This window comes from Rhodococcus sp. NKCM2511, from assembly GCF_014905595.1.
Lineage (GTDB): Bacteria > Actinomycetota > Actinomycetes > Mycobacteriales > Mycobacteriaceae > Rhodococcoides > Rhodococcoides fascians.
Genome location: NZ_BNHJ02000001.1, coordinates 2,527,971 through 2,641,022, shown reverse-complemented (window position 1 = coordinate 2,641,022; position 113,052 = coordinate 2,527,971). Strand labels below are relative to the sequence as shown.

The window sequence follows — 113,052 nt, the reverse complement described above, 5'->3', positions numbered from 1 at the left end:
TACCGATCTTCGTCGAGAACACTGCCGGCGGTGACTCGGCGATGGCGAGGCGCTTCGACGACATCGCGCGGTTGTGGGACGCCATCGGGGAGTTCGGTGCCGGTTTCTGTCTCGACACCTGTCATGCGTGGGCCGGCGGCGAAGACCTGATCGACGTGGTCGATCGCATCAAGGCCATCACCGGACGAATCGACCTGGTGCATCTGAACAATTCACGCGACGAGTTCGACTCTGCCCGCGACCGGCACGCGAACCTGGGCACCGGAACCATCGACGCGGACATTCTGACGGCCGTCGCGCTCGCCGCCGATGCACCGGTGATCCTCGAAACCCCGGCCGAGGGAATCGACGACGACGTGAGGCTGCTGAAAAGCCTGTAGCGAATCCGGCGGTTACGAGGGCGCTGCCGTCAGCTCGGTGGTCGCTGCGGCCCACAGCCGGACCAGTTCGTCCATTCCCTCGATGCCGACGGACCAGGTGACTCGGGCCGACACCAGCCCTGATTCCGTCTCGCCGATCGCGATGTCGATGGCGTACTCGTCATGACTGGGATCGGATTCGGATACATCGTGGCGGAACAGAATCTGCGCTCCCGGGCGGCAGGCCAGCGCCGGGTAGTTCCGGGTCAGCGGGTAGTCGCGGCCACCGTGAGGTGCCGAGTCCAGCCGTCTGCAGACGTCGTCGACGAGGTACGAGGCGCGGGCGGATTCGGTGAGGGCGTCGACCGGAACGGCGGGGAGCCGGACGGGATGGACGAATCCGGTGTCGTCGACGTCGGTATCGACCAGGACGCCCGACGACGAGCCGCGGCGGTTGTCTCGTTGCCACGTGGACACCGCGGATCCAAGGGCGGCGAGCAGCCGAGCGTCGAGCCGGTGCGTGTTCGCGGGAACGGGCAGCGTGACCGTGGTGCGCTCACGGAGCGGAGACGGCGTGACCTGCAGCGGACGTTCGGCCGGGGTCAGGACAGCGACCCAATAGGGAACCTGTTCGGCGACCTCGGTGCAGAAGGTACGTCCGAGCTGAGCTGGGCTGATCGTCTCGCGATGGGCGAGTTTCAGCGGTGCGAACACGGTCACGCCGAGGAACCCCACTTCCGGTGAAGATTGTCCTAGCCTTACCTAATTCTCTCAGGCTAGCTCGAGTCCGGCCGGTGCGCCAGGACGCCCCCGTCGGATCCCGATTCCACCGCCCGGCGCAGTGCGGGAACGCCTGGTGAGCTCGGTAGCGTTCCCGTCTCCAGGTCCTCGAGCAGGTCCTCGGACCAGCCGAGCAGACCCGTCACGTCGATCCGGTGCGGGGGCTCGACCTCGTAACCGATCAGGCGATCGTGTCCTTGGCGGAGCAACGAAGCGGCACCTACGCGGTTTCCTCGCATCAGGTGCGTCAATCCGACGGCCAGTTGCGCGAGGCCCTGCCACAGCTCGCGTTCGTCCGGGACGCAGTTCTTCCACGTGCCCTCGAGTACCTCGTGGGCGTGAAACGGCATACGTGCGTCCAGGAATCGCTGCGCTTCGGTGAGGGCGGCGTCCGGTGGAAGACGGAGATCGTCGGGAACCCGGGGTGTTCCGGTACCGCCGCGGGCCAGCGGGCGGCCGAGGCCGTCGCGCGGCCGGGCGTTGAGGGGCTTGCCCTGCGGGTCGCGCTCGCGTTCGGCCATGGCGGTCACCCTAGTGGGGTGACCGCCATGGCCCACACGATGACGCGAGTGAGGTCATCGACGTGCGGACAGGACGGTCACCGACCCGAGTGCGATCAGCGTCGCCGCCGAGGTGGCGACCATCGTCGTCGAGACGGCGATCGCGTCGTTGCCCAGTGCACCGACGATCGGTGCGACGATTGCCCCGAGCCCGAACTGCGCGGCACCGAGTAGTGCAGCTGCGCCGCCTGCCGCTTCCCCGTGGCGGGACAGCGCCAGCGCGGGCGCGTTGGGCATGACGAACCCGACGGCCCCGAGTACGAACCACAGCGGGACGACGAACCCAGCCATTCCGCCGACCCCGGTGACCGCCAGGACGACCATGACCGCGCCGGCGACGACGCCGAAGGACAGCGCCGACAGGACGATCTGCACCGGTGCGAAGCGTCCCAACAGCAGGACGTTGAGCTGGGATGCGCCGATCAGAGAGATCGCACCGGCCGCGAAGACGATGGCGAATTGTTGCTCGTCGAGGCCGAACTCTTCCTGCAGGACGAACGACGAACCGGCGACGTACGCGAAGAGTGCCGACATGGCCAGGGCGGCGACCATGACGAGGACGACGAACTGCGTGTCCCGCAGCAGCGATCGGTAGGTCCGTAGAACGGGCATGACGCCACTGGCTCGACGACGCTCGGGCGGCAGGGACTCGCGCAGCGACACGATTGCCAGCGTCATCAACGCCACGCCCATGATCGCCAACGCGGCGAACACGAGCCGCCAGGAACCGACGAGAAGTACCGCACCGCCGAGTGACGGTGCCAGAACCGGAGCGACACCCATGACGAGCATCAGGCGAGACAGGACGGTCGCGGCGGCGCGCCCGCTGAACAGATCTCGGACGATGGCCATGGCGACCACGGCAGCAGCTGCGGCACCGAGGCCCTGAATCACACGCAGGCCGCCGAGTACGGCGATGTTGGGAGCAACGATGCAGGCGAGCGACGCCAGGATGTGCACTCCGGTGCCCACGATGAGGGGCAGACGTCGGCCGACGATGTCCGACAGCGGCCCGATGACCAGCTGGCCGAGCGCGAGGCCGACCAAAGTTCCCGCGAGCGTGAGCTGCACTGCCGACGACGGGGTGTTCAGATCCTCGGCGATGGCAGGAAGTGCAGGCAGGTACATGTCGATGGTCAGTGGACCGAGGGCGATGAGCGCGCCGAGTACGAGGATCACCCGGAGGCGCTCGCGTGACGTCGGCTCGGTTGTGGGAGCCGACGTGCTGCTCTCGCGCGTGTCGGTCACCTGCGCGCTGGTTACGGATGTGTTCGATGCTGGGGCCACCCGAAGGTCAGCAGCGCAGGAGCGGATTCTGTTCCCGTTGCTGACTACAACTTTCGTGTCCTACGCCACCGCGTCGGACAGTCCGGTGAGTGTGTCCACCTCGTGGCTGGTCAGACGCAGTGTCGGCGCGTCGAGCAGAGCCGGTACCTGAGCGAGCGAGCTCGCGCTCGCGATCGGTGCGGTGATGCCCGGTCGAGCGAGCAACCAGGCGAGAGCCACACTCGACAACTCGGCCGAGCGGGAGTCGGCGATCTCCTGCAGGCCCTGCACCACAGCCAGGCCTGCGTCGGAGAAATAGCCCGTCGTCAGTCGCTCGCGCTGGGTACCGGCCAGATCCTCCCGGGTGCGGTACTTACCCGTCAGGAAGCCGGCGGCGAGGGAGAAGTACGGAAACACCCCGAGGCCGTTGTCGACGGCGAGGGCTTGCAGTTCACCCTCGTAGTCGCGACGGGCAACGAGGTTGTAGTGCGGTTGCAGTGCGATCGGTGCCGCAAAACCGTTGTCTTTCGCCAGGCCCAGCCACTCGCGGACCCGCGCGGGGGAGTAGTTCGAGATGGCGACGTGGCGAACTTTTCCTGCCCGGACCAGGTTGTCGAACGCGGCCAGGGACTCGACCAACGGCGTCTTGTCGTCGTCGTAGTGCGCGTAGTAGACGTCGATGTGATCGGTCTGCAGCCTGGCCAGGGATGCGTCGGCTGCGGCCCGAATGTTGTCGGGTGCCAGACCGCGGAACTCGGGATGCTGGCTCACCTTGGTCGCGAGAACGACGTCGTCGCGGTTGCCGCGGGCCGTCATCCACTTGCCGATGATCATTTCGGATTCACCGCCGGAGTTGCCGTCGGCGAACGCCGAGTACGAATCGGCCGTGTCGACGAAATTGCCACCTCCTGCGGTGAACGCGTCCAGGATGTCGAAGGACGTGTCCTCGTCGCTGGTCCAGCCGAAGGTGTTCCCGCCCAGGGCAAGCGGAAAGATGTCCAGATCGGACGTGCCGATAGCAACCACGAACTACTCCTTAGGTCGGCGAACAACTCGACTGTACGAGCAGGCCGGGATCAGTGCCAGGTGTGGTCCACCAGCGCGGTCCGTGGCCCGAATTTCGGCTTGGTCGCCTTGCCGCTGAGATACAGGAGCCGAATCGCGCGATGTCGATGTGGTGCCAAGGGCTGCAGATACTCGACCATCTCCGCGTCGTCGATCGGTCTACCCAACAGCGACCAGCCCACCACCGCGGCCAGGTGGTAATCGCCCACCGACAACGCGTCGGGATCCCCCAGGGCGCGCTGAGCGGTCTCGGCCGCGGTCCAGATGCCGACACCGGGGATCGCGCGCAGCCTGCGTTGCGCATCCTCGGGCGTCATCGTCGACGCCTCCTCCAAGCGTGCGGCTGCGCGCGCGGCACGGACGATGGTCTTCGACCGGGCCGGGTCGACGTTGGCGCGGTGGTAGTCCCACGACGGGATGCGTCGCCACACGTCGGCGGTGGGAAACACGAACATCGTCTTCGGGGTCGGGCCCGGTGCGGGGTCGCCGAACTTGCTCACCAGGTATCGCCACGAGCCGAACGCCGAAATGCCGTGTACGCGTTGCTCGATGATCGCCGGTATCAGTGCCTCGAGCACCAGACCGGTCCGGCCGAGGCGTAGGTGCGGAAGTTGTCTGTGTGCCTCGCGCAGAATCGGATGCTCGGGAGCGAAGCTCGAGGGGTCGTCGTCCCGGCCGAGGAGAGCCGGCACAGCGTCGAGCAGTTCGTCGGCACCGGGCCCCCAGGCGCGCACCATGACGCTGCTCGGTGAGGCCTGCACCAATCGGTACGTGACCGGGCCGGAAATCATGCGCGACGTCCGCCACACGGCGCCGTCCGGCGTGGACTCGTAGGTGGGGTCGCCGCGGCCCCGACGCAGCGGTGACAGGGACATTCGAATATCGACGCGCTGATCGAAGTCGACGAGGCGGGTGACGCCGTGATCGGTAGGGCCGGAGGAGGCGTTCTCGGTCAACGCTCGGTCACCTCCGTCGCAGTCGTGGTCGGCCGGTTCAGTGTGTCCCTGCCAGGGCCATATTCAACACCCTTGCGCAGACACGGGTGAAAATATATTGGACGAATGCCCACATCACCGGATCGCGACGCAGTGCTGCGTGAGGGCCGCTCGTGTTTGTCCGCTTCGCCGGAGAACCGGCGGATCCTGGTGATCTCGGGTGCGCGAGGCATCGGCAAGTCCACGGTTGCCAACACCATCGCGGGCGAGGCGACAGCGCTGGGTTTCCGGGTGGTGGATCTGCCGTGCCTCGCGGGGCTGCTCGATGAGGGGCTGCTGGGTGATCTGGTGGCGGACGACGCGACGCCGACGCTGCTGGTGATCGACGACCTGCATCTGTTGCCCGCGGGCTCGCGTGACCGACTCGCTCGTGCGGTGAAGACGGCGGTACGTAGCCCGCATGTCCGGTGTATCGCCACGACCGTCGACACCGTCCCGCCGCCGTTGTGGCGGGAGTTCGCCTTCCATCGTGTGCGACCCCTGCCCGACGACGCGGTGCGCGATCTGTTGACCGGCACCGAAACCACTGTGTCGCAACAGCAATTGATCATCGAGCTGTCGCAGGGAAACCCTCTCGTCGCGACCGAACTCGCTCGCGCTGCGCCGATCTGGGGCCGGGATCCATCCGTCGGCGGCGCGATGCTCGACCGCGCCCATCTCACCGATACGCTCGCCGACATCGGCGCGTTCGAGGTCGCCGGGCTCGACGAGGAGTCCAGGCGTCACATTCTCGGCGATGCGTTGCGACACATCGTCTCTCGCGAGCACGGTGGCGACTCCGTGGCCGCCCACCCACATGGCGACACTGTCGCACAACTGTGGATTCTTGCCTCCTCGACCGCCGAGGAGCGCATCTCCGTTCACCTCGAATCGGCTGTCGACACACGGCTGACGCCCGACGAGCGTCTGGTGCATCGAGCACTCGCAGCCCGAGCGCCCGACGCGCGCCTCGTCGCTGCGCTCGACGAGCGGGCGCACGACCTGGCGTCGCAGCATCGCTACCGCCGGGCGGTGGCGTTGCTCTGCCGTGCAGTAGCGCTCGAATCCGATCGTGGACGCGCCCAGGCCCTCGAGGCGCGGGCGGCGTCCATGGCGGCATTCGCCGGCTTCGTCGATCTCGCGGTAGCGATCTTGGACCGTATGCGGTCGGGACATCCCGATGCGGCCCTGTCCGAGACCGTTCCGGCCCGGGCCTTTGCCGCCGTGGCCCGGGGAGGCGACCCCCGTGCTGCGTTCGGCGTCGTCGTGCAGGCTCTCGATCGATTGCCGAATGCGGTCGCCCCGGACGTCGTCGACCAGTTGATCGGTTCGGCTCTGGCGTACAGCGCACTGAGCGGTGACAGCGAACTCGTTGCCCAGGGCCTGCAATGGGCGGTCAAATACGAACAGCATCTCGATCCGGTCAACGTGCTCGTCGCGCGGTCTCTCGGCGTCTCGGGTTCGAGAGTGCACGTGCGGGCACTCGACAGCCCGGCGCTGCTGGACGCGGTACGAGCCTCGCTGCGCACCGGAGACCCGTGGAAACCGATACTGCTGCAGCTGGCGTTGCCCACCCTGCTGTGGGATCCGAACGACAGTTGTCGGCTGTCGGACGTGCTGGACCCTGTCGCAGCTGGGTTTCCGGCCGCCGAGTCTCTGACCCGGCTGCGGCACCTCGCCGCACTCGCCGCTCGCGGACAGTTCTCTGCGTTCGCCGAGGCCGTCTCCTCGGGACTGCCGGATGGCCTCTTCGACGAGCAGGAGGGCCTGCTGAAATCCTCGGTGCCAGCTGTCGCTGGTGGCGAGAAGAGCTGTACTGCAGCCGAATCGGTGGCACTGGGCCGCTTCGACGTCGCCTACGAGCGGATGCGCCGCCGCGATCTCTCGGCGGAGCACTGTTCGATCACTCCGTACGGACCACTCGAAATACTGGATTACGTCGAATCCTGTGTACGGCTGCGGCGGTCGGACGAGGCGCGCACGTATCTCGACCGACTGCGCCGAACCCGGCCCGATTTCTGGGGAGCCCGCCACAGTGCGCTGCTGACTGCAGCCGAAGCGATGCTGGCAGAGGCCGGAGCCGAGGCGCTCTTCGAGGCGAGTCTGCATGAACTACGCACCGCTGGATGGTGTTTCGATGCGCCGCGGGTTGCGCTGGTCTACGGCGAGTGGCTGCGCCGCCACCACCGGGTCGTCGAAAGCCGCGGTCGGTTGAGGTACGCCGCAGATCTGTTCGCAGAACTGGGTGCACGCACGTGGCTGCGCCGAGCCGAGGACGAACTACGGGCTGCAGGAGCCGGCTCGCACCCGCGTGAGGGTGATGCGGGCTCGGGGTTGACCGGGCAGGAACTACGCATCGCGTCGCTTGCTGCCGCCGGTCTGACCAACAAGGAGATCGGCGAACAGCTGTATCTCTCGGCTCGTACTGTCGGCGGTCATCTGTACCGAGTGTTTCCCAAATTGCAGATCACCACGCGGTCCGCGCTGCGGGACGCACTCCTTCGTTACGAGGGCGGCGGACGGTGAGTGAGCACGTACTCGCCGGCTCTGGTTCGATCTCCTTGTCGACGGCACAGGACGGACGGCCCTTGCAGAACAGGAGATCAGCGTGACCCGATCGGACGAAAAGTCGTCGCCCCGCATGTCGGTGTCGAGTGCGACGGCATTCGTCGGAGTTGCGTTCGCGTTCGTGGTGGCGATGATGGGCACCACCATGCCGACGCCGCTATATGCGCTCTACGAGGTCGAGTTCCACTTCTCCGTCTTCGTCGTCACCCTCGTGTTCGCGGCGTATGCCGTCGGTGTGCTCGCAGCTCTGTTGGCGTTCGGCCGCTGGTCCGACTCGTTGGGACGACGCCCGATGCTGTTGGCGGCCATAGCATTCGGATTGATCAGCGCCGTGGTGTTCGTCACCGCCGGCTCGCTGACGGCCCTGGTGATCGGCCGCGTGTTGTCGGGAATTTCGGCCGGCATCTTCGTCGTTACCGCGACGGTGACGTTGATCGAGTTGGTACCCGAACGATGGCGTGACCGTGCATCCGCGATCGCTACCGCAGCGAACATCGGGGGCCTCGGCCTCGGACCGTTGGTGGCCGGAGTGCTCGCGGAGTACCTACCGCAACCGTTGCGTCTGACGTTCGTCGTCGACATGGTTCTGCTGGCTGCGGCAGCAGTGGCGGTGTTCCTCGCACCGGAGACGGTGCGGGTCGACGGCGGAGCACGCCCGCACATGCAGCGGCTGTCCGTTCCACCGGAGGTGCGCGGCACCTTCGTGCGCGCCTCGATCGGAGGATTCGCGGGGTTCGCCGTACTTGGCCTGTTCACTGCCGTCTCGCCGGGATTCATCGGCAGTGTGTTGGGAGTCGACAATCACGCCGTCACCGGGGTGGTGGTGTTCACGGTCTTCGCTGCGTCGGCGACAGCCCAGATTGCTTTGCGCGCAGCCGATCCCGCGTCGGCGCAGCGGTGGGGATGCGCGCTGCTGCTGCTCGGTCTGGTGTTCCTGGCCGCGTCGCTGCTGCTGACCTCGTTGGCCGTTCTGGTGGTAGCGGCGCTGCTCTGCGGCGTCGGTCAGGGCATGACATTCGCCAACGGCATGTCCACGATCGGTGCCGAGCTACCTCCGCACCGTCGGGCAGAGGTCACCTCGACCTTCTTCGTCGTGTTGTACATCGCGATCTCGGTACCGGTGATCGGGGCCGGAGCTGTGGCAACCGGATGGGGCCTGGTGACGGCGGGAGTGGTGTTCGCCGTCGTGATTGCGGTGCTCGCGGCGGTGGCGTTCGTGCTGTTGACCATCGATCTGCGCAAGTCTCGGGCTGCCGTGTCCTGAAACGGTCGACAGTGGGCCGGATTCGCACTCGATTCGGGACGGCGGGTAGGAGATGATGGTTGTCGACAGGAGGTCCTGACGATGGCCGAACGCTCGTTGCTTGCGGACTTCCTTCGGGTGCGCCGGGAATCGCTGCAACCCGAGCAGGTGGGTCTGGTGCGCGACGGCAACCGCCGAGTGCGCGGCCTGCGACGAGAAGAGATCGCCCGGCTCGCCGATATCAGCGCCGACTACTACCTGAGACTCGAGCAGGGGCGCAATCATCAACCCTCCGAACAGGTTCTGGCTGCGCTGAGTCGGGCTCTGCGTTTGGACGAGGACGAGCGGGCGTACTTCCACCGGGTGGCGCGCGCGCAGTCCGGCCCGGCCGTGGTCGAGGCGCTTCCGCCGCGAGTGACCGAGGCGTCGGCCCGGGTGTTGGAGCAGTGGGTCCACACGCCGGCGTACATCACCGACCGCCATCACGATCTGCTTGCGCTCAACGGTCCGGCTGCGCTGATGACGCCGGGCCTGAAAGTGGGTACCAACCTGATGCTCGATGTGTTCGCGCACGAGCACAGTGCCGCCTCGCCGGAGGACTGGGCCGTCACGGCGCAACGAATGGTGTCGGCGCTGCGATTCCACGCGGCACCGGGTCACCCGCGACTGACGGAGTTGGTGGGCCGATTGTCGGTGGAGAGCCGCGCTTTTCGCAGGATGTGGGCCAAGCACGACGTACGGCCGTTGTCGTCGAGCATCTCCGTCGTCCCGGTGGAGCCGTTCGGTCTGGTCGAATTCCGTTCGCAGACTTTGGAGATCGTCGGCGAGGGTGGGCAGTTCATCACCACCTACTTCGCCGATCCCGGTAGTCGGTCGGCATCGGCGATCCGGCATCTGGTTGCCGGAGTCCCCAGCCGCGACACTCAGTTCGTTGTTCCTCGGTCCGATTCGGACGATCGGACCGCGTCGGCCAGTTGACGTAGAGCTGCCCTCGACTGTGCTGTTCGGGGCCGCAGCACCATCAGTACGTGGTCCTCGGCGGCAGGCATGAACAGGTAGTCGAGCATCAACGGACCGACGACGGCATGTTCGATCGTCACGGTTCCGGTTTTTCTCGCGCTGGTCTCACCGGCCCACTTCTGCGCGAATGCCGAACTACGGGTGGACAGTTCGCCGACGATGCGGCGAAAGGAGTCGTCTGGCTCGTGCCGATCCAACGACTCACGAAGCATGGCGACCACCTGATCCGCCGACGATTCCCACCCAGTAGGCGGGTCGTCGGCGGGATCGTCTCGATCGCTGCAGAGCGAACCGGCGTCGACGAATGTGAACACGGCCAGATTGACCCCCTCGGCGAAGCTCGGCGACACCGCGCGAGCGAGCATCGTGGACGATTCGACGGTCAGATGCCGATCCAGCAGAACTGCAGGCGAATACGCCCAGGACTCGAGCGCCTCCACGTTGTGCATGGTTCGACCATAGATCCAGGCGGTCGCCGGTCCGCTAACCCTGCCAGGGCCACCTTCGGCCGGTGGTGAGCGATCCTCCCGAGGTGAACGAAAGCGTTGGGGCCGAGTATCACTGGGCTGGATCGGTCGTGCGGAACTTTCTCTGGTAATCCGACGGTGTCACACCGAACTTGGTGACGAACGCACGCCGAAAAGCAGCGGGCGTGCCGAATCCTGCGTCGGCAGCGGCCCGGGCCACCGAGTACCCGGACTCGAGTGCGGCTACCGCGATATCGAGACGCATCGCGGTCACGTAGTCGAGAGGCGTCGTGCCCAGTTCCTCGCGCACGATGCGATTGAGATGCCGCACACTGACATTGGCGTGTGCCGCGAGAGCGCTCAGGTTCGCGGGTCGTGTCGGGTCGGCATGGATGTAGTCGGTGATAGCGCGAGAGACCTGGGTCCGTGGCGGTGGACCCTTCAGCGACACCGAATACTGCGACTGGCCGCCGGAGCGCTGCATGTACACCAGCAGTAGTTGCGCGACCGTTCTGGCTATCGGGGCACCGTGATCACTTTCGACCAACGCCAACGCCAGATCGATTCCGGCAGCGACCCCGGCCGAGGTGTAGATGTCGCCGTCGCGAACGAAGATCGAATCCGGTTGGACACGCGTGTCGGGAAAGCGTTCCGCCAGAGCCGCCGTGAACTTCCAATGAGTGGTCGCACTCCGGCCGTCGAGCAGACCGGATCCCGCCAGCGCGAACGCACCACTGCAGATAGACGCCACCCGCCGCGCTCGGGGCGCGAGCAGCGCCACCGCGTCGAGCAACGCCGGGTCCTCGAAGACGGCCGGAGCCGATTCGCTACCGGGAACGATGAGGGTGTCGAAGTCGCCGCTGTCGGCGACGGCGGCGTTCACCGACACCGTCATTCCCATCGAGGTCACCACGTCACCGCCGTCGATCGAGAGGAAGACGATGTCGTAGCCGTCGACTCGCTGGTTCGCTTCGAGGAAGACCTCGGCCGGGCCGACGAAGTCGAGCATCTTGACCTGGTCGAAGAGCAGAATGCCGATGCGCCGACGCTGGCTCGGACCACGCCGAGACGGGTCGTCGTACACCCGAGTGGTCGAACGCGTCACGATGCTCGGATTCCGGCCTTCATGCCCACGGCACCCGCTTCACCGCGGGTCTTGACCTCGAGTTTCTTCAGGATGCTTGCGACGTGGAACTTCACCGTGCTCTCGCCGATGTTGAGACTCGCGGCAATGTCCTTGTTGCGCTTGCCGTACGCGAGGTAACCGAGAACTTCTCTCTCGCGACGGTTGAGGGCGGCGAGAAGTTGTTCGTCGGCTCGTGCGGGAGGCGGGTCGAGAGGAATCGCGATGCTCACGCGTGATCCCCACCCGGCGGTGGATTCGAATGAGATCGATCCCCGGAGGGTGTGCACGCGTCCGGAGAGCTGTTGGGTCAGAGTCTCGGTGTCGCAGGCGTGCAGGCCGTCGTTGCGGACTTCGAGCAGCAGGTTGGTTCCGTCGCAATCCCACGCGATACGTACCCGTCGAACATCCGGCTGAGCCACGTAGGCGAGTACGACGGTCCGAACCACGGCTCGCGCCGCGCGTGCGATCTCGCCGGGGACCGGTCTTCCGTCGACTGGGGGAGCGACGTATTCGACGTCGATCGAGGACTGGTCCAACACAGTGGCGAGCTCCCCCTGCAGCCTGGCGAAGGCGGTGGTCACTGCTTCCTGCCCCAGCTCACGGTTGGCTTCTTCGATGGAGCGAAGCTCGATCAGTGCCGCCGACGCGGTATCGCTGGCGGTTGCGCGTGCTCGCGCGTCATCGAGGTCCTTCGAGCGCAGCGTGGACAGCACGGACGTGAGGGTATCGACGTGGGCGTCGACCATCTCGGAGATCACCCGAGCACGCTCGCTCGAGGCCGCCAGGGATTCGGCGAGATACGCAGGACTCGCCTGTACCACCTGATGGCGGATGGAGGTGGCTACGATTCCGAAGGCAACGCCGACATCGGAATCCGGATCGAACTGCGGCGCAGCGGATTTGGGCACCAGAACCAGCAGGGTGTCGGTGGTGTCGTCGAGTTGCGTCGCGAGACGTCGCTGTGCACCGGCCAGGCGCCCCGGGCCGTCCAGAGCTCGGCGCCCACTCTGCTGCACCGACTGCTTGAGGTCGTCGAGCTCCTTGATCGTCACGCGGCTCGTCATCGACTCGTCGCCACTGACTTTTCTCGGACGGCCGGTGCATTCCCTGGTGAAAATGATCATCGCCGAGTGCGGATACCGCTGCGACGACCACCACGAAAAACGAGCAGCTATCTCGACCAGCGGACCGGTCAGGACCTCCCGGAGCGCGGCGAGCGAGTCGGTCGATTCGGACCTGGCGGGGGTCGACGGGGCAGAGCTGCTCACGTGCGCATCCTAGTACTCGGAGCGGCGTCGTGTGATGTCCGTTCGGCCAGTGATTGCTAGCCGTTGTGCGTGGTTCTTTTCTCGCGGTATGGCGACAACCTGGACATCGGATTCATCGACGAAGGGAACACCGTTGAGGACGACCACCGAAACCCTCGCGTCGACTCTCGGCTGCCCGGAAACGAAGCGCATGATCGACTTCGCGACCCGGTGGATGCCCTACGGCGGCGGGCCGGCCGAGGACATTCTGGTCGGGTTCGGAATCAGCCCGACCGAATACTTCACCAGGCTCGCCGCAGTGCTTCGCGAACCCGACACAGAATCGACTCTCGACCGCGACACGATGTCCGCGTTGCTCGAGGTGTGCCGCCGCAGGCTCTGGCTCGGCGAGTGAATCGTCCTCCGTACATCACCTGACCTCAGGAGTGCTTGTGTCACAAACCGTTCATGCCGTCGTCGCGAAGGCGAAGGGTGAGCCCGTCTCGATCGAGACGATCACCATTCCCGATCCCGGCCCGAACGATGTCGTGGTCACCATCGCCGCGTGCGGGGTGTGTCATACCGATCTGCATTACCGCGAGGGCGGCATCAACGACGAGTTCCCGTTCCTGCTCGGCCACGAAGCCGCGGGCACCGTCGAAGCGATCGGTGATGCTGTCACTCATGTCGAGGTCGGTGATTTCGTGGTGTTGAACTGGCGGGCGGTGTGCGGGGAATGCCGAGCCTGCAAGAAGGGCACCCCCTGGTATTGCTTCGACACCCACAATGCGTCGCAGAAGATGACTCTCGCCGACGGCACCGAACTGTCGCCGGCGTTGGGGATCGGGGCGTTCGCCGACAAGACTCTCGTCCACGAAGGCCAGTGCACCAAGGTCGACCCGGAGTCCGATCCGGCGGTCGTCGGGTTGCTCGGGTGTGGGGTGATGGCCGGGCTGGGTGCGGCGATGAACACCGGGAACGTTTCCCGCGGTGATTCGGTGGCGGTGATCGGGTGCGGCGGTGTCGGTGATGCTGCGATCGCCGGGGCCCGCCTGGCGGGGGCGTCGACGATCATCGCCGTCGACCGCGACAAGAAAAAACTCGACTGGGCTCTCGAACTCGGGGCCACCCACACTGTCGATGCCTCGCAGGTCGATGCCGTCGAGGCCATCCAGGAGTTGACCGGTGGGTTCGGGGCGGATGTGGTCATCGATGCCGTCGGCCGCCCGGAAACCTGGAAGCAGGCGTTCTACGCCCGCGATCTCGCCGGGACCGTCGTCCTCGTCGGGGTGCCGACGCCGGAGATGACGGTGGAGATGCCACTCATCGATTTCTTTTCCCGGGGTGGGTCGTTGAAGTCGTCGTGGTACGGCGATTGTCTACCGGAGCGGGATTTTCCGATGTTGGTCGATCTGTACGAGCAGGGTCGGTTGCCGCTCGAGAAGTTCGTGACCGAACGGATCGGTCTCGGTGATATCGAGGCGGCGTTCGAGAAGATGCATCAGGGCACGGTGCTGCGTTCGGTGGTGGTCCTGTGAGTGGGCAGTTGCGAGTCGAGAAGGTGGTCACGTCGGGGACGTTCGCGCTCGATGGTGGCGAGTGGGAGGTCGACAACAACATCTGGTTGGTCGGTGACGACGACGAGGTGGTGATCGTCGATGCTGCGCATACGGCCGGTCCGATCGTCGATGCGGTCGCCGGTCGTGCTGTGCGGGCGATCGTGTGTACGCATGGTCACAACGATCATGTGACGGTTGCGCCGCAGTTGTCGGGGGAGTTGGATGCGCCGATTCTGCTGCATCCGGCCGATGATGTGTTGTGGGAGCAGACGCATCCGGGCATCGGGCATTCGGTGCTCGAGGACGGTCAGCGGATCACCGTCGCGGGGACGGAGATCGTGGCGTTTCACACTCCCGGTCATTCGCCGGGGTCGAGTTGTCTGTATCTGCCCGAGGCCGGTCAGTTGTTCTCGGGGGACACGTTGTTCTCCGGTGGGCCCGGGGCGACGGGGCGGTCGTATTCGGATTTCCCGACGATCATCGGCTCGATCCGGGATCGATTGTTCGCGTTGCCCGCCGAGACCCGAGTCAACACCGGGCACGGAGACGGAACGAGTATCGGGGACGAGTCCCCGCACCTCGAAGAATGGATCGCCCGCGGGAATTGAGGTTCGATGTTTCGCTGCACAGTGTCACCGATGCCCAGCAGCACAGTGTCACCGATGCCCAGCTTGGGAGAAGTCTCTCCCGGCTGCCGGGGCGAGTCAGCCGGGGTTTGTCGGTGGCCCGAAGTAGGGTCCTGTCCGTGATCATCGTGAGTACGGACGGCTCTTGTCTGCGTAACCCCGGCGGAGCAATCGGGTGGGCGTGGGTCAATCACACGGGTCCGAGCAACTCCGGCGGCGAGCCCTCGGGCACCAACCAGGTAGCCGAGCTCCGCGCCCTTCTCGAGGCAGTGCTGGCCCACCCCGGCCCGGAGCCGTTGCTGATCGAATCGGACTCTCAGTACGCCATCAAGTGCGCGTCGGAGTGGCTGGCAGGCTGGAAGCGCAAGGGGTGGAAGACCGCGGGCGGCACTCCGGTGCGCAATCTCGATCTGGTGCAGAGCATCGAGCGAGCCATCACCGAACGCGAAGGGCCGGTGCGATTCCGGTGGGTTCGCGGCCACGTCGGCAATCACTTCAACGAAGCAGCCGACGCGCTGGCGGGCGAAGCCGCCCGTGCCATCGCGGCCGCCGGAGCGAACGCGGTGCCTGCACCGACCGAGGCCCGCAGCGGACCCGTTGCACAGAAGGCATCCGTTCCCGCTGCGCCGCGCCCGTCCGAACCGGAGATCGCCACCCTGTTCTGACGGCCGAGCCGCGCGCACGTTCCGGATCAGCCGCGGGGTCTCATCCGCGCGTTGGGTAGTTCCGGTGCGTGCAACCTGGGCCCGGGGTAGCCCTCCACGGTGCCGAACTGACCGTTCTCGGCCTCGTACGCGGCCCGATACTCCACCACGTCCTCGTGGCTCTGGCCGACGAAGTTCCACCACATGACTATCTGTTCACCGAACGGCGGACCGCCCAACAGGAGGAATCGAACCGGTTCGCGGGCGGGATTGTGGAGCTGCATCGACCGGTGCCCGGGTTCGAGGTAGCCGAGTTCGGCTGCGGCCAGATCGGTCTCGTTCAGCGTCACCGCTCCGTGGTCGACGACAACTCCGTGTTCGTAGGACTCGTCGATCTCGACACTGACCCGCGCCCCGGCGTCGAGCACGATCTCCGCTCCGAGCAGTGGCGTGTACGTCGACACCGGCGAGGTCCCGCCCAGAAGCGATCCGAGAAACACCCGAGCGGTCAGGCCGGGCCGGGAGATCGAATCGGGAACGTAGTGCTCGAAAGTCGGTGCCACGAAACGGGATACGGCGGGCAGTGCCACCCACAGCTGCATCCCGTGCAGGATGTCGGTGTCGGGTGTCGACACCTCGGAGTGGCTGATGCCCTGCCCGGCCGTCATCAGGTTGAGCTCCCCGGGCCGCACCATCGCATGAGATCCGACGCTGTCGCGATGCTCGATCTCACCGGAGAACAGCCAGCTGACGGTCTGTAGGCCGGTGTGCGGGTGCGGTGCGACGTCCATGCGCGAGTGCTCGGGCCCGTAGTGGTCTGCGAAACACCATGCGCCGATGAGGGATCGGTCCTTGTGCGGCAGGGTGCGGCGCACCTTCATGGCACGAGGGCCGCCGAGTGGAACCTCGCGTGGGGTGAGGACCTGGATCATCAGTGCTCCCGGATGTCGGTCTGGGCGAGTCTGAGCTTGGTGCACAGACTGTCGAGTGTCCTGAGTTCGTCGGTGTCCAATGCATCGCCGACGTAGCGCCTGATGCGGGCGGCGTGTTTGCGTCCGATCGAGGCCTGCAGGTCTGATCCCGCGTCCGTCAGGCAGATCACGGTCCCGCGTTTGTCCGACGGATCATGCTCTCGGACAACGTAACCCATCGCCTCGAGTCGGTCGCACATCCGGCTCAGCGACGGTTGGCTGAGCAGGATCTCGTCGTTGAGTCGACGCAGTCGGAGTCTGCGGCCCGGGCTGGTGCTCAGGGTGAACAGCACGTCGTATTCGCGCATGCCGATCGGATCCCAGATGTCGTCGGCGGCGAACCGGCGCATCAGGGAAACCTGGGAGCGAAAGAGCGACTCCCAGGCGTTCACCGCCACCTCCGTGTCAGACGGCAACGGCTGGTTCCTTCGCAGCGGCCGCGGCCTTCTCTGCCAGCATCGAGGCGTGGGTCGGAGGATTCTCCGGAACGCCGGCCGGGCGTCGGGCAGCGAATTCCTTGCGCAATACCGGTACGACGTCCTCGCCCAGGATGTCGAGTTGTTCGAGCACTGTCTTCAGCGGCAGGCCGGCGTGGTCCATCAGGAACAGCTGACGCTGGTAATCGCCGAAGTAGTCTGCGAATGCGAGCGTCTTCTCGATGACCTGCTGCGGAGATCCGACGGTCAGCGGGGTCTGCTCGGTGAACTCCTCCATCGTGGGGCCGTGGCCGTAGACGGGTGCGTTGTCGAAGTACGGTCGGAATTCGTTCACCGCGTCCTGGCTGTTCTTGCGCATGAACACCTGACCGCCGAGACCGACGATGGCCTGGTCGGCGCGGCCGTGGCCGTAGTGCTCGTAGCGCTCCCGGTAGAGATCGATGAGCTGGATGTAGTGCTCTTTCGGCCAGAAGATGTTGTTCGCGAAGAAGCCGTCACCGTGGTAGGCGGCGATTTCTGCGATCTCCGGGCTGCGGATCGACCCGTGCCAGACGAACGGCGCGATGTCGTCGAGCGGACGAGGAGTGGACGTGAACCGGTCGAGTGGCGTCCGGAAGTTTCCCTCCCACGTGACGACGTCCTCGGTCCACAGGCGTCGCAGCAGCTGGTAGTTCTCCAGAGCCAATGGGATGCCCTGACGGATGTCCTGTCCGAACCACGGGTAGACCGGGCCGGTGTTGCCGCGACCCATGATGAGGTCGACGCGTCCCTCGGACAGATGCTGGAGCATCGCGTAGTCCTCGGCGATCTTGACCGGGTCGTTCGTCGTGATCAGCGTCGTCGACGTCGACAGGATCAACTTCTCGGTGGTGGCCGCGATGTAGCCGAGCATGGTCGTCGGTGACGAGGGTACGAACGGCGGATTGTGATGCTCGCCGGTCGCGAAAACATCCAGACCAACGTCCTCGGCATGCTTGGCGATGGTGACCATCGATCGAATGCGCTCGTGCTCGGAGGGCGTAGTCCCGGTGGTGGGGTCGGTGGTGACATCTCCGACGGTGAAGATTCCGAACTGCATGGCGTGCTCCTACCCGAACGACAAGTTCATGCGTTTGCATTGACTATGCCGTACAACCGGGGTGCGGTCCGGGTTATTTCCGCGGCGGTCACTGCACGAGAGACGCGGTTCCGGTGAGCAACCGCACGTCGTACGACTCGGTCGGGCCGTGCTGCTCGGTGGTTCCGCCGTGCACGGTGTACAGCACTGCGTACGAGGTGAACGTGACGTCCTGGCCGTCGTCCGTATCGATGTTGACGCGGGGCAGAACGACGAGCAGGTGGGTCCGGTTACCGTCCGAGAGGGTCTCGACGACGGTCCGCACCTCGAATCCCAGATCGGATCGGGTGACGTCGGTGGATTCCAGCGTCTCTCCACTGAGGACGAGCTGCGCCGCCCACACTCCGGCGGAGCGATGGGCGTCGACGGTTCCGGTGAGGTCGTCACCGCTGAAGTCGTAGTGGTTCGCTGCTGTGAAAGGCATGGTCACAGGCTATGCCTCGGTCGGTGAAAAAACTTCGAAAGAATTTCCCATCCGCTACCCATCCACCCGGCGACGGGCCCCGAATGGACAATGAGACACCCGCTACTGCTGTCGCCCCCGACCGCCGTCAGTAGTGGGTGTCTCCCTTTGTGTTGCGTGGGTTTGTCGCATGGGTTTCAACGACACCGGTGACAGAGTCCCCTACCCCCTTGCTCCCCAGGAGCACGAAGCTGTGATGACCAAACTGCGTGCTGCGCGACCGTAGGCCCGTATTCGAGTTCGTTGGATGCACCGACGTGCCGCAGTTCGAATCGAGCGCGCGTCTAGGATTCGGAGATGCCGGCATCCAAGACCGAACTGTCCGCCGAACTTCGAGCGCTGCTGGGGCGAGACCGTCGTGATCTTGCTGCGGCACTGCTCACCTCCGCCTTCACGCCGGTCCTGGACGACATGTATCCGTGGGTGACCGGATCTCGGCTGGGTGAGGCGCTCGCCCGAGACGCCGGAATCCGAGTCAGTAACTGGTCGTGGAGCATCGGCCGCAATCCCGACGCCACTCTCGCGCGGCTGATTCTCGAGCTCGTTCTGCTGTGGGAAGGAGCCGGCCTGGCGTGCCGTGGGCTCGCGCTCGACGGTAACGAGGTCGTTCTCCTCGCTCGCGGTGAAGAGCTACTGCGAGCCGGGGATCCTGACTCTGTCCGCCGCGCACTCGCGTGACCGGGAGCCCAGTTCGCTCAGTCGACTGATCAATCTGTCGGTATCGAGTCCGGTGCATCCGACGGCGAATTCGGTCAGCGGCACCACGCTGTGGAATTCGGTACGCACATCGCGGTCGTACAGAACATCGACCAGATTCGCGAAGCGCTGAGCCGCGAAGTCGTCCACGCTCGCGAGAGCCGGAATGTCGGTGATCGTCAGCTGCGGTGCTTTCTGGACCATCTCGAGGTAATCGCCCGTCGAGCGGGCAGCGCAACACAGCTCGGCAAACGTTCGACCACCCGAGACGGGCCCCACGGTCCATGTCCCCGAGGCAAAGCGCGATCCACTGGCGCCGGCGGCGCGGTAATCGACGGGGCCGTCGACACGGACTACGTCGAGGCACTTCTTCAGCTTCTCGATGGTCGGGACGAACGCCGGGTGGAACAGCGGATTCGGCAGCAATTCGTCGGGCGCGTAGTTCGAGGTGACGACCAGGACGACGCCACGAGCGAAGAGTGCGTCGAGCATGCGCGTGATGAGGCGGGCGTCTCCGATGTCGTGGACGTGAAATTCGTCGAAGCACAGCAGTGCCGCCGGAGCCGATCCTGTCGACAGGACATCGTCGATGGCTGAGTCGATGGAAAACCCGTGGCGAAAGTACGCCGCGTGGAGATCGCGAAAGAAGCTGTGGAAGTGCACGCGCTTCTTCGCGGAGGTGTCGGCCGCGGCGAAGTAGCTGTCCAGCAGCCAGGTCTTGCCACGCCCGACCGGTCCCCACAGGTAGACACCTCTGTCGCCGGGTGTCGACAACGTGTCTGCCGCTGCAGCCTGTGCGTCGTCGAGCGTGAAGGCAGCGTCGAAGACGTGTCGCGATGCGGTCGGCCTCATGTGACGAACCGTACGCCCCGCGACTCTACATTTGTAGAGGGCGTGTGTACGGTCACTGCTGTGGACCGCCGCACCGCCATCGCCGACGCCGCGCTCGGCGTCATCGCCCGAGACGGCTTGCGCGTGTTGACGCACCGGTCGATCGATTCGGCGCTGGACTTTCCGGCAGGCTCGACGTCCTACTACTTCCGCACCAAGGCCGATCTGCTCGCCGCCGTGGCTACCCGCCTGATCGAGCTCTCGCGGGCATCGTTTCTGGAGATTCTCGGAACAGAAACCGATGTTGCGACGGTGATCGCTCGCTATCTCGACGCTGCGATCACCCATCGCATGGTCGAGCTCCGGGCTCGCTACGCGCTGATGCTCGATCCTGCGGTCCCGGCCGACATCAGGGCCGACTTGGCCCGTTCGTTCTTCTCACTCGAACGGGCCAGAGAACTGTTCGACGATCCAGCCCACGGAGACGGCTTGGTCTCGCTGTGCGAGGGACTGATGGCCGACGCGATTTTCGGCCGTGGAACCGCGAAAGGGGCTGCGGGACTACGGCTTCCGATATCGGTCTATCTCGCCGGGATTCCGTCTCAGAACGGGTAGCCGACTCCAGTGAGTTTCTCGCTGGCGTCCCACAGCTGGGCTGCGAGTGCGGGATCCTGGGCCATCTTGGTCATGCTCGCCGGGCCCGGCTTGCCGCGGGACTCGAACAGCGATGTGGGACCGCTGTAGGTACCGCCGCCTGCGACGTCGACTGCATAGAGCGTGGGAAGCGCTCCGGCACGGGCGGACTGAGAGATGAACTTCAGTCCGATGGGTGCCAGGGTCGCCAGGATCTTGTTGCTGCCCAAGCCATCGGGGCTCGAGTAGAGCTCGGTCGACGAGATGCCGGGGTGTGCCGCATTGCTGGTGACCTTGGATCCGGCCTTGTCGATCCGACGCTGCAATTCCAGCGCGAACAGGATGTTGGCGAGCTTGGAGTTCGCGTATCCGCGTTGCGCGTTGTAGCCACGCTCGAGCTGGAGGTCGTCGAAGTCGAGCTTGGGGCGCTGACGGTGCGCGACCGAGGCGACGGTCGTGATCTTCGCGTCGGCGGCGAGCTTGGGGAACAGCAACCCGGTCAGCGCGAAGTGGCCGAGATGGTTGGTGCCGATCTGGAGCTCGAAACCATCCTTCGTTTCGGTTCGCTTCGCCGGCATCATGACGCCCGCATTGTTGATCAGAATGTCGATCGATTCGGGAGCCGACTCGGCGTACTTGCGGACCGAACCGAGATCGGCCAGGTCGAGGGTGGCCGTGTCGACAGTTCCGTTCGGGGCCTCCGCGCGGATCTTCGCCGCTGCGGCGTCGGCCTTGTCCTGGTTGCGGCAGGCAAGCGTCACGTGATCGCCGCGCTTGGCCAGCTCCAGAGCCGTGTAGTAGCCGATACCGGTATTCGCACCGGTGATGACAACGCGTTTCTGCTTGGTTTCGGGCACGGCAACAGGCTACCGGTCTGTTTTAGAATGCGCCGGTGAGTACAGCAGAACCCCTTTTTCCGACAGAGATCGGAAACCCTGCGATGCGGGCATTGCGAGCTGCGGGATATACCTGTCTCGACGACCTGGCCGGGGTGCCCGCTGCTGAGCTCGCGTCACTGCACGGAGTCGGACCGAAGGCAGTGAGGATCGTTCAGGAAGCCCTCGAGCGCACCGGCAGATCACTGAGCTGAACGGTCACGTCCAATGTCCTGGACGGGCCAACGCATCGGGTAGCTGTGTCGATCGGTCACCGAGCGCCGCGTTGATCTGGAATTGCGTCGCGAAGATCGTCTCGCGCAGATTCGCACCGCGGAGATCGGCACCGCGAAAATCGGCCCCGATCAGGTCGGCCCAGCGCAAGTCGGCACCGCGCAGATTCGCCCCGATCAGGTACGTACCCCGCAAGCTCGCACCGCGGAGATCCGCACCTGCCAACTTGGCTCCGATCATGTCGCGTCCGCGATAGTTCTTCTTCTTGCCCGACACTTCCGCGCGCACCAGATCGCTGGCATCGAGCAGCACCTCGTTGATCCGCGAGCGCAGTACGGAGACGTCGACCGACAGCAGGCTCTCGGGAGTCCCCGACGTGAGAGTGTCCAGCTCCCTGTATTCGCGGGTAAGCCGGCTGTGCAGGGATGCGGTCGATGTCCGGCCACGTGCATCTGCCAGGTACCAGAGCAACTCGTGCAAATCCCGCATGATCGGGAACACCGCGAACATCTCCGACGAGTTCGACGGCGTTTCTCGCCAGTCCCGTCCCGCGAACGTCGATTGCGACACTTTCTGCCCCGCACCGAAACAGTCGTACACCGTGCATCCGGGAAAGCCCTTCTCCCGAAGCGACGAGTGGATGCCGCAGCGGGAGTCCTGCTGCAGGTTGCGGCACGGTTCCCCCGCGGCTTTGTCGACGGCGAAATCCGACGACTTGGCGAAGGGCAGAGCAACGCAACAGAGTCCGAAACAGCTGCCGCAATCGGCGAGCAGATTCTCGGGTGGGCTCATGTGCTCACTCTGTCCTTCGGGCAGCCGCAGCGTCAAACGAGAATCGTCACTCCGGACGTCGGAGGAGTGCGACGAGCTTTTTCGGGGCCCGGGTGCAGTAGCTCTCCGTGATCAACTCGCCGAGTTCCGTTCGATCCACCGACTCGTCGAGCAGCATGCCGATGATCTCGGGTCCCCAGCCGGGGGCGAAGAAGCCGTCCTGCCTCGACAATGCGTCGAGTTCTGTTCCTCGGGAACGGAATACGAGGACGTGAGCCGGTCCGTCGGTCCCCGCTGCTGTTGCGAATGCCGGAGGAGTGCCGTCGACAATGTCGAGGACGTGGGCGAAGGTGCGGCCACGTACCCGCCATCGGGTACCGACCCACGCCTGCTCCTCGTAGGTCTCGGGCAACGCCAGACACATCTGTCGGACCTCGGGTTCCCAGTTCATTCGACTCCCTGTGACACATGCCGGGCTACAGTATTTCAGCGCGGGGCAGTTGGGCGCAGGCACTTGGAGGAGGCTCCATCCATGGTGAGACCCGAGTACGACGAGGTCGTGTCCGGTCTGCGCGGGGCCGGCTGCGTGTTCGCCGAAGAAGAAGCCGACATTCTGATCGAATCTGCATCGGACAGCGACGATCTCGCCGCCCTGCTCGCTCGCCGTGTCGCAGGGGAACCGCTCGAACACATCGTCGGCTGGGTGTGGTTCTGTGGTCGACGCGTCGCCGTCGAACCGGGGGTATTCGTGCCCCGTCGGAGAACTGAATTCCTGGTGAATTGCGCTGCAGCACTGCAGCCGTCGCGATTGTTGGACATGTGCTGCGGATCGGGTGCGGTAGGACTGTCGGTCGGTGGCGTCACCGAATTACATGCCGCCGATCTCGACGCGGCGGCCGTGGAATGCGCCACGCGCAACCTGGCTGCCGTCGGGGGCACGGTGCACCGCGGCGATCTGTACGACGCCTTGCCGCCGGAGTTGCTCGGATCCTTCGATGCGATAGTGGTCAACGCGCCGTACGTCCCGACGGCCCACATCGAACTGATGCCGCGAGAAGCGCGATTGCACGAGCCGCGGATCGCGCTCGACGGCGGCGAAGACGGTGCCCGCTTCCACCGTCTCGTGGCCGAGGGGGCGCCTGCATGGTTGGCCCCCGGCGGTCACTTGCTGATCGAAAGCAGTGCAGCACTGGCTGATTCGACTCTGCGGGCTGTGCGCGACTGCGGATTCCACGCGCGGGTGAGCGCATCGGACGAATTCGACGCGGTGGTCGTGATCGCTTCGCGTACGTGACGAGACGAGTGCCATACACGGCCGGTTTCGGAGGCGCGTTTCGACTGCGGCGTTTCGACTGCGGCGTTTCGTGGCATTCCCGAACGGATCCCGATAGAGAAAAGAGGCTGTTCGACCATGACTACTTTGCTGTTCGCGGTAACCGCTGCCGACCATTGGACCCTGAACGACGGAAGCAAGCACCCCACCGGGTACTGGGCCGAGGAACTCGTCGAGTCCCATCGCACATTCGTCGAGGCCGGGTGGGACATCACGGTGGCGACGCCGGGTGGCAAGGCGCCGGTCGTCGACGAAGGCAGCCTTGCCGTCGACGCGAACGGCGGCGACGAGCAGAAGGTGGCGGACCAGAAGAGCTACCTGGCCTCGATCGAGTCGATCCTGTCCTCGCCCGCGAAGCTGGAAGACCAGAAGGCCTCCGACTTCGACGTCGTGTTCGTCCCCGGCGGCCACGGGCCCATGGAGGATCTCGCCGTCTCGACGAGCTTCGGTGCCCTCGTGGTCGACTTCCTCGACGCGAACAAGGTGGTCTCGGCGGTGTGCCACGCACCTGCGGCCCTCCTGCCTGCCGTCCGTACCGACGGCTCCTGGGCTTTCGACGGGTACGAGCTCACCGGCTTCACCGACGAGGAAGAGACCCAGGCCGGGCTCGCCGACAAGGCCCCATGGCTCCTCGAGACCCGGCTGCGTGAGAACGGTGCCAAGTTCGAGAACGCCGACGCCTGGTCGCCGCATGTGGTCGTCGACCGCAACCTCTACACGGGCCAGAATCCCGCATCGACGCGTCCTCTCGCGGAGAAGCTGGTCAGCGCCCTTAAGTAAGACGCCGTGGACGGTCGGTGTTCTGCCCACGGAGAACATCGACCGCTCGGGGAACATCACTACTCCTTTCGAAGTTGAGCCCCTATAGCTCAATCCTTTGGAGGAGAAGTGACCGAAACCGTTCGTGTCCCCGTACTGTTCCTGACCGACCCGATCGTCCTGCCCGGAATGGTGGTGCCCGTCGAACTCGACGAGGCCGCACGCGCCGCCGTCGACGCAGCGAAGGCGAGCAACGACGGCTCGCTGCTCGTCGCTCCCCGACTCGAAGATCGGTACGCCGCTTATGGCGTCCTCGCCACCATCGTGCAGATGGGACGGCTCGCTGACGGTCGCCCGGCCGCCGTCATCAAGGCAACTCGTCGTGCGCACATCGGCCACGGGGTCAGTGGCCCCGGGGCGGCCCTGTGGGTCGAGGCCGAGCCCGTCGCAGACGTAGCCGCCAGTGATGACCTCAAAGCCCTTGCAGCCGAATACAAGCAACTCGTCGTGGCGATGCTGCAACGCCGCGACGCGTGGCAGGTGATCGACTCGGTCAACAAGCTCACCGACCCCGGTGCGATTGCCGATACCGCGGGCTACGCGTCGTACCTGACCGACGTCCAGAAGCGGGATCTGCTCGAAACACCTGACGTGGCAACGCGTCTGACATCGCTGATCGAGTGGACCAAGGCTCATCTCGCCGAGGTCGAGGTCAACGACAAGATTTCCGGTGACGTCCGAGAGGGCATGGAGAAGACGCAGAAGGAGTTTCTCCTGCGCCAGCAGCTCGCCGCTATCCGAAAAGAACTGGGCGAGGACGAACCCGACGGCGCGGACGACTACCGCGGCCGTGTCGAGGCTGCGGACCTGCCCGAGAAGGTGCGCGAACAAGCGCTCCGTGAAGTGGGCAAGTTGGAGCGGGCCAGTGATCAGAGCCCCGAGTCGGGGTGGATTCGCACCTGGCTCGACACCGTGCTGGACCTGCCGTGGAACAACACCACGACCGACAACACCGACATCGATTCGGCGCGAGCCGTTCTCGATGCCGACCACCACGGCCTCGACGACGTGAAGGACCGCATCGTCGAATATCTGGCCGTTCGCGCACGGCGCTCCGAGCGGGGTATGCAGTCCGTCGGCGGACGCGGCTCCGGTGCAGTCATGGTTCTCGCCGGACCTCCCGGTGTCGGTAAGACCTCGTTGGGCGAATCGGTGGCCCGCGCTCTCGGTCGTACCTTCGTCCGTGTTGCCCTCGGTGGGGTTCGCGACGAGGCCGAGATCCGCGGCCACCGTCGCACCTACGTCGGCGCATTGCCGGGCCGCATCGTGCGGGCGATCGGCGAGGCAGGATCGATGAATCCTGTTGTGCTGCTGGACGAGATCGACAAGGTCGGTTCGGACTACCGTGGTGATCCCAGCGCCGCGCTGCTCGAGGTACTGGACCCGGCGCAGAACCATACGTTCCGCGACCATTACCTCGATCTGGATCTCGACCTGTCCGACGTCGTGTTCCTCGCCACCGCCAACGTGATCGATCAGATTCCCGGCCCACTGCTCGATCGCATGGAGCTGGTGACCATCGATGGATACACCGAGGACGACAAGGTGGTCATCGCTCGGAACTACCTGCTTCCGCGTCAGATGGAGAGGGCGGCAGTCACATCCGACGAGGTGACCGTCACCGACGCCGCACTGCGCAAGATCGCTGCCGACTACACCCGTGAGCCCGGGGTGCGGCAACTCGAACGCTTGCTGGCCAAGGCTCTACGTAAGGTGGCGACGAAACTCGCGGGCACCACGGACGTGCTCGAGATCGACGAGCCGGATCTGGTGACCTACCTCGGTCGTCCGCGCTTCACCCCCGAGGCGCACGAGCGAACCGAAGTGCCCGGTGTCGCAACGGGTCTGGCAGTGACCGGGCTCGGCGGCGACGTACTGTTCATCGAGGCAGCCTCCACCGAGGGCGACGCGGGCCTCACGCTCACCGGCCAGCTCGGCGACGTGATGAAGGAGTCGGCGCAAATCGCGCTGTCCTACGTGCGAGCGCACGCAGCTCGATTCGGCGTCACTGCCGAATCACTGGATCGCAGTATCCATGTGCACGTTCCGGCCGGGGCAGTGCCCAAGGACGGTCCTTCGGCGGGCGTGACGATGGTGACGGCCCTGGTGTCGATGGCCACCGGGCGTCCGGTGCGGTCGGACGTGGGAATGACCGGAGAGGTGACGCTCAACGGACGTGTGCTGCCGATCGGTGGAGTCAAGCAGAAGCTGTTGGCGGCTCAGCGCGCCGGGCTGAAGACGGTGTTCATTCCGGCACGCAACGAACCCGATCTGGACGACGTCCCTGCGGAGGTCCTGGAGGCGTTGGACGTTCGGCCGATGACCGACGTGGCCGACATCCTGGCGCTCGCGCTGGAACCGGCGGAAGCTGCCGCGGCCGCGTGAGGTGACGGCGACCGTTCTCGGGCTCTGCTTGACCTCGAGTTCGGTCGAGGTTCTACGTTGGTGTCATGAGCATGGAGATGACCGCGTGGAACCAGATGTATCGCACGATGAACAGCTCCGGCGCGCAGTCTTCGTTCTCCAAGGAGACTGCGCGTCGGATCCTGTCGTTCGCAGCACCGCATCGACGCGCCCTCGGCGGCTTCCTGGTGCTCAGCGTCGCGCTGGCGGTGCTTGCGGTGGCAACTCCGGTATTGGCCGGGCGGGTGGTCAACGCGATCGTCGACGGGCGAGAGCTGCGTGTGGTGGTGCTGTTGGCTCTGGCCATCGCGGTGATCGCCATCGTGGACGCAGGCTTCGGTCTGATCAACCGGTGGCTTTCGTCCAACATCGGTGAGAGTCTGATTCTGGATCTGCGCACCGCGGTGTTCGACCATGTGCAGCGGATGCCGATCGCCTTCTTCACTCGCACCCGAACCGGCGCTCTGGTCAGTCGCCTCAACAACGACGTCATCGGTGCCCAACGCGCATTCAGCACCACGTTGTCCGGAGTCGTCAGCAACGTGGTGACGCTGGCTCTGACGCTCGTGGTGATGATCGGAATCTCCTGGCAGATCACTCTGCTCGCGCTGATCCTGTTGCCGGTGTTCGTGCTGCCGGCCCGTCGCATGGGTCGACGCCTCGCACGTCTGCAACGCGAAGCGGCAGCACACAATTCGGCGATGAGCACCCAGATGACCGAGCGTTTCTCGGCGCCGGGAGCGACACTGGTCAAACTGTTCGGGCACCCCGACCAGGAATCCGTCGAGTTCGCGGTTCGAGCCGCCCGAGTCCGCGACATCGGAGTTCGGAGCGCGATGGTGCAGACCGTGTTCGTCACGGCGCTCACCCTGGTGTCGGCTCTGGCCCTCGCCGTGGTCTACGGACTCGGCGGCTTCTACGCACTCAGTGGTCGACTGGACCCGGGTTCGGTTGTCGCACTGTCCCTTCTGCTGACCAGGCTCTATGCGCCGCTGACCGCACTGGCGAGTGCCCGTGTCGAGGTCATGAGCGCGCTGGTCAGTTTCGAGCGCGTGTTCGAGGTGCTCGATCTCGTTCCTCTGATCGCCGACAAGCCCGACGCGACGGTGCTGCCCCCGGGGCCGGTGGCCGTCGAACTCGACGACGTCAGGTTCGCATACCCGTCGGCCGACAAGGTGTCGCTCGCCTCCCTGGAGGAGGTCGCAACTCTGGATTCCCGTGGCGGCGAGGAGGTTCTGCACGGTGTGTCGTTCCGGGCCGAACCCGGTCAGATGGTCGCCCTGGTGGGTACCTCGGGTGCGGGCAAGTCCACGATCGCGCAACTGATCGCTCGGTTGTACGACGTCGACAGCGGCGCAGTGCGGCTCGGCGACGTCGACGTGCGGGACCTGACCGCCGAATCCGTTCGCAACACAGTGGGAATGGTGACTCAGGACGGTCATCTGTTCCACGAAAGCATTCGCTCGAATCTGCTGCTGCCGCGCCCCGACGCCACCGAGGACGAACTGTGGGACGCACTGTCGCGGGCCAGGCTCGCCGATCTCGTGCGTTCCTTGCCCGACGGGCTCGAGACAATCGTCGGCGAGCGCGGCTACCGCCTGTCCGGCGGAGAGCGTCAACGCCTGACGATCGCCCGGCTGCTGATCGCGCAGCCACGGGTGGTGATTCTCGACGAGGCCACGGCCTCACTGGATTCGACGTCCGAGGCCGCCGTGCAGGCAGCGCTGGCCGAGGCGCTCGAGGGCAAGACGTCGGTGGTGATCGCGCACCGCCTCTCGACCATCCGAGCAGCGGACGCCATCCTGGTGATCGAGAACGGACAGGTCATCGAGCGCGGAACACACGACGAGCTCCTCGCAGCGGGCGGCCGCTACGAGGAGCTGCATCGAACACAGTTCGCGCACACCGTGCCAGCGGAGTGACCTAGGAAGGCCGGGAGCGCAGCCTGCGGAGTGACCTATGAAGGCCGGGAGCGCAGCCTGCGGAGTGGCCTAGGAAGGCCGGGAGCGCAGCCTGCGGAGTGGCCTAGGAAGGCCGGGAGCGCAGCCTGCGGAGTGACCTATGACATCGGATCTGGGACCACGGTGGCCGGGTCGTTGTCGGTTGCGGCGGCCAGCATCGGGGTGAATCCGTCGATTGCGTAGTCGAGGGACAGTGGGCTCGAGTAGCCGAGAGCCGACGGTAGGTCGGTGCTGAACGATCCGATGTAGACGGTGCGGTCCTGCTTCACGACGTCGAGTGCGGCGATCAGCGGGTTTGCCTGCAGTTGTTCGCGGCTCTGTCCGGCGATGACGAGGACGTCGGTGTCGAGTCGACTGAGGTTTTCGGGACTGACCGTTTCGCTGGCGTCGGGGATCTCGAAGCCGAGGTCGGTGAAGAACAGTGCTCGGATGTCGTCCTTACCAAGAACGAAGTAGCTGCCGTCGTCCATGACGAACGCGAGTGTCAGTGCCTTGCCGGCGAACTGAGGGTTGTCGGTCTGGGTGGTCTCGAACTTCTGCTCGAGCTCGGCCGTTCGCTCGTCGGATTCCTGCTTCTTGCCCAGTGCCTCGCCGACCACGGCGAATTCCTGCTGCCACGTGGCCGCGGGGACGTCGTCGTATCCACCGATGTCTGCGATCGTCGGGGCCATCGCCGAAAGTTGGTCGTACTGGCCTTGATCGATGAACGAGTACGGTCCGAGGATCAGGTCGGGTGACTGCGCAGCAATCTGCTCGAGGTTCAGGTCGGTGCTGCCGACCTCGGGGATCTCGGTGCCGCCCAATGCTTCCTGGGCCCACGGGCGCTGACGGTAGTCGTAACTGAGATTTCCACGGGTGGCGACGGGCTTGACTCCGAGCGCCAGCGCGAAGTCCTGCTCGTTGAATCCGATGGTCACGACGCGGGAGGGTGCGGCGTCGATGACCGTCTCACCGAAGTGGTGCTCGATGGTGACGGGAAAGTTGGCACTGTTCTCGGAGTTACCTGAGGCAGTGGATTCGTCGCTGGACGAACAGCCGACCGCCAGTGCCATGACTGCGGCACCGGCGGCGACTACGTGGACGGTCTTCTTCATGGGGACTCCTCGCGCGTGTATTTGCGAGGTTAGCCTAACCGACCCATGTGCTCAGCCAGCACGCACCGGGTCGGACAATACGGTCAGCAGTTGGAAACGGCGGGCACTCCGGCGAACCGCTGATCGATCCATTCCAGAGCCTGCGGCAGGCCGAGTACGGCAGCGGTCAGGTGATCGTTGCTGGGTACCTGGACCTCGGTGACGTTGACCCCGGCCCGGCAGTACCGGGCGATCGTGTTGTCGATCGAGCTGACCGGGATGAGCGCATCGGTGGGACTGTGCCACTCGAAGTACGGAGCTTTCGGCACACCGGGGTACATCTCGACGCTGTTCTCGTTGACGGCCGCGATCATCTCCGGGCTGTTCATCAGGTCCAACGTGCCCGCGACCTCCATCGCGCTCTTACCGGCTCCGGCGGCGATGATGTCGTTGGTGCACCCGTTCTGGATCTCGCTTTCGATCTGCTTGCCCAACGGGTTCAACTGGGAGCTGATCGGAATGCGAGTGGGATACTCGCGCTCGAGGCCGAGCGCAGCGGCGAAGGCGAGACCGAACACCGGGTGGGGTGCGAAACCGAGATCGCGAGCCATGCGCTCGAGGTTCATCGGAGCACCGCCCGCGGCGCTGCCGACGATGTTCAGCTCGGGCGCGTAGTCGTTCTGCAACGCTGCTGCCCACGCCGTCGCCATGCCGCCACCGGAGTATCCGGCCAAGGCAACCGGGCTCTGCCGCAGCTGCAGCGGATCGAAACGCTGGGTGGCGCGGATGCTGTCGAGCACGATCTGTCCGCCGAGCTTGGCTGCACCGTAGGCACTGTTGGGGCCGAGGTGATCGGCGATGACAACCGTCCAGCCACGCTGCAGAACGGCGTTCAGCGCGGGTGCCTCGCGGATCGCCAGATTGGGATCGTTGGACCAGAGCGCTTGTGACGGTGCACATTCGAGACCGAGTGCGTTGATGATGTGTTGGTAAGACAGCACCGGCCCGTTGGGGGCTTTGTTGCGGGGGACCAGCACGGTGTTGATCGCCGCGATGGGATTACCCGCCGAATTCGTGGAGCGGAACTTCAGCTGCCACACGTCGACGTCGAAGAAGCCGGGAGGTGGCGGCATCGGCCGGCTGGAGATCACGTCCCCCGGTGCCATAGCGGCGAGGTCGGCGGGCGGAGCATAGAAACCGTCCGATATCGGCGTCGGAAACAAGGGTGCCGCAGCGGCCTGACCTGGGCCGACAAGCGTCGAACAGAGAACGGCAACCGCCGTTATGCTGACAGCGCCTGCCAATTTGAGAACCCGCATCTGGTAAACCCCTCCATGCCTGAATCGAAACGGCGCGCGTCTCGACGATTCGGCAAGCCCCCGTAGAGCTGGCCCGCAACTCGATATAGCTATTGATCTGTGACTCGTTACGCCCCCCGGGCGACGATGAGCGCAACGGTACGCACCCGGCGATTCTATGGCAACCGAAGAACGGTCTTTCTGCCGGTTTCTGTGACTCGGCCAAATCCGCTGCTGGGCAGTTGGCGTCGGCTACTCGGGAACGACGTCCGCCGGCGTCTTGTCCGGGCGCAGTCCGCGCCAGCTCGGGTGACGCAGATGGCCGGATTCGGTGGCCTCGTAGAACCGCACTTCTCCGACGAGAACCGGCTCCACCCATACGGCACCGCGCCTGTCGGCAGTGGGAAGCGTCGTGGAGAAAGGACTCTCCGACGTTTCCAGCGGAGCCAGCGCTGCGGCCAGTGAATCGAGCGCGCGATCGTCGAAACCGGTGCCGACGCGACCGACGTAGCGAAGGCCGTCGCCGTCGGGGATTCCCATCAACAGCGAGCCGAATCCGCCGGAGCGACGTCCTTGGCCGCGTCGCCAACCGCCGATCACGACTTCTTGCGTGCGCCAGTTCTTGTACTTGATCCAGGTGTGGGCGCGCTTGCCCGGCTGGTAGATCGAATCGGTGCGCTTGGCGACGACTCCCTCCCACCCCCGTTCCCAGCTCTCGGCGATGGCGTCGGCAGCCGAACCTGTCAACAACGGCGGCACCAGAACCGAGTCGAGGCCGGTGGTGAGCAGTTCCAACAATCGTCTCCGGTCGGAGTACTTCTTGCGCACGAGGGACGTGCCGTCGAGATGGAGCAGGTCGAAGGCGATGAACCGGATGTCGTCGCGGGCGGCGTTCTGTAGCTTCTCGAAGCTGCTGATGCCGTTGCTGTCGAAGACGACCACTTCACCGTCGATGACGGCGTCGTGATCGGCCAGGTCCTCGGCGAGAGACCGGATGGCTCCGAACTTCTCGGTGTAGTCGTTTCCGCTTCGGGTGCGCAGGGTCATCGAACCGTGAGTCAGTTCGGCGACGATACGGAAGCCGTCCCATTTACCCTCGAACGACCACTCGTCCTCGGGTAGATCGAGTATGTCGCCCGCGGTTGCAAGCATCGGTGAGATGTTCTTCAGCACCGGCTTGTCCGTCGGCGGGCTGTCCTTTTTTATCGGGTGCTCTCCGGGTTGGTCCTTCATCAGGTGCATGAGCCATTGGTTGCCCTTGGTGCGGATGAGGGCGAACCTGCCGCGTGCTTTGGCTCCGTGCAGAACGACGATGACTTCGTCGTCCCTCCACTTCTCGAGCTCGTACGTTCCGTTGTCCCAGATCGAGACGTCACCGCCGCCGTACTCGCCCTTGGGGATTCGTCCGGCGAACGTTGCATATTCCAGTGGGTGGTCCTCGGTGTGGACTGCGAGACGGTTCTGCCCGGTCTCGACCGGGATGTTCTTGGGGACGGCCCACGACACCAGGACACCGTCGTGTTCGAGCCTGAAGTCGTAGTGCAGGCGTCGCGCATGGTGTTCCTGAATCACGAACGTATCGTCGTTACCCTGGGGCTCGGCGGTTTTCGGGATAGGCTCTGGAGTTCGGTCCGCGCTACGCATGCTGCGGTACTTGCCGAGCTTGTCCGTGTCGGAGGTGTCGTGCTCTTCCGCTGCCGGTTTCGGGTCGAGATCGGCGAGTAGGTCGCCGGTTTCGTGGAATCGTTCCAGAACCTCCTCGAATCGAAGTTGTTGCAGCCCTGGCGATTCGAGCTCCTCCCAGGTTCGGGGGGCCGCGACGGTGGGCAGGGACCGGCCCCGAAGTGAGTACGGCGCAACGGTTGTCTTCTTTCCGTTGTTCTGACTCCAGTCGACGAACACTCGACCCGTGCGCTTCGCTTTCGCCATCGTGGCGGTCACCCGATCCGGTGACCGTTCTTCGAGCAGGGTGGCGACGCGTTTGGCGACGGTGGACGCGCCGGACGTCGACAGCGGTTTGTCCAGCGGTACGTACAGGTGAATTCCTTTGCTGCCGCTGGTGACCGGGTACGCGGTCATGCCTATGTCTGCAATGAGGTCACGGATCTCGCAGGCCACCTCAGCGCATCGGGCGAGGTCGACGTCGTCGCCGGGATCGAGGTCGAAGACCATGCGGGTCGCAGGGCCGGGTTCGGTGCCGTCGAAACGCCATTGCGGCACGTGCGCTTCGATGGCCGCCTGCTGCCCGAGCCACACCAGATCCGCTGCGGTGGAGAACAACGGGTAGGTGACGACTCGGTCGGAGTGCTGCATGGATCGGCGGTCGAGCCAGTCGGGTGCGGATGCGGCGAGATTCTTCTCGAAGAACGAGGATTGTTCGACGCCGTTCGGCCACCGCTTGCGGGTCACTGCGCGTCCTGCGACGTGCGGCAGCATCGCCGGAGCGATGGCAGCGTAGTACTCGATGATGTCGCTTTTGGTGGTGCTGGTTTCTGGGAACAGCACCTTGTCGAGGTTGGTGACGGAGACCTTTCGGCCTTCGATCTCGAGCGTGGCCATCGTCTCAGGTTAGTGCTCGCCGTCTGAACCTGCGACCAAGTTGTGACAGGCTCGAATGCATGGCAACGATCAGTGTCTCGGTACAGATGCCCGAGAACCCTCAGGGCGCGTGGGACAAGGCTTCCGCCCTCGAGCGGTTCGACGAGTGGATGACCATCCACGGTGGTTGGTGCAGTCCGCCGCCGAACAAGGTCGGCAAGGGCACGAAGGTCGAGTCGCTGGTGAAGGTGAAGGGTTTCAAGAACACGATCAACTGGGAGTTCACCGAGTACGAGGAGCCGAAGCTGATCGAGATGTCGGGCCGCGGCAAAGGTGGAGTGAGGATCTCGCTGACCGTCCACGTGCGTGAGGCCGAGGGCGGTTCGGAGCTGACACTCGACGCGAAATTCGGTGGGGGCGTGCTGTTCGGTCCGGTGGGTTCGGTGGTCGCCCGTGCACTCGATACCGATGTGAAGCAGTCGGTGGCGAACCTTGCTGCATTGAAGTGACGGCATCTCGGGATTCCTGAAGTAGCTGTCGGACAATCTCTTCCAGCCCCGCACCGTGTTCTCGGTGCGGGGCTGGTGTTTGCGCGGGGCTGGTGCGTTCGAGGGTCAGGCGATGTGGGGGCCTGCTCGGGCGTGGGATTGTCGGGGTTGTCGGTAGGGGTCGACGGTGGCCGGCGGTACGAACCAAGGGTGGTTGTCGGTGCCGATGAATACTTCCCAGTCGCTGTGGTGGACGAGGCGGTGGTGGAATCCGCACAGGAGGACGAGGTTGTCCATGTCGGTGGGGCCACCGTCGGTCCAGTGCCAGATGTGGTGACCTTCGGTCCAGGCGGCGGGTTTGCCGCAGCCGGGGAACGCACAGCCGTGATCGCGGGCAGTCAAGGCGCGTTTCTGTTTCGCGGTGACGGTACGGGCGGTGCGGGCGAGGTTGAGTGGGTTGCCGTTCTCGTCCATGACGATGGCGGTGAGGAGGCAATCGCAGGCGAGTTGGCGAGAGGTGTTGCGGGAGAGGGGTCCCATCCACGGCAGCCAGCCGACGGTGGTGCCGTCGCCGAACAGGTCCCGGTATGCGCCACGATCCGCAGTCACTGAACCGGCCTCGTTGTTGGTTTCTGTTGTGGTGTCGATGTCGACCGGGTCGACCAGGTCTGAGTCGGATTCTGTTGCAGCGCGTGTGGTTTCGTCGTCGGTGATGTCGTCGCTGTTCTGACCGCTCAGGCTCTGGAGGTCCTGCAACCGGATGTGCAGGTTGACGTGCGGTTTTTCTCCGCCCTCGGTGGGGCGGTCACTGGAGGCGAGGTACCGGTCGAGGATGTGTCCGAATGCGTCGGCGCGTCGCCGTGCGGGACTGCGTTCGTCGGGGGTGCCGTCGGCGGCAGGGCGGGGTTCGGTCAGCGGTGAGAGTGCGGTGAGCAGCTTTTCTCCGGTGATCGCATCGAAATCCATCTTCGCCACGAGACGTCCGTTGAGGGTTTTCGAGGCGAAGAGTTCGTTGCGGTCGGTGTCTTCCGGTGGTGGCTTGTCGCCGCCGTAGGTGTCTTCGAGTTTGGTGATCGCTTCACGGATCTTGTCGGTGCGTGCCCCGGGCCCGGTGGCGGCGGTGATCATCGCGGTGCGGGCGATGTCGCGACCCTCTTGCGGGAGGTTCTTCGGTGGTGTTTCGGCGAAGGTGAGGATCAGGGCGGCGTGGTCGACGGTCATGCTGCCGGTGTTGACGGCGTCGGCGATGTCGGGGAAGTTCTTCAGTCCGCGGGCGAGGGCCACGATCTTGGTGGCTTTGCTGGGGGTGAGGAGGGTGGTGGAGGTGAGCCACCCTGCGGGTCCGGGGAAGCCGAGCTTCTCTCGGCTCACGCGGGTGTCGATGTCGGCGACCAGAGCAATCCGCCGGGCCTCCAACAGTTGGATCGTGTGGGAGACATCAGCAGCGTCGGCGAGGAGTTCGCTTTCGCTCAGTTGCCAGATCTCCGTGGTCATGGAGATAAGTGTATCGAACGGGTGTTCGATGCGCAATGATGGTGCAATCGAAAACTATTGCTGTGCACAAGGATTCGGAATACGGAACCTGTCGGTGGCCCGTGATAAGGCCGCAACGTCAGTCGAGTGAGGATCGCCCGGGACCGCTGAACTCGAACGTGGCGGCGCGCAGTGGCCTCGATGTAGGGGCCGGCCGGCAGTGCAGGTGAACATCGATTAAGCAGATGCTGCGTCGCCGCCACAGAGGTGCGTCGACACCTGACACAGTTGCGCGAGATGTAGAGCAGACCTCTACTGCTGGCGTGTCTTTCGCAACCACCACAGTCCTGCGATGGGTAGCACTACCGGGATGAAGACGTAACCGGATCCGAAGTGCGACCACACCGTCGGCTCCGGGAAGTCCTGGGGCTGGATGTAGCTGAGGGTGCCGATGCCGAGGACCCCGACGAGTTCGATGATGCAGGAGACCGTCACCACTCGTCGTGATGCCTCGGTTGCTCGTGCCAGGCCGACCGTCGCGATGATGTAGACCACGGCTGCGAATGCCGACAGCAGGTACGCGACCGGTGCGTTGTCGAATCGGGTGGTGAGTTGCACGATCGATCGCGATGTCGCGGCAACGGCGAACACGGCGTAGACGGCGATGAGGAAGCGTCCGAATCCGGTGCGCGTGGCTTGCTGAAGTTTGTCAGGCATATCCGGCCCAAATCTGGCTCAGTCGCAACACCATGGCTGCGAGGGTGAGGACGGCTACGAGGAGCACCGCGGTACCGCCGCGGGAACGGTCGCCCAGAGACCACCAGGTTCCGAGTGGGAGCAGGAACAGCAGTCCGACGAGGTACGACCCGAACGTGAGCCGGTGAATGTCGCGATCGGAGGCGAACATCATCACGAACCCGATCACGGCCTGCAGTGCTACGACGCCTTCGGTAGCCGCGATCGTCCAGAACAGCGCGCGGTCGGCCTTGTTCTTCAATAGAACGGGCCTGTTCGTGGCGAGCTTCACGAGCACCCAGATCCCCACTACCAGGGACAACACGTACAACAAGCCGGTGACGGCGCCGATCATCGAGTTCCTCGTCATGCTGCGGTGGGTGGATGGACTTCCCTTCACAGTAACCGCGTAACACCACGTCAACACTGTGAGGCCCTTGAAACACGACGTTGTTCCGAGCGTGACCAATCGGAAATCGACGAGGCCTGTACTTGTTCCATGGCCGCAGAGGATCTGCCCTCTCGTCGGACATGACGGTTTTCTCGGGTGGACATCGGTGTCCACCGCATCCAGCCCGCTCTGCGAACCTCAGGAGACGCACGTGTCAGATCTCGACCAGTCCATCGCCGAGAACATCAAGAAGTCCCTCGAGGAGATTCCGCATCCCTCACTTCCCAAGGGCAGCAACATCTACGGGTCCACCAAGATCTTCCCCGACTACAAGGCGGAGAACGGCGAAAGCTACTTCACGCTGGTGCACGGCATCGCCCACGAGTCGTCGGTATCGTTCGTCGCGGTGCTGCAGGCCACCCGCGCTCTGCGCAAGGGTTTCGAGTCGGCGATGTACTTCTACGGACCCGGTGCTATCAATTGCCTTGCCACACGCGGTTTCCCGACCACCGGAGACTCGGGCTTCCCGGGTGAACAGAACATCAACGACTCCCTCGCGACGTTCATCGCCGAGGGCGGCACCGTGTTCTGCTGCCGCTTCGGACTGGCCCTGCACGGGGGTCGTGAAGAAGACCTCATCGAGGGCGTCATCCCGGCCCACCCCCTGGACGTGCAGGACGCATTGATCCATTACGCGCGCAAGGGTGCCATCATCAATTCGACCTACATGGTCTAGGGGGCGGTTATGTCCATCTCTACACGTGTGGATCTGGCGTTGCTCGGGATTCGAGGAGCAACGCCGGTGTCCAGAACTGCCGGTGCCGGCCCGAGTGACGATGGACATGTCCGCATCGATGGTCTCGGCGCAGCAATCCCGCGCAACCCGCTCAGTCCGTACGTACTCGAAGAAGGGCGAGTTCTGTTCGACGGCAACGACATCGGCCTCGATGTTCAGGCCGTCGATCGCCCGAAGTTCTACGACCTCTCCACCGCCGACGGCGTCGCCTACGAGAAGATCGCCAAGCTGCACGGCACCAGTGTCCTGGCCACGACCGTGGTCCAGACGTGCATTCGCTACGACGCCGATCAACGGTGCCGCTTCTGTTCCATCGAAGCGTCTCTGGACGCGGGCGACACCATCGCTGTCAAGACGCCCGCGCAACTTGCGGAGGTGGCGGAGGCCGCTGTCCGGCTGGACGGGGTGACGCAGATGGTCATGACGACGGGCACTTCGGCCGCGAAGGATCGCGGTGCCCGTCATCTGGCCCGGTGCGTACGTGCCATCAAGGCCGTGGTCCCGGAACTGCCGATCCAGGTGCAGTGCGAACCTCCGGGTGACCTGCAGACCATCCAGGATCTGTACGACGCCGGAGCCGAGTCCATCGGTATTCACGTCGAATCGCTCGACGACGACGTGCGCCGCAGATGGATGCCGGGCAAGGCATCGGTCTCGATGGACGAGTACCGCGCGGCATGGAAAGAAGCGGTCCGGGTTTTCGGGCGTAACCAGGTCTCGACCTACATCCTGGTCGGTCTCGGCGAGGATCCCGACGAATTGGTCTCGGGTGCAGCGGAACTGATCGAGATGGGTGTGTATCCCTTCGTCGTCCCGTTTCGGCCGCTCGCAGGCACGTTGGCGGTGGATGTCGACCGGGCGACGGCTCCCGCTGCCGACGTCCTCGAAAGCGTCACCCGACGCGTCGCCAAGGAACTTCAGGCAGCGGCGATGCTCGGGTCCGACCAGAAAGCAGGCTGCGCGGCCTGCGGTGCGTGCAGCATTCTGCAGAACGCGGGAGGGTGACATGTACGGCGTCGTGGAGGGTAACGACCTCGCCGGATTGTCCGGCGCTGCAATCACTGTCGTGCAACCGGAGTTCATCGTCCAGCCGTGCAGCGGGACAGCAGAATTGAATGCGTACCGGGCGCTGCGCAGAGAGACGTTCGTCGCCGAACAGGGCTTGTTCGCCGGCACCGATCACGACGACGTCGACGACGATCCTCGCTGCGTCGTTCTCGTGGCCACCGATCGAGCCGGCACCGTGCTCGGTGGGGTGCGCCTGGCACCCTGCACGGCAACGGATCTGGGGTGGTGGGCCGGCAGTCGCCTGGTGGTCACCACCTCTGCGCGCACTTCCGGTGTGGGCCCAGCGCTGGTGCGTGCGGCCTGTGCTCATGCCGAAAGTCGTGGCGTTTTGCGCTTCGACGCGACGGTGCAGAAGCGCAACGAGACACTGTTCACCCGTCTCGGCTGGATCAGGCGTGGAGACGTCGAGGTCGCGAATACTCCACACGTGGCGATGTACTGGCCGATCGACAGGATCGAACGGCTGGTGTCGTCGACCAAGGCGATGCTCGCCGGCGTCCTCGCACCGCTGAAGGCGCAGCCACTCGGGCTCGGTGCCAAAGGATTTCGAGGTGACGACGGGGTCCCGGTTCCCGGGAGCGACATGATCGCCGCCTGCGATGCGATCATTCCCTCGATGGTCGACCGCGACCCGGAGTGGGCCGGCTGGTGCGCGGCCCTGGTCAACCTCAACGACCTGTCGGCGATGGGTGCCTACGCAGTCGGCATGCTCGACTCCGTCGGTGCACCGACGCAATCTCGACTGACCCGCATCATCCGCGGCCTCGCCAATGCGTCTGCGGCCTGGCAGGTTCCGGTACTCGGTGGCCACACCCAGGCCGGGGTGCCGTCGTCGCTGTCGATCACTGCGCTGGGCCGCACGACGAACCCGGTACGGGCCGGCGGGGGTAGCGTCGGCGATCGGTTGACACTGACGGCGGACGTCGAGGGTGGCTGGCGTCGTGGGTATCAGGGCCAGCAATGGGATTCGACGTCACGGCGCAACTCCGCCGAACTGACGACCATGGCATCGTTCGTCGCCCGTACCGCGCCCAAGGCCGCCAAGGACGTCTCGATGGCGGGACTGGCCGGGACCACCGGGATGCTAGCCGAGGCAAGCGGAACCGGTGCGGTATTGGACATCTCCTCGATTCCGAAGCCCGACTCGGCCTCGATGGGCGAATGGATCACGTGTTTTCCCGGGTTCGCGATGATCACCGCGGACCGTCCCGGTGCACCGACTGCACCGTCCGGACCTGCACTGTCCGCAGAATGCGGAGAGCTCACCGACATTCCGGGCGTCGCCTTGCGATGGCCCGACGGAATCACCACGCGCGCGGTCACTTCGACGGTGACCGGATTGGGAGAAGCATGAACGACATCACGATCTCCGTGGCCGCAGCCGAGTTCGGCCGCGACATGGAACAGGGTTACGCCACCATCGCCGCCCTGCTCGAGGAATCGCGTAATCGCGGTAGCCAACTGCTGGTGCTACCGGAAGCGTGCCTGGGTGGGTACCTGCCCAGCCTCGGTGGCGGCGACGAAACCGAAGAATCGAGACAGCGTCGACTGAAGGCACTACCGCCGGCTCTGGAACTCGACGGCCCCGAGATCAGGCGTGTCATCGACATGGCGGGCGATACTGTCGTCACGTTCGGATTCTGTGAGAAGGACGGCGATACCCGCTACAACGCCGCGGTGACGGTCGACGGCAGTGGCATCCTCGGTTCGTATCGCAAGGTGCACCAGCCACTCGGCGAAAACCTCTGCTACGCAGCGGGAGAGAGCTACTCCGCCTTCGACACTCCGGTCGGCCGGATGGGCATGCAGATCTGCTACGACAAGGGGTTCCCCGAGGCGGCCCGCGAACTCGCGCTCGACGGAGCCGAGATCGTCGCGTCCATCTCCGCGTGGCCGACTGCACGTACCGCGACGACCCCGAACATGGAAGAAGATCGGTGGAAGCAACGCTTCGACATCTACGATCGCGCTCGTGCACTGGAGAATCAGATCATCTGGGTCGCAGCGAATCAGGCCGGCACGTTCGGGTCTCTGAGGTTCGTCTGCAGCGCCAAGATCGTCGGGCCCGGCGGTGAGATCCTCGCGGGCACAGGCGTCGAGCCGGGTTTGGCCACAGCCACCGTCGATGTCGAGGCGCTCATCGGCGCGGCACGTGGCGGTGGCATGTACAACCTGCGCGACCGACGGCCCTCGGTCTATCGCACCATCACCAAGGAGACCGTTCATGCCTGAGATGTCGTTCGTGGTGCGGTGGCCCGACGGACGCGAACAGTCCTGCTACTCGCCCTCTTTGGTGATGCACGACTATCTGAGCCCCGGGCAGGAATACCCGGTGGCCGAGTTCGTCCAGCGAACGTCCGAGGCATTGACCGTGGCGAGCGATCGAGTTCTCGCCAAGTTCGGGATGCGGTGCACGTCGGCCGCGCAGCAGATGGAAGAGATTCACGGTGTCAGCGCGTCGTATCAGGCCGGTGCCGTTCGCGTACTGAGTATGTCGGGAGCTGAATTGCTATGAATCCGAACAGCGTGACAGAGAACCACAGTGCAACAGAAAACTACTCGGTGATCGTCATCGGCGGCGGGCAGGCCGGACTGTCCATCAGTTGGCATCTGACGCAGCGAGGCATCGACCACGTCGTCCTCGAACGCGACACCATCGCGCACGAATGGAAGGACTCGCGCTGGGACAACTTCACCCTCGTCACACCCAACTGGCAATGCGCGCTCCCCGGGTACTCATATGACGGTGACGATCCCGACGGGTTCATGCAGCGCGACGAGGTCTACGCCTTTGTCCGACGCTACGCCGAGAGCTTCGATGCACCGGTCCGAGAGTATGTTTCGGTGAATCAGGCCTTGCAATCCGCGGCAGGCGGCTTCGACCTACAGACCTCCGCCGGCCCCATGCACGCCGATCAGATCGTCGTTGCCGTCGGCGGTTACCACATCCCCACCATTCCGCGCTTCGCCGAGAAGCTTCCCCGCGACATCGTCCAGATCCACTCGTCCGAATACCGCGGCTCGCAGCAGTTCCCGAACGGCGACGTACTGGTCGTCGGCACCGGCCAGTCCGGAGCGCAGATCGCAGAGGATCTCCACCTCGACGGCCGCCGGGTTCATCTCGTCGCCGGCACCGCACCTCGCGTCGCACGCTTCTATCGGGGGCGTGACTGTGTCGCCTGGCTGCACGACATGGGCGTCTACGATGTCTCCATCGAAGATCAACCCGGTGGCGTCGGCAAACGCGAGAACACGAACCACTACGTCACCGGCCGTGACGGTGGTCGAGACATCGACCTGCGCGCGTTCGCCACCGAGGGCATGCAGCTGTACGGCCGTCTGCTCGGCGTGGAGGACGGCATCCTGCAGTTCGCCCCGACCCTCGAAGCGTCCCTCGACGCTGCCGATCGGGTGGCCGAGAGCATCAAGGACAACATCGACGCGTACATCGAGCGCGAGGGCATCAGTGCGCCCACCGAGGGCCGCTACGTGCCGGTGTGGCGTCCGGAATCCGAGACGACCGAACTCGATCTCGCTACCGCGGACATCAAGGCCGTCGTCTGGTCGGTCGGGTTCCGTACCGACTACCGCTGGCTGAAGGTCGGGGCGTTCGACGGCGAGGGCCACCCGACGCACAACCGCGGCGTCACATCGGTTCCCGGCCTGTACTTCCTGGGCCTGCCCTGGCAGCACACCTGGGGTTCGGGACGCTTCGCCTCGGTGGCGCGCGACGCCGCATTCCTGGCCGATCAAATCGGCCTCGAAATCAGTGCTGCGCAGTCCCGAAACTCGACGCAGTCCCGAAACCCCGCGCAGCCGCAGAGTCAGATGGTCTGATCTCGACGTGGCTCCCATCAAGATCGGTGCATTGGCAGCACATTTCGGTAGAGATGTCGATCGGGCCGTACTGAAGATCACGACGATCATCTCCAGTGCGGCCCGCGAGGGAATCGATCTCTTGGTGCTGCCCGACGCATCCCTCGGGGGTTACATCAACAGCCTGAGCAATCCGGATCCGTCCGAGTTGCCGCCCACTCTCGATCCTGACGGTCCGGAGTTGGCTGCGATCATCGCAGCGGCGGGTGCGATGACGGTGTGCATCGGGTACACCGAGTTGTCGAAGGGGCTGCGGTACAACGCTGCTGCGTGCCTGACGGGCGACGGGATCCTCGGCAGTCACCGCAAGGTGCATCAGCCGCTCGGGGAATCCTTGGCCTACGCCGCCGGAGATCGGTTCGAGGCCTTCGATACACCGGTCGGACGGATGGGCATGCTGATCGACTACGACAAGACGTTCCCGGAGTCGGCCCGCACGCTCGCATTGGATGGCGCGAGAATCATTGCGGCGCTGTCGGCGTGGCCGGCCAGCGTCACCGATCGGGCCTCCTCGCTACCGAACGATCGGCAGTCGCGACTGTTCGATCTGTACGACGCTGCGCGCGCCGCCGAGAACCAGGTGGTGCTCGTCTCGTCCAACCAGACCGGGGTGATGGGATCCCTGCGGTTCCTCGGCCAGGCGAAGATTGTCGGGCCCGGCGGAGACGTGTTGGCCAAGACGTGGTCCAAAGGCGGTTTGGCCGTGCACGAGATCGACGTCGATGCCGAGGTGGATCGGGCCCGGAGAGGTCTGCATCACCTGGCCGAGCGACGCGTCGACGCCTATCCGAACTTGTTGCAGGAGAAGCCGGATCGATGAAGATCGCGCTGTTGACCTATTCGTCCAAACCGCGCGGAGGCGTGGTGCATACGTTGGCTCTGGCCGAAGCGCTGGCACGCGCCGGCCAGGATGTGTCGGTGTGGTCGCTGGGCCGCGGGGGCGACAGTGAGTTCTTCCGCAAGGTCGACCCGGCTGTCACCGTTCGGATGGTCCCGTTTTCCCACCGCGAGAACGAGACCGTCGGCGAGCGGATTCTGCGATCGATAGGCGTTCTGCGGCAGGCTTTCACGCCCGACGAGTACGACATCGTCCATGCTCAGGACTGCATCTCGGCCAACGCCGTCGGCCGGTGCATCAGGACCATCCACCATCTCGACGAGTTCACCACTCCCGAGCTCGCGGCATGTCACGAACGAGCGATCACCGCGCCGTACGCGCGAATCTGTGTGTCCACTGCGGTGGCCGACGACGTCCGACGCGGCTGGGGGTTCGATCCGGTCGTCATTCCCAATGGAGTCGATGCCGGAAGGTTCTCGGCAGCAGCCGAATCGGGCCGATCGCACTGGAACGGGAAGTTCGGCAGGTACGTGCTTGCAGTCGGCGGCATCGAGCCACGCAAGGGCAGTCTCGATCTACTCGACGCCTTCGCCGGGCTGTCCGATCGGCACGTGCAACTGGTGTTCGCCGGCGGCGAGACCCTGTTCGACTACCGTGACTATCGGTCCGAATTCGACCGTCGAGCAGTAGAACTGGGCATCGAGCCGGTGATACTCGGAACCGTCGACGACGACGAGCTGCCGTATCTCGTGGCGCAGGCTGCGGTACTGCCGTTCTTCTCCACCAAGGAAGGCTTCGGCCTGGCCGCGATGGAGGCGCTCGCCGCATCGACTCCGGTGGTGGCGCGTGATCTGCCGGTACTGCGAGAGGTGTTCGGAGACAGCGTCACCTACGCGTCGTCGGTGGAGACCATGACCAGCGAATTGGACCGTGCGTTGCACGAGCCGCACGATCCGTCACCGGGGCTGGCGCTGGCGCACAGCCTCACCTGGGACGAGGCTGCGCGTCGACACCTGGAGTTCTACTCCTCGCTACGCTGACCGGTTCGCTTGTTGCGCTTGAGCCGGTGAGGCTTGAGCTTGTGGAACCCTTTGACCCGTAGTGAACGGACCGATTTGAGGTAGAACTCCGAGTCGTGACGCAGTTCATCCGTCATGACGGTATCGACCAGGATCGTTCCGGGATTGGCCGAACTGGTCAGGCGCGCAGCAATATTGACCACCGACCCGTACAGGTCGCCGTACCGTGCCAGTACCGGGCCCCACGCCAGCCCGACCCGCAGGTCCGGCATGTCCTCCTGCTCGTCGAAGGCGTCCTGGAGGTCGAGGGCGATGTGGGCGGCATCCTCGGGGGTCTGCGCGCTGAACATCACCTCGTCGCCGACGTTCTTGATCACCGAACCGCGCCCTCGCGCAATGATATTGGTGGCCAATGACTCGAACTCCTCGAGTAGCGTCGTCAACTCGCCGATGTCGAGTCGACGCGTCAGGCTCGTGTAGCCGACCATGTCGGCGAACCCGACGGCCATCGTGGGACTGTCGGCGGCGTCGTCGGGAGCGGCGATGGATCGACCGGCCGCTGCTGCCAGGTGGCGTCGCCAGGTGTATCCCTGGAGCGCTTCGAGGGTGGGGACGGTTTCTGCGGCGATGGCACGGGCGTTCCGGCGAATCGCGTCGATGTCGTTCGTGTCTTCTTGGCTGTCGATGATGCGTTCGAGTATGTGAGAGTTCACAACGCCCACTTGCCATTCCGCGAGCCGGGACATCGACTGCCCGAGGGTGCGTGCGATCGCAACCTCCATCTCGGGCTTGATCACCTTCTGCGCGGTCAGTGCGGTGATCAGCTTCAGAGCTTCGAGATCGGCGTCGGTGTAGACGAGTGCGTCGGTATCGGTGTGGACGGGGAAGCCCATGCCGATCCACAGGGCGATGACCCGCTCGAGCGGAATCCCGGACTTCTCGACGATGTCGGCGCGGTTGTACTTGGGCTCGCCGCCCAGTAGATTCCGCTCGATCTCCGTCTGTACTACCGAGTTGATCTGATTCTCAGGCATATCCCAACGTTCTGTCGAAATAGGAACGGACGGCGTCCACGTACTCGTCGATCTTGTCGGGATCCCAATCCGTGGTGGGTATGGGCTCGCCGACGGTGACCTTGACCGTACCGGAGTGAACGGTGAAGTCCTTCTTCCACATCACGTCACCGGCGTTGTGAATAACGATCGGAACGATCGGCACGCCGGCCTGCATCGCCAGGTGAAAACCGCCCTTCTTGAATCGGCCGAGACGGGACGTCGGCATGCGAGTGCCCTCGGGGGCGATGGCGACCGAGATGCCGCTGTGCAGCTTCTCGATCGCGGGCCGCATGGCCTCTCGCGCTTGCGCAGGATCGCCGCGGTCGACATAGGCGACGTCGAAGATCCTGCCCAACAATGCGAAGCGCGGGTCGCGTTCGAGTTCCCGCTTGGCAACGGCGGTGATGTCGCGTCGCAGGATGGAAGTGACGATGATCGAGTCGGCGGTGCTCTGATGGTTGAACATGAAGACGGCGGGCCGGGCTGACCACGCATTTTCGGTTCCGGTGACGTCGAGCTTGACTCCGGCGAGGGTCAGCGCGATGTCCGGGGCGATGGTGCTGGTGATATTGGCACCGGTGCGGCGACTGCGGGTAAGCAATCCCAGGCCGAGCCCGATCGACGCACTCGCGAGCACCGATCCGAGCGCCGCCGTGCTGCGTACGGCCGACGTGATATCCGTGCCACGCTTCGGGCTGTCCAGCGTCAGGGCCGGCCAATTCTTCTTGGCGGCATAGCGCGCGAGATCAGGATCGGGGTTGAGGGCGATGGGACGGCCCACGGCTTCGAGCAGTGGCACGTCCTCACCGCCGTTCGAGTATGCGAAACAGCCTGCCAGAGCGATGCCTTCACGTTCGGCGTAGTCGATCGCCGCCTGCGCTTTGCGGGGTCCCCAGAGCGAATCGCCGACGAGCTCACCGGTGAGAATCCCGTCGGTGACCACCGGAGTCGTGCACAGCAACTCCTCGAACATCATGTCCTGCTGCACCGGCAGTGCCTGGTACGGCGTGGCCGAGGTAGCCATCACGAGGCGATGCCCGGCGTGCCGGTGAGCCTCGACGAGGGCCCGGGCCTGCGGGTAGATCATCGGCGCGATCTCGTTGCGGAACAGGGTGTATGCCTGTTCCATCAGGTCCTCTTCGCGACGGCCTTCGAGGCCGCGGACGGCCTTGCCCATCAGATTGTCGACGGGGGAGTTGCGCATCCGCATCTCGACGACGGCACTGGAGATCTCCCACAGTTCCTTGACCGTGACGTCGAGGGTCTTGAGGCGTTCGAGAAACACTGCGCGAGCAGAGAATCCGTTGATAAGGGTGCCGTCGAGATCGAAGAAGGCGATGGTGTCTCGGCCGGGTGGGGCGGCGGCGATCGCTATCAGTCGATCGTCGAAGTCGGTCATGGATTGTTCTCCTCGGGGGCAGAGATCGGTTCCACCTCACGGAGCATTCGGTGCGCCATATCCCGGATGGTACGTACCTTGCGGGCCCATTCGTCGATCTCCAGCGCGAAGTCCCTGCGGCGGCGGGCAATGCCGTCCGAGCTGGAATCGATCAGGTCGCGGTTTTCGGCCAGTTGCAGTGCAGTGTCGAACAGTTCGCCCGAGATGGACTCACTGTGATCGAGCTGCTGGCGGAGCCGCCTGGCCTGGGCAGCGCCGAGGCATTCCGAGATGAACTTCGGTTTGTCGAATTCTCCGCTCTGCGGCAGCAGCATCAGCTGGTCGGCCACTACCTGATAGGCCTCGAAGATCGGCTGCAGTACGCGGTGCGCCAGGTGCAGATCCTGCGATTCCAGCTGTCGCGCAGCATAACCGGGGTCGCTGATGCTGGTGCGCCAGTCCGGGTCGATGAGATCGACCTCGGATTCGAGACGCTCCCCGAAGTCCTTCTTGTCGCCGAAGAAGAACTCGAACTTGAGTAGATCTCGCAATTGCAGGGCCGCCGTCCACAACGATTCCTGAGTCAGCGGCGTCGAGTCACCCTCGGTCGGTAGCACCACCAGCTCGCCGATGGCGCGCATCACGAAGAAGTGAATGGCGTTGTTGCGGAAGAACGCTGCCACCAGATGCTTGTCCTGCGCCAGGTAGAACAGCGGTTCGGGGCCGTCGTCGAAACGCTTGACGACGTTGGCGTTGACCTGTGCGATGACGGCCGAGCGGACGACGTCGACGTCGGCGATGTCCACCCCGCCCGCAGTGGGTAGGTTTCTGCGTTTGATGTAGCCGGCCAACGGCGAGATGATGGCCCACATTTCGTTGACGTTGAGTGCGCGATCCTCGATACCCAACAGCGCCATAGTGACCAGTGCTGCCGGGGTCACCGGCGTCGCATCGTTGATCGCATGGGAGACACCGAGCGCGATCTTCTGCACCGCGACGCGCTTGTCGGTGTTCTCGGCGACGATCGCCGCCACCGACATCGGCTCTCCGAAGTTCAGATAGACGTTGCCGCGCAACGTGCCCTGAGCGCGGATGTACCCGATGGCCATGCGAATGCCCTCGGCTTGCTTCTTCGCCCCGTGCGATTCTTCGGCCATCGCGCCGACCTCGTGCAGTCGGTCGTAGGTGATGGACGTCGGGATCAAATAGACGTCCTCCGCGTCGCTCGACTCGAGGGCGTCGACGAGGTAGGTCAGCAGACCGAACCGCGGCGGTCGGAGCTTTCCGGTGCGGCTGCGTCCGCCCTCGATGTACCACTCGAGGTTGAACCGCTTGCTGAGCAGAAAACTCATGTACTGACGCAGCGTCCATTTGTAGATCGCGTCCGAGAATTTGCGCTGAATGAGCACCACGCCACTGCGTTTGGCTATCGGGCCCAACGGCCAGAAGCCGACATTGATGCCGCCCATGACGTGATTGAGCGGCAGTCCCTCGGCGAGAAGCGCGGGACGCAGCACGAGTGGGTCGAGGTAGGAACGGTGATTGGGCAGGAACACCAACGGATAGTTCTTGTTGAGTTCGCGAACCTTCTGCAGCTGATCGCGATCGACGTCGACCTTGTACGCCCGCGAGAAGTACGCGCCGAGGGTGCCCCACATCTCGACGGCGCGCCTGGTTTCGGTCGCCACCATCTCGCCGAGGATGTCCTGAACCCTCTTGTCGACGGTGTCGCGATCCTGGCCGACGTGGTCTGCGAGCTCGGTGATGCCGTCCCTGAACTTCTTCTGCTCCGTCATGTCCTCGACGACGAAGCGCGGAATCTTGTACTCCGAGCCGATGACTCCGCGTTCGGCCTTGTCCAGTGCGAGACTGGCCTGCCGCAGGATGAACGACGACAACGACGTGCCGCCGCCGCGCTCGAACCGATCCTGGAGATCGCTCAGGGTTGCGGGTTCACCGACCAGCACTGCGGAGTGATCGGGATCGTCGTTGGCCACCCACCGCTGCCACACCCGTGTCGGCTTCGAGCGGCCTCTCGGGGCGAAGATGCGGTGCAGAATGCCGGTGCTTCGATCGGTCAACGTGACCCGCAGCGGAATGAGCAGCGGATCGTCGGCGTACCCGCGGACGGTGTCCGACAGTGATGTCCTGGCCTCACCGGACAGAACGACCGATGGGGGCCGACGTTCTCCGTCCGGGGTGGTGGCGTCGATCCACTGATTCAGGGCCTGAACCTCGAGAGTGCTTCTGGCATCGAGCAAGTACACGTGCGGACCGTCGCTGAGCGATTGCTGGTCCGCGTCGAGGTGGTACATCGAAGCTCCTGTTCCGTACCTGCGCAAGAAGGTACGCCGTCAGGCTACGCGGGAGAATCCCGGCGCGAGGGCGGTTCGGCGAGGTGGTCGACGGCACTCGACGGGCGCTCGGACGGCCTGTCCGTTAGAGTCGTGTCATCGGCCTTCTCTGGCCAAGCCTCTTTAGTGTTAATCGTAGTAACTGTTACTTCTGGTTACGGTTACCCGGGGTTACACATACTTGGGATCCACGTCATTCTCGCGACCGATACTCGATGCCGTGCTGCCTGCGCACGTGAATCTGTGCGACAGTATTCGCAAACACTTTCGAGAAAGGCCGGTAGTCGATGCCACCCCGTGGGCGCGCCGTGAACGATTCGCTGACTCCCGAGAACCTGACGACGCTGGCAGCAGCGCTCGCCGAGGGGCGTCGCGCCACCGTGTATCTCCGCGAGCCGAATCCGAGCCTCGGCCTGCCCGACGGTACGTCGGCCAAGGTGGTATCCATCGACGGCAACACCGTCACCATCAGCCCGAAGGGCGTCAACGACGAACTGCCCTACGAGGCCGAGGAGCTGCGCATCACCCGCAACCCGGCGACCCCACCCGCGCCTGCCAAACGCATCCCCGCGAAGAAGACGGCATCGGCCGCGCCGGTATCGAAGCCGGTCGCTGCCTCCGAGCCGGTTGCTGTCTCGAAATCGAGCCCTACTTCTACATCGGTCACGGCTTCTACATCGGTCACGGCGTCGACATCGAGCGCTGCTCCGAAGTCGGTACCGGCGACCGACGTGGCCGCCAAGCCTGCCGGTGCGGGGTCTGCGTCGACCGGCTCGGCCCCACGTCGTCCGAAGAAGGCACCGGGCGGAGTGAGCGTGACCATTCATGCCGGTGCCGACAACGATTGGTCGGTCACCGTCACGCAGGGCGCGAAGAGGCCCACCAAGGCGCAGCCGGTGAGTCCGGAAGCGGTCGGTCGGGCCGTCCGTGAACTGGGCGACGTCACCGCCCGCGATGCCGTCGAGGCTGTGATCTCCCATGCACGTGAAGAAGCGGCACGCCGCGTCGCAGAACTGAGTCGTCAACTCGAGGAAGCTCGGACAACTCTTGCGGCCCTCGAGCAGGACGTATGAGCGACTAGCTCGTGTTACGACACGTTCTGTTGCTAGGGTTCTGCCGACACCGCTGAGAGGGAGTACATGTTCAAGAAATTCATGCTCGTCGTCGTGGGGGCGGCTGCAATCGTAGCCAGCGTCGGCGTGGGGACCGCATCCGCGGCCGCTCCTGCAGCTCTCGGCGGTGGGTCCGGAATCATCGTCGGAGGCCAGGCGGAGTGCACGCTGACGACGATCGGCAACGACCGCAACGGAAATCTCGTGGGCTTCACCGCCGGTCACTGTGGCCAAGCGGGTGCCTCCATCGTCCCGGAGTACGACACCTCCCTCGGTGAGGTGGGCCGCATCGCATTCTCCAACCCGGAGTACGACTACGCCCTCATCGAATTTCAGCGTGACAAGGTTGCCCCGATCAGCCGCGTGGGCAACGTGACCATCTCTCAGGTCGGCCCGCCGACGGCGTTCCCGAACATTGTGTGCAAGGAAGGCCGCACGACCGGCAACACCTGCGGCCTCGCGTACGGAGACGTTCTGCAGTCGCAGGAGACTTGGGCGCAGCTGTGCGTCGTCGAGGGTGACTCGGGTAGCCCGGTCGTCGTCGGCAACACGCTCGTCGGCATGGTCAACGCCTACCTGGGCGTCGCGTGCTTCGGCCCCGAGGTCGGCACCAACTTCGATGCGATCCTTCGCAACGTCGATCAGGGCAACGGACTCGGCGCAGGATTCGTCCCCGCTCCCTGACCCGCACTCGTAGACCGATGTCCCGTCGGCGCAATCACATTGCGCAGGCGGGGCATTCGTCGTTTCAGGGGTGGGCTCCGGCCGGCGTGTCCGCGGCACGGACACCGATCACGATGCGTTCGGCTTCGTCCGGTGCGATTCCGAGCAGGACCAGACTCGACGTGGTGGCCGCACCTGTGGGGTCGGTGAGCAGCCCGGCATTGGTGGCCTCGAGGATCGACAGCGCGATGGCTTCGATGTTGAGGATCAGCACCTCGGCCGGCAGATAGGTGGAGAACACACCCTCGCGCTGTCCACGTCGAATGACAGCCGCAGCCGACTCCCGCATCGGTCCCAGCAGGTCGTGAAGACCGTTGTGCCCCAGGTCGGTACGCGCAACCGCAAGTAGGAGCCGGTACTGATCTCCGACGCGGGCCAGTGCCAGCGTCTGTCGCACGAATACGGTGACGGCGGATTCGTCGACAGCCGGATCACGTTCGAGCGCGGCCGAGATGCGTTCTGCGGCTTCGAGTGCGATGCCGTCGATCAGGGCTTCGCGAGAGGCGAAGTGCGAGTACACCGTTCGTCGGACCACGCCGGCCGCGGACGCGACGTCGTTGATGGTCGCGTCCGGGTTGTTCGCCAGTACCCCCTGCGCGACATCGAGAATTCGCGCTCTGTTCGAGCGGGCGTCACTTCGCTGCACGGGCGATCGGTCTGTCCGTGCGCTCGGTCTCGACTCCGTCGTCTTCGGCACACGTCCACTTCTAGCACGATCGCGCCGACGCAGTGTGGTTGCCGCCACAAAAGATTGCCGATCCTAGCGCGAATTTCTTAAGCTGCACAGCACTGTGCAAGGTGTGTCGCACTTTGCCAACGGGGGGAACACATGACACTGCTTGCGATGACACCTGTCCAAGAAATGCACAAACCCTATGCCCGACGATGGTCGGCCTTGGTGGTGTTGTGCCTGAGCCTGCTGATCGTGGTCATGGCAAACACGTCCCTGCTCGTCGCCGCGCCGTCGATGACGATGGATCTGGGATTGACCAGCAGTGATCTTCAATGGGTGATCGACGGATACACCGTCCCGTACGCGTCGTTGATGCTGTTGTGCGGAGTGATCGGCGACCGGTACAGCCGACGCGGCGCGCTGATCATCGGACTGATCATCTTCGTGGCGGGGTCGGTGGCGGGGGCGCTGACCGATGCCACGCTCGGCGTGATCCTGGCCCGAATCGTCATGGGTGTCGCGGCTGCGATCGTCATGCCTGCGACGTTGTCTCTGCTGGTGGCCACGTTCCCCAAGCGTGAGCGGGCCACAGCCGTCACCGTGTGGGCGGCCACGTCCGGCCTCGCCATCGCCGCCGGGCCGTTGCTGGCCGGGTGGCTTCTCGAGAGCTTCACGTGGAGTTCGACATTTCTGATCAACGTCCCGATTGCGCTGGCCGCCATAGCCGGAGCCGTCGTACTCGTCCCGCCGTCGCGAGCCGTCGATGCCGGTGCGATCGATTGGATCGGCGGGTTGCTGTCGGTTCTGGCCGTCTCGACCATCGTCTACTCCATCATCGAGGGCATGCACTTCGGCTGGACTGTCGGGCCGCTGTACTTCGGCCTCGTCGGACTGCTGTCGGTGTTGGGTTTCGTGGGCTGGGAACTACGACACCCCAATCCGTTGCTGGACGTGCGGATGTTCTCCTCGCGTGTTCTCGGGGGTGCCACCCTTGCGGTACTGGTGTTTTTCCTGGTGACGTTCGGGGCGATCTACCTCGTGGCGCAGTACCTCCAGTTCGCTCTCGGGTACGGCCCGGTCTCCACCGGAGTGCATCTGCTGCCGCTGGCCGGCGCAGTGTTCGTCGGGTCCGGAATCACGATGTGGCTGACCCCCAAGATGGGGCCGCGTGTCACCGTCACCGCAGGGATGATCGTGGGCACGCTGTCGGTCGTATCCCTCGTCGGAATCGATTCGACGGCAACGTATGTCGACTTCCTACCCGTACTGACGCTGCTCGGACTCGCCATCGGGCTGTCCGTCTCGCCCTGCACCGACGCCATCATGGGTGAGTTCCCGGACGACAAGCTCGGTGTCGGCGGCGGACTGAACGACACTGCACTCGAACTGGGCGGGTCTCTCGGCATCGCAGTATTGGGTTCGGTTCTGGCGGCGTCGTATCGACAGGGAATCGAGGGGTTTCTGCAGACCTTCCCCGGTAAGCAACCCAACGGCCAGTACACCGGTCAGGCCGCAGAAGGGCTTGCAGCATCGCAGGATTCGCTGGCCGGTGCGGTGATCGTCTCCGACATCATTCGCGAGCAGAATGCATTTCTGAGCGGCTTCGCAGACAATCTCGAAGCGAATGCCATCTCCGCCTTCGGCAGCGCCGTTGTGCACACCAGTGTCGTTGCGGCCGTGGTGTTCGGAACCGGAACCGTGATCGTGGCGTTCCTCATCCCGGCCAAGAACAAGGCGCTCGCGTCGTCGTCGGACATGATCGCGTTCGAGCCGATCGTGCCCTTCGTTGCGCCGCCGGCCATGCGCGCAGCGGCTGTCCGTGAGGTCGCCGAGCTCGAGCAGCTACTCGAACGGCCGTCGGCAGCCAAGCCCGAACCGAGTACGCCGCGTGTACCGCGAACATCGAAGCCGCACAACGCTGCCGCGCCGGCACTGGTCGACGCCGAACTCGAACGCCCCAGCATCTATCAATTGGCGCTCGAACTCGGCGAACTGCCCGTCACACCGACACCGCCGGACGTGGAGCCGACCGACCCCCTGCAGACGTTCTACCAACGAGCCAGCCGACAACACGCGACGTGCACCGAGATGAACGAACGCTCGAGCCCTATCTGGGCCATGCCGCTGTAGACCTCCCCAGCGCGTGAATGGACCACTGCACTGCCGCCGGGTTGGGATCAATGCGCCTTTGTTGCAGTCCAACTGACTGAAACCCACATTGATCCCAACCGGGGGGGGCTAGGGCCGGGGGCGGCGGGGGGCTAGGGCCGGGGGCTAGGGCTAGGGCGGGTGGCTAGATCAGCACCGCACCGTTCGATGCCGAACCGACCAGTTTCGAGTATTTGGCGAGCACTCCGCGGGTGTAGCGCGGAGGAAGCGGTGCCCAACCCTCCTGGCGTGCTTGCATTTCGGCTGTGTCGACGAGAACGTCGAGGGTGCCCTTGCCGACGTCGAGGCGGATCTGGTCGCCGTCGTGGACGAAGGCGATGGGTCCGCCGTCGACTGCCTCGGGTGCCACGTGTCCGACGCAGAGGCCGGTGGTTCCGCCGGAGAATCGGCCGTCGGTGAGCAGCAGGACGTCCTTGCCCAGGCCCGCGCCCTTGATTGCTCCGGTGATCGCGAGCATTTCGCGCATTCCGGGTCCGCCCTTGGGTCCCTCGTAGCGGATGACGACGACGTCGCCTGCCGCGATGGTGCCGTCTTCGAGAGCATCCATGGCCGCGCGTTCACGCTCGAAAACTCGTGCGGTACCGACGAATACGTCGGAATCGAAACCGGCGGACTTGACGACGGCTCCGCCCGGGGCAAGTGATCCTTCGAGAATGGTGATGCCGCCGGTCGGGTGGATCGGCTTGTCCAGTGCGCGCAGCACTTTGCCGTCGGGGTCCGGGGGAGCGATGTGTGCGAGGTTCTCCGCCACGGTCTTTCCGGTGACGGTCATGCAGTCGCCGTGCATGAGGCCGGCGTCGAGCAGAGCCTTCATGACCACGGGGACACCGCCGATGGCGTCGACGTCGGTCATGACGTGCTTGCCGAAGGGCTTGACGTCGGCGAGGTGTGGAACTTTCGCTCCGACGCGGGTGAAGTCGGCGAGGGTCAGTTCGACCTGGGCTTCGTGCGCGATGGCCAGCAGGTGCAGCACGGCGTTGGTGGATCCGCCGAAAGCCATGACGACGGCGATCGCGTTCTCGAAGGCTTCCTTGGTGAGGATGTCGCTGGTGCGGATGCCGCGTCGCAGCAATTCGACGACGGCCTCGCCGCTGGCGTGTGCGAAGCCGTCCCGGCGACGATCCGGTGCCGGCGGAGAAGCGCTGCCGGGCAACGACATTCCCATGGCCTCGGCGGCGCTGGCCATGGTGTTCGCGGTGTACATGCCGCCGCAGGCACCTTCGCCGGGGCAGATGGCGCGTTCGATGGTGTCGACGTCGGCGCGCGACATCAGTCCACGCGAGCAGGCACCGACGGCCTCGAAGGCGTCGATGATCGTCACCTGGTGCTCGCTGCCGTCGGACAGGGTGGCGAATCCGGGCAGGGTGGATCCGGCGTAGAGGAAGACGCTGGCGAGGTCGAGACGCGCGGCAGCCATCAACATTCCGGGCAGCGACTTGTCGCAGCCGGCGAGCAGCACGGAGCCGTCGAGACGTTCGGCGCTGATGACGGTTTCGACGCTGTCGGCGATGACCTCACGCGAGACCAACGAGAAGTGCATGCCCTCGTGGCCCATCGAGATGCCGTCGGACACCGAGATGGTGCCGAATTCCAACGGATACCCGCCGGCCGCGTGGACGCCCTTCTTGACCTCCTTCGCCAGTCGTTCGAGCGAGAGGTTGCAGGGAGTGATCTCGTTCCACGACGACGCGACGCCGATCTGGGACTTGACCCAGTCGTCGTCGCCCATCCCGACGGCGCGGAGCATGCCGCGGGCGGCAGTCTTCTCCAGACCGTCGGTGACGTCCCGGCTACGTGGCTTGACGTCGACTTCGGGTGGATTGTGCGGGGTCGTCATGACACTCCTGAACGGTCGGCGATGGTGGCTCCTCGGTCGCGTCCTCAGGTTCCGCCCCGAGTCGCATTCACCGTCAACACTAAACCTGTGGCGCTGCGCTCTTTCGGCATGCACCGGAATGCCCTCCATCGAGTGACGAACGGCCCTGTCGAGCACCGCGACCTCGGGGCGACAGTGGGGGCGGATCCACCGCATCGCGGTGGGAGGTCGAGGAGAGACGATGAGCGATCAGCCGGATACGGCCGTGGTGGAAATGCTGGTGGAGCTCGCGTGCCGCGCGCCGTCGGTGCACAACAGCCAGCCGTGGAGGTGGACCTACTCCGAACACGGACTCGATCTGTACACCGACACCTCCCGCGTGCTGGGGGTGATCGACCCGACCGAACGGCAAATGGTGATGAGCTGCGGGGCTGCGTTGGACCATCTCGAGAAGGCTGCCGCGGCGTTTAGGTGGAAGACCGAGATCGACCTGTTGCCCGCCCCGGGCACGCCGGATCATCTTGCTCGTATCCGCCTCGTGCACGACGCGCATCCTCGGTCGCGTGAGTTCGACATGTTGAGTGCGATCAATCGTCGGCACTCGGATCGTCGGGCGTTCGGACCGGTGCCGACCGATCGTGTTCTGACGCGGTATCTCGGTCGGCAGCACTACGGCACCGAGATGACCGTCTTGTCGGCAGAGTCGAAACAGACGTTGGCGAGGGCCTCGACGCTGAGCGCGGGCATCCGGAAGTTCGACGCGACGTACCAGGCCGAGATCAGATGGTGGGCCGGGCACTCGTTCCGTTCCGGCGGAATTCCGCCCGAGGCGCTGACGAACCGCGCGGATGCGTCGAGGGTCCAGGTGGGGCGAGCATTCCCCGAACCGCACCGCGTCGGCACGGTGGTTCCGCGGGAGCCGGTCGAAGACGAGTCCACGGTGGTGCTGCTCGGCACACCGTCGGACGAACGACTGGATTGGCTGAACTGTGGCCGTGCCATGTCGACGTTTCTGCTGGCAGCGACCGCGGACGGCTTGGCGACGTGCCCGTTGACTCATATGACGGAACAGGCCGGCAGCAGGCGACTCGTCCAGTCGTTGGCACCGCACATCGGCATGGCACAGGTGCTGATTCGAGTCGGTACACCGATGATCGGCGCCCCGGCACCTCGAACGCCACGACATGCGGTGGCCTCGGTGCTGTCTGCTCCCGCACGCGCAACGAACAGGAGACGATCGTGATTCTCGCAGCACATCAGAAAATCGTGGTGGGGGTGGATGGTTCGGCCGGCAGTATCGGCGCTGCGCTCTGGGCGGCGACACTGGCAGAAAGGGTGGACTCTCCCCTGCTCATCGCCGCTGCAGTACAGCAGCCTGTGATCTACATGGGCGAGCCCGCATATGTTGTGCCGAGGGAGGTGTGGGACGAGCAGCGCCGAGCTTCCGAACACATGGTGACCGACGTCGCTGCCGCAGTGCTGGCCCGTCATCCCGACCTTGCCGTCTCCACCTCGGTGGAGGAGGCGACGGCGTGCACGATGATGGTCGAACTCTCCTCCACCGCGCGGATGCTCGTCGTCGGCAATTCGGGTTCCGGTCCGATCGTGTCCGCATTGTTCGGCAGTACGGCGCAGGAGACCTCGAACGCGGCCCTGTGCCCGGTGATCGTGTGGCGGGAGGGCGACGCCGGTTTCGACGCGCCGGTCCTCGTCGGTATCGACGGCAGTGCAACGAGTGAGGCGGCCGTCGAACAGGCCTTCGATCTGGCCTCGTTGTTCGGTGTACCGATGATCGCCGCGCTCGCCTGGAACTCGTGGTCTCACGGCGCGGCACTCTCTCCGCCGGGGCCACATGACAGCATCGAGATCGAGCGTGAGCAGCAGATGCTGCTCTCCGAATGTCTGGCCGGGTGGGCCGAGAAATATCCGGATGTCAGTGTCGAACATGTAGTGCGACAGGGTAACCCGGCGCATCTCCTTGTCGATCTGTCCAAGCGAGCCGGCCTCGTGGTGGTCGGCAGTCACGGGCGAGGAGTGGTTGCCCGAGCACTGTTCGGATCGACCAGTAGCAACCTCACCCGCCACGCCCACTGCCCGGTGATGATCTGCAGAGACCGATGACCAACCGCACCGTACCGAATCGTGTGCGCGGAAGTGATGATCGTCGACGAGTTCTGGACTCCGACAACGCTCATCGGCTTGCGCAACGGGCGACCGTCGCCCGGCTGATCGGCCACGACCACTTCGGGCCCACCATCGACCCGGTCTCCATCGTGTGGAGCGGTAGTCGGGTGTATTTCTACGCCGAGGGGCGGTCGCGGTTGGGGTGGAGTGCGCTCGATTCCTCGGTCGTCCTGGAAGTGGACGCCGAGGACGACGCTCACCTGACCGTATCGACTGTCGTGATTCACGGAATCGCCCGTGCGGTCGTGGATGCTCGACTCGAAGTCCTCGAACAGCTACTGCCCCGGCCTCATTCGGACGGCCCACCGATGCACCGACTCGTCGAAGTGACCCCGACATCGGTGTCGGGGGTCGAGATGATGCGTGGACCGACTGCGGGCGAAACGAATTCACGAGGGTGAAGGCCGGGCCTCATGGCGGCAGGATCGGGACTTTCGACCCTGCCGTCGGCATCGAGAATTCGGCAATGTCGGTTCTACCGATTCGTCGACTTCGAGGAGTTCGAGATGAAGCAGCAAGTACACGACGGACACGACGGGCAGGCCGTGTTGGCCGAGGCCGAAAATGTCCTCGCCGAAGTGCTACTGGTGTGTGCCGTCGCCGCGGTAGGCCTTTTCCTGACGTTGCTCGCGTCCGGTGTGACCGGCTGGGCTGCGGTCTGCGGAGGTGCGGCAGCAGCGATGTTCGTGATGGCCGCAGTGAGCCTTCGTGCAGGGCAGCACGCCGCGCAAAGATCGCATGCGCCTTCGGGTTCCGATTCTGTGGCGGGGTCGATGTGACGCCGACTTCTGGCGGACGTGAGCCCGCGAGAGCAGGAACGACGAGGAGGACCGACAGTGAAAGGCCACAGGTGCCGGGCTCGATGCGGGTCGATTCCGACTCCGTAGTCGTCGAAATTCCGACGCAATCGGTACCGATGGTGTTTCCGGTGACCACTGCATCGATCGACGGTGTCGTCCATTCGGTGGTGATCGCCGAGTACGGGCCGCTCAGCGGGGTCTCGCCCGACGGACACATCCTCAGAACAGCTGTGCTCGAACGGTGGCCGGACGCACGAGTGTTCGAGCGGCGCAGCACGGGTGAGCGCGGTGCAGACCCGCGCGGCTACGAGAGTTTCTACGTCGAATTGGAGCCGAGCGGTTGCCGAACCGACATCGACCTCGACGAAGTGTCCGCGCTCTTCGGCCGCTGACCGGACGCGAGCGCGGACTGCCAATTCGACTGCAACGCAATTCATCATGTCATGGCGACTGTGCCGTGGCCGTCGACATCGAGACAGGAAGATCACATGAGTAATTCCACCGCCCGCACACTTCCGATCGTCGTGGGTATCGACGGATCGGTCGAGGCCGAGGCTGCAGCCCGATGGGCCGGCACCTACGCGGACAAGGTCCACGCGACCGTACGTCTCGTTCATGCAGTCCCGGTAGGGGATTGGTACGGGTCGGCAGCATTCGTCGACGGTGGCGCGCTGGAGAGGGATCTTCGCGCCATGGGCCGCAAACACCTCGTCCGAGCAGAGGGCGAGGTACACGCCGCCGCACCCGGGGTATCCGTGGACACCGTCAGTGTGGACGGCACCATAGCGTCGTACGTGGCCGACGTGGGAGCAGACATGGTGGTGCTGGGATCCAGGAAGTCGAGCGCGATCCGCGACCTCACCCTCGGTAGCAACACGCTGCGCGTCATGACGCACGCGAAGTGTCCGGTGTTGTTGCTCCGCAACGAAAACGACAAGGCCGACGTGGTCCGTCCGATAGTGGTCGGGATCGACGGCAGCGAACAGTCCGATCGAGCGCTGGGTGCCGCGCTCGAGATGGCCGACAACCTGGGCGCACCCGTGATCGCAGTCAACTACTGGGGGTCCGCGGCTCAGGCCGGCATCGGGATGAGCGCCGGCTACATCGACTGGCAGGCGGTGCAGGAAGACGAGAAGCGTTGGCTGGAAACACATGTGGAGAAGATGCACGAGAAGTATCCGGCTGTGCAGCTCACGACGGTCAGTGCCCAATCGAGCCCGACGCGAGGCTTGCGAGCGCTGTCTGCGTCGGCATCGATGCTCGTGGTCGGGTGCCGAGGTAGAGGTGCCCTCCGCGGTGCGATCCTGGGGTCGGTCAGTCAGAACCTCGTGCACCATGCCGAATGCTCGGTGTTGATCGTGCGGTGAGCAGTCAGTCGACGCTGCGTCTGTCGACCGGCGGTGCACCCAGATCGCAGTGCGGTGGGCAGTCGGAGGTGTCGCCAGTGCTCCTGATCAGCGCCGCCGCGATGACTGCGCCGAGTACCAGGAGCCCGGCGCACATCAGCATCGCCGAGTGGAACCCGGCCGAGAACACCTGCGGTGCAGAGTAATCGGACCCGGCAATGCCGGCCAACGCGGGCAGCGCAGCAACGGCGAGCAGTTGACTGGTACGGGCGACAGCATTGTTGACGCCCGATGCGATTCCGGCGCGGTCGTCCGGTGCCGCGCTCAGGACGGCTCCGGTCAACGGGGCCACCAGAGCGGACAGGCCGAGGCCGAACACGACGACGGCGGGGAGAACATCGGCGACATAGGTGGATCCGGGCCCGATGCGCAGCATCAGCAGCAGCCCCGCCGCCGACAGCAGCGGCCCGACCGTCATCGGAATGCGCGGGCCGATGCGCCCCGCGAGCCGGCCCGCGCGGGCCGACAGTACGAGCATCAGCACGGTGATCGGGATGGTGGCCAATCCGGCTGCGACAGGGGAGAACCCGACCGCGAACTGCAGCTGTAACACCAGGAGGAAGAACACCCCGCCGAGCGCGGCGTACACGGCGAAGGTCACGAGATTGGCTGCCAGGAACACGCGCGAGGCGAACAGTGACGGCGGTACCAGCGGATCGTGGGTGCGGCGCTCGATCACCACGAACATTCCGACCGCGACGATCCCCAACGCGAGCGCAAGAACGTGGGACTCGATCAGGCCGTACGTCAGCAGCCCGAGGGCAGCGGCGACCGTCACCGCGCCGGGGACGTCGAGGCGACCGGCAGCGTGCGGATCACGGCTCTCCGGAACATGTTTCATCGCCACCCACACGACCACCACGGCCAGCGGAACATTGATCAAGAACACCGCGCGCCAGCCGACGGCGTCGACGAGCCAGCCGCCGAGCAGTGGACCGATCGCCGACGCCACTCCGCCCAACCCCGACCACAGCCCGATCGCGGCTCCGCGATCGTCGGATCTGATGGACGCCGAGATCAGCGCGAGCGAACCCGGGGTCAGCAATGCCGCGCCGATGCCTTGGAGCAGGCGCGCCGCGATCAACACCTCGATGCTGGGGGCAAGACCGCACAGAACCGAGGCCGCCGTGAACCAGACGGTGCCCCAGACGAACACCCGCCTGCGGCCGAGCCGGTCACCGAGCGAGCCGCCGAGCAGGATCAGCGACGCCAGCGCCAACGTGTAACCGCTGAGCGTCCACTGCAGCCCGGTGACACCCGATCCCAGATCCCGACCGATCGCCGGCAGCGCGATGTTGACCACGGTGGCGTCGAGCATCGCCAGAGACGACCCGAGCACGGTGGCTGCGACGATCCATCGGCCCCGCGCACTGGACAGGGAAATGGCTACATCGGGCCGCTCTGCAGGCTGCTCGGTCACAACTTCTCGACGCAGACGACGAAGTTGCGGGAGTCCTTCTCGAATCCGTACAACGCGGGGTCGGGGCAGTCGTCGACCGATGTGGTGCCCTGCAGGATGGTCACGACCCGGCGGGTGTCGGCACCCGGGGTGGCGCAGTCGACGCGTTGCGCGAACTCGCCCACCAGGTCCATGCAGCCACCGACGATCCAGTCGATGTCGAGGCACAGGGCCCCTTGTTCGATGTCGAAGTACGTCTCGTAGTAGTACTGATCGGCGTCGGGCGGGCATTCGGCCGAGGTCGGAGTCTTGGCGAACACGACGTAGTTGGACTGTGGGGATCCGCAGGTCGCATTGGCCACGGTGGCGTTCTCGACCGTCCCACCGAGTTCGACGCACTGGCCGATCTCGACGTCGATGTCGACGCTGCCGCCCTCGTCGATGTCGGGGGTCGGGGAACCGGTGGTGGTGCGTGGCGGCGTCGTGGTGGTGGGAATGCTGGCACCGGAGATGGCGACGGCGGTCCCGGATACCTCCGAGGCGCATCCGCTCAGTAGCACCGCCGCGCAAGCGGACAGAGCGACGACGAAAGCGCGGACCGAACGAGTGGGTGACGCCATGGTGAGTCCTGCTCTCGACGAAAGAAGCGTGCTGGGTGCATCGACCGTATGTGTGTAGAAAATATCGGACTCGGTTGTCGGCCGCATGAGGCAGGATGAAGTGCGTGGATCTTCCTCTCGCCGTTCCGGTTGCGCCGATGCTCGCCAAAGCCGCGAAAGTGGTGCCTCCTCAGCCCGAGGACGGGCCGCCGGCGTGGTCGTACGAGCCCAAATGGGACGGGTTTCGCGCCATCGTGTTCCGCGACGGCGACGAGGTGGTGCTGGGATCGCGCGGCGGCAAGGACCTCGCTCGCTACTTTCCCGAGCTCGTCGAGGCCGTCAAGGCCGAACTACCCGAGAAGATCGTCATCGACGGAGAGATCGTGGTGCCGCGCGAGAAGAACGGTTCCACGCGCCTGGACTGGGAGTCGTTGTCCGAGCGCATCCATCCCGCGGCGAGCCGAGTGACGATGCTGGCGGAGAAGACACCGGCGCAGTTCATCGGCTTCGATCTGTTGGCCGTCGGCGACGAGGATCTGACGGGTGAGCCGTTCTCGACGCGGCGGGCGCGATTGCTCGACGCGGTGGGCACGGGCGGGCCGAGTTGCTTCGTCACCTCGGCCACCGACGACGCGGCCGTGGCCGAGGACTGGTTCGAGCGGTTCGAGGGAGCGGGCCTCGACGGCGTCGTAGCGAAGAAGCTCGACGGGCCGTACCTGCCCAACAAGCGCGAGATGATCAAGATCAAGCATGCCCGTACCGCCGACTGCGTGTTGATCGGCTATCGAATTCACAAGTCCGGCAACGGCATCGGATCACTGCTGCTCGGCCTGTACGACGGCGAGGATCTGCGCATGATCGGCGGAGCGTCGGCGTTCACCGACAAGCGGCGGCTGGAGTTGCTCGAAGAACTCGAACCGCTCCGGCTCGGTGACGACGTCACCTACGACGGCGAGGCGACCCGTTGGAATTCGTCCAACGATCGCAATTGGATTCCGGTGCGCATCGAGCGGGTCATCGAAGTGGCCTACGACCAGATGGAAGGCGCGCGGCTGCGGCACGTGGCCAGGTTCCTGCGCTGGCGCCCGGATCGCGACCCCCGCTCGTGCGCCTACGACCAGCTCGAAGTGCCGGTGCGCTACGACGTCGCCGATGTGATTGCTGGAGGGCGATAGACATGGCCGCGAAAACACCACCGGCGTTCGTGCAGGCGGGGGAGCGCGAAGTGCGAGTGTCGAGTCCCGACCGCGTGATCTACGAAACGACCGAACGCACCCCGGAGATCACCAAACTCCAGGTGTGCGAATACTTCGCCGCGGTGGGCGAACCGCTGATGCGGGCGATCGGCGACCGCCCGACCGCGATGGAGCGGTGGCCCGACGGCTACCGCGAGGGCATGCGATTGGCGCTCGGCCCGCAGGACAAGGAGGGCGACGGTTTCTATCAGAAGCGGTTGCCCAAGGGTGCGCCCGAGTGGATCGAGACCGTGAAGATCGCGTTCCCGAGCAAGCGCACTGCCGAGGAACTGTGTCCCTCCGAAACTGCGTCTCTGGTGTGGGCAGCCCAGATGGGCACGCTGACCTTCCATCCGTGGCCGGTGCGACGACCGGACGTCGACCATCCCGACGAGCTGCGGCTCGATCTCGATCCGCAGCCGGGGACGACGTTCGCGGACGCCCTTCGCGTCGCCGATGTGACGCGAGAGTTGCTGGAGGAGTTGGGATTACGCGGCTATCCGAAGACCAGTGGCAATCGGGGCATTCACATCTACGTGCGCATCGAGCCCGAGTACACGTTCGAGCAGGTGCGCCATGCGGCCATCGGCCTGGGCCGAGAACTCGAACGTCGCGACGACGGGGTGACCACCAACTGGTGGAAAGAAGAACGCGGAGAACGCATCTTCATCGATTACAACCAGAACAACCGTGACCGCACCATAGCCAGCGCGTGGAGTCTGCGAGCCCGGCCCGGAGCGACGGTGAGTACGCCGATGACGTGGTCGCAGTTGGCAGACGTCACCGATCCGCGTGACTTCAACCTCGTCACCGTGCCGGACCTGGTGCAGGACGGCGACCCGTGGGCCGACATGGACACGAAGGCCTACTCACTGGAACCGCTTCTGCACCTGTGGGAAACACTGCCGGGTGGTGAGCTGAACTTCCCGCCCGACTACCCCAAGATGCCGGGCGAACCGCCCCGAGTGCAGCCGTCGAAGAAAGTCGCCGAGCACTGGGATGCGGAAGGAAACCGCACCGACAGCTAGTTCCGCTCGGCCTGGGCAGGGTTGCACACTACGTAGCGTTGTCGACGGGATCCGGTCGATCGAGCCGTGTTCTGTGCAACCCGGCCCACCCTCACATGGATTCGAGTTCCCGGATCAACGTCGCCGCGTCGTACGGCCCCACGTGGCGGGTGAGGTTCTTGTCGCCGCGACCCAGGTAGAACGTCGGAGTGCCGCCCACGTCGGAGGAGGTGGCGTCGAGTTCGTCGTCCTCGACGCGCACCACGTAGTCGCCGGTGCGGATGTCGTCCTCGAATCTGTCCATGTCGAGGCCGAGTTCGCGTGCGTACCCGTCGATGTCGTCGGGTTCGAGGGCGTCGCTGTTGCGGAACAACACGTCGGCCATCTCCCAGAACTTGCCCTGCGCTGCGGCGGCCTCGCTGGCGTACGCGGCGTAGCGGGCATGGGGGTGGTAGTCGTCCAGCGGTAGGTGTCGGTAGACGTACCGCAAGTCGTCGCCGAAGTGCTTGCGTACCTCGGCGACGCTGCCGGTTGCCTTGCTGCAGAAGGGGCATTCGAAATCGGCGTATTCGACGATCGTCAGCGGAGCGTCGACGGGCCCGCGGATGTGATCGCGCTTGGCGCTGACCGGACGCAGAATACGCAGCGACGCTTCGGCTTTCGGCGGGTGGATCCTCGCGTCGATGCGGAACAGAATCCAGCCGAGCAGGGCAGCGATGACCGAGGCCGCCAGCACGCCGACGCGGGCCTCGTCGGCCAGCAGCGGATCGTCGAGCGCGAGATCGATGATGAACAGCGAGATCGTGAATCCGATTCCGGACATCGCCGCACCGCCCGCGATGTGCGACATGGTCAGCCCCGGAGCCAGAGCCGAGGGTCGCAACTTCGCGAAAATGGCCGAGGCCCCGGTGATTCCGATGAGCTTGCCGAGCACCAGGCCGGCGATGATGCCCCAGGTGAGCGTCGACGTGGAGGCAGCCTTCAGGGTGTCCGAGCTGAGCACCACCCCGGCATTGGCGAGCGCGAAGATCGGCACGATGATGAACGCGGTGTACGGCTGATACAGGCGCATCAGTCTCTCGTTGACCGAGACGGCTTGATCCAGGCCGAGTCTCGCGGCGCGGGCGTATTCGGGATTCGGCGATTGACGGAAGGCGCGGGTGAGGTCCGAGGCTCGTTCCACCTCGGAGCGACGCGGCGGGTACACCGGAAGAATCAGTGCGATCATCACGCCGGCGAGCGTGGGGTGAACTCCCGACTCGTACATCGCGACCCACGTGAACAGTGCGACGACGAAGTACCCGACACCGCGCCACACTTCGAGCCGACGCAACAGGAAGATCAGTCCGAGCCCGATGAACGCCAACACCAACGGAACCACGTCGAGATCGTCGGTGTAGAAGAACGCGATGATCGCCAGCGCGCCCACGTCGTCGGCCACGGCCAGCGTCAACAAGAAGATCCGCAGCCGCGCGGCCTTCTTCGGGCCGAGTACCGCAAGGGCACCGAGCAGGAACGCGGTGTCGGTGGAGATGACCACGCCCCAGGCCTGGGCGGCCGGGCCGGAGGGGTTGAAGGCGAGGAACAGCAGCGCGGGTGCGGCCAGACCGGCGAGTGCAGCCACGATGGGAATCGCTGCGCGCGATCTGTCGGTGAGCTCACCCATCGCGAACTCGCGTTTGACCTCGAGGCCGACGACGAAGAAGAACAGCGCCATCAGCCCGTCGTTGACCCAGTGGGCGAGGTCGAGGGAGATGCCGTGCTCACCCACGGTGATCGACAGTTCGGTGTGCCAGAACGACTGATAGGTGTCACCGAGTGGTGAGTTCGCCCAGATCAGGGCGATCAACGTGGCCGCCAGCAGGAAGCCCGCGGCCAAGGTTTCACTGTTCTTCTCGCCGCGAGCCCGCGAGATCCGTTCGACGAATCGTGCCATCGGCCGGTCCGTCGGCGTGATCTGATCTGCCATCTGCAGCCCGGGTCCTTCCTCGGAGGTGTTGTGAAGCAGTCTGTACCAACACGGCGGTCGACGCTTTACTTCCACGCAGGTCAGTACCCTGGATGGTTCTCTTGCCGGGAAGCGTTGTCGAAGAGATGTGCACGACATATTCGGCGAACGGCATTAGTCCGCCGAGAATCGGGAATACGAGCCCGACTCACCCCTGCCACTAAGGAACATCCATGCGTGATTTCATCTGCCGCAAGTGCGGACAGAAGCTGTCGTTCGAGAACTCACTGTGTCTGAGCTGCTCGAGCGCACTCGGCTTCCATCTGCCGAGCAGAGCCCTCCTGGTGCTCCCGGACAAGGAAGACGGCATCTCCGAGGCCGAGGTGGACGGTGCCATCTGGAAGACGTGCGCCAATCTCAACACCGCACGCTGCAACTGGCTGGTCGACGCATCCGATTCCGACGACCTCTGCCTGTCCTGCCGGCTGACGCGGACTCGCCCGGCCGACGACGACCTGGACGCCATGGCCGCCTACGCGGACGCGGAGACCAACAAGCGTCGCGTCATCCTCGAGCTCACCGAGCTGGGTCTGCCGATCGTCGGCCGGGACGAGGACGCGTCCACGGGTCTGATGTTCGATCTGCTCTCCAGCGCCAACCAGCAGGTGATGACCGGTCACAACAACGGTCTGATCACCCTGGACCTCGCCGAGGGCGACGACGTGCACCGCGAGCAGCTCCGCGTGGAGATGTCGGAGCCCTACCGCACGCTGGTCGGGCACTTCCGTCACGAGATCGGCCATTACTACCAGATGGTGCTGGTCGGAGACGGTGAACACCGCGCGGCGTTCGAGGAACTGTTCGGCGATCCGGATTCGAGCTACCAGGATGCGCTCGATCGCCACTACAGCGAAGGTGCACCGGAGGGCTGGGAGGACACCTACGTCTCGTCCTACGCCACCATGCACCCCGCCGAGGACTGGGCCGAGACCTTCGCCCACTACCTGCACATCCGCGACACCCTCGACACGGCCGCGGCCTTCGGGATGGCACCGGCCGGATCCACCCTCGAGAGCCCGCTGCCCGGCGAGGTCGGCTTCGATCAGATCATCGACTGGTGGCTGCCGTTGTCGTGGGCACTCAACCAGATCAACCGATCGATGGGTCACCAGGACCTGTACCCGTTCGTGCTGCCGGCGACCGTCGTGAAGAAGATCGGCTTCGTGCACTCTCTGGTGGCACCCAGCGCTCTGTGAGCCTCGCTCACGGTCGTTGAGCTCAGCGCCCAGGGGCGTATCCTGTGTTGTCGGCATCCGCCGATACCGGGTACGCCCCCTGCGCATTAGTGGGCAGAGTGCAGTCGCGGGCAGAGTGCAGCAGTAGGACGAGGTGACCACCATCAGCGAGCAGACACTGAACGCGTCGGGTGCCATCCCGCGGGTTACCGACTTCCAGCTGAGTCGCCGGCTGGCCGAGGTGGCCGAGAAGCTGCGGCGTCAGCATTCCGATCCCGATCGCGTACTGGCCATGATCACCGAGGCCGCGGTCGCTCAGGTCCCCAATGCCGAGTACGCATCCATCACGACGGTCATGCAGGGCAAGTTCGTGCACAGCGCCGCTCTGTCGGGAGAAGTTGCCGGGCACTGCGACAAGATTCAGGAGCAGCTGGGCGAGGGGCCGTGCCTCGAGTCGGCGATCGAACAGACGACCATCCGTATCGACGACATGGACAGCGAGACTCGCTGGCCTCAGTTCACCGATGCAGCGTCTGCGCTCGGGGTCAAGAGCATGATCTGCTTTCAGCTCTACGTCGAAGGGTTCAATTTCGGCGCACTCAACCTGCATTCGACGCGAACCGGCGCGTTCTCGGCCGAGGCCGAATCCATCGGTTCGTTGTTCGCTGCGCACGCGGCCATCGCGTTCTCCAGCGCCCGGGAAGAACAGCAGATCAGGGCCGCGCTGACCAGCCGGGATCTGATCGGGCAGGCCAAGGGCATGCTGATGGAACGCTACAACCTCAATTCGCAGGCGGCGTTCGCGTTGCTGGCCAAGCTCTCTCAGGACACCAACGTCAAGCTGGCCGATCTCGCCGTGCAGTTGGTCGACGACGCGGCGAAGTCCACCGAATAGCGACCGGGGCTTCGGGCCTCATCGCACGTCGAGTCCGTCGGTGCTGGCGACCGATACGGCGGGAGCATCGGTGGCGATGAACACCTCGATCCGCACGTCCTCGTCCAGATAGCGGCTCAGTGCAGCCAGTCCGGTTGTGGCAGCGATGATCTCGTGAACCCGGTCGCCCGAGATGGGATAGTCGTCCACGTCGTGACGCCAATGCGCGGCCACCAGTGTGCCTCCGGCCTCCAGCCGCCCGACGTTGCGGCTCATGGCGGCCGCCAGGTCGTCGGCGTCGAGGTAATAGCCCACCTCGCTGACGACGATCAGATCGAACTTCTCGTGGGGATTCGGCAACGCAGATACGTCGTCGGAGAGGGACCATAGTGCGAAATCGACTGCAGCACTCTCGCCTACGCGCGCGCGAGCCGTATCCAGTGCGCTCTGCACCACGTCGGTCGACACCAGATGCTCGCAGCGGGCAGCGAGCTGTTCGGTGAGCACGCCGATGGAGCAACCGGGTTCGAGGCCGCGTCGATAGTGGGGCTTGGGCAGCGATGCCAGGGTGAGGGCATACTTGCGACGCTCGTACCATTTGCTGTCGAGCATGAACGGATCCTCGTGCGCGGCATACACATCGCGGAAGTACTCCGGACTCAAGCTCATGCGGACAGCCTACTCATGCGAAGACGACTTCGAACGGACGTCGGAACCGCGTCAGGATGTGCGGTGGCAACACTGCGCGATCTGCCGGGTGATCGGACAGCGGTCGAATCTGAGATTCGAAACGCTCGATCGACGCCCGTTTCGCCTCGACGGCATGCGCGGGCAGGTCGATGCGGCGACTGCGTGACCACGGCACCGCTCGGTGTTCGGGAGTTGCCCAGTGCCACATCCAGATCGGATATTCCACCACCGGTATCCCCACGACGGCGGCCGCGGTGAGGCAGGCACGCGCCGTGGCTTCGTGATCGGGGTGGCCGTCCCCCCGCCACGGCGTCAGGCACCAGGTACCCGGAGTGGCGTCGAGCAGCGGTACCAGCGCGCGGGCCAGAGCGTCCTCGTGCCGCTCGACCTCGCCGTCGGTGAACTGCAGCCGCGTCGGCGGCTGAACGATGCCCAGTTCGGCGAGGGCACGCTCGGACTCGACGGGCCGCAGGGCGCGGAGGTCCTCGGCCGTCACCGTCGGAGATTCCGGATGCGAACCGTCGCCGTCGGTGACCGCGACGACCCGCACGTCGACGCCCGCAGCTGCGGCCATCGACAGCAACCCGCCGACGCCCAGTACTTCGTCGTCGGGATGGGGTGCCACGACGACCATGGTGACGACGTCGCTCCAGTGCAGACCGGGAATCGACCAATCTGCGGACAGCCAGTCCGATTCGGCGGTACCGAGGTCGACTTCGGCATCGAATGCGTTCTCTACCAAGGGTTGTCTTCCTGTGCGATGTCGTGTCCGAGGGCTTCGAGGTCGCGTTCGGCGTGGCTCTGTCGTAGATAGACGGTGAGGTCGGCGACGCGTCGAGCATGCTCTGCGTCTGCGCACAGCGGGCCGGCACCGAGCGCTCGCCCGACGCGGTCGATGCACTGCGTGGCGGCATCCTCGACGACGGCGCGCACGATGCGAGCACGGATCCGAGCGCGGCCGGAGCGGTCGAACGGATCTGCGTCGACCTCGGCCGCCGCGGTGGTCAGGGCACTCGACGCGGCTCCGAGAGCCGATGCGATGGCACCGAGGTGAGCGGCGCGATGTGGGTCGGGACGCGAGCGCACGGCCGCATGCAGGGTGTCGGCCACAGCGCAGGCGCTACCGAACCAGACGGCCGACACCCCGATCGCGCCATGCCAGAAGCCCGGCCGGGTCAGGTAGTCCGTCGGTCCACCGACCACGACAGCGGGGACACGATCGAATTCGACCGAGCCCGAGTCGCTCTCGCGCATTCCGACGGCATGCCACGTGTTCGGCACCGGGGCAGCACCCGGATGAGTCAGGTCCACTGCGAACAATCGCGGCTCGCCGTCGACGCGAGCGGTCACGAGTGCGTGGGTGCAGACGGACGCCCCCGAACACCACGGCTTGGTCCCGGACAGGAGCCACCCCGAATCGCCGCGTACCGCTTCGAGAATCGGAGCCGGGGGTTCCGCAGCCCACACGCCCCAGATCTGGCCACGCTCGGGCGTCGGGCCGTCGAGCTCGTGCAGAATCGCGAGCGCATCGGTATGTGCCTCGGCCCAGCGGCCCAGGACGGTGTCGTGCCGACCCAGCGCAGCCAGCGACTGCCACCGGTGGTCTGTGTTTCCCGAGCCGGGGAGAGCCAGGTCCAACCGCCCGTCGGCCTCGAACGCGAGAAACTGCGCGCGTAACGCCGACTCGAGATCGGTGGTGCGATCGGTGGTGTCGACGAATCCGGTGTCGGTCATGCAGAAGGCTCCAGAGAACGAAGGAAGCCGGCCATACCGTCGGGTGCTCTGCCGCGCAGGCGGCCCGAAGTATCGACCGGAATGTCACACACTCGGCGGCACACGGTGCCGCCGAGCTCCAGACGACGGACCAGGTCGTGATCCTCGCCGGTGGCGAGCGGCGCGAACCCGCCGACCGCCCAGTAGTCCGTCGCCCGAACACCCAGGTTGGCACCGTGGACGTGGGGATGGCCCACCTCGTTCACGTACTGAGCGTCATAGGAGGAGCGCAGTGCTTCGTCGTCGACGATGCGGTCCTCGAAGCGCACCGACACCGTCCCGACCACGGCCCGGGCACCCTCGGCGGCGTGCCGCAGATGCCCCACCAGCCACTGCTCGCCCACCGTCGAGTCGGCGTCGGTGGTGGCGTACCACGTGTCGGCGCGGCCCAGACCGCCGTTCAGGTCCTCTGCGAATCCGGCCGCCCGCGCGGCTCCCACGTTGCGATGGGCCACCGTCACGACCGAGACGGACGGGTGACGCGCCGCGACACGCGCCGAACCGTCCGTACACGCGTCGAGAACGACCGTCGTGGATACCGTGACCGGGGCGACGTCGGCGACGCGACGTGCGGCCTTCGCCAGGGCATTCAAGCAGGCGTCGAGCAGATCCTGTTCGTCGTGTGCGGGTACGACGACGACGATGCGACGGACTGGAGTGCTGGTATCGACAGTCACGAGCCACCCTTTCGGACACCGGACCTCGAGCCCGTTGCGGAACCGCCGGTGGCTGGACGGAGTACGTTGCATGCGACATACCCGTTCACAGACGATCGACACCTACGGCTCGAAGAAGGGGCTCGGGTGGCGGAAAGCTACTCGTCGTCGTGGATTCCGTCGTCGTTTTCGGCAATATCCGATTAGCAAAAGTCCGGGTGGTATGTGTTAATGGGCGTTGCCCCGCGGCAGCACTGCTACTGGGCATCACGACGCAGTACGAAGGATGGTCGGGTCACATGGCAACTCAGGTTCGCACTCGCAGGTTCGCCCGTATCGGGGCAATTCTCGCAGGTACGGCGCTCGCCGCCTCTGCAGCATTCGGATCTGCCCAGGCGGCTCCGCTGTGGCCGGGCGGCCCCGACGTGTCGATCCCCGGCCTGCCCGGATCCTCGGACCCGGCGGCACCGGCACCCGCCCCGCAGCAGCGGGTGGCCCCGTTGGCACCGGCGAACTTCGCCGATCCCAGCATCAGCCCGTCCGGCGGCGAGGTCGTCGGAGTGGCGCAACCCATCGCGATCCGCTTCGACGAGGCCATCGGAGATCGCGACGCCGCACTGCGCGCCATCCGCGTCACCACGAACCCGTCCGTGGACGGCCACTTCTACTGGATCAACGACACTCAGGTGCGGTGGCTGCCCAACGAGTTCTACCCGGCGCACACCCAGGTGACCGTCGAAGCAGGCGGCGCGAAAGCCGAGTTCTCCACCGGCGACTCGATCATCACCACGGCCGACGACAACACCAAGCAGATCACCGTCACCCGCAACGGCGAGGTCGTTCGCACGATGCCCACCTCCATGGGCAAAGTCGGCCACGAAACCCCGAACGGCACCTACATCGTCGGCGAGCGCTTCCGCGACATGTACATGGACTCCTCCACCTACGGGGTGCCGGTGGACTCCGAAGAGGGCTACCGCACGTACGTCGAGTACGCCACGCGCATCTCTTACAGCGGCATCTTCGTCCACTCGGCACCGTGGTCCGAGTCGCAGCAGGGCTACTCCAACTCCTCGCACGGCTGCCTCAACGTCAGCACCGAAGACGGCAAGTGGTTCTTCGGGAACGCTCAGAAGGGTGACCCCGTCATCGTCGTCAACACCGACGGCGGCACCCTCAGCGGATCCGACGGCCTCGGAGACTGGAACCGCTAGTGCCTGCGGCAGTGGTGTGGTTATGTGCCCTCCGCGGCACATAACCACACCACTGCGCAGCATTTGGTCTGCGTGACGGCACCAGTTGGGGCCGCGTTCACCATTCGTTAGCCGCGACTGAGCACAGTCCTCGCGGTGAGTGCAACAACCGAACGAGTGCTGCCCACGGCAGGCAAGAAGAGCTTCTTCTCGCGGCCGTGGACCGATTACGCACTGTTCCTGATTCTCGTGGGACCCAACCTGGTTCTGTTGGCGGTCTTCACGTACCGCCCGTTGGTGGAGAACTTCCAGTTCTCGTTCTTCGACTGGAACCTGTCCTCGCCCACGTCCACGTTCGTCGGATTCGAGAACTACCGCGAGTGGGCGTCCCGCGACGACACGTGGCAGATAGTCGGCAACACTGTCGTGTTCACCGTGGCCGCCGTCGTCGGCTCGCTGGTGCTCGGCCTGATACTCGCGCTGCTGCTCGATCGTAAACTGCGGGGCCGCAACTTCGTTCGCTCCGCAGTGTTCGCGCCGTACGTGATCTCCGGCGCCGCAATCGGTATCGCATTCCAGTTCGTCTTCGATCCCAACTTCGGGCTCGTGCAGGACCTGATGCGCAGATTCGGCCTCGGTGCGGTCCCGGATTTCTATCAGGATCCGAAATGGGCGATGGTCATGATCACCGTCACCTACCTGTGGAAGAACCTGGGCTACACCTTCGTTATCTACCTCGCGGCGCTGCAGGGTGTACGTAAGGAATTGATGGAAGCGGCCGAGATCGACCAGGCCGGCCGCTGGACCACGTTCCGCAAAGTGCTTCTGCCGCAACTGCGTCCGACGACGTTCTTCCTCTCGATCACGGTGTTGCTCAACTCCCTTCAGGTCTTCGACATCATCAATGTCATGACGCGCGGTGGCCCACTGGGCACCGGAACCACCACGATGGTCTACCAGGTCTACGAGGAAACGTTCCGCAACTTCCGGGCGGGCTACGGGGCGACCGTCGCGACCATCCTGTTCCTCGTGCTGTTGATCGTCACTCTCGTACAGGTACGAATCATGGATCGGGACGATCAGCGATGACCTTGGTGAGCAAGCCCGATGCTGCAGTCCCGGAAAAGCCTTCGCTCGGTCGGGACCCGCAGCGCACGCGTCGCAGCGCGAATGTCCTCGGCTACGCGGCGATGGTTGCCGTCCTGCTGATGATCGGCCTGCCGCTGTTCTGGATTCTGGTCACCTCGTTCAAGGACCGCCCGGACATCTACGTTCAGCCGGTCACGTGGTGGCCCAGCAGTTTTCATCCGCAGAACTACAACGAGGCGACGACGGAGGTGCCGTTCTTCACGTACCTGCGCAACTCGATCGTCATCACCACGGCGGTCGCGTCGATCAAGTTCGTCCTCGGTGTGCTCAGTGCGTACGGCCTGGTGTTCCTGCGCTTTCCGGGCAAGAACATCGTCTTCCTCGTCATCATTGCCGCGCTGATGGTGCCCAACCAGATCACCGTCATCTCCAACTACTCGCTCATCTCCGAGCTCGGTTGGCGAAATTCGTTTCAGGGCATCATCATTCCGCTGGCAGGCGTTGCATTCGGTACCTTCCTGATGCGTAACCACTTCCTGTCGCTGCCACCGGAGATCATCGAGGCCGCGCGCATGGACGGCGCGGGCCCGGTGCGGTTGATGTTCCGCGTCATCCTGCCGCTGTCGGGTCCGACGATGGTGGCGTTCGCGATCATCACCATCGTCACCGAATGGAACGAATACCTCTGGCCGTTCCTGATGTCCGACGACTCGTCGGTTGCTCCGCTCCCGGTCGGCCTGACGCTGCTCCAGAACAGCGAGGGCTACACCAACTGGGGAGCGGTCATGGCCGCGACAGTGCTCACCATTCTGCCGATTCTTCTCGTCTTCCTCGTCCTGCAGCGCCACATGATCAAGGGCCTCACCTCCGGTGCGGTCAAGGGCTGATCCACCTCACTATCAGGAGTCGAACACCATGGCACACATCATCAATCGGCGTGGCTTCCTCACGCTCACCGGTGCGGCTGCAGCGGCTGCAGCCCTCGCGGCGTGCAGCGGTCCCGGATCGGGATCGTCCGGCGGCGGCGGCGGCGTCGAAGGCGATGCGAACACCATCAACTTCTGGTCGAACCACCCGGGCAAGTCCCAGGAATTCGAGAAGGAGCTGATCTCGCGGTTCCAGGCGCAGAACCCCGGACTGACGGTCAATCTCATCGACGGCGGCAAGAACTACGAGGAGGTGTCGCAGAAGTTCAATGCGGCATTGTCCGGCAACGATGTGCCCGACGTAGTCGTACTCTCGGATGTCTGGTGGTTCAACTACGCACTGACCGGTGCGATCGAGCCCCTCGACAAGCACTTCTCTGCGGCCGGGGTCGACCAGTCCGATTACGTGGATTCGCTGCTGGCCGACTACAACTGGAACGGGAGCCACTGGGCTCTGCCGTACGCTCGCTCCACTCCGCTGTTCTACTACAACAAGGCCGTCTGGTCGGCAGCCGGCCTGCCCGATCGCGGACCGGCCACGTGGCAGGAATTCGACGAGTGGGGCCCGCGCATCCAGGCCGTCGTCGGAAACGGCAAGCTCGCCCACGGCTGGGGCAATGCCGTCGACTATCTCGGGTGGACGTTCGAGGGACCGATCTGGACCTTCGGTGGATCGTACTCCGATCAGTTCGAGCTGAATTTCGACGACCCCAATACCATTGCGGCAGGCAAGTTCCTGCAGGACATGATCCACACCAAGAAGTACGCGGCGGTCTCCAACGACATCGCCAACGACTTCGCCGCGGGCATCCTCGCATCCACGATCGCCTCCACCGGAGACCTGTCCACCATCACCAAGGGTGCCGCGTTCGAGTTCGGTACGGCCTTCCTGCCGGCCACCGACGGCGCGCCCGGATGCCCCACCGGCGGCGCGGGTCTGGCCATCCCGGCCAAGATCTCCGACGAGCGCAAGGTGAACGCACTCAAGTTCATCGATTTCGTGACCAACGGTGCCAACACTGCGTACTTCTCGCAGAACACCGGGTACATGCCGGTCCGCAAGTCGGCGCAGCAGGACCCGTCGGAAATCGCGTTCCTCGAGGCCAACCCGAACGCGAAGACGGCCGTCGACCAGTTGGCGCGTACCCGCTCCCAGGACGCTGCCCGCGTGTTCGTGCCCGGCGGCGACAAGATCATCGGTAGCGGTCTCGAGCAGATCGCTCTGCAGAATGCAGACGTCGCAACGACATTCGCGTCCGTCTCGGATCAATTGCAACAGATCATCGACCGCCAGATCACCCCGAAGCTGCCGAAGTAATGGCGACCGTTCACTATGCGGGTGTCTCGCACAGGTACCCGGGCGCGGACTCTCTCGCCGTCGACACGCTCGAACTCGACATAGCGGACGGCGAGTTCATCGTGCTGGTGGGACCGTCCGGATGTGGAAAGTCGACGAGTCTGCGGATGCTGGCCGGCCTCGAATCCGTCGAGAGCGGCCACATCGACATCGGCGGAGTGGACGTCACCTCGCTCGCCCCACGGGCGAGGGACGTCGCGATGGTGTTCCAGAACTACGCGCTGTACCCCAACATGACCGTCGGCGACAACATGGGCTTCGCACTGCGAAACGCGGGAATGAGCAAGGCCGACACAGCGGCTCGCGTACTGGACGCCGCGAGGATGCTCGAACTCGAGCCGCTGCTGGATCGCAAGCCCGGCAAGCTATCCGGTGGGCAGCGGCAGCGAGTGGCCATGGGGCGAGCCATCGTTCGTCAACCCAAGGTGTTCTGCATGGACGAGCCGCTGTCCAACCTCGACGCCAAATTGCGAGTGTCGACGAGGGCCCAGATCGCCGGACTGCAGAAGCGATTGGGTACCACCACCGTGTACGTCACCCATGATCAGGTCGAGGCGATGACAATGGGTGACCGGGTTGCGGTGTTGCGGGACGGCAAGTTACAACAGATCGCCGCACCGCGGGAGCTGTACGACAACCCCGTCAACACCTTCGTCGCCGGGTTCATCGGATCTCCCGGCATGAACCTCGTCGACGCTCCGGTACACGAGGGCGCTGCGGTCCTCGGAGACGTTCGGATCCCTGTTCCGTCGTCGGCGGGCCACCGCGTCGTCGTCGGGGTTCGGCCGGAATCGTGGGAGCTCGTCGGCGAACATGCGGGTGGACTCCGGCTCACCGTCGAATTGATCGAGGAATTGGGTGCGGAGTCGTTCGTGTACGCCTCGGCACCCAACGCCGACGGTCAGTGGACGACGTCCTCGGGACGTATCTCGGTGAGGGTGGATCGCAAGCTGTCGGTCGCCCTCGCCGAGACCGTCCGGTTGAAGCCGGTGCTCGACGAACTGTTCTTCTTCGACTCCGCTACCGGCCTGCGGTTGTCCTGACGGGTTCGCCCAGATCCACCGGAAGTGTTGCCCACCCGTGCAATACGCGCGTGTCGCGACGGGTTCCCTCGCCTGCCGAACGTAGGTGGGGGAACCTGTCGAACAACGTCTTCAGACCCACCTCCGACTCTGCTTTGGCCAGCGCCGCGCCCAGGCAGTAGTGGCGTCCGCCGGAGAACGACAGGTGCTTACCCGCGTTGTCGCGCGTGACGTCGAACCGGTCGGGGTCCTCGAACACCAGCGGATCGCGGTTGGCACCGGCCAGCACGAGGACGACCAGTGAGTCCTTCGTGATCGGCACACCCTCTACGACGACGTCGTGCTTGGCCGCCCGAGCAGTCAGCTGAACGGGAGATTCCATCCGCAACATCTCGTCGATCGCGGTCGGCCAGTGCGATGGATCCTGTTGCAGCACAGCCAGTTGATCCGGATGATCGAGTAGGAGTTGGATGCCGCTGCCGAGCAGATTGACGGTTGTCTCGAACCCGGCCGCCAATACCAATCCTGCCGTGGCCCTGAGCTCTTCGTCGTTCAGGCCGATGCCCTCGTCCTCGGCGGCGATCAGTTGGCTCATCAGATCGTCGCCGGGGTTGCGGCGAAGCTCGGCGATGTGCTGCGAGAGCCAGGCGTCGAAACCGATGAGGCCACGCTCCACCTGCTTGAACTGGCTCCACGAGATACCGATGTCGAGGCTGGGTGCCGCCATTTCGCCGAATTCGAGGACGCGCTGATTGTCCTTCTCCGGAACACCGAGGATGCGGCCGATGACTGCGACGGGAAGGCGAGCACAGTATCGGTCGACGATGTCGACGACAGGGCTGCCGTCGGTCAGTTCGTCGAGTAGCGCGTCCGCGGTTTCCTGCACCTGATCTCGCATCTGCGCGACCGCCCGGGCGGTGAAGACCGAGGACACCAGCTTGCGGTAGCGGGTGTGATCGGGCGGCTCGACCGACAGCAGGGACGGCGGAAGGATCGGATGCAGGGCACCGGAGCGGGTGTGGCGTTCCACCCACTTCAGCGGTGCCGGCAGCGTGCCGCCCAGCTGGGTGACCCGAAAATCGTCGGAGCGCAGCAGCGCGAACGCCACCCGGTGATGCACGGTGATGTTGGAGATTCGGGTCTTCACCAGCGGTGCCGTCGCCCGCAGTTCCTCGTACACCGGCGTCGGATTTGCCCGTGTCGCCGGATCGGCGACCAGCATGGCCTGCCGGTCACCGGCGGCCGCAGCACGCTTGGCCCCGAACCTGATGACCCCGTGTGCCGCGATCCACCGTACGAATTCCCTCATCCGACTGTCCTCCCCGTTGTCCCGCCTATGTGAGTGGTTTCTCGTAGCAGACTACGAAGTTCCACTCACGTGCTACCAGATCTTGACGCGCTTCCCCGGGTCCAAGTACAGCGCATCACCGGGCTGAACGTCGAACGCTTCGTGAAAACTGTCCAGATTGCGCACGACTCCGTTGCACCGGAACTCCGGCGGCGAGTGCGGATCGACGGCGAGACGACGGATCGCTTCGGCGTCTCGTGCCTTGGTGCGCCATACCTGCGACCAGCCGAAGAACACGCGCTGCAACCCGGTTAGGCCGTCGAGCACCGGTGCGTCCTTGCCCTCGAGCGAGATCTCGTAGGCGGCGACGGCGATGGACAGGCCACCCAGATCGCCGATGTTCTCACCGATGGTGAATTCGCCGTTGACCTTGTGGCCGGGCAGTGCCTTCGGCTCGAATTCGTTGTACTGCTCGATCAGGGCTGTGGTGCGCTTACCGAATTCGGTGCGGTCGCTGTCGGTCCACCAATCCACCATGTTGCCGTCGCCGTCGTACTTGGCACCCTGGTCGTCGAATCCGTGCCCGATCTCGTGCCCGATGACGGCTCCGATCCCGCCGTAGTTGGCTGCGTCGTCGGCCTCGGCGTCGAAGAACGGCGGCTGCAGAATGGCTGCGGGAAAGACGATTTCGTTCATCCCGGGGTTGTAGTACGCGTTGACGGTCTGCGGCGTCATGAACCATTCGTCGCGATCGACCGGTCCGCCGAGCTTGTCGAGATCACGCTGATAGTCGGCCTCGTAACCGCGGCGGTAGTTGCCGAGCAGATCGTCGGCGGCGATGACGACGCTCGAGTAGTCGCGCCAGCGGTCGGGGTAGCCGATCTTGGGAGTGAACTTGTCCAGCTTGTCCAAGGCCTTGCGGCGCGTCTCCGGGCTCATCCATTCGAGCTCGGAGATGTTGCGGCGGTAGGCCTCGGTGAGGTTGTCGACGAGCACCTGCATACGTGCCTTCGAGTCCGCCGGGAAGTGGCGTTCGACGTAGAGCTTGCCGACGGCCTCGCCGAGGACGTCCTGTACGAGCGAGACGCCGCGCTTCCAGCGCTCGCGGTTCTCCTCGGTTCCGGTCAGCGTCGTTCCGTAGAACGCGAAGTTCTCGTCGACGAGTGCGCTGGTCAGGAACGGGGCCCGGGCATGGACGACGCGCCACGCGAGCCACGCCTTCCACGTCTCGATGTCCTCCGACGTCCACAGGGACACGAACGTGTTGACGAACGGTGGCTGGCGCACGACGATCTCGGCGAACTGTTCGGTGGTGCCGCCGAGGCCGGAAATCCATGCGGTCCAATTGAATCCGGGCTCGTTCTGCACCAGAGTGTCGAACTGGACGAGGTTGTAGCTCTTCTCGGCGTCGCGTCGGGCGACGACGTCCCAGTGGCCCGCGGCGATCTTGTGCTCGAGATCGAACACCGTCTGCGCGTCGTACTCGACGCCGCTGAGCGCGAACATCTTCGCGATGTGCGCGATGTAGCTCGTGCGGATGTCGGCGTATTCGTCCTGACGGTAGTACGACTCGTCGGGCAAGCCGATTCCCGACTGGCTGAAGTGCACCAGGTAGCGGTCGGATCGCTTGGCGTCGGTGTCGACGTAGTGAGCGATACCGCCGCCGACTCCGGTGCGTTGCAGAGAGCCGAGAACGCCTGCGAGCGTGACCAAGTCGGTCGCATCGGCAACGGCGGCGAGCTCGTCGGCGATCGGGGTGGTGCCGAGCTGTTCGGCCCGGTCGGCGTCCATGAAGCTCGAGAACAGGTCGCCGATCTTCTGTGCGTCGCTACCGGCGGGCGGATTCGCGGCCGCCGATTCTTCGATGATGGTCTGTACGTCGACCTCGGCGCGGTCGTACAACGTCCGGAACGCACCGTCGACGGCGCGGTCGGCGGGAATGCTGTAGTCCTCCAGCCATTTGCCGTTGACGTGCACGAAGAGGTCGTCCTGCGCGCGTGTGTTCTCGTCCTGGTAGCTGAGATCGATGCCCGAGTTCACTACTGAAGTCATGTATCCATCTTTACACTCTTGCGCTCGATTGAACGGGTGTTTAATGTGCTGTACATGCGTTCAGCATCGGAGGATCTGACCACTCGCGCGCGGATCCGCGACACCGCGATCGACGTCTTCGGCATGCAGGGTTTCACCGCCGGTGTGCGGTCCATCGCCAGCGCCGCCGGCGTCTCACCCGGGCTGCTCAACCACCACTTCGGGTCCAAGGACGGACTTCGCGCGGCGTGCGACGAGTACGTCCTGCGTACGATCCGCGAATCGAAGGCCGCCTCGGCCGGTCCTACCGGGGTGATGGAACAGCTTGCTCGCATCGACGAGTACGCACCGCTCGTCGCCTACATCGTGCGGAGCTTCTCCTCGGGCGGAGCGCTGGCCCGAGAGTTGTTCGAGCACATGGTCGACGACGCGGTCCGGTACCTCGACGACGGAGTGCGCGACGGCCGATTCACACCCAGCCGCGACCCCGCGGCGCGCGCCCGGTTCCTGACGCGCCAGAACGTGGGCGGTCTGCTGTTGTACGTGCAGATGGCCGGCCCGGACGTCGATTTCCGTGCGGCTCTGAGCGCGCTCGGCGACGAGGTCATGCTGCCGGCACTCGAGCTGTACACCGATGGATTGTTCACCGATTCTCGAATCTTGGACACCTATCTGGAGGCCGAGCAATGACCGACGCCATCGCAGTCGACGATCTGGTGAAGACGTTCGGTTCGGTCCGGGCCCTCGACGGCCTGAACCTGCACGTCGAGACCGGTGATGTGCACGGCTTTCTCGGCCCCAACGGGTCGGGAAAATCGACCACGATCCGCGTCCTGCTCGGTCTCGTGCGCGCGACGTCGGGGACGGTCCGGTTGCTCGGCGGTGATCCGTGGGCCGACGGCGTCGCACTGCATCGACGGCTGGCTTACGTTCCCGGAGATGTGACGCTGTGGCCGTCGTTGACCGGCGGGGAGGTGATCGATCTGCTCGCCAGGATGCGCGGCGGTATCGACTCCGGCCGCCGGGCCGAGCTGATCGAACGGTTCTCCCTCGACCCAGGCAAGCGGAGTCGCACCTATTCGAAAGGCAATCGCCAGAAGGTCGCTCTGATCTCGGCCCTGGCATCGAACGTGGAGCTGCTGCTCCTCGACGAGCCGACTTCCGGTCTCGATCCCCTGATGGAGCAGCAGTTCGCCGAATGCGTGAAAGATGCTGCGCGACACGGAGTCACGGTGCTGCTGTCCTCGCACATCCTGTCCGAGGTGGATGCGTTGTGCAGTTCGGTCACCATCGTCCGGGACGGGCGCACGGTGGACGCCGGGACCCTGGCGTCGATGCGGCACCTCACCCGCACGACGATGACCATCACTGTGGATCGAGTACCCGGCGATCTCGACAGGCTCTCCGGGGTCAGCGGGGTGACCGTGGACGGGTCCACGATTACCTGCACGGTGGAGAACGAGGCGCTCGCTGCGGTGATGCACGTCCTGGCCGACGCAGGCGTGCAGAGCATGATCAGCTCCGCGCCGACTCTCGAAGAGCTGTTCCTGAGGTACTACGCATGAACAGCCTGAGCGGCACAACGGCATTGCTGCGGTTGTATCTACGCCGCGACCGACTCGTGTTGCCGATCTGGGTCGTTCTGCTCGGAGCGCTCCCGCTGCTGTACGCGGTCAGCTTCGAGGGGCTGTATCCGACGGCGGCAGACCGTCGAGCGTTCTATCTCGGCACCGAGGCAGTGCCGGCGCAAGCGGCTCTCGTAGGGCCGATCTTCGGTAGCGACCTCGGTGCCCTGGTGTCGTGGCGCGCTGGACTGATGCTGACCCTCGTTCCGTTGGCGGCGATTCTCACTGTCGTTCGGCATACCCGCGGTGAGGAGGACGCGGGCCGTGTCGAACTGGTCGGGTCGACTGCAGTGGGCAGATCGGCAGGACTGACAGCGGCCGTGCTGCTGGCGGGCGGCGGTGTGGTGGCGACGGGAATGCTGTCGTTCGTCTCGCTGTGGGCATTCGGTCTGCCGGTGGCCGGGAGCGTCGCGTTCGGTGCCTCGATCGTCGTCGTCGGTGCGGTGTTCGTCGGCTGCGCGGGGCTGGCGGCACAGGTGGCGTCCGGGGCTCGCGCGGCTCGCGGCTATGCCCTCGGCGTGTTGGCCGCAACGTTCGTTCTCAGAGCGATCGGCGACATCGGTTCGGGAACCCTGTCGTGGTTCTCGCCGATCGGGTGGTCGGCGCAGGTGCGACCGTTCGCCGACGAACGGTGGTGGCCGCTGTTGCTGTCGCTGGCGACCGCTACGGCGTTCGTCGCCGCAGCGTTCGTGGCAGCGAATCGACGCGATCTCGGCAGTGGTCTGCGGGCCGAACGCCGCGGCCGGGTGGCTGCCGTTCCGTCGCTGTCCGGTCCCGTCGCCCTCGCGTGGCGACTGTCCCGCGGAACCACCGTCGTCTGGACCGTCGGCCTCGCCCTGTTCGGTATCGCCATCGGATCGTCCACGGACGGCATCGGCGATCAACTCGGCAGCAGCGCCGCCATCAGCGACGCACTGGGCAAGTTCGGCGGCACCACGATCGAACAGTCGTTCATCGCCGTCGTGCTGAGCATGGTCGGCATCATGGTGGCGGCCTATTCCGCGTCGGCCGTGCTACGTCTGCACAGCGAGGAAGAGTCGGGTCTGGCCGAGATCGTGCTGGCCACCGGCATCTCGCGCCGTCGGTGGGCGGCGGGGTATCTACTCTTCGCCGTCCTCGGCCCGGCGTGGCTACTGCTGGTCGTCGGCCTCACCATCGGGCTGACGTACGGGTCGGCAACCGGCGACATGTCGCGCGAACTGCCGTCCGCCGTGGTCGGCGCTCTGGCTCAGCTCCCGGCCGTGTGGGTGGTGACGGCCATCGGCGTGGCACTGTTCGGCGCTGTCCCTCGATTCGCGACCGTCCTGTGGGCCGTCCTCGGCGGCTTCGTTGCCCTGGGGCAGATCGGAGCGGTGGTCGGGCTGCCCCAGTGGTCACAGGACATCTCGCCGTTCACCCACCTGCCCAAGCTGCCGGGTGGAGAGTTCTCGGTGCTGCCCTCGCTGTGGCTCGTCGCTATCGCCGCCGCCGCAGGCGGTGCCGGAAGCATCGCGCTGCGTCGACGGGACGTCCGCGGCTGAATGAATCGGCCGCGACTCAGTTCGGTGTCGAGTCGTCGTACTGGTTCTCGACGTTCTGCTTGAATTCGTCGGCACATTGCTGTTGCGCTGCAGTGTCGTTGCCTGCGTTGGTCATGCAGTCGGTGAAGTCCTGTCCGCCGACTGCGTTGAACAGGCCGACACCGACGACGACGAGAACGATCGACAGGGCCGCCGCCACGAAACCGAGAATGATCGCGATGAGAGACACGGTGCCGTTGGTGGCGACGCGTTTCTTGTACCTCGACCGACCGATGAAGCCGAGGACGATCGCGATCAGACCGAGAACAACTCCGCCGACGATGGTCCAGGAGAACAACACACCGAGAATCGCGAGAACCAGCGCCACTGTGCCGATGGTGTTCTTCGGCGCTACCGGCTGTTGCTCGTATCCACCCTGCTGATATCCGCCCTGCTGGGGGTACTCGCCGGGTGAAGGATAGTTTCCGGGCGGGGGATAGTCATTCGACACGTCTGATACCTCCGAGATCGGCGATCGTGAACGCTCGGAGTGTATGCAGATCTCTGTCGTGCGCGCAGACGCCACGTGTCCCCGTGATCAACTTGTCATCGAGCGTCCCTGTCAGCCGCCCAGTCGCGAGTGCATCTCCCAGATCAGGATCTCGGCTGGTTCCGAGGCCGTAATTCGCTGTCCGCCAGTGGAACTCATGCGTACCGCGTCACCCTCGTACAGTTCTCCGACACCCTCCATCGAGACGGTGCCGCGGACCACGAACACGTGCACGAACGGTGCGTCGGGAACGGTCACGGTCGAATCCGGTGTCAGTCGCGCAGCGTGCAACGCGGCAGATTTCTGGCCGATGCCGATGGCCGCCTGACCACGGTGTCGGTTCATTCCCGACGCGACGGTGACGAGTCCGCCGCGCAGCAGTTCGTCGTCGATCTCGAGTTGCTCGTAGCCCGGTGCGGTGCCGGGACTGTCGGGCATCACCCACATCTGTACGAAGCGGACGGGTTCGGTGTGCCGATTGCCGTCGATACTCCAGGAGTCGTTCTTCTCCGAGTGCATGATGCCTTTGCCCGCACTCATCCGTTGCGCCAGTCCGGGATAGATGATGCCGGAGTGCCCGATCGAATCCTGATGCACCAGAGAGCCCTGCACCACCCACGTGATGATCTCCGTGTCGCGGTGCGGATGCGTTTCGAATCCCTGCCCGGCAGTGACGATGTCGTCGTTGTTCACCAACAACAGGCCGTGGTGGGTGTTCTCGGGGTCGTAGTGCTGACCGAAAGAGAACGAGTGCTTCGAGTCGAGCCAGGACACACGGGTTTTCAGTCGATCACCGGCACGATGCACGTCGATGTGGGCGGTCAGTGGAGCGGACATGTCCCCACTGTACGAGCATGTCGATGCACCGGCGTACGACCTGCATAACGTTCGGGTGTCTTTGCTGCCGGGGTGTGACGGCGGCCCCGAGTGGGTAGGTTCGGACACGGTACGGTCACACGCTCTGCAACTCCCCGAAGGCGGCGAGAAATACTCATGGTCGGTTCCAGCTCGAGCGCGGCACACGCTGTTCGACACCTGCTCGAGGACGCACTGGTGTCGTGGTTGCCAGGTCAACGATGGTTCGGCGCAAAGGGTTCGACGGTGGGTGCCGTACGGATCGTCGCTCGGGACGTGCTGCACGACGAGCCGCATTTCGCCGCCGAGCACCTGCTCGTCGAGGTGGACCTCGTCCAAGACGGCACGTCGGTGACCCAGACCTATCAGGTGCCCCTCGGTTTCCGCACCGAGGTACCCGAGGAACTACGCCCGTGGCTGTTGCCGGTGCCCGGTGAGGTGGCAGTGTTCGACGGGTTACGTGATCCGGAGATCATCGCCCTGTACGGTGACGCGTTCTCCGATGAGAACCCTACGGGCAGTATCGAATTCAAGGTCGTCGACGGTTCGAGCGTGCCGCAGGGCATGCGCGGTCGGGTTCTGGGTGCAGAGCAGTCCAACACGTCGGTGATCCTCGGTGATCTGCTGCTGCTCAAGCTGTTTCGTCAGGTACCGCCCGGAATCAGTCCGGACGTCGAGTTGCACCGCGCGCTGGCCGAGGCCGGCAGCGTCAACGTGGCACCGCTGCGAGGGTGGCTCGAAGCGCAGGTCGGCGGTGAGACGACCACGCTGGGGATGATCCAGGACTTCGCCGCGAATTCTGCCGAGGGATGGACCACTGCGCTGGCCAGCGTGCGCGAGGTGTTCGATTCCCCCGCCACGCCGATCGAGGATTTGTCCGCCGATTTCGCTCCCCACGCGTATCGACTCGGCGCTGCCGTCGCGCAGGTACACCACGACCTGGCCTCGGTCTTGGGGACCGCCGAACGGTCCGTGGAATCGACGGCCGTCGAAGAGATCCTCGAGCGCATCTCCGGAGTAGCGCGAGTGGTTCCGGAGATCGCCCAGTACATCCCCGCCGCGACGGCCCTGATCTCACGGGCCGAGGCGTCGAGCAGTACCACCGTCCAACGCATTCACGGCGATCTGCATCTGGGGCAGGTATTGGGGACCCCCGAACGGTGGCTGCTCATCGATTTCGAGGGAGAGCCGGCCAAGACGCTGGACGAGCGCAGACAAATGGACAGTGCTTTGCGCGACGTCGCGGGAATGTTGCGGTCGTTCGACTATGCCGCCAACCACCTGCTCGTCGACCTGCCGGAGGACCCGGCGCTACGGGAACGCGCCGAGCAGTGGGCTGCGCGGAGCATCACGGCCTTCTTCGACGGGTACGCGTCGGTGGCCGGCCACGATCCTCGCGACGATGCCGATCTGCTGCGCGCGTACGAACTGGACAAAGCGGTCTACGAGGTTCTGTACGAAGCGCGCAATCGACTGACCTGGCTGTCTCTGCCGATGCGCGCGGTCGAACGGTTGGTCAGCTGACGGCCGTGAAACGGGCTGTAGGGGCGGGCGTGGACCGGCCCGTCTACGACAAGTACCGTATTGCCTGACACGGGAGGCAGGACATGAACGGTATTTTGGCAATTTTCGGCATCGCGGTGGTAGTCATCACCATCGTCGTGGTGGTCGTGCTCGTCGCGGTGTTGTTCGTCGCGTCGATCAAGCCCGACAAGCTGAACATCGACCTCGGTCGCAAGAAGCGTGAACGGGAAGAAAGTTCCTCGAAGGTCTGAGACCTCGGTCACCTCTGGCACCGATTCGCGCAGACGCGGAGTTGTATCGATTCGAAGCGTCGGTCGACGCTTCCGGTTCTACAACTGGAGACCTCGTGAGCACAGCACTGTCAGCGCCTACGGAGCCCGACTGCAGGGCACGCCTGTTCGGTGAGACTGTGCCGGCCCAGTTCGCTCGTTTCGTGATAGTCGGGGTATCGAGCAACGGCGTCTATGCACTGCTGTTCGTCGCTCTCGCGTCGTTCGGATCTTTCCCCGCCAATCTGGCGGGAGCGTCGGCGAGCACCGTTCTTGCCAACGAGTTGCACCGTCGTCACACCTTCCACGCCGCCGACCGCGTCGGCTGGTTCCAGACCCAGTGGGAAGCGGGAGGACTCGCCCTGATCGGGCTGGGTCTGAGTACCGCCGCGCTGGCCGCAGTCCACCTCCTCGTTCCCGCCGCCGCCACGTACGTTCAAGTTCTGGCTGTGATCGCCGTCAGCGGTCTGGTCGGTGCCGCTCGATTCCTCGCCCTTCGCGGATGGGTGTTCCGCTCGCCGAGCCTCCCCGGGATGGAAGCGGCCCACTCGTGATGCTGTGACAGAGCACGACCGGTCTCGAAGATCGGTTGCTACCTGTAACAGAGTTTCGGCGAGGCTTCGTGATAGTCGCCCGTATCGACCTAGGCTCGTGAGCTGACGTCAATGCGAGGAGGCATGTCGAATGGCCAGGGATCTGACACAGCTCGAGCTTCTGCAGGAGCTGGTGCCCACTGCCGAGGACAATGTGAACCGTCATATTTCGATGGCGCGCGAATGGCATCCCCACGACTACGTGCCGTGGGACGAAGGCCGCAACTTCGCCGCGCTCGGCGGTACGGACTACGACCCGGAGCAGTCCAAGCTCTCCGACGTCGCGCAGGCCGCGATGATCACCAACCTGCTCACCGAGGACAATCTGCCGTCCTACCACCGTGAGATCGCCGAGAACTTCTCCCAGGACGGTGCCTGGGGAACCTGGGTCGGCCGGTGGACCGCCGAAGAGAACCGTCACGGCATCGTCATGCGCGACTACCTCGTCGTCACCCGAGGCGTCGATCCCGTCGCCCTCGAAGAAGCCCGCATGATCCACATGACCAACGGCTACGCGTCGCCCGCCGGCGCAGGGGTCGGTCTGTTGCACTCGGTGGCGTACGTGACGTTCCAGGAACTCGCGACCCGCGTCTCGCACCGCAACACCGGCAAGGTCTGCGACGACCCGATCGCCGACCGCATGCTCCAGCGCATCGCCGCCGACGAGAACCTGCACATGATCTTCTACCGCAACATCACCGGCGCAGCGATGGACATCTCGCCGGATCAGACGTTGCAGGCCGTCTCGGACATCGTGACGAACTTCGTCATGCCCGGTGCCGGCATGCCGAACTTCCGCCGCAACGGTGTGTTGATGGCCAAGCACGGCATCTACGACCTGCGTCAGCACCTCGAAGACGTCGTCTGGCCCGTGCTGCGCAAATGGCAGGTCTTCGAGCGCAACGACTTCACCGCACGCGGTGAGAACAAGCGCGAAGAACTCGCCGCGTTCCTCGAAGACCTCGAGCGCCAGGCCACCAAGTTCGAGGAGATGCGAGATCGCTCGCTGGCCCGCGAACGCGCCAAGGCCGAGGCGCGCGCGTCCTGAGGTGACCCATGTGAGCGGAACTTCGTAGTCTGCTACGAAGTTCCGCTCACATAGGGTGTGGTGTGAACGAATTCTGGGACCGCATTTCCGCGGTGAGTCCTGATCCACCCGTGTGGATCGTCCAAGTGGCTGCCCTGGCGGCGCTCGTCATCGTCGTGTTGCCGCAGACCTGGCGGATTGCACGCAACGTGGTGACCATCGCGCACGAGGGTGCGCATCTGTTCGTCGCATTGATCACCGGGCGTCAGTTGATGGGTCTTCGGCTGCATTCGGATACGTCCGGCGTCGCGATCTCCAAGGGCAAGCCCACCGGTCTCGGTGTCATCGCCATGACTTTTGCGGGCTACGTCGGGCCGTCGCTTCTCGGACTCGGAGCCGCTCTGGTACTGGGTACACAGCGAGCGTCGGCGGTGTTGTGGATCGGCATCATCTCGATTGCGTTGATGCTGTTGATAATTCGTAATATCTACGGACTGCTGTCTCTCGTCACCGTCGGTGGGCTGCTGTTCGTCGTGTCCTGGTGGGGTACCGGGGAACAGCAGGTCGCTGCGGCGTACTTCATCACGTTCTTCCTGCTGATCGCCGGTCCGCGCCCCGTTCTCGAACTGCAGAAATCCCGAAGTGCCGGACGGGCGCGGGACTCCGACGCCGATCAACTGGCTCGGCTCACTTTCCTGCCCGGCATCGTCTGGGTCGGACTGTTTCTCGTCGTCACCGTCGGCGCACTCGCACTGGGGGCGTGGAGAATCCTCGTTCCGGTGCAGTGACGGCGGCTTGGATGAGGCGCTAGAACACCACCCACAGCAGCGACGCGAGGGCGAATATCGCCAGTCCCAGTGTCGTTTCCATGACGGTCCAGGTTTTCAGTGTCGTCTTCTCGTCCATGCCGAAGAAGCGGCTGACGAGCCAGAAGCCGGAGTCGTTGACGTGGGAGAGGACGGTGGCTCCGGCAGCCAGTGCGAACACCAACAGCGCGATCTTGAAATTGCTCAGATCGAGCTCGGCGACCTGGACCGAGATCAGCCCGGCGGTGGTGGTCAAGGCGACGGTGGCCGAACCCTGCGCGACGCGTAGCGCGGTGGCGATCAGGAAGGCCTGCAACAGGATCGGCAGTCCGAGATCGGACAACGAGGCGGTCAGAGACTGGCCGATTCCACTGGCCCGAAGTACTCCGCCGAACATGCCGCCGGCACCGGTGATCAGGATGATCGAGCAGATCGGACCGAGGGCCTGGTCCATGTACTTGGCGCCGTCGGCGACAGGGAAGCGTCCGGGCGCGAGGATGAACAGGGCCAACAGCAAGGTGATGAGCAGCGCGATGGGCGTTTGACCGATGAGAGTCAGGGCCGCTGCCCAGGTTTCGTCTCCGGTCAGCACACCCGAGGTGGTCAGTGTGTTGACCACGGTGTTGAGCGAGATCAGTACGAGCGGTGTCAACAGAATGAACAGCACCGCACCGAACTTCGGTGCCGGGTCGCGGAGGCCGGCCATCTCTTTGTCGTGTTCTTCGGAGTTGGCTGCGCCGTCGGCGAAGAGGTCGGCAGGCGCGGTGACGAATCGTTTGCCGAGCTGGGTACCGACCAGGTAGGAGCCGACGAACCAGGAGACGACTGCGACGGGGACGCCGACGAGAAGCACCGAACCGATATCTCCGCCGAGGAGTTCCGTGGCGGCGACGGGACCGGGGTGCGGGGGAACGATGGCGTGCATCGCGGCGAACGCGCCTGCGGTCGGCAGCGCGTACAGCAGCACCGACCCGCCGAAGCGCTTGGCGACTGTGAAGATGATCGGTAGGAAGACGACGAGTCCGGCGTCGAAGAAGATGGGGAAGCCGAAGATCAGCGCGGCGACACCGAGGGCGAGCGGTGCGCGCTTGGCTCCGAATCGGTTGATCAGGGTATCGGCCAATACTTGAGCGCCACCGGTGATTTCGAGCAGTCTGCCGACCATCACACCCAGGGCGACGAGTAGAGCGACAGAACCGAGGGTGGAACTGAAGCCCGAGAGCAATGCCGACGGTACGTCTGCCAGTGGGATCCCCGCTGCGACGGCGGTGACGGCGCTGACCAGAACCAGCGAGACGAAGGCGTGCAGTTTCACCTTCATGATCAGGAACAGCAGAACTGCGACGGCTGCTGCGGCGATCAGGAGTAGGGGAGTCGTCCCGTACGCCGGTTCGATCGGATCCATCTGTGTACCTCGTTCGCTCGGCTGGAGATTCGACCATAACGGACAGCTCGATGTCCGCGCGGGGATACCGAGCACGGTCGTCGGACCTGGAGTTCGTGGTGGAGTACCGTGCGGGTATGAGTGATGGGGATCACGTAGTGGGTGGGGACAGCTCCGACAAGCCTTCGAAGGACGCTCTACGCGAGCAAGCGCAGCGCTATGCCGCAGCGGCCCGGCTGAAGATGAAGGAACGACGCGAGAAGGCGTCGGGGGGCCTCGGGTCCGTGGTCGCCGACCGTGCAGGAAATTGGGATCTCGACGATCAGAACACCGTGGCGATGGACCGTCAGCAGAAGCTCTGGAACGGGGTGATGGATCGCTACTTCCGGATGGAGATCGACGGGTGGGAGACGATTCCCGAGTCGCCGGTTCTCGTCGTCGGAGTGCATTCGGGTGCGCCGTTCGTGTGGGACGCGTGGACGGTGGGTGCGCAGTGGTGGCGGCATTTCGGCGAAAAGCGCATCCTGCACGGCACTGCGCACGACGCGCTGATGGCATTTCCGTTGATCGGCAAGGTCTTTCGATCCATGGGTGTGTTGCCGGCGGCTCCGGACTCGATGTCGACCGCATTGGCCGAGGGCCGAGACGTGATCGTGTGGCCCGGTGGTGAGGTCGATTCGCTGCGGCCGTGGAGCAAGCGTGACGAGGCGACACTGGGTGGTCGTACCGGTTTCGTCAAGCTTGCGATCCGGATGGGTGTGCCCATCGTGCCGGTGGCGACCGTGGGCGGGGCCGACGCCATGCCGGTGCTCATTCGAGGCGACAAGCTCGCAAAAGCGCTCGGACTGGACAGGTTTGCGCGCCTGAAGGTCTTTCCCATCGCCATCTCGCTGCCGTGGATCATCGCGCCTGCCGCGCTGCCGCAGATTCCGTTGCCCGCCAAGATCCGAACCCGGTTCATGCCTCCGGTCGAGCTGGACCACGATCCGTCGCGCTGTGACGACGAGGCCTACGTCGACGCGAAATACGACGAGGTCCGCGCCAGTATTCAGGCCGGCATGGACGAGCTCGCCAGCAAGCGCAAGTTCCCGGTGTTCGGCTAGTTCGCTCGCGCCGAGCATCGCGGACCGTAGCTGACCGCGATCGTTTCTAGCGTCTCCTCTCGTACGGATTCACCGATACGACGAGGGGCGCACGAGATGATCGAAACATCGGGATTGACCAAGACTTTTCGGCAGGGCAAGAAGACCGTGGAGGCGGTGCGCGGCATCGATCTGACGATCGGTGAGGGAGAACTGGTCGCTCTCCTCGGCCCAAACGGTGCGGGCAAGTCGACCACGCTGCGAATGCTGACCACGCTGCTGGCACCGACGTCGGGTTCGGCCCGGATCGCGGGGTTCGACGTGGGCAGGGACCGGGACAGTGTCCGGCGCAGTCTCGGCTATGTGGGGCAGGGCAATGGCGCGGGACACAACCAGCGCGTGCGTGACGAACTCGTCGTGCAGGGCCTGTGCTACGGCATGACTCGTCAGCGATCACGAACTCGCGCAGACGAATTGATCGACGCACTCGAGCTCGGCGAACTGCGCTCGCGCACCGTCTCGACGCTCTCCGGCGGACAGCGTCGCCGACTCGATATTGCCCTGGGGCTGGTGCATCGACCGGCGCTGCTGTTCCTCGACGAGCCGACCACCGGAATGGACCCGCAGAGTCGGGCCAACCTGTGGGATCACATCCTCCGGCTGCGACGCGAGATGGGCACGACCATCGTTCTGACCACCCACTACCTCGACGAGGCCGATTCGATGGCCGAGCGGGTCATCGTCGTCGACCACGGAACCGTCATCGCCGACGACACCGCCGCGTCGCTGAAATCGGAACTGGCAGGCGATCTGATCGTTCTCACTGTGTCCGACGCGTCGGCGCTTCTTCCGCTTCTCGACGGAATGGACGGCATCAGAGATGTCACGAGATCCGGTTCGCGCCTGAACCTGCGTGTCGGGCGCGCCGAAGTCGTTCTTCCGGAAGTGCTGCGGCGGTGCGAGTTACACGGTATCCGCGTACATACTGCGGACATGACCCGACCGACTCTCGACGACGTGTTCCTCGGACTGACCGGCCGTAGTCTTCGAGAAAGTGCCGCAGCGCTCGACAACGCGAGCGTGGCAGGAGAACTCCGATGAACGTTCTCTCCGGAAGCACTCTGGTGATGGGTCGGGAATTGCGGCCGATGGTGCGCGATCCGTTCACCGTCATCTTCAGTCTCGTCCAACCGCTGATCCTGCTCGCTCTGTTCGGCCCACTGCTCACCGATGTCCCCGGTCTCGGCGACGGAAGTGTCTGGGACTGGTTCGTGCCGGGTGTTCTCGCGATGATCACCATCTTCGGCACCTCCATGACGGGCTCGAATCTGCTGGCCGAGTTGCAGCAGGGTTCTCACGAGCGAATGTTGGTAACTCCGTTGCCGCGATCGGCGCTGCTCGTCGGGCGCGCGTTCAAGGAAATGGTGCCGCTCGCTGCGCAGGCCGTGCTGATCGTTCTGGTGGCATTGCCGCTGGGGTTGTCCGTGAATCCGATCGGTGCCGCTGTGGGAATCGTGCTGCTCGGGGTGTTCGGCGTCGGGCTCGGCGCGCTGTCCTACGCGTTGGCTTTGGCTGTGCGCGGACAGGATTGGGTGTTCTGGTCCATCCAGCAGACATTGATGTTCCCGCTGCTCATCCTCTCCGGCACGATGCTGCCGCTGACGGCCGCCCCGGGGTGGATGCAGTTCCTGGTGAACATCAACCCCCTCGGATATCTCGTCGACGCCGAACGTGCACTGTTCGCCGGAGACTTCGCGAGTTCGACGGTGATGGCAGGTGTCGTCGCAGCCGCAGCCACTGCGGCGGTCGGACTTGCCGTCGGGATCCGGGCAATGGGTTCCTCGCGGGTGTGAGGCAGGCTCGAACCGTTCGCGGTGCTCACAGCGCTGCACAACCGAGCCCACAGGCGCAGACTTGCGGTCTTCCAGGCAGGGTTCACGAGGAGTGCAACGCCGATGAACAGTCGATCGACTTTGGGATGTGCGGTAATTCTCCTCGCTGTCGCGGGGTGTTCGTCCACTGAAGAGAACCCGTCTATCACCGCTGAGCCGTCGGCCGCACAATCGGTGGAATCCGTGGAGTCGGTGGAAGTGGATTCGGGTGGGTCGGACTTCTGCACGCTGTACGCCACACAGGTGGCGCAGGGTCTGACCAACCTGCGGGAGGTAGAGGCCGGTGGTGTCGAAACGGCCAAATCCATTGCCGAAGAACTCGCTGCGAAGGCCCCGGTGACCCAGTCGGAGCTGCAAGCCGTCGCCCCACCGGAACCGTTGGCGTGGCTGCAGGCCATTGAAGAGGCCGACGCCAAGGGTGCGGCCGGCGACTTCGACGCGATGAATGGAGTGTTCGAGAACCTCACCCTTCTCACAGACTGGTCGATCGCGAACTGCGGCCCCGAGTACGCGCCGATCTTCACCGAATACAAGGCGATCATCGGGTAGGCGGTCCGAATGAGGCCTCGGCCTCGGCGGCACAGCTCGAACCATTAGGCTCAGCTCATGGAGCGGCCTGCGGTAATTCTCGAGAACGACGAGACGGTGTACGACTTCTATCTGCGTCATCAGCAGAATCGTCAGGTTGCGAGGCTGGCGTACGCCGCCCTCGCCCGACGCTTCCGCCCGCGGGTGTCGTACTTCGACGGTGCCCGAGAGGAGCTGCGGCGTTTGGTGTACGACAACACGCGTCTGCTCATCGCGGTCAATCACCTCACCGAGAGTGATCCGTACACCCTCGCAGCGGCGGCCTGGGCGTCGCCGCTGCGTCCGGTGATCGGGCGCACCAGAGTGCTCGCGAAGGACGAATTGTTCCAGGACCCCAAGCAGCGCAAGCGAATCGACATGATGGGCGGCATTCCCGTCTTTCGCGGCAAGAATCACGGGATGCGGGCAGTCAGCGCGGCAGGCAACCGCATGATGGACATCAGTGCCGAACGAATGAAGCGCGGCGACGACCTCGCGGTGTTCCCGGAAGGCACCTGCAACCTCGAGGACCCGACGACGGTGCAACACGTCGGCAGCGGAATCGGCCACATCGCGATGCGGGCCCGCAAACTCGGCGTCGAACCGACGTTGATCTGCATCGGACTGAGTTACGGCCCCGGCTCGGCAAAAGTGAAGCAGGCGAGCGTCTACTTCGATACGCCCATCACTGATCTGCCCCAGAAACCGATCGACATCACCCGTGTGGTGGCAGAGGGAATGCAGAAAGCACTCGACGGAGCGGTGGCTGCGTACTGACTGCGCCGCCGGGGTTGGTAGAAACAGATGACAGATAATTCGATTCGGCGTTGTGTCAGGAGATATTCGTGAGCGATCAGATCAAGACGGCCATCGTCACCGGTAGTGCTCGGGGCATCGGTGCAGCAGTGGCCAAGCGACTGGCCAAGGACGGCTTCGGCGTCGCGGTGGTCGACCTCGACGAGGCCGCGTGCAGCGACACCGTCGGCGCGATCGAGGCCGCAGGTGGGCAGGCCGTGGCCATCGGCGCAAACGTGGCCGACGAGGAGTCGGTGCAGACTGCAGTCGACCGCATCGCGAGCGAGTTCGGTGCACCGACCGTACTGATCAACAACGCAGGCATCACCCGCGACAACCTGCTGTTCAAGATGACGGTGCAGGACTGGGATTCCGTGCTCGGTGTGCACCTGCGCGGCTCGTTCCTGATGACGCGTGCAGTGCAGAAGCACATGATCGACGCCAAGTGGGGTCGCATCGTCAACCTGTCGAGCACCTCGGCCCTCGGCAACCGCGGTCAGGCTAACTACTCCGCGGCCAAGGCCGGCATGCAGGGATTCACCAAGACTCTCGCCATCGAGCTCGGCAAGTTCGGCGTCACCGCCAACGCCATCGCCCCCGGATTCATCGAAACCGAGATGACGGCAGCCACCGCCGAGCGAGTCGGAATGTCGTTCGACGACTTCAAAGCTGCTGCGGCGTCGCAGATTCCGGTCAACCGCGTCGGACATCCCGACGACATCGCCCACCTGGCGTCGTTCTTCGTCAGTGAGGGTGCCGGATTCATCTCGGGTCAGGTCGTCTACGCAGCCGGTGGCCCGAAGGACTGACGTCTCCCGAACGCGTGAATGGACCATTCACGAGCCCGGACGGGTGTGAATGGTCCATTCACGCAGAGCGCACAGCGACTACGGCGTCGGCATTCCGCCGTTGACGTTGAGGGTGTCTCCGGTGACGTATCCCGATTCGGCCGACGACAGATAGACGTACGCACCGGCGATCTCGGCAGGCTGCCCGGCGCGTCCGAGCGGTGTTTCCTTGCCGAATTCCGGCAGCGCCGAGGTCGGCTGACCGCCGGCTGCCTGCAGCGGTGTCCAGAACGGTCCCGGCGCAACCACATTGACGCGAATTCCCTTGGGTGCCAACTGCTGGGCGAGAGCCTTGCTGATGGTGTTGATGGCCATCTTCGTCGTCGCGTAATCCACCAGTCCGGGCGAAGGTGTGTACGCCTGGATGGAGCTGGTGTTCACGATCGTCGAGCCGGCAGGCATGTGCGGCACTGCTTCCTGAATGATCCAGAACAGTGCGTACACATTGGTTTTGAAGGTCTGGTCGAACTGCTCCGACGTGAGATCCGCCAGATCCTCGACGAACTGTTGCTTGCCTGCCACGTTGACCAACAGGTCCAGGCCGCCGAGCTCGTCGACGGCGGTGTGCACGAGGGCGCGGGCAGCTTTCTCATCGGTGAGGTCTGCCGGTGCCAGGACGGCGGTGCGACCGGCGTCGCGAACGAAATGGGCGACGTCCTGAGCGTCCTTTTCCTCCGACGGCAGGTAGTTGAGAACTACGTCGGCACCCTCGCGGGCAATGGCGATGGCGGCCGCACGGCCGATGCCGGAGTCGGCACCGGTGATCAAGGCCTTACGGCCGGTCAGCCGTCCGGACCCGCGGTACGTCTGCTCGCCGTGGTCGGCCAGGGGTTGTAGATCGGCAGCGAGACCGGGCGGATCCTGGTGCTGCTCAGGGAATCCGTCCTGGCGGTACTGCGTGACGGGATTGGTGAAGGTGTACTGATCACTCACGATGGGGCTCCGAACCTGGTATTCATTGCGTGGGGAACCTGCTGCCCGATTCCGTCTCCACGCCGAATGCCCAGAGTCGCCCGCAAACAAACTGAGTCGGGTCTCTCCCTGGCTCACGCCATCCCCCAAGTTCACACCATCCCCGCCAACGGATGAATGCGGCATTCAGCTACTTGGAGTAGCTGAATGCCGCATTGATCCAGAAGGGGGCGGCGTGCCGGACAAGCAAGGTTGTGGGCTAGGAGTACGTGTAGAAACCCTTGCCGCTCTTGCGACCCAGCATTCCCGCGTCCACCATGCGCTGCAGCAGCGGGGGCGGAGCGTAATGCGGCTCGCGGAATTCGGCATACAGCGATTCTGCGACCGCGAGGGTGACGTCGAGGCCGACGGTGTCGGTCAGACGCAACGGTCCCATGGGGTGGGCGCAACCGTTGACCATGCCGTCGTCGATGTCCTCGGCGCTGGCGAAGCCGGATTCGAGCATCCGGATGGCCGAGACCATGTAGGGGATGAGCAATGCGTTGACGATGAATCCCGCACGGTCGCCCGCACGAATTGTCTTCTTGCCCAGGGTGTTCGCCGCGTAATCGGTGACGGCGTCGACGGTTTCTTCGCTGGTGAGGAGGCTGACGACGATTTCGACCAACGGCAGTACCGGTACGGGGTTGAAGAAGTGCACTCCGACGACCTGGCCGGGTCGCTTCGTCGCGTTGGCCATCTTGATGACGGGGATCGACGAGGTGTTCGTCGCCAGGATTCCTTCGGGTTTGACGATGGAATCGAGCTTGCCGAACAGATCCAGCTTCAGTGATTCGATCTCCGGTGCCGCCTCGATCACGAGATCGCGATCGGCGAAATCGTTGATGTCGAGCGTCAACGAGATTGCGGCGCGGGCTTTCTCGGCCGCATCGGCGTCGATGCGGCCGGACTTGACGGCCCGTGCGAACGACTTGTCCAGGCGTGCTTCGGCGGCGTCGGCGGTGCCCTGGCTGGTTTCCAGGATCAGCACCGAGCTACCGGAGCGGGCGCACATTTCGGCGATACCGGCACCCATGGTGCCGCCGCCGATGACGCCTACGAGTTCGATGTTGCTCATTTGAGCAGCGCCCGCGACATGACGACACGCTGAATCTGGTTGGTGCCCTCGTAGATCTGCGTGATCTTGGCGTCGCGCATCATGCGCTCGACGGGGAAGTCGGTGGTGTAGCCGGCACCGCCGAAGAGCTGGACGGCGTCGGTGGTGACCTCCATGGCCACGTCGGAGGCGAAGCACTTCGCTGCGGCAGAGATGAATCCGAGGTTCTTCTCGCCGCGCTCGGCGCGTGCCGCGGAGCTGTAGACCATCAGGCGGGCGGCTTCGACCTTCATTGCCATGTCGGCGAGCATGAACTGCACGGCCTGGAAGCTCGAGATCGACGTGCCGAACTGCTTGCGGTCCTTGGTGTATGCGATGGCTGCGTCGAGAGCGCCCTGAGCGAGGCCGACGGCCTGTGCACCGATGGTGGGCCGGGTGTGGTCGAGAGTCTCGAGCGCGGTCTTGAACCCGGTACCGGGCTCACCGATGATGCGGTCTCCGGGGATCTTGCAGTTCTCGAAGTAGAGCTCGGCGGTGGGCGAACCCTTGATGCCGAGCTTCTTCTCCTTGGGGCCGACGACGAATCCTTCGTCGTCCTTGTGCACGATGAACGAGCTGATGCCGTTGGCACCCTTGTCGGGATCCGTGACGGCCATGACGGTGTACCAGTCGGACTTGCCGCCGTTGGTGATCCAACACTTGGAGCCGTTGAGGATCCAGTCGTCTCCGTCGGCCTTCGCGCGGGTCCGCATGCTGGCGGCGTCGGAGCCGGCTTCGCGTTCGGACAGTGCGTACGACGCCATCGCGCCGCCTGCGAGCGAGGGCAGAACCTGCTTCTTGAGCTCCTCGGAGCCCTTGAGGATGAGGCCCATCGTGCCGAGCTTGTTGACGGCGGGAATCAGTGAGGACGAGCCGCAGACGCGGGCGACCTCTTCGATGACGATGCAGGCGGCAACCGAGTCGGCACCCTGACCGTCGTATTCCTCGGGTACGTGCACGGCGTTGAAGCCGGAGGCGTTGAGGGCATCGAGTGCCTCCTGCGGGAAGCGCGAGTCCTCGTCGACCTCCTTGGCGTACGGGGCGATCTCCTTCTCCGACAGGGCCCGGATCGCTGCGCGCAGCTCCTCGTGCTCCTCGGGTGACTGGTAGAGATCGAAGTCGGGATTTCCGGCCATGTCGGCCACGCTCCTCGCGATGTCGGGGGTACAGCACTGCCCAGAAAGGGCACTCAGTGCCAAGCTTCACCCCAGTGTACGACCGGACCGGCCTCGATTCAAGGGTGGGGCTCTCCAAGACGGCACTGAGTGCCATCTTGGGTGGGGGTCACTCGGGGAGGTGGCGGGCCAACGCGTCGGCGACGGTGTTCACGGACGTGCCCCGCGGGAATGTCGCGACCACGACGTCTCCGGAGGACTGGGCGCGGACCTGCGCCAACGCTGCGCGCAAGTCGGTGACGGACGTGGGCAGGCCGTCGCGAATCATCCGTCGTAGAAAGTAGTTGTGGGTCGCGGTCACCGAGGCGGAGAACTGCAGGATCTCCAGATGAGGGTGGTCGGGTAGCGCCCGCTGCAGATATTCGACGAAGAGACGGTCGTAGCGGAACACGGTGACGATCTCGCGATCGCGGAGGGCGGGAATTCGATGCACCACCTGATATCGCAGCCGCGACATCTCTTTCCAGTCCGAGAATCGCTCGTACACCAACTGGGCGGCATCGCAGACGGCCTGCCATGGGTCGCCGGTGTTGGACGCGAGCAAAGCGCCGACCTGTTCGAGCAGAATCTCGTGATCGGCGAAGACGACGTCTTCCTTGGCGCGGAACTGCCGGAAGAACGTTCGACGCGAGATTCCGGCCGCCACCGCGATGTCGTCCACCGTCGTCGAGTCGTAGCCCTTGACCGAGAACAGATCCAGGGCCGCGGTGGCCACGGTCAGCCTGAAGTCGGTGGATTCCTCGGGTTCTCCGCGCATGCCAGTGAAGGTAGCGGAGTTTCGGCAGGGGCACTGAGGTCGTCCTTCTCGGTGGCTGATTGCTAGTGTTCGCAAGTAGCCTGCTTCGCAGTGCTCGGCGAAGCGGAAGGACGTCATGGCCACGGATTCGAGTCGACCGCTGTACAGAATGAAGGCCGACTTCTTCAAGACGTTGGCTCATCCCGCGCGCATTCGAGTGCTGGAACTGTTGAGCGAACGTGAACACGCAGTGTCCGAGATGCTGCCCGAGGTGGGCATCGAGCCGGCGAATCTGTCGCAGCAGCTGTCGATTCTGCGTCGCGCGGGTCTCATCGAGGGCACTCGGGAGGGATTGTCGGTGTCGTACACGCTGACGTCGCCGAAAGTGGCGGACCTCCTCGTGGTGGCCCGGGAGATATTGACCGGAGTGGTGGCCAACCAGGTAGAACTGCTGGACGGCGAGTCCGGATCGCGCACCTGAGCCGACCGTCGAGGGAGGTGTGCAGCATCTCTCCGCATCTGATTCATTACTTGCTAAACTTAGCAATCAACTGGATCAAGAACGATGAGCTTTCAGGAAGCGTCGCATGTCCGAACCGACGAAACGCACCCGCACGAACGACGCCCTGAGGGCGGTATCCGCCCTTCTACCCCGCTGGAGCGAGTGGAAGCCCGCGCTACGCGCACCCGGTTCGGATCTTCTCGCCGGCCTCATCGTGGCGCTGGTGGCGCTGCCCCTCGCGCTCGGATTCGGAGTCAGCACCGGGCTGGGTGCAGCGGCGGGACTGACCACCGCCATCATCGCGGGAGTCGTGGCCGCGGTATTCGGTGGCTCACGGTTTCAGGTATCGGGTCCGACCGGTGCGATGACGGTGGTGCTGGTCCCGATCGTCGCCGAATACGGGCCGACGGGAGTGCTCGCGGTCGGGTTGCTGGCCGGGATCATTCTGTTGGTGCTCGCGGTAGCAGGAATCGGCCGAGCCGTGCGGTACATGCCCGCGCCTGTCATCGAAGGATTCACCGCGGGCATTGCCGTTGTCATTGCACTGCAACAGGTTCCGTCGGCGCTGGGCATTACGGACGCGGAAGGCGACAAGGTCTGGCAGTCCGCGTTCGATGCTGTCCGTTCGTTCGTCGCGCATGCAAGCATCCTCACCCCCGCTGTGGCGATCGCCGTCGCGATCGTCATGCTCGTCGGCGGCCGCCTGGCACCGAAGATCCCGTTCTCACTGGTCGCGGTTGCTGCCGCTACCGTGGCCACCCAGCTGTTCGATCTGGACATCGCCCGCATCGGCACCATTCCGTCGTCGTTGTCCGCCCCGAGCATGGGCTTTTTCCACCTGGGTGACGTGACGGCGTTGCTGGCCCCGGCGTGTGCCGTCGCCGCTCTGGCTGCCCTGGAATCGTTGCTGTCCGCCACCGCCGCGGACTCGATGGGCGTCGGCGCTCGCCACAACCCCGACCGGGAGTTGTTCGGACAGGGCCTTGCGAACATCGCCGCACCCCTGTTCGGGGGCATCCCCGCCACAGGGGCCATCGCCCGGACCGCGGTCAACGTTCGATCCGGTGCCCGCACCAGGCTCGCGGCCCTCACCCACGCGGTGATCCTCGCCGTCATCATGTACTCCGCGGCGGGGTTGGTTGCCGATATCCCGCTCGCGGCCCTGGCCGGAGTGCTGCTCGCAACCACGGTGCGGATGGTCGAGACCGCGTCCATCCGGGCGATCACCCGCGCCGGCCGCGGTGACACCGTGGTGATGGCGGCGACCTTCCTCGTGACGGTGGTCTTCGATCTCGTGACGGCGGTGGCGGTCGGCGTCGGGTTCGCTGCCGTCCTGGCTCTCCGGGCCGTTGCGCGATCGGCCACGGTCGAGCAGGTCCCGTTGAACACACTCGATGCGGTCTCGAAGGAAGAAGGCGACCTGCTGCGGGAACACATCGTCGCGTACCGCATCGACGGTGCGCTGTTTTTCGGTGCCGCGCACAGCTTCCTGCTCGAACTCGCCGACGTCTCGGACGTGAAGGTGGTGATCCTGCGCATGTCCCGAGTCACCACGATCGACGCCACCGGTGCCATGGTTCTCAAGGACACCATCACCGAACTCGAACACCGACACATCACCGTCCTGATCTCCGGTGCCAAGCCCGAGCATCTGCGGCCACTCGCAGCCCTGGGTGTGTTCACCACCAAGGACGACGACGCTCGACACGTCTTCGACACCACCCCGCAGGCCATCGCCTGTGCACGCACGCTGGTGACCGAGGCGACCACGCCCCGCGGGTAGGGTCGTAGGTCACACTTGCGTACGAAAGGACCAGCTCATCGTGGCTCTCGTTGCCGGAATCGACTCTTCCACCCAATCGTGCAAGGTTTTCGTTCGCGATGCCGACACCGGGGAGTTGGTGCGTCACGGCCGTGCCGGTCATCCCGACGGCACCGAGATCGACCCGCAGCGGTGGAAAGAAGCACTCGACGAGGCCGTCGACGCCGCCGGCGGGCTGGACGATGTCGCTGCGGTGTCGGTCGGCGCGCAACAACACGGCATGGTCTGCCTCGACGACAACGGATCCGTGGTCCGTAAAGCATTGCTGTGGAACGACACTCGGTCGGCCCAGGCGGCAGAGGATCTGATCGCGGAGCTCGGCGAGAAGACCGGTGGCGACGGCGGTCAGGCCTGGGCCGACGCGGTCGGCGTGGTTCCGTTGGCCTCGATCACCGTCGCCAAGCTGCGGTGGCTCGCCGACAACGAGCCCGACAACGCCGATCGCACTGCGGCGGTGTGCCTTCCGCACGATTGGATCGGCTGGCAGCTCGGTGGCGCGTCGGGGCTCGACGCCTTGGCCACCGATCGCGGCGATGCGAGCGGCACCGGATACTTCTCGGCGGCCACGAACGAGTATCGAACGGATCTGTTGCAGTTGGGCTTTCGTGGCCGCAACCCACTGCTGCCCCGCGTGGCTGCGCCGAACGAGGCGATAGGCCACACTGCCGCCGGGGCGCTGATCGGCCCGGGTACCGGAGACAATGCCGCGGCGGCGCTTGCCCTCGACGCACAGCCCGGTGATGTGGTGGTCTCGATCGGCACGTCCGGCGTCGTCTCGGCGGTGACCACCGCAGCCGCGGCCGACGGTTCGGGCCTGGTCGCCGGATTCGCCGACGCCACCGGGCGTCAGCTGCCGTTGGTGTGCACGCTCAACGCGGCGCGTGTCCTCGATGCGACGGCGCGAATGCTGGGCGTCGATCACGACGAGTTGTCGCGGTTGGCTCTGTCGACGACGAGCGACGGTGTGGTGATGGTGCCGTACTTCGAGGGCGAGCGGACGCCCAATCTCCCCGATGCGTCCGGTGCGATTCATGGACTACGACTGAACAATTCGACTCCGGGCCACCTGGCTCGCGCTGCCGTCGAAGGACTGCTGTGCGGACTGGCCGACGGTATCGACTACCTGCGTGCACAGGGAGTGGACGTGCGGCGCGTACTGCTCATCGGCGGCGGTGCCAAGTCCGCGGCGCTCCGAGCCTTGGCCCCGGCAATTCTCGGGGTCCCGGTGGCCGTACCCGAGCCCGGTGAGTACGTCGCCGACGGGGCAGCGCGCCAGGCAGCATGGACTTTGGCCGGGACCAGTGAGCCGCCGACCTGGGCGCAGGCCACCTCGAAGACATACGAGGCAGACCCCACGCCGGCGGTGCGAGAGCGCTACGCGCATGTGAGTGGAAACTCGTAGCAGGGGTCGAGTTTCCACGCACATGCGGCGCAGCCGCTCAGGGAATCAGGCGCGCATCTCGGTAACGCTGGATCACCGAGGCGATGGCATCCGGCGTGGAGCGGAAGCCCAGGAAGCCGGCCTTCTTGGACTTGTTCATGTCCGTCAGGCATTCCATGTCGCGGCCGAGGTCACCGTCGGTGTGCCACCACGATGCGAGGCGGGTGACATCGCTCTCCACCAGATCGTGCTTCTCGGCGATGCGCTTCCACGCGGCGGCCGCATCGGACATGCGGGGTTCGAGGGGACGCGGCTCGGTGTCGAAGCCCTCGGGCTCGACGCCGAAGTGCTCGGCGAACTGCGGCCACAGCCAGCGCCAGCGAAAGACGTCACCGTTGGCGATGTTGAACGCCTCGTTGCGCGCGTTGTCGTCGGTTGCGGCCCAGACCATCTGCTCGGCGAGCAGGTCGGCGTCGGTGAGGTCGGTCAAGCCGTTCCACTGGGTTTCGGAGCCGGGGAAGACGAACTTCTCGCCCAGTTCCTTACAGATCGACGCGTAGACGGACAGCGTCAGCATCATGTTCATCGCGTTGCCCACGGCAAAACCGGAGACGGTGTGAGCGCGGTGCACACTCCATCCGAACCCGTATTTGTCTGCGCCGGCGAACAGTTCGTCTTCCTGCGCGTAGTAGAAGTTCGGGGTGTCGAGGCGGGCCTCGGTTTCGTGGAACGGCGTCTCGGCCATCACGGCCTCACCGTATGCATCGAACGGGCCGAGGTAGTGCTTGAGTCCGGTCATCAGCGCGACGTGCTTCACCGAATCGAGGGGGCCGAGAACATCGAGCACATTGCGTAGGGTCGCCGAGTTGACCTCGATGTTCTCCTGCTCGGAGTCCTTCTTCATCCACGCGGTGAAGAACACGACCTCGGGGCGGACGTCCTTCAGCGCGTCTTCGAGGGACTTCGGGTCGAGCAGATCCGCCGCGACCGGCACGACGCCGTCGACGGGGGTACTGCCGCTCCGACTCAGTCCGTAGGTGGTCCAGCCTGCATCGAGTGCTGCGCGGCACAGCGCCTGCCCGGAAATGCCGGTGGCACCGACGATCAACGCGCGCGTGGTGTTCGTAGTCATCGGATCCGGTTACCCACTGGAGCCGATGCAACACGTGACGCTTCACTCACGTCAGGGCCAGTACTTGCTGGACGACGAGCACGATCGCGCCCACGGCCGAGACGGCGATTGCGGTGATACGTAGGCGTCGCCGATCGAGAACTCGGTTGATCACCCGAGAGAGCAGGAACCCCAGAACTGTCGCCGGGGCCAGGAAAGCGAACAGCGTGGCGGTGTGGCTGTTCACCGCTCCGGCCACCGTCAACACCGCGATGGAGATGATCGAGCCGACGAGGAAGAAGCAACTCATCGTGCTGCGGAGTTCGGCTCCGGAGTTGCCTTGCCACACCAGAGCCATCGGTGGCCCACCGATGGAGGTGGCGGTTCCCAGAACTCCCGACGCCGCCCCGGCGACGACGAGATTACGTCTGTGCGGCAACGGAACCCAGCCGAACGACGTCAGCGCGACGCCGCCCAGGACCACGAGTGCCAACAGTATCGCCAGCCCGCGTTCGGGCAACAGGACCAGTAGCAGCGCACCCACCACCGAGCCGGGGAGTCGTCCGGCGAGTGCCCATCCGGCTCCCGAGAGATCGAGAGCCGTCCGGTCGCGTACCAGTACGAGCACGCTGACCACGACCGCGAGCATGATCAGCGTTCCCGGTACGAGTCCGGGGTCGACGATGGCCACGATGGGGGCGGCCAGCATGCCCATGCCGAAGCCGATCGACGCCTGCATCGCGGATGCGAAGAAGATCGCGAGGGCGACGACGACGAAGCCGGTGACACTCAGGTGCGTGAGTGTCATGTTCCGGCGGCGACGAGACCGAGATTCCCTGCCACGAGCGGATAATGGCATTCGGCAACATGATCGGCCTCGTCGGCGTCGTGTGCGACGGGTGGTGCGTCGCTCGCGCACAGGTCGGTCGCCTTCCAGCAGCGAGTACGGAAACGGCACCCCGACGGCGGATTCAGTGGCGACGGCACCTCGCCTTTCAGCAGGATCTTGTCGCCGCGGCTCGACGCGTCGAGTGTGGGTGCGGCCGACATCAACGCTGCGGTGTAGGGGTGGGCGGGCCGATCGAATACTGCCTCCGTAGCGCCTGATTCGACGATGCGGCCCAGGTACATCACCGCGACTCGGTCGGCGACGTGCCGGACCACCGAGAGATCGTGCGAGATGAAGACGTAGGAGATGCCGAGTTGCTTCTGCAGATCGTTGAGCAGGTTGAGCACCTGGGCCTGGACCGAGAGATCGAGAGCCGACACCGGCTCGTCGCAGATGATGACGTCGGGGTTCAGTGCCAGAGCGCGCGCGATGCCGAGGCGCTGCCGCTGACCGCCGGAGAACTCCTGCGGGAACCGGTTCTCGTCGCTCGGTCGCAGGCCTACCAGGTGCAGCAGTTCGCGTACTCGTGCCGAACGATCGCGCCGAGTCTTGTACAGGCTCGTGTGAGTTCGCCACGGTTCGCCGATGATGTCGCCTGCCGTCATCCGCGAGTTCAGTGAACCGTACGGGTCCTGAAACACCATCTGCACGCGTCGACGCCACGCGAGGAGTTCCTTGCCGCGCAGAGCGAAGGGATCGATGCCGTCGAAGGCGACGGTGCCCGAGTCCGGGCGTTCGAGCATCATCAGCGTGCGCGCGAGAGTGGACTTGCCGCAGCCGGATTCACCCACCAGGCCGAGGGTCTCGCCGCGCCGCAGGTCGAGGTCGATGGAGTCCAGAGCGCGTAGCTTCCCGCGCCCGACGTCGAAGGTCTTGTTCAGGCCACGAACGGTCAACAGTTGCTCAGACATTGCGCGATACCTCGTTCGGGAAGTGGCAGGCCGACAGGCGGCCGTTGCCGACGGATTCGAGCGGCGGGCGGCCACTGATACAGATCCCACGGGCGATGGGGCAACGTGCCTGGTAGACGCATCCGTCGGGGATCGAGTGCAGATCCGGCGGGGTGCCGCCGATGGATTTGAGATCCTCGCCGCGGACGGCGTGCACGGGGACCGAGTCGAGCAGTCCCTTGGTGTAGGGGTGGCGCGGCGATCCGAAGACCTCCGAAACCAACCCGGTTTCAACGACGTTGCCGGCGTACATGATTGCCACTCGATCGGCCTCTTCGGCCACCAGGGCGAGGTCGTGGGTGATGAGTACGACGGCCATGTCGTGCTCGGTGCGCAATTCCTTGAGCAGTGCCATGATCTGCGCCTGCACAGTGACGTCGAGGGCGGTGGTCGGTTCGTCGGCCAGCAGTACCGACGGACTCAGGGCCACGGCCATCGCGATCAGTAGGCGTTGCCGCATGCCGCCGGAGAACTGGTGCGGGTAGGAGTCGGCGCGTGATTCGGGCTCGGGGATACCCACGCGGGCCATCAGGGCGATCGCTTCGACTCGCGCCTGCTTGGCCGACATACCCCGGTGGATCCGAAACGGCTCGGCCAGTTGAGTTCCCACGGTGTAGACGGGATTGAGTGCGGTCAGTGCATCCTGGAAGACGATGGCCAGTTCGGTGGCCGCGATCGTGCGTCGCACCTTGGTCTTGGCGGTGACCAAATCGACGTCGCCCATCTCCACCGAGCCGCCGGTGATGTCGGCGATCGGCTCGAGCAACCCGACGATGGCCTGTGCCGTCATCGACTTTCCACAGCCGGATTCACCGAGCAGAGCCAGGGTTTCACCGCGGCGTGCGCTGAAGGTGACGTTGTCGACGGCGCGGATGACACCCGACGGCGTTCGCAGGTCGACGGTCAGTCCGCGTACGTCCAGGGCGACACTGCCGGTGTCGGGTCGCGCCGACGGTGCGCTGGTTGCCGGTGCGCTCATGAGACGACCTTTCGTGCGGGGATCAGGCGAGACCGCTTGGAGCGGGGGACATTGAGTCGCCACCGCTGCGCGGGATCGGTGGCGATGCGGGCCCAGGCGGCGAGCACGGTGGCCGAGACGGTCGTCAACACGATCGCGAGGCCGGGGAAGAAGGAGAGCCACCAGGCGGTCTGCAGGTAGGTACGGCCCTGCGAGACCATCAGGCCCCAGGAGACGTCGGGCGGCTGAATGCCGATGCCCAGGAAGCTCAGTGACGACTCGGCGAGGATGACGAAGCAGAAGTCCAGGGTGGCGACGGTGAGCAGGGTCGGCAGCAGGATCGGGGCCACATGGCGTCTGATCACCGATCCGCTCTTCGCGCCGAACGTACGGGCGGCGTCGACGAACAGTCGGCTCTGCAGTTCGGCCGACTCGGCGCGAGCGGTGCGCAGGTAGATCGGGATTCGCGTGATGGTCAGCACCAGAACGATATTGGCGGCGCTCGGTGAGAAGACGTAGAGCACGACGACGGCCATCAGTAGTGACGGAAAGCTGAGGATGACGTCGGCGACGCGCATCGCCGCGGTCTCGCGCCAACCGCGATGGAAGCCGGCCCACATTCCGATGAACGAGCCGATGATCGCCGAGAGGATCACGGCCGGAATGGCTACCGACAGTGTGGTTCTGCTGGCCACGATCAATCGGGCCAGCATGCTGCGTCCCAATGGATCGGTGCCGAGGATGTTCATCCAACCGGTCTCGAGGGTGAACGGTGGCAGGTTCGAGCGATCGAGATCTTGGTCGGTGGCGGCGTCCCCGACCAGCATCGGGCCGAAGATTGCGGTGAGGAAGACCAGTACCAGAATTGCGGCGGCCACGGTGGCGACCCTGTCCCGCAGAAGTAGCTTCCACAGCGGGGCCGACGCCTTGCGGGCTTCCACCGGAGCCGACGGTGGAACGTCCTCCGGCTCGGATGTTTTCGGTGCTTCGAAGTCGAGTGACATGTTCTTACCTAGACCTTCACCTTGTCGCGAACCCGGGCGTCGAGCAGTGCATAGCAGGCATCGATGACGATGTTGAGGACGAAGATGGACACTGCCGTCAGCAACACGGCTGCCTGCAGAACGGCGAAGTCGCGTTGGAGGATGGCGTCGATCATCAGTTTTCCGATACCGGGCCAGCCGAAGATGGCTTCGACGACGACTGCGCCGTTGACGAGCCCGACCATCAGGTCGCCGGCGACGGTCAACGCCGGTGCCGCGGCGTTGCGCAGAGCGTGGTGGGTGACGATCCGAAGGTCGCCCGCCCCTTTGCTTCTCGCCAGCCGCACGTAGGGTGCTGACAGTGCCGAGACCATCGCGCCACGGACGACCTGAGTCAGGACGCCGAGCGGTCGAATGAGCAGTGTGGCGATCGGCAACACCCATGAGAGCATTCCGCTGTCCACCCCGGAGGTGGGCAGCCAACCGAACAGGATGGCGAAGACGTAGACGCCCATGATGGCGAACCAGAAGTCGGGAATGGATGCGGCCGTCATCGACAGCAGGCTCGAGATGCGATCGGCGAGCGAGTTCGGCCGGTATGCGGCCCAGCAGCCGATGATCACCGCACCGAGGATGGCGAGGAACATCGTTGCGAACGCCAGCTGCAGCGTTGCGGGGAAGGCGCGCAGGGCCATCGCCGACGCGTCCTCACCGGTGCGCAGTGACTGCCCGAAGTCCAGTTGCACGACACCCTTGAAGTAGTCCAACAGCTGTGTCAGGACCGGCTGATCGAATCCGTTGGTAGCGCGGAATGCTTCGCGTTGGGCCTGGGTCGCGGATTCGGGGAGGTACAGGCTGGTGGGGTCGCCGGTGAGCCGGGCGAGGAAGAAGACGCCCAGCAGAACGACGAACAGCGGGATCAGGCTGGTGTAGATCCGTCGGCGCAGAAATCTGAACATGTCAGGGCCTCTCGGTCTCGGCGCGGGTCATCGCGGCCAGATGCATTTCGTCGACCGTGGCCGAGTCCGGGGTGTAGTCCACGGAGGCGGCCTTCGCCAACACCCCGTTCATGTGCGCGATGTAGGCCATCTGCATGATGTCCTTCGGTTCGTCGGCGAACACCTGGGCGTACGCGGCCTGCCTGTCTTCTCCGGTGAGAGCGCCGGCAGCGGCGATCTCCTTGTCGAAGTCCGCTGTGCCGTAGGCACTCTGGAACCCGTCACTGGTGAAGTACTGATCGACCGTGAAGGCGGAGTCGCCGGCCTGGTTGCCGTGCTGGATGACCAGCAGGTACGGACCGACGTCCGGGAACGGCCGCTCCTGGTACTCGGCAGTTCCTGCTGCGTCCATCATTTCGATCTTGACATTCATGCCGATCTTGGACAGCGAGTTCTGAATGACCTCCACCGTTTCGTTGATCTTCGGGAACTGACCGGTGCGTCCGATGAGACGGATCTCGGTGTCCACCGGAACCCCGTCGGCACGGGCCTGCTCGATCAACGTCCTGGCCTCGTCCATGTCGTAGGGCCAGGGAGTCAGGTCTTCGTTGTATCCCACGACGCCCTCGGAAATGAGCTGTGCTGCAGGTGAACCGAGTCCGCGGAACAACGCCTTGACGATGCCGTCGCGATTGATGGCGTAGTTGATCGCCTGCCGAACCCGCATGTCGTCCAGTGGCGGTTGCGCGGCCTGCATGCGCAGTGCCGTGGTCTCGTTGTTGGGATAGGCCACGCCGAGGTCGCCTGCACCGTCCTCCGGTCCGACCGACGTGGCGATCTCGGCCTCGCCGTTGGTCACCATCGACGCGCGGACACTGCCTTCACTGCGCCATTGGTATTCGGCCCTGGCGTATTCGGGCTTCGGGCCCCAGTAGGTCTCGTTGCGTACCAGGGAGAGCTTCTGGCCGTAGTCCCACCGCTCGATCGCGAACGGGCCGGTGCCGATCGGTTCGCGTACCCGCTCGGTGTAGCTCGAAGTGCGCGGAACCATTTCCACGAACGAGAGCCGCAGCGGCAGAATGGGATCGGGCTCGGGTGACTGCACCGTCAGCGTCAACGGGTCGACGGCTTTCACCACCAGGTCGGCGTCGCCGAAGACGTATCCCTCGACGTTGCATCCCAGTTCGGAGTTGACGGTGCGGTCGATGGAGAACGCTGCATCCTCGGCTTCGAAGGGGCTGCCGTCGCTGAACGTCACGCCGGGGTGAATGGCGAACGTCCACTCGGTGTCCGAGGTCTGCTCCCACGAGTCCGCCAACTTCGGTTCGAGATCACCGGTACTCGGATTGCGCTCCATCAGCGGCTCGGTGATGTTCGAGCGCGTGACCACTCCGACCGACGTCAGCGATACGTCGCAGGCTTCGAGGGTGGGCGGTTCCTGAGGCAGAACGATGCGCAAGGTGTCTGCGCGGGCTGCGGCTCCGTTGCTCGAGTTCGCGACGGTGCAGCCGCTTGCGATCAATGAAAGTGCTAGTGCGCCAACAGCAATAGCGGCGACGCGATGGGTCCGTCCCTGCTGCACGGAGAGTGCAGGGCTCATGGTGGCCTCCAGTGGGAAAAGGGATACGCGTCATCGAGCCGCATTCGGATCTGTGACGGTAGACACACGGTAGGAGTGGGTGATCTCCACCGTCAACCGGACGAAAGCGACGTTTCGGCCCGTTATCCACGTCACAATTGTGCTGAATCAGTGCGGCTGCTCGCAGTTCAGCGCCTCTGAGCAGGTCGAACGTCCAAGCGGGTTAGGTATACCTGCATGCTGAGGGTCATGTTCATGCCGTTTGGGTATCGGTCCATGTTATTTGCGTGTTGGACAGGTATCCGAGAAGCGGCATACCGTACAGGAAACGCGCACGCTCCACCACATCGCGAGGAGAACAACGGTGACCACCGGTCAACAGGAAAAGTCTGTGTTGCAACAAGATTCACGTCAGGGGGGCCGCGTGCTCCGAGTCGGGCCGCTGAAGCCGTCCCTGATGGACACTCTGGTTGCCGACTACGACGCGCTGACCTTGCCCGACGGGGACGAGCGTGAGCAGTTCCTGGCCGAACACGGCCCGTCGATCACCGCCGTCGTCACCTCCGGCCGAACCGGCGTCGACGCAGCGCTGATGGAGCGGTTGCCGCAGCTCGGAGCCGTCGTGAACTTCGGAGTCGGATACGACACCACCGACGTCGACGCGGCCACCGAGCGTGGCATCGGGGTCAGCAACACCCCGGATGTGCTCACCGACTGCGTCGCGGATCTCGCTGTCGGCCTGGTGATCGACACCGTGCGTGGGCTCTCGTCCGCGGAGCGATTCGTACGGGCCGGCCGCTGGCCGGCCGAGGGCAATACTCCGCTGACCCGCCAGGTCACCGGCAAACGAGTCGGGATCATCGGGCTCGGCCGGATCGGATCTGCAATCGCGGACCGGCTCACCGCATTCCGATGCCCCATCTCGTACCACAACCGCAACGAGATCGACGGTTCACCGTATGCGTACGCGGCCAATCCTGTAGCGCTCGCCGAGAGCGTCGACGTACTGATCGTCGCCGCCTCGGGCGGCTCGGGAACGGCCCATCTGGTCGATCGCGCGGTGCTCGAAGCGCTGGGGCCGCAGGGCTATCTGATCAACGTGGCGCGCGGAAGCGTCGTCGACGAGGAGGCGCTGATCGAACTGCTCGCCTCCGGGCAGCTCGCCGGTGCGGGTCTGGACGTGTTCGCCCACGAACCGAACGTGCCCGACTCTCTGCTCGCGATGGACAACGTGGTGCTGTTGCCGCACGTGGGCAGCGCAACGGTGGAGACTCGCGCCGCCATGGAAGCACTGACACTGGAGAACCTCGATCGATTCCTGGCCGACGGCTCCCTCGTCACGCCGGTGACGAAGTGACCGTCGTCGTCGGCTACTCGCCGACCACCGAAGGAAAGGGCGCGCTGCCCTTCGCATTTCGCGAGGCCCAGATGCGCGGAACGGATCTGCTCATCGTCGCCGAGGACAACAGCGCGGCAGACGCCGACTTCGCTGCCACCGTCGAATCGGCTCGCGAGGAGGCGTCGGCGGTCGGTGTCACGACGAAAATTCACGACAACGAGGCCGGCCGCTCGCACGCCGACAACCTGATCGACCTGTCGTTCGACGAGCAGGCTCAGCTGGTCGTCATCGGCATCCGACGTCGATCGCCCGTCGGAAAGTTGTTCATGGGCAGCATCTCTCAGCGCGTACTGCTCGAGGCGCACTGCCCGGTGACGGCCGTCAAGCCGCCGGTGGGGACGCCGCGATAGTTCGGTTGCGTGTGCGGCGGTTCTGGTGCCGAGTGGCCGGACGATGCCGGTGAGCAGGTTGACGTTGCGAAGCGCAGCCCAGAAACTCATCGGCAGGAAACTCCCGGTGGGTATGCGCTGATTCATCGCTCCAAAGCGATCGCCGACATCGACCTCGACAGCAACGACCTAGCGGAAACCGACGACAACAGCGACAATGGGGCTACAACACCCCGCGAGGAGCGCCCATGACCACCACCGAACCGCGCCGGGCCTGGACCCCCGAGCAGCGCCGGAAGGTACG

Annotated in this window: 112 protein-coding genes and 2 pseudogenes (2 of these 114 running past the window's edge); 63 read left to right on the top strand and 51 right to left on the bottom strand. The window is 64.9% G+C overall.

Going from position 1 to position 113,052, the window contains the following annotated elements:
* Positions 1-380: the 3' portion of a deoxyribonuclease IV gene (locus tag JLZ96_RS12175; protein WP_027495204.1), read on the top strand. 385 nt of this gene lie to the left of the window's left edge; the window shows 380 of its 765 coding nt (coding positions 386-765); the start codon falls outside the window, past its left edge; its stop codon occupies positions 378-380.
* 12 nt (positions 381-392) lie between these two features.
* On the opposite strand, the gene JLZ96_RS12170 is transcribed toward JLZ96_RS12175, so the two are convergent.
* From JLZ96_RS12170 to JLZ96_RS12150, 5 genes are read right to left on the bottom strand one after another with little or no spacing between them, the layout of a single operon-like run.
* The gene (locus tag JLZ96_RS12170) at positions 393-1,079 is read right to left on the bottom strand and encodes a hypothetical protein (protein ID WP_201010234.1); all 687 of its coding nucleotides are present in this window, start codon (positions 1,077-1,079) and stop codon (positions 393-395) included.
* A gap of 56 nt (positions 1,080-1,135) precedes the next feature.
* Complete coding sequence (locus JLZ96_RS12165; RefSeq protein ID WP_201010233.1) at positions 1,136-1,660, bottom strand: DUF309 domain-containing protein; 525 nt, start codon at positions 1,658-1,660, stop codon at positions 1,136-1,138.
* A 54-nt stretch (positions 1,661-1,714) separates the two neighbouring features.
* The gene (locus tag JLZ96_RS12160; RefSeq protein ID WP_374758048.1) at positions 1,715-3,013 is read right to left on the bottom strand and encodes a multidrug effflux MFS transporter; all 1,299 of its coding nucleotides are present in this window, start codon (positions 3,011-3,013) and stop codon (positions 1,715-1,717) included.
* Positions 3,014-3,046: 33 nt separating this feature from the next.
* Positions 3,047-3,991: an aldo/keto reductase gene (locus tag JLZ96_RS12155; protein ID WP_201010231.1), complete on the bottom strand. Its 945-nt coding sequence runs from the start codon at positions 3,989-3,991 to the stop codon at positions 3,047-3,049.
* Between the two features lie 50 nt (positions 3,992-4,041).
* Entirely contained in the window at positions 4,042-4,911 is an 870-nt protein-coding gene (locus JLZ96_RS12150) for a DNA-3-methyladenine glycosylase (RefSeq protein WP_201010723.1), read from the bottom strand.
* Between the two features lie 180 nt (positions 4,912-5,091).
* Between JLZ96_RS12150 and JLZ96_RS12145 the strand changes: the two genes are divergently transcribed.
* The 3 genes from JLZ96_RS12145 to JLZ96_RS12135 all read left to right on the top strand — a co-directional run bounded on the left by JLZ96_RS12145 (position 5,092) and on the right by JLZ96_RS12135 (position 9,793).
* A complete protein-coding gene (locus tag JLZ96_RS12145; protein WP_201010230.1) occupies positions 5,092-7,530 on the top strand; it encodes a LuxR C-terminal-related transcriptional regulator in 2,439 nt (812 codons plus the stop codon).
* Between the two features lie 115 nt (positions 7,531-7,645).
* Complete coding sequence (locus tag JLZ96_RS12140; protein ID WP_201010722.1) at positions 7,646-8,836, top strand: MFS transporter; 1,191 nt, start codon at positions 7,646-7,648, stop codon at positions 8,834-8,836.
* Positions 8,837-8,917: 81 nt separating this feature from the next.
* Complete coding sequence (locus JLZ96_RS12135; protein WP_052053602.1) at positions 8,918-9,793, top strand: helix-turn-helix transcriptional regulator; 876 nt, start codon at positions 8,918-8,920, stop codon at positions 9,791-9,793.
* Here the strand turns inward: JLZ96_RS12135 and JLZ96_RS12130 are convergent.
* The 3 genes from JLZ96_RS12130 to JLZ96_RS12120 form a co-directional block, all read right to left on the bottom strand.
* Positions 9,739-10,284: a hypothetical protein gene (locus JLZ96_RS12130; RefSeq protein WP_201010229.1), complete on the bottom strand. Its 546-nt coding sequence runs from the start codon at positions 10,282-10,284 to the stop codon at positions 9,739-9,741. The two genes, JLZ96_RS12135 and JLZ96_RS12130, sit on opposite strands and share 55 nt — an antisense overlap.
* Positions 10,285-10,393: 109 nt before the next feature.
* Positions 10,394-11,407: a GlxA family transcriptional regulator gene (locus tag JLZ96_RS12125; RefSeq protein ID WP_256989017.1), complete on the bottom strand. Its 1,014-nt coding sequence runs from the start codon at positions 11,405-11,407 to the stop codon at positions 10,394-10,396.
* Complete coding sequence (locus tag JLZ96_RS12120; RefSeq protein WP_236253919.1) at positions 11,404-12,696, bottom strand: LuxR C-terminal-related transcriptional regulator; 1,293 nt, start codon at positions 12,694-12,696, stop codon at positions 11,404-11,406. Before JLZ96_RS12120 ends, JLZ96_RS12125 begins: the two co-directional genes overlap by 4 nt.
* 133 nt (positions 12,697-12,829) lie before the next feature.
* Here JLZ96_RS12120 and JLZ96_RS12115 point away from each other — a divergent pair, with 133 nt between their 5' ends.
* The 4 genes from JLZ96_RS12115 to JLZ96_RS12100 all read left to right on the top strand — a co-directional run bounded on the left by JLZ96_RS12115 (position 12,830) and on the right by JLZ96_RS12100 (position 15,525).
* Positions 12,830-13,090, top strand: coding sequence for a DUF3263 domain-containing protein (locus tag JLZ96_RS12115; protein WP_230074136.1), 261 nt, complete (start codon positions 12,830-12,832; stop codon positions 13,088-13,090).
* A 37-nt stretch (positions 13,091-13,127) separates the two neighbouring features.
* Positions 13,128-14,213 carry an S-(hydroxymethyl)mycothiol dehydrogenase gene (locus JLZ96_RS12110; RefSeq protein ID WP_201010197.1) on the top strand — a complete coding sequence of 362 codons (1,086 nt, stop codon included), beginning with the start codon at positions 13,128-13,130 and terminating at the stop codon, positions 14,211-14,213.
* Positions 14,210-14,842, top strand: coding sequence for an MBL fold metallo-hydrolase (locus tag JLZ96_RS12105; RefSeq protein WP_201010196.1), 633 nt, complete (start codon positions 14,210-14,212; stop codon positions 14,840-14,842). The genes JLZ96_RS12110 and JLZ96_RS12105 overlap by 4 nt, the downstream gene beginning before the upstream one ends.
* Before the next feature lie 137 nt (positions 14,843-14,979).
* Complete coding sequence (locus JLZ96_RS12100; RefSeq protein ID WP_032382323.1) at positions 14,980-15,525, top strand: ribonuclease H; 546 nt, start codon at positions 14,980-14,982, stop codon at positions 15,523-15,525.
* Positions 15,526-15,551: 26 nt separating this feature from the next.
* Here the strand turns inward: JLZ96_RS12100 and JLZ96_RS12095 are convergent, their stop codons facing one another.
* From JLZ96_RS12095 to JLZ96_RS12080, 4 genes are all read right to left on the bottom strand, one after another.
* Positions 15,552-16,436, bottom strand: a complete 885-nt coding sequence (locus tag JLZ96_RS12095; RefSeq protein WP_201010195.1) for a pirin family protein — start codon at positions 16,434-16,436, stop codon at positions 15,552-15,554.
* Entirely contained in the window at positions 16,436-16,891 is a 456-nt protein-coding gene (locus JLZ96_RS12090; RefSeq protein ID WP_236253918.1) for a MarR family winged helix-turn-helix transcriptional regulator, read from the bottom strand. Before JLZ96_RS12090 ends, JLZ96_RS12095 begins: the two co-directional genes overlap by 1 nt.
* Positions 16,881-17,990: an LLM class flavin-dependent oxidoreductase gene (locus JLZ96_RS12085; RefSeq protein ID WP_032382324.1), complete on the bottom strand. Its 1,110-nt coding sequence runs from the start codon at positions 17,988-17,990 to the stop codon at positions 16,881-16,883. Before JLZ96_RS12085 ends, JLZ96_RS12090 begins: the two co-directional genes overlap by 11 nt.
* Positions 17,991-18,078: 88 nt before the next feature.
* The gene (locus JLZ96_RS12080; RefSeq protein WP_145916547.1) at positions 18,079-18,453 is read right to left on the bottom strand and encodes a hypothetical protein; all 375 of its coding nucleotides are present in this window, start codon (positions 18,451-18,453) and stop codon (positions 18,079-18,081) included.
* Positions 18,454-18,789: 336 nt separating this feature from the next.
* Here JLZ96_RS12080 and JLZ96_RS12075 point away from each other — a divergent pair, with 336 nt between their 5' ends.
* Entirely contained in the window at positions 18,790-19,170 is a 381-nt protein-coding gene (locus JLZ96_RS12075; protein WP_032369575.1) for a hypothetical protein, read from the top strand.
* Here JLZ96_RS12075 and zapE read toward each other — a convergent pair.
* Positions 19,123-20,040, bottom strand: a complete 918-nt coding sequence (zapE, locus tag JLZ96_RS12070) for a cell division protein ZapE (RefSeq protein WP_201010194.1) — start codon at positions 20,038-20,040, stop codon at positions 19,123-19,125. The two genes, JLZ96_RS12075 and zapE, sit on opposite strands and share 48 nt — an antisense overlap.
* 60 nt (positions 20,041-20,100) lie before the next feature.
* On the opposite strand from zapE, the gene JLZ96_RS12065 reads away from it, so the two are divergent.
* A complete protein-coding gene (locus JLZ96_RS12065) occupies positions 20,101-20,634 on the top strand; it encodes a TetR/AcrR family transcriptional regulator (RefSeq protein ID WP_201010193.1) in 534 nt (177 codons plus the stop codon).
* On the opposite strand, the gene JLZ96_RS12060 is transcribed toward JLZ96_RS12065, so the two are convergent.
* Positions 20,622-21,509 (bottom strand): oxidoreductase, encoded by an 888-nt coding sequence (locus JLZ96_RS12060; RefSeq protein ID WP_027495223.1) that lies wholly within the window; start codon positions 21,507-21,509, stop codon positions 20,622-20,624. The two genes, JLZ96_RS12065 and JLZ96_RS12060, sit on opposite strands and share 13 nt — an antisense overlap.
* Positions 21,510-21,544: 35 nt before the next feature.
* Here JLZ96_RS12060 and JLZ96_RS12055 point away from each other — a divergent pair, with 35 nt between their 5' ends.
* A complete protein-coding gene (locus tag JLZ96_RS12055) occupies positions 21,545-21,742 on the top strand; it encodes a DNA-binding protein (RefSeq protein ID WP_032385108.1) in 198 nt (65 codons plus the stop codon).
* 4 nt (positions 21,743-21,746) lie between these two features.
* On the opposite strand, the gene JLZ96_RS12050 is transcribed toward JLZ96_RS12055, so the two are convergent.
* Positions 21,747-22,553 carry a pentapeptide repeat-containing protein gene (locus JLZ96_RS12050; protein ID WP_201010192.1) on the bottom strand — a complete coding sequence of 269 codons (807 nt, stop codon included), beginning with the start codon at positions 22,551-22,553 and terminating at the stop codon, positions 21,747-21,749.
* Positions 22,554-22,599: 46 nt separating this feature from the next.
* Entirely contained in the window at positions 22,600-22,983 is a 384-nt protein-coding gene (locus JLZ96_RS12045; protein ID WP_032369572.1) for an MmcQ/YjbR family DNA-binding protein, read from the bottom strand.
* Positions 22,984-23,064: 81 nt separating this feature from the next.
* On the opposite strand from JLZ96_RS12045, the gene JLZ96_RS12040 reads away from it, so the two are divergent.
* The 4 genes from JLZ96_RS12040 to JLZ96_RS12025 all read left to right on the top strand — a co-directional run bounded on the left by JLZ96_RS12040 (position 23,065) and on the right by JLZ96_RS12025 (position 29,009).
* The gene (locus JLZ96_RS12040) at positions 23,065-23,826 is read left to right on the top strand and encodes a putative protein N(5)-glutamine methyltransferase (protein WP_201010191.1); all 762 of its coding nucleotides are present in this window, start codon (positions 23,065-23,067) and stop codon (positions 23,824-23,826) included.
* Between the two features lie 117 nt (positions 23,827-23,943).
* On the top strand, positions 23,944-24,645 hold the full coding sequence (locus tag JLZ96_RS12035; RefSeq protein WP_027495228.1) for a type 1 glutamine amidotransferase domain-containing protein: 702 nt from the start codon (positions 23,944-23,946) through the stop codon (positions 24,643-24,645).
* A 108-nt stretch (positions 24,646-24,753) separates the two neighbouring features.
* Positions 24,754-27,069, top strand: a complete 2,316-nt coding sequence (gene lon / locus JLZ96_RS12030) for an endopeptidase La (protein WP_201010190.1) — start codon at positions 24,754-24,756, stop codon at positions 27,067-27,069.
* 65 nt (positions 27,070-27,134) lie between these two features.
* The gene (locus tag JLZ96_RS12025) at positions 27,135-29,009 is read left to right on the top strand and encodes an ABC transporter ATP-binding protein (RefSeq protein WP_027495230.1); all 1,875 of its coding nucleotides are present in this window, start codon (positions 27,135-27,137) and stop codon (positions 29,007-29,009) included.
* 137 nt (positions 29,010-29,146) lie between these two features.
* On the opposite strand, the gene JLZ96_RS12020 is transcribed toward JLZ96_RS12025, so the two are convergent.
* From JLZ96_RS12020 to JLZ96_RS12010, 3 genes are all read right to left on the bottom strand, one after another.
* Positions 29,147-30,142: an iron-siderophore ABC transporter substrate-binding protein gene (locus tag JLZ96_RS12020; protein WP_201010189.1), complete on the bottom strand. Its 996-nt coding sequence runs from the start codon at positions 30,140-30,142 to the stop codon at positions 29,147-29,149.
* Positions 30,143-30,225: 83 nt separating this feature from the next.
* Entirely contained in the window at positions 30,226-31,440 is a 1,215-nt protein-coding gene (locus JLZ96_RS12015) for a lipase family protein (protein WP_027495232.1), read from the bottom strand.
* 231 nt (positions 31,441-31,671) lie between these two features.
* Positions 31,672-33,978: an ATP-dependent DNA ligase gene (locus JLZ96_RS12010; protein ID WP_201010188.1), complete on the bottom strand. Its 2,307-nt coding sequence runs from the start codon at positions 33,976-33,978 to the stop codon at positions 31,672-31,674.
* A gap of 59 nt (positions 33,979-34,037) precedes the next feature.
* On the opposite strand from JLZ96_RS12010, the gene JLZ96_RS12005 reads away from it, so the two are divergent.
* Positions 34,038-34,466, top strand: a complete 429-nt coding sequence (locus tag JLZ96_RS12005) for an SRPBCC family protein (protein WP_032372543.1) — start codon at positions 34,038-34,040, stop codon at positions 34,464-34,466.
* A 105-nt stretch (positions 34,467-34,571) separates the two neighbouring features.
* Here JLZ96_RS12005 and JLZ96_RS12000 read toward each other — a convergent pair whose 3' ends face one another.
* From JLZ96_RS12000 to JLZ96_RS11990, 3 genes are all read right to left on the bottom strand, one after another.
* The gene (locus tag JLZ96_RS12000) at positions 34,572-35,939 is read right to left on the bottom strand and encodes an HNH endonuclease signature motif containing protein (protein WP_201010187.1); all 1,368 of its coding nucleotides are present in this window, start codon (positions 35,937-35,939) and stop codon (positions 34,572-34,574) included.
* 291 nt (positions 35,940-36,230) lie between these two features.
* Positions 36,231-36,635, bottom strand: coding sequence for a hypothetical protein (locus tag JLZ96_RS11995; RefSeq protein WP_027495236.1), 405 nt, complete (start codon positions 36,633-36,635; stop codon positions 36,231-36,233).
* Positions 36,628-37,023: a hypothetical protein gene (locus JLZ96_RS11990; protein ID WP_230074147.1), complete on the bottom strand. Its 396-nt coding sequence runs from the start codon at positions 37,021-37,023 to the stop codon at positions 36,628-36,630. Before JLZ96_RS11990 ends, JLZ96_RS11995 begins: the two co-directional genes overlap by 8 nt.
* Positions 37,024-37,255: 232 nt before the next feature.
* Here JLZ96_RS11990 and JLZ96_RS11985 point away from each other — a divergent pair, with 232 nt between their 5' ends.
* From JLZ96_RS11985 to JLZ96_RS11950, 8 genes are read left to right on the top strand one after another with little or no spacing between them, the layout of a single operon-like run.
* Positions 37,256-37,780: an MSMEG_0572/Sll0783 family nitrogen starvation response protein gene (locus JLZ96_RS11985; RefSeq protein WP_027495238.1), complete on the top strand. Its 525-nt coding sequence runs from the start codon at positions 37,256-37,258 to the stop codon at positions 37,778-37,780.
* Between the two features lie 9 nt (positions 37,781-37,789).
* Entirely contained in the window at positions 37,790-38,845 is a 1,056-nt protein-coding gene (locus JLZ96_RS11980; protein ID WP_201010186.1) for an MSMEG_0568 family radical SAM protein, read from the top strand.
* A gap of 1 nt (position 38,846) precedes the next feature.
* Positions 38,847-40,262, top strand: a complete 1,416-nt coding sequence (locus JLZ96_RS11975; protein ID WP_201010185.1) for an MSMEG_0567/sll0787 family protein — start codon at positions 38,847-38,849, stop codon at positions 40,260-40,262.
* Positions 40,259-41,140 carry a carbon-nitrogen hydrolase family protein gene (locus tag JLZ96_RS11970; protein ID WP_027495241.1) on the top strand — a complete coding sequence of 294 codons (882 nt, stop codon included), beginning with the start codon at positions 40,259-40,261 and terminating at the stop codon, positions 41,138-41,140. Before JLZ96_RS11975 ends, JLZ96_RS11970 begins: the two co-directional genes overlap by 4 nt.
* Positions 41,133-41,423, top strand: a complete 291-nt coding sequence (locus JLZ96_RS11965; RefSeq protein WP_027495242.1) for an MSMEG_0570 family nitrogen starvation response protein — start codon at positions 41,133-41,135, stop codon at positions 41,421-41,423. Before JLZ96_RS11970 ends, JLZ96_RS11965 begins: the two co-directional genes overlap by 8 nt.
* Entirely contained in the window at positions 41,420-42,745 is a 1,326-nt protein-coding gene (locus JLZ96_RS11960) for an MSMEG_0569 family flavin-dependent oxidoreductase (protein ID WP_052067134.1), read from the top strand. Before JLZ96_RS11965 ends, JLZ96_RS11960 begins: the two co-directional genes overlap by 4 nt.
* Positions 42,746-42,752: 7 nt before the next feature.
* Positions 42,753-43,604, top strand: coding sequence for a carbon-nitrogen hydrolase family protein (locus JLZ96_RS11955; protein ID WP_027495243.1), 852 nt, complete (start codon positions 42,753-42,755; stop codon positions 43,602-43,604).
* On the top strand, positions 43,601-44,662 hold the full coding sequence (locus tag JLZ96_RS11950) for an MSMEG_0565 family glycosyltransferase (RefSeq protein ID WP_201010184.1): 1,062 nt from the start codon (positions 43,601-43,603) through the stop codon (positions 44,660-44,662). The genes JLZ96_RS11955 and JLZ96_RS11950 overlap by 4 nt, the downstream gene beginning before the upstream one ends.
* Here the strand turns inward: JLZ96_RS11950 and JLZ96_RS11945 are convergent.
* From JLZ96_RS11945 to JLZ96_RS11935, 3 genes are read right to left on the bottom strand one after another with little or no spacing between them, the layout of a single operon-like run.
* Complete coding sequence (locus JLZ96_RS11945; RefSeq protein ID WP_027495245.1) at positions 44,644-45,675, bottom strand: adenylate/guanylate cyclase domain-containing protein; 1,032 nt, start codon at positions 45,673-45,675, stop codon at positions 44,644-44,646. The genes JLZ96_RS11950 and JLZ96_RS11945 overlap by 19 nt on opposite strands.
* The gene (locus JLZ96_RS11940; protein ID WP_032372538.1) at positions 45,668-47,095 is read right to left on the bottom strand and encodes an HAD-IB family hydrolase; all 1,428 of its coding nucleotides are present in this window, start codon (positions 47,093-47,095) and stop codon (positions 45,668-45,670) included. Before JLZ96_RS11940 ends, JLZ96_RS11945 begins: the two co-directional genes overlap by 8 nt.
* Positions 47,092-49,389, bottom strand: coding sequence for a glycerol-3-phosphate 1-O-acyltransferase (locus JLZ96_RS11935; RefSeq protein WP_201010183.1), 2,298 nt, complete (start codon positions 49,387-49,389; stop codon positions 47,092-47,094). The genes JLZ96_RS11940 and JLZ96_RS11935 overlap by 4 nt, the downstream gene beginning before the upstream one ends.
* A 326-nt stretch (positions 49,390-49,715) precedes the next feature.
* On the opposite strand from JLZ96_RS11935, the gene JLZ96_RS11930 reads away from it, so the two are divergent.
* A complete protein-coding gene (locus JLZ96_RS11930; RefSeq protein WP_201010182.1) occupies positions 49,716-50,501 on the top strand; it encodes a DUF6319 family protein in 786 nt (261 codons plus the stop codon).
* Between the two features lie 66 nt (positions 50,502-50,567).
* Positions 50,568-51,224 (top strand): hypothetical protein, encoded by a 657-nt coding sequence (locus JLZ96_RS11925; protein WP_027495249.1) that lies wholly within the window; start codon positions 50,568-50,570, stop codon positions 51,222-51,224.
* A 64-nt stretch (positions 51,225-51,288) separates the two neighbouring features.
* Here the strand turns inward: JLZ96_RS11925 and JLZ96_RS11920 are convergent, their stop codons facing one another.
* Complete coding sequence (locus JLZ96_RS11920; protein WP_201010181.1) at positions 51,289-51,909, bottom strand: TetR/AcrR family transcriptional regulator; 621 nt, start codon at positions 51,907-51,909, stop codon at positions 51,289-51,291.
* Positions 51,910-52,092: 183 nt separating this feature from the next.
* Between JLZ96_RS11920 and JLZ96_RS11915 the strand changes: the two genes are divergently transcribed.
* Entirely contained in the window at positions 52,093-54,066 is a 1,974-nt protein-coding gene (locus JLZ96_RS11915) for an MFS transporter (protein ID WP_201010180.1), read from the top strand.
* 163 nt (positions 54,067-54,229) lie between these two features.
* Here the strand turns inward: JLZ96_RS11915 and ilvD are convergent, their stop codons facing one another.
* Positions 54,230-55,942: a dihydroxy-acid dehydratase gene (ilvD, locus tag JLZ96_RS11910; protein WP_201010179.1), complete on the bottom strand. Its 1,713-nt coding sequence runs from the start codon at positions 55,940-55,942 to the stop codon at positions 54,230-54,232.
* Between the two features lie 220 nt (positions 55,943-56,162).
* On the opposite strand from ilvD, the gene JLZ96_RS11905 reads away from it, so the two are divergent.
* The 6 genes from JLZ96_RS11905 to JLZ96_RS11880 all read left to right on the top strand — a co-directional run bounded on the left by JLZ96_RS11905 (position 56,163) and on the right by JLZ96_RS11880 (position 60,272).
* The gene (locus JLZ96_RS11905; RefSeq protein ID WP_052060472.1) at positions 56,163-57,164 is read left to right on the top strand and encodes an Acg family FMN-binding oxidoreductase; all 1,002 of its coding nucleotides are present in this window, start codon (positions 56,163-56,165) and stop codon (positions 57,162-57,164) included.
* Positions 57,161-58,042, top strand: coding sequence for a universal stress protein (locus JLZ96_RS11900; RefSeq protein ID WP_201010178.1), 882 nt, complete (start codon positions 57,161-57,163; stop codon positions 58,040-58,042). The genes JLZ96_RS11905 and JLZ96_RS11900 overlap by 4 nt, the downstream gene beginning before the upstream one ends.
* Entirely contained in the window at positions 58,039-58,506 is a 468-nt protein-coding gene (locus JLZ96_RS11895) for a pyridoxamine 5'-phosphate oxidase family protein (protein ID WP_201010177.1), read from the top strand. Before JLZ96_RS11900 ends, JLZ96_RS11895 begins: the two co-directional genes overlap by 4 nt.
* A gap of 105 nt (positions 58,507-58,611) precedes the next feature.
* Positions 58,612-58,884, top strand: coding sequence for a hypothetical protein (locus JLZ96_RS11890; RefSeq protein WP_139278565.1), 273 nt, complete (start codon positions 58,612-58,614; stop codon positions 58,882-58,884).
* 149 nt (positions 58,885-59,033) lie between these two features.
* Complete coding sequence (locus JLZ96_RS11885; protein WP_141215060.1) at positions 59,034-59,297, top strand: hypothetical protein; 264 nt, start codon at positions 59,034-59,036, stop codon at positions 59,295-59,297.
* A gap of 96 nt (positions 59,298-59,393) precedes the next feature.
* On the top strand, positions 59,394-60,272 hold the full coding sequence (locus tag JLZ96_RS11880; RefSeq protein WP_201010176.1) for a universal stress protein: 879 nt from the start codon (positions 59,394-59,396) through the stop codon (positions 60,270-60,272).
* Positions 60,273-60,276: 4 nt separating this feature from the next.
* On the opposite strand, the gene JLZ96_RS11875 is transcribed toward JLZ96_RS11880, so the two are convergent.
* Together JLZ96_RS11875 and JLZ96_RS11870 are read right to left on the bottom strand one after the other, a co-directional pair.
* Positions 60,277-61,731, bottom strand: coding sequence for an MFS transporter (locus JLZ96_RS11875; RefSeq protein WP_236253914.1), 1,455 nt, complete (start codon positions 61,729-61,731; stop codon positions 60,277-60,279).
* Positions 61,728-62,330: a hypothetical protein gene (locus JLZ96_RS11870; protein ID WP_032367160.1), complete on the bottom strand. Its 603-nt coding sequence runs from the start codon at positions 62,328-62,330 to the stop codon at positions 61,728-61,730. The genes JLZ96_RS11875 and JLZ96_RS11870 overlap by 4 nt, the downstream gene beginning before the upstream one ends.
* Positions 62,331-62,434: 104 nt before the next feature.
* Between JLZ96_RS11870 and JLZ96_RS11865 the strand changes: the two genes are divergently transcribed.
* On the top strand, positions 62,435-63,484 hold the full coding sequence (locus tag JLZ96_RS11865; protein ID WP_032382378.1) for an ATP-dependent DNA ligase: 1,050 nt from the start codon (positions 62,435-62,437) through the stop codon (positions 63,482-63,484).
* A 2-nt stretch (positions 63,485-63,486) separates the two neighbouring features.
* Complete coding sequence (locus JLZ96_RS11860) at positions 63,487-64,572, top strand: DNA polymerase domain-containing protein (protein WP_094621804.1); 1,086 nt, start codon at positions 63,487-63,489, stop codon at positions 64,570-64,572.
* Positions 64,573-64,663: 91 nt separating this feature from the next.
* On the opposite strand, the gene nhaA is transcribed toward JLZ96_RS11860, so the two are convergent.
* Positions 64,664-66,520: a Na+/H+ antiporter NhaA gene (gene nhaA / locus JLZ96_RS11855; protein ID WP_032367158.1), complete on the bottom strand. Its 1,857-nt coding sequence runs from the start codon at positions 66,518-66,520 to the stop codon at positions 64,664-64,666.
* Positions 66,521-66,732: 212 nt separating this feature from the next.
* Here nhaA and JLZ96_RS11850 point away from each other — a divergent pair, with 212 nt between their 5' ends.
* Positions 66,733-67,755: a putative zinc-binding metallopeptidase gene (locus JLZ96_RS11850; protein ID WP_027495263.1), complete on the top strand. Its 1,023-nt coding sequence runs from the start codon at positions 66,733-66,735 to the stop codon at positions 67,753-67,755.
* Between the two features lie 133 nt (positions 67,756-67,888).
* Positions 67,889-68,629 (top strand): GAF and ANTAR domain-containing protein, encoded by a 741-nt coding sequence (locus tag JLZ96_RS11845; protein ID WP_201010175.1) that lies wholly within the window; start codon positions 67,889-67,891, stop codon positions 68,627-68,629.
* Positions 68,630-68,647: 18 nt separating this feature from the next.
* Here the strand turns inward: JLZ96_RS11845 and JLZ96_RS11840 are convergent, their stop codons facing one another.
* Genes JLZ96_RS11840 through JLZ96_RS11825 form a run of 4 tightly spaced genes read right to left on the bottom strand, consistent with a single transcriptional unit; the run spans position 68,648 to position 71,748 of the window.
* Positions 68,648-69,277, bottom strand: a complete 630-nt coding sequence (locus tag JLZ96_RS11840) for a class I SAM-dependent methyltransferase (RefSeq protein WP_201010174.1) — start codon at positions 69,275-69,277, stop codon at positions 68,648-68,650.
* A gap of 13 nt (positions 69,278-69,290) precedes the next feature.
* Complete coding sequence (locus JLZ96_RS11835) at positions 69,291-70,040, bottom strand: PIG-L deacetylase family protein (protein ID WP_201010173.1); 750 nt, start codon at positions 70,038-70,040, stop codon at positions 69,291-69,293.
* Positions 70,034-71,032, bottom strand: coding sequence for an acyl-CoA dehydrogenase family protein (locus JLZ96_RS11830; RefSeq protein WP_201010172.1), 999 nt, complete (start codon positions 71,030-71,032; stop codon positions 70,034-70,036). The genes JLZ96_RS11835 and JLZ96_RS11830 overlap by 7 nt, the downstream gene beginning before the upstream one ends.
* Positions 71,029-71,748, bottom strand: coding sequence for a glycosyltransferase family 2 protein (locus JLZ96_RS11825; protein WP_236253912.1), 720 nt, complete (start codon positions 71,746-71,748; stop codon positions 71,029-71,031). The genes JLZ96_RS11830 and JLZ96_RS11825 overlap by 4 nt, the downstream gene beginning before the upstream one ends.
* A gap of 278 nt (positions 71,749-72,026) precedes the next feature.
* Between JLZ96_RS11825 and JLZ96_RS11820 the strand changes: the two genes are divergently transcribed.
* The 5 genes from JLZ96_RS11820 (at position 72,027) to JLZ96_RS11800 (ending at position 77,335) form a co-directional block, all read left to right on the top strand.
* Positions 72,027-72,941, top strand: coding sequence for a L,D-transpeptidase (locus tag JLZ96_RS11820; protein ID WP_201010170.1), 915 nt, complete (start codon positions 72,027-72,029; stop codon positions 72,939-72,941).
* A 135-nt stretch (positions 72,942-73,076) separates the two neighbouring features.
* Positions 73,077-74,009 carry a carbohydrate ABC transporter permease gene (locus JLZ96_RS11815; RefSeq protein WP_176457186.1) on the top strand — a complete coding sequence of 311 codons (933 nt, stop codon included), beginning with the start codon at positions 73,077-73,079 and terminating at the stop codon, positions 74,007-74,009.
* Positions 74,006-74,896, top strand: a complete 891-nt coding sequence (locus JLZ96_RS11810) for a carbohydrate ABC transporter permease (RefSeq protein ID WP_027495271.1) — start codon at positions 74,006-74,008, stop codon at positions 74,894-74,896. The genes JLZ96_RS11815 and JLZ96_RS11810 overlap by 4 nt, the downstream gene beginning before the upstream one ends.
* Positions 74,897-74,924: 28 nt before the next feature.
* Entirely contained in the window at positions 74,925-76,253 is a 1,329-nt protein-coding gene (locus tag JLZ96_RS11805; protein WP_201010169.1) for an ABC transporter substrate-binding protein, read from the top strand.
* Complete coding sequence (locus JLZ96_RS11800; RefSeq protein WP_201010168.1) at positions 76,253-77,335, top strand: ABC transporter ATP-binding protein; 1,083 nt, start codon at positions 76,253-76,255, stop codon at positions 77,333-77,335. The genes JLZ96_RS11805 and JLZ96_RS11800 overlap by 1 nt, the downstream gene beginning before the upstream one ends.
* Here the strand turns inward: JLZ96_RS11800 and JLZ96_RS11795 are convergent.
* Positions 77,313-78,623, bottom strand: coding sequence for a cytochrome P450 (locus JLZ96_RS11795; protein WP_032367151.1), 1,311 nt, complete (start codon positions 78,621-78,623; stop codon positions 77,313-77,315). The two genes, JLZ96_RS11800 and JLZ96_RS11795, sit on opposite strands and share 23 nt — an antisense overlap.
* 72 nt (positions 78,624-78,695) lie before the next feature.
* Positions 78,696-80,654 carry a M13 family metallopeptidase gene (locus JLZ96_RS11790; protein WP_201010167.1) on the bottom strand — a complete coding sequence of 653 codons (1,959 nt, stop codon included), beginning with the start codon at positions 80,652-80,654 and terminating at the stop codon, positions 78,696-78,698.
* 54 nt (positions 80,655-80,708) lie between these two features.
* Between JLZ96_RS11790 and JLZ96_RS11785 the strand changes: the two genes are divergently transcribed.
* Genes JLZ96_RS11785 through JLZ96_RS11775 form a run of 3 tightly spaced genes read left to right on the top strand, consistent with a single transcriptional unit; the run spans position 80,709 to position 83,778 of the window.
* Entirely contained in the window at positions 80,709-81,323 is a 615-nt protein-coding gene (locus tag JLZ96_RS11785; protein ID WP_032390287.1) for a TetR/AcrR family transcriptional regulator, read from the top strand.
* Positions 81,320-82,198, top strand: coding sequence for an ABC transporter ATP-binding protein (locus tag JLZ96_RS11780; RefSeq protein WP_201010166.1), 879 nt, complete (start codon positions 81,320-81,322; stop codon positions 82,196-82,198). Before JLZ96_RS11785 ends, JLZ96_RS11780 begins: the two co-directional genes overlap by 4 nt.
* The gene (locus JLZ96_RS11775) at positions 82,195-83,778 is read left to right on the top strand and encodes an ABC transporter permease (protein WP_236253910.1); all 1,584 of its coding nucleotides are present in this window, start codon (positions 82,195-82,197) and stop codon (positions 83,776-83,778) included. Before JLZ96_RS11780 ends, JLZ96_RS11775 begins: the two co-directional genes overlap by 4 nt.
* Before the next feature lie 16 nt (positions 83,779-83,794).
* Here the strand turns inward: JLZ96_RS11775 and JLZ96_RS11770 are convergent, their stop codons facing one another.
* Both JLZ96_RS11770 and JLZ96_RS11765 read right to left on the bottom strand, forming a co-directional pair.
* Positions 83,795-84,268, bottom strand: coding sequence for a DUF4190 domain-containing protein (locus tag JLZ96_RS11770; RefSeq protein WP_236253908.1), 474 nt, complete (start codon positions 84,266-84,268; stop codon positions 83,795-83,797).
* A 111-nt stretch (positions 84,269-84,379) separates the two neighbouring features.
* Complete coding sequence (locus JLZ96_RS11765; RefSeq protein ID WP_032382365.1) at positions 84,380-85,144, bottom strand: pirin-like bicupin family protein; 765 nt, start codon at positions 85,142-85,144, stop codon at positions 84,380-84,382.
* A gap of 156 nt (positions 85,145-85,300) precedes the next feature.
* Here JLZ96_RS11765 and JLZ96_RS11760 point away from each other — a divergent pair, with 156 nt between their 5' ends.
* The 5 genes from JLZ96_RS11760 (at position 85,301) to JLZ96_RS11740 (ending at position 89,363) form a co-directional block, all read left to right on the top strand.
* Positions 85,301-86,686 carry a hypothetical protein gene (locus JLZ96_RS11760; RefSeq protein ID WP_201010165.1) on the top strand — a complete coding sequence of 462 codons (1,386 nt, stop codon included), beginning with the start codon at positions 85,301-85,303 and terminating at the stop codon, positions 86,684-86,686.
* An 83-nt stretch (positions 86,687-86,769) separates the two neighbouring features.
* Positions 86,770-86,937 (top strand): hypothetical protein, encoded by a 168-nt coding sequence (locus tag JLZ96_RS11755; RefSeq protein ID WP_167326956.1) that lies wholly within the window; start codon positions 86,770-86,772, stop codon positions 86,935-86,937.
* A 95-nt stretch (positions 86,938-87,032) separates the two neighbouring features.
* Positions 87,033-87,509, top strand: a complete 477-nt coding sequence (locus JLZ96_RS11750) for a GtrA family protein (protein WP_045841001.1) — start codon at positions 87,033-87,035, stop codon at positions 87,507-87,509.
* 130 nt (positions 87,510-87,639) lie between these two features.
* A complete protein-coding gene (locus tag JLZ96_RS11745) occupies positions 87,640-88,596 on the top strand; it encodes an acyl-ACP desaturase (protein ID WP_027495283.1) in 957 nt (318 codons plus the stop codon).
* Between the two features lie 62 nt (positions 88,597-88,658).
* A complete protein-coding gene (locus JLZ96_RS11740; protein ID WP_201010164.1) occupies positions 88,659-89,363 on the top strand; it encodes a M50 family metallopeptidase in 705 nt (234 codons plus the stop codon).
* A 19-nt stretch (positions 89,364-89,382) separates the two neighbouring features.
* Here JLZ96_RS11740 and JLZ96_RS11735 read toward each other — a convergent pair whose 3' ends face one another.
* A complete protein-coding gene (locus tag JLZ96_RS11735) occupies positions 89,383-90,786 on the bottom strand; it encodes a GntP family permease (protein WP_094716244.1) in 1,404 nt (467 codons plus the stop codon).
* Positions 90,787-90,902: 116 nt separating this feature from the next.
* Here JLZ96_RS11735 and JLZ96_RS11730 point away from each other — a divergent pair, with 116 nt between their 5' ends.
* Entirely contained in the window at positions 90,903-91,868 is a 966-nt protein-coding gene (locus JLZ96_RS11730; protein ID WP_201010163.1) for a lysophospholipid acyltransferase family protein, read from the top strand.
* A 69-nt stretch (positions 91,869-91,937) separates the two neighbouring features.
* Here the strand turns inward: JLZ96_RS11730 and JLZ96_RS25230 are convergent.
* Positions 91,938-92,186: pseudogene (locus tag JLZ96_RS25230) on the bottom strand (hypothetical protein); the annotation flags it as partial.
* On the opposite strand from JLZ96_RS25230, the pseudogene JLZ96_RS25225 reads away from it, so the two are divergent.
* From JLZ96_RS25225 to JLZ96_RS11705, 6 genes and pseudogenes are all read left to right on the top strand, one after another.
* Positions 92,088-92,489: pseudogene (locus JLZ96_RS25225) on the top strand (ATP-binding cassette domain-containing protein); the annotation flags it as partial. The pseudogenes JLZ96_RS25230 and JLZ96_RS25225 sit on opposite strands and share 99 nt — an antisense overlap.
* On the top strand, positions 92,463-92,948 hold the full coding sequence (locus JLZ96_RS25220; protein ID WP_374758047.1) for a DUF4162 domain-containing protein: 486 nt from the start codon (positions 92,463-92,465) through the stop codon (positions 92,946-92,948). The pseudogene JLZ96_RS25225 and the gene JLZ96_RS25220, both read left to right, overlap by 27 nt.
* On the top strand, positions 92,945-93,700 hold the full coding sequence (locus JLZ96_RS11720) for an ABC transporter permease (RefSeq protein WP_032387558.1): 756 nt from the start codon (positions 92,945-92,947) through the stop codon (positions 93,698-93,700). The genes JLZ96_RS25220 and JLZ96_RS11720 overlap by 4 nt, the downstream gene beginning before the upstream one ends.
* Before the next feature lie 102 nt (positions 93,701-93,802).
* A complete protein-coding gene (locus tag JLZ96_RS11715) occupies positions 93,803-94,288 on the top strand; it encodes a hypothetical protein (protein ID WP_201010162.1) in 486 nt (161 codons plus the stop codon).
* 57 nt (positions 94,289-94,345) lie between these two features.
* The gene (locus JLZ96_RS11710) at positions 94,346-95,083 is read left to right on the top strand and encodes a 1-acyl-sn-glycerol-3-phosphate acyltransferase (RefSeq protein WP_201010161.1); all 738 of its coding nucleotides are present in this window, start codon (positions 94,346-94,348) and stop codon (positions 95,081-95,083) included.
* 68 nt (positions 95,084-95,151) lie between these two features.
* Positions 95,152-95,910 (top strand): SDR family oxidoreductase, encoded by a 759-nt coding sequence (locus tag JLZ96_RS11705; protein ID WP_032367143.1) that lies wholly within the window; start codon positions 95,152-95,154, stop codon positions 95,908-95,910.
* A gap of 78 nt (positions 95,911-95,988) precedes the next feature.
* On the opposite strand, the gene JLZ96_RS11700 is transcribed toward JLZ96_RS11705, so the two are convergent.
* From JLZ96_RS11700 to JLZ96_RS11685, 4 genes are all read right to left on the bottom strand, one after another.
* Positions 95,989-96,882 carry an SDR family oxidoreductase gene (locus JLZ96_RS11700; protein WP_201010160.1) on the bottom strand — a complete coding sequence of 298 codons (894 nt, stop codon included), beginning with the start codon at positions 96,880-96,882 and terminating at the stop codon, positions 95,989-95,991.
* Positions 96,883-97,120: 238 nt separating this feature from the next.
* Complete coding sequence (locus JLZ96_RS11695) at positions 97,121-97,969, bottom strand: 3-hydroxybutyryl-CoA dehydrogenase (protein WP_283548657.1); 849 nt, start codon at positions 97,967-97,969, stop codon at positions 97,121-97,123.
* Positions 97,970-97,974: 5 nt separating this feature from the next.
* Complete coding sequence (locus JLZ96_RS11690) at positions 97,975-99,132, bottom strand: acyl-CoA dehydrogenase (protein WP_027495295.1); 1,158 nt, start codon at positions 99,130-99,132, stop codon at positions 97,975-97,977.
* A gap of 148 nt (positions 99,133-99,280) precedes the next feature.
* Positions 99,281-99,928 (bottom strand): TetR family transcriptional regulator, encoded by a 648-nt coding sequence (locus JLZ96_RS11685; protein WP_027495296.1) that lies wholly within the window; start codon positions 99,926-99,928, stop codon positions 99,281-99,283.
* Between the two features lie 115 nt (positions 99,929-100,043).
* On the opposite strand from JLZ96_RS11685, the gene JLZ96_RS11680 reads away from it, so the two are divergent.
* The 3 genes from JLZ96_RS11680 to JLZ96_RS11670 all read left to right on the top strand — a co-directional run bounded on the left by JLZ96_RS11680 (position 100,044) and on the right by JLZ96_RS11670 (position 103,633).
* The gene (locus JLZ96_RS11680) at positions 100,044-100,388 is read left to right on the top strand and encodes a helix-turn-helix transcriptional regulator (RefSeq protein WP_027495297.1); all 345 of its coding nucleotides are present in this window, start codon (positions 100,044-100,046) and stop codon (positions 100,386-100,388) included.
* 106 nt (positions 100,389-100,494) lie between these two features.
* On the top strand, positions 100,495-102,192 hold the full coding sequence (locus JLZ96_RS11675) for a SulP family inorganic anion transporter (RefSeq protein WP_201010159.1): 1,698 nt from the start codon (positions 100,495-100,497) through the stop codon (positions 102,190-102,192).
* 40 nt (positions 102,193-102,232) lie between these two features.
* Entirely contained in the window at positions 102,233-103,633 is a 1,401-nt protein-coding gene (locus JLZ96_RS11670; RefSeq protein WP_032390276.1) for a xylulokinase, read from the top strand.
* 37 nt (positions 103,634-103,670) lie between these two features.
* Here JLZ96_RS11670 and JLZ96_RS11665 read toward each other — a convergent pair whose 3' ends face one another.
* Genes JLZ96_RS11665 through JLZ96_RS11635 form a run of 7 tightly spaced genes read right to left on the bottom strand, consistent with a single transcriptional unit; the run spans position 103,671 to position 111,041 of the window.
* Positions 103,671-104,744 carry an SDR family oxidoreductase gene (locus JLZ96_RS11665; protein WP_201010158.1) on the bottom strand — a complete coding sequence of 358 codons (1,074 nt, stop codon included), beginning with the start codon at positions 104,742-104,744 and terminating at the stop codon, positions 103,671-103,673.
* Between the two features lie 46 nt (positions 104,745-104,790).
* Positions 104,791-105,531 carry a sulfite exporter TauE/SafE family protein gene (locus JLZ96_RS11660; protein WP_080731235.1) on the bottom strand — a complete coding sequence of 247 codons (741 nt, stop codon included), beginning with the start codon at positions 105,529-105,531 and terminating at the stop codon, positions 104,791-104,793.
* The gene (locus JLZ96_RS11655) at positions 105,528-106,523 is read right to left on the bottom strand and encodes an ABC transporter ATP-binding protein (RefSeq protein WP_201010157.1); all 996 of its coding nucleotides are present in this window, start codon (positions 106,521-106,523) and stop codon (positions 105,528-105,530) included. The genes JLZ96_RS11660 and JLZ96_RS11655 overlap by 4 nt, the downstream gene beginning before the upstream one ends.
* Positions 106,516-107,541 (bottom strand): ABC transporter ATP-binding protein, encoded by a 1,026-nt coding sequence (locus tag JLZ96_RS11650; RefSeq protein WP_201010156.1) that lies wholly within the window; start codon positions 107,539-107,541, stop codon positions 106,516-106,518. The genes JLZ96_RS11655 and JLZ96_RS11650 overlap by 8 nt, the downstream gene beginning before the upstream one ends.
* On the bottom strand, positions 107,538-108,524 hold the full coding sequence (locus tag JLZ96_RS11645; RefSeq protein ID WP_201010155.1) for an ABC transporter permease: 987 nt from the start codon (positions 108,522-108,524) through the stop codon (positions 107,538-107,540). Before JLZ96_RS11645 ends, JLZ96_RS11650 begins: the two co-directional genes overlap by 4 nt.
* A gap of 8 nt (positions 108,525-108,532) precedes the next feature.
* On the bottom strand, positions 108,533-109,462 hold the full coding sequence (locus JLZ96_RS11640; RefSeq protein ID WP_201010154.1) for an ABC transporter permease: 930 nt from the start codon (positions 109,460-109,462) through the stop codon (positions 108,533-108,535).
* Position 109,463: 1 nt separating this feature from the next.
* Complete coding sequence (locus JLZ96_RS11635) at positions 109,464-111,041, bottom strand: ABC transporter substrate-binding protein (RefSeq protein WP_037218968.1); 1,578 nt, start codon at positions 111,039-111,041, stop codon at positions 109,464-109,466.
* Positions 111,042-111,477: 436 nt separating this feature from the next.
* Here JLZ96_RS11635 and JLZ96_RS11630 point away from each other — a divergent pair, with 436 nt between their 5' ends.
* From JLZ96_RS11630 to JLZ96_RS11620, 3 genes are all read left to right on the top strand, one after another.
* On the top strand, positions 111,478-112,377 hold the full coding sequence (locus JLZ96_RS11630; protein ID WP_179274288.1) for a 2-hydroxyacid dehydrogenase: 900 nt from the start codon (positions 111,478-111,480) through the stop codon (positions 112,375-112,377).
* Positions 112,374-112,769, top strand: coding sequence for a universal stress protein (locus JLZ96_RS11625; protein WP_027495308.1), 396 nt, complete (start codon positions 112,374-112,376; stop codon positions 112,767-112,769). Before JLZ96_RS11630 ends, JLZ96_RS11625 begins: the two co-directional genes overlap by 4 nt.
* A gap of 227 nt (positions 112,770-112,996) precedes the next feature.
* Positions 112,997-113,052, top strand: the 5' portion of a protein-coding gene (locus JLZ96_RS11620; RefSeq protein WP_201010153.1) for a hypothetical protein. It continues 112 nt past the right edge of the window; only the first 56 of its 168 coding nucleotides appear in the window; its start codon is at positions 112,997-112,999; the stop codon falls past the right edge of the window.

Excerpts from the sequence above, each read along its gene's own strand:
- JLZ96_RS12015 (WP_027495232.1), bottom strand. The coding sequence starts at position 31,440 with ATGCGGGTTCTCAAATTGGCAGGCGCTGTCAGCATAACGGCGGTTGCC.
- JLZ96_RS11640 (WP_201010154.1), bottom strand. The coding sequence starts at position 109,462 with ATGTTCAGATTTCTGCGCCGACGGATCTACACCAGCCTGATCCCGCTG.
- JLZ96_RS11935 (WP_201010183.1), bottom strand. The coding sequence starts at position 49,389 with ATGTACCACCTCGACGCGGACCAGCAATCGCTCAGCGACGGTCCGCAC.
- JLZ96_RS11730 (WP_201010163.1), top strand. The coding sequence starts at position 90,903 with ATGAGTGATGGGGATCACGTAGTGGGTGGGGACAGCTCCGACAAGCCT.
- JLZ96_RS11780 (WP_201010166.1), top strand. The coding sequence starts at position 81,320 with ATGACCGACGCCATCGCAGTCGACGATCTGGTGAAGACGTTCGGTTCG.
- JLZ96_RS11755 (WP_167326956.1), top strand. The coding sequence starts at position 86,770 with ATGAACGGTATTTTGGCAATTTTCGGCATCGCGGTGGTAGTCATCACC.
- JLZ96_RS11960 (WP_052067134.1), top strand. The coding sequence starts at position 41,420 with ATGAATCCGAACAGCGTGACAGAGAACCACAGTGCAACAGAAAACTAC.
- JLZ96_RS12010 (WP_201010188.1), bottom strand. The coding sequence starts at position 33,978 with ATGGCCACGCTCGAGATCGAAGGCCGAAAGGTCTCCGTCACCAACCTC.
- JLZ96_RS11795 (WP_032367151.1), bottom strand. The coding sequence starts at position 78,623 with ATGAGGGAATTCGTACGGTGGATCGCGGCACACGGGGTCATCAGGTTC.
- JLZ96_RS11860 (WP_094621804.1), top strand. The coding sequence starts at position 63,487 with ATGGCCGCGAAAACACCACCGGCGTTCGTGCAGGCGGGGGAGCGCGAA.
- JLZ96_RS11630 (WP_179274288.1), top strand. The coding sequence starts at position 111,478 with ATGGACACTCTGGTTGCCGACTACGACGCGCTGACCTTGCCCGACGGG.
- JLZ96_RS12000 (WP_201010187.1), bottom strand. The coding sequence starts at position 35,939 with ATGACCACGGAGATCTGGCAACTGAGCGAAAGCGAACTCCTCGCCGAC.
- JLZ96_RS11785 (WP_032390287.1), top strand. The coding sequence starts at position 80,709 with ATGCGTTCAGCATCGGAGGATCTGACCACTCGCGCGCGGATCCGCGAC.
- JLZ96_RS11995 (WP_027495236.1), bottom strand. The coding sequence starts at position 36,635 with ATGCCTGACAAACTTCAGCAAGCCACGCGCACCGGATTCGGACGCTTC.
- JLZ96_RS11775 (WP_236253910.1), top strand. The coding sequence starts at position 82,195 with ATGAACAGCCTGAGCGGCACAACGGCATTGCTGCGGTTGTATCTACGC.
- JLZ96_RS11975 (WP_201010185.1), top strand. The coding sequence starts at position 38,847 with ATGTACGGCGTCGTGGAGGGTAACGACCTCGCCGGATTGTCCGGCGCT.
- JLZ96_RS12035 (WP_027495228.1), top strand. The coding sequence starts at position 23,944 with ATGACTACTTTGCTGTTCGCGGTAACCGCTGCCGACCATTGGACCCTG.
- JLZ96_RS12050 (WP_201010192.1), bottom strand. The coding sequence starts at position 22,553 with ATGAGCCCACCCGAGAATCTGCTCGCCGATTGCGGCAGCTGTTTCGGA.
- JLZ96_RS11680 (WP_027495297.1), top strand. The coding sequence starts at position 100,044 with ATGGCCACGGATTCGAGTCGACCGCTGTACAGAATGAAGGCCGACTTC.
- JLZ96_RS11665 (WP_201010158.1), bottom strand. The coding sequence starts at position 104,744 with ATGACTACGAACACCACGCGCGCGTTGATCGTCGGTGCCACCGGCATT.
- JLZ96_RS12025 (WP_027495230.1), top strand. The coding sequence starts at position 27,135 with ATGAGCATGGAGATGACCGCGTGGAACCAGATGTATCGCACGATGAAC.
- JLZ96_RS12040 (WP_201010191.1), top strand. The coding sequence starts at position 23,065 with ATGGTGAGACCCGAGTACGACGAGGTCGTGTCCGGTCTGCGCGGGGCC.
- JLZ96_RS12130 (WP_201010229.1), bottom strand. The coding sequence starts at position 10,284 with ATGCACAACGTGGAGGCGCTCGAGTCCTGGGCGTATTCGCCTGCAGTT.
- JLZ96_RS12165 (WP_201010233.1), bottom strand. The coding sequence starts at position 1,660 with ATGGCCGAACGCGAGCGCGACCCGCAGGGCAAGCCCCTCAACGCCCGG.
- JLZ96_RS11760 (WP_201010165.1), top strand. The coding sequence starts at position 85,301 with ATGGTCGGTTCCAGCTCGAGCGCGGCACACGCTGTTCGACACCTGCTC.
- JLZ96_RS11840 (WP_201010174.1), bottom strand. The coding sequence starts at position 69,277 with ATGAGCTTGAGTCCGGAGTACTTCCGCGATGTGTATGCCGCGCACGAG.
- JLZ96_RS11660 (WP_080731235.1), bottom strand. The coding sequence starts at position 105,531 with ATGACACTCACGCACCTGAGTGTCACCGGCTTCGTCGTCGTCGCCCTC.
- JLZ96_RS11970 (WP_027495241.1), top strand. The coding sequence starts at position 40,259 with ATGAACGACATCACGATCTCCGTGGCCGCAGCCGAGTTCGGCCGCGAC.
- JLZ96_RS11635 (WP_037218968.1), bottom strand. The coding sequence starts at position 111,041 with ATGAGCCCTGCACTCTCCGTGCAGCAGGGACGGACCCATCGCGTCGCC.
- nhaA (WP_032367158.1), bottom strand. The coding sequence starts at position 66,520 with ATGGCAGATCAGATCACGCCGACGGACCGGCCGATGGCACGATTCGTC.
- JLZ96_RS11650 (WP_201010156.1), bottom strand. The coding sequence starts at position 107,541 with ATGAGCGCACCGGCAACCAGCGCACCGTCGGCGCGACCCGACACCGGC.
- JLZ96_RS11655 (WP_201010157.1), bottom strand. The coding sequence starts at position 106,523 with ATGTCTGAGCAACTGTTGACCGTTCGTGGCCTGAACAAGACCTTCGAC.
- JLZ96_RS11990 (WP_230074147.1), bottom strand. The coding sequence starts at position 37,023 with ATGACGAGGAACTCGATGATCGGCGCCGTCACCGGCTTGTTGTACGTG.
- JLZ96_RS12005 (WP_032372543.1), top strand. The coding sequence starts at position 34,038 with ATGGCAACGATCAGTGTCTCGGTACAGATGCCCGAGAACCCTCAGGGC.
- JLZ96_RS12075 (WP_032369575.1), top strand. The coding sequence starts at position 18,790 with ATGCCGGCATCCAAGACCGAACTGTCCGCCGAACTTCGAGCGCTGCTG.
- JLZ96_RS12080 (WP_145916547.1), bottom strand. The coding sequence starts at position 18,453 with ATGCCTTTCACAGCAGCGAACCACTACGACTTCAGCGGTGACGACCTC.
- JLZ96_RS11710 (WP_201010161.1), top strand. The coding sequence starts at position 94,346 with ATGGAGCGGCCTGCGGTAATTCTCGAGAACGACGAGACGGTGTACGAC.
- JLZ96_RS12135 (WP_052053602.1), top strand. The coding sequence starts at position 8,918 with ATGGCCGAACGCTCGTTGCTTGCGGACTTCCTTCGGGTGCGCCGGGAA.
- JLZ96_RS11945 (WP_027495245.1), bottom strand. The coding sequence starts at position 45,675 with ATGCCTGAGAATCAGATCAACTCGGTAGTACAGACGGAGATCGAGCGG.
- JLZ96_RS11645 (WP_201010155.1), bottom strand. The coding sequence starts at position 108,524 with ATGTCACTCGACTTCGAAGCACCGAAAACATCCGAGCCGGAGGACGTT.
- JLZ96_RS11905 (WP_052060472.1), top strand. The coding sequence starts at position 56,163 with ATGAGCGATCAGCCGGATACGGCCGTGGTGGAAATGCTGGTGGAGCTC.
- JLZ96_RS11805 (WP_201010169.1), top strand. The coding sequence starts at position 74,925 with ATGGCACACATCATCAATCGGCGTGGCTTCCTCACGCTCACCGGTGCG.
- JLZ96_RS11940 (WP_032372538.1), bottom strand. The coding sequence starts at position 47,095 with ATGACCGACTTCGACGATCGACTGATAGCGATCGCCGCCGCCCCACCC.
- JLZ96_RS11850 (WP_027495263.1), top strand. The coding sequence starts at position 66,733 with ATGCGTGATTTCATCTGCCGCAAGTGCGGACAGAAGCTGTCGTTCGAG.
- JLZ96_RS11715 (WP_201010162.1), top strand. The coding sequence starts at position 93,803 with ATGAACAGTCGATCGACTTTGGGATGTGCGGTAATTCTCCTCGCTGTC.
- JLZ96_RS11685 (WP_027495296.1), bottom strand. The coding sequence starts at position 99,928 with ATGCGCGGAGAACCCGAGGAATCCACCGACTTCAGGCTGACCGTGGCC.
- JLZ96_RS11735 (WP_094716244.1), bottom strand. The coding sequence starts at position 90,786 with ATGGATCCGATCGAACCGGCGTACGGGACGACTCCCCTACTCCTGATC.
- JLZ96_RS11870 (WP_032367160.1), bottom strand. The coding sequence starts at position 62,330 with ATGGCGTCACCCACTCGTTCGGTCCGCGCTTTCGTCGTCGCTCTGTCC.
- JLZ96_RS12045 (WP_032369572.1), bottom strand. The coding sequence starts at position 22,983 with ATGAACTGGGAACCCGAGGTCCGACAGATGTGTCTGGCGTTGCCCGAG.
- JLZ96_RS11890 (WP_139278565.1), top strand. The coding sequence starts at position 58,612 with ATGAAGCAGCAAGTACACGACGGACACGACGGGCAGGCCGTGTTGGCC.
- JLZ96_RS11915 (WP_201010180.1), top strand. The coding sequence starts at position 52,093 with ATGACACTGCTTGCGATGACACCTGTCCAAGAAATGCACAAACCCTAT.
- JLZ96_RS12140 (WP_201010722.1), top strand. The coding sequence starts at position 7,646 with ATGTCGGTGTCGAGTGCGACGGCATTCGTCGGAGTTGCGTTCGCGTTC.
- ilvD (WP_201010179.1), bottom strand. The coding sequence starts at position 55,942 with ATGACGACCCCGCACAATCCACCCGAAGTCGACGTCAAGCCACGTAGC.
- JLZ96_RS11820 (WP_201010170.1), top strand. The coding sequence starts at position 72,027 with ATGGCAACTCAGGTTCGCACTCGCAGGTTCGCCCGTATCGGGGCAATT.
- JLZ96_RS11830 (WP_201010172.1), bottom strand. The coding sequence starts at position 71,032 with ATGACCGACACCGGATTCGTCGACACCACCGATCGCACCACCGATCTC.
- JLZ96_RS11925 (WP_027495249.1), top strand. The coding sequence starts at position 50,568 with ATGTTCAAGAAATTCATGCTCGTCGTCGTGGGGGCGGCTGCAATCGTA.
- JLZ96_RS12020 (WP_201010189.1), bottom strand. The coding sequence starts at position 30,142 with ATGAAGAAGACCGTCCACGTAGTCGCCGCCGGTGCCGCAGTCATGGCA.
- JLZ96_RS11765 (WP_032382365.1), bottom strand. The coding sequence starts at position 85,144 with ATGTCCGCTCCACTGACCGCCCACATCGACGTGCATCGTGCCGGTGAT.
- JLZ96_RS11745 (WP_027495283.1), top strand. The coding sequence starts at position 87,640 with ATGGCCAGGGATCTGACACAGCTCGAGCTTCTGCAGGAGCTGGTGCCC.
- JLZ96_RS11790 (WP_201010167.1), bottom strand. The coding sequence starts at position 80,654 with ATGACTTCAGTAGTGAACTCGGGCATCGATCTCAGCTACCAGGACGAG.
- JLZ96_RS12085 (WP_032382324.1), bottom strand. The coding sequence starts at position 17,990 with ATGCAGTTCGGAATCTTCACCGTCGGAGATGTCACCACCGACCCCACC.
- JLZ96_RS11880 (WP_201010176.1), top strand. The coding sequence starts at position 59,394 with ATGAGTAATTCCACCGCCCGCACACTTCCGATCGTCGTGGGTATCGAC.
- JLZ96_RS11930 (WP_201010182.1), top strand. The coding sequence starts at position 49,716 with ATGCCACCCCGTGGGCGCGCCGTGAACGATTCGCTGACTCCCGAGAAC.
- JLZ96_RS11980 (WP_201010186.1), top strand. The coding sequence starts at position 37,790 with ATGTCCATCTCTACACGTGTGGATCTGGCGTTGCTCGGGATTCGAGGA.
- zapE (WP_201010194.1), bottom strand. The coding sequence starts at position 20,040 with ATGAGGCCGACCGCATCGCGACACGTCTTCGACGCTGCCTTCACGCTC.
- JLZ96_RS11675 (WP_201010159.1), top strand. The coding sequence starts at position 100,495 with ATGTCCGAACCGACGAAACGCACCCGCACGAACGACGCCCTGAGGGCG.
- JLZ96_RS11950 (WP_201010184.1), top strand. The coding sequence starts at position 43,601 with ATGAAGATCGCGCTGTTGACCTATTCGTCCAAACCGCGCGGAGGCGTG.
- JLZ96_RS11810 (WP_027495271.1), top strand. The coding sequence starts at position 74,006 with ATGACCTTGGTGAGCAAGCCCGATGCTGCAGTCCCGGAAAAGCCTTCG.
- JLZ96_RS12145 (WP_201010230.1), top strand. The coding sequence starts at position 5,092 with ATGCCCACATCACCGGATCGCGACGCAGTGCTGCGTGAGGGCCGCTCG.
- JLZ96_RS11720 (WP_032387558.1), top strand. The coding sequence starts at position 92,945 with ATGAACGTTCTCTCCGGAAGCACTCTGGTGATGGGTCGGGAATTGCGG.
- JLZ96_RS25220 (WP_374758047.1), top strand. The coding sequence starts at position 92,463 with ATGGACCCGCAGAGTCGGGCCAACCTGTGGGATCACATCCTCCGGCTG.
- JLZ96_RS11800 (WP_201010168.1), top strand. The coding sequence starts at position 76,253 with ATGGCGACCGTTCACTATGCGGGTGTCTCGCACAGGTACCCGGGCGCG.
- JLZ96_RS11965 (WP_027495242.1), top strand. The coding sequence starts at position 41,133 with ATGCCTGAGATGTCGTTCGTGGTGCGGTGGCCCGACGGACGCGAACAG.
- JLZ96_RS12095 (WP_201010195.1), bottom strand. The coding sequence starts at position 16,436 with ATGATCCAGGTCCTCACCCCACGCGAGGTTCCACTCGGCGGCCCTCGT.
- JLZ96_RS11690 (WP_027495295.1), bottom strand. The coding sequence starts at position 99,132 with ATGGCCGGAAATCCCGACTTCGATCTCTACCAGTCACCCGAGGAGCAC.
- JLZ96_RS11895 (WP_201010177.1), top strand. The coding sequence starts at position 58,039 with ATGACCAACCGCACCGTACCGAATCGTGTGCGCGGAAGTGATGATCGT.